Source organism: Sphingobacterium sp. 1.A.5, assembly GCF_002734235.1.
GTDB classification, from domain to species: domain Bacteria; phylum Bacteroidota; class Bacteroidia; order Sphingobacteriales; family Sphingobacteriaceae; genus Sphingobacterium; species Sphingobacterium daejeonense.
In genome coordinates, this window is the sequence record NZ_PEBA01000006.1 from 1 (window position 1) to 107,647 (window position 107,647).

A 107,647-nucleotide genomic window follows, 5' to 3' on the forward strand; every position below is an offset into this window, starting at 1 on the left:
TATGGACTGCACTTATCGGGATCCTGCTCTTTAAGTACATCCAGAAGAAGGCAAAATACAATTGGAACCTCTCGAATCTGGTCAACTTTATCAGGATGAACATATTCGTGAAAATTGATCTGTGGAAATGGGCTGATGATCCGTTCATTTCAGGAAAACCTCCCGATAAAAAAGGACAATATGTGCTCTTTTAGTAACACACATAGGATACCTTTCCAGTAATTAACCAAATTCTTCAATTGAACACAAATGGAGAAGGATTTTTTATGCCAAAAAATTTATTTAGGACAGTACTGGTTTTATTTGTTGAAGTTCCGAATTATCTATAAATCCATGACTTTCATTTAAGTTATGTGCTCTTCCTGCGAAAATTTCATCAATTGGAATATTCTTATCTAATAATTGTTCTAGTGTATAGAATTTTGGAGTTGGTGTTATAAAATTCCTGAGTTTTAAAATAATGTTCTGATATACCGCTTCAGGGTCTGCGTTATTTTGCAATTCAACCGTTGCACATACACCCAGCAATAATTTGCAAAGGAAAGTTATATCGACAAAATCCTCGCAGAAGTTTCGGTGGGACATTAATTTACCTTTGATTGATTTTGAAAGAAGGTCTAAATATTCATTTGCTTCGATTTCATTTCCAAAGTCTGTTTTAGGATTTTTCTCTGTATCAATAAACACATGATATAATCCATTTAATATAGTATTGCTGGAATTATAATCCTGAGCATTAAAATCGTACTGATTATTTGGAGAGTAGCAGAAATCATGTTGGTCATTTGCTATTTCCAACCAGGCATTTCTGACCCCTTTGATATCGATAAGGAATTTTCGATAGTCTAAAATGGTTAATGGATTATTCGTCAATATTTGTGCTGCACTGAAGAAATTGTCGTCTTTAGATTGTTGTTGAGGATTTTTAGACAGAATATCGATTGTTGGCAGATTGGTTCTATATCCTAAGTCGAGCATAGCATAACATAGGATTTCCAAGATTGTTATTCCTGGATCATGGAGGTTGTGGTCAGTCCAGATTTTTCCAGAAAGCTTACCTAGATAGGCAATACCTTCAGACCTCAATTTTTGAAAATCAAGATAATCAGGAAATTCAGCATTTTCCTTACTTATCAACTTTATATTTTCATTCTCGGCTGCCATGATTAAGTTATTAGCTATGATTCATATTTCTTGCAATAATTTTCAATTGGTATGCTTGGATTTGAGCATGGTTCATATCTTTTTGGGGATTCCCATTGTTCGCAATCTTCTTGCTCAATTAATACATCAATACTAGCTGCGATTAAAATGGATCTTGGACTAATTGGACATATCACTTTGTCAGTGTTATATAGAATTTGTTTATGATCATCTTCATGCAGCATAAATAGTTCAAGGATATAATCGATATACTCCATACTCTCTAAAAATCCGATGATATCAGATTGATAGATACATTGTCCAAATGTCAATTTATCATATTTTCCGACGGCCCATGGGGCTAGAAATTCTCTTAAATCCTGTTTAAGCTTTTCTTTAAAAAAGACGACATCCCTACCCTTTTGGAGTTTTACTTTTATACAAAAGTTCACTCCTTCATATCGTGGGTTCATTACCCTGAACCTGACAAATGGGGAGCATCTTTCTTTAATAAAATCTTGGATATTACTTAATAAACTCACAGGAACTCGAGGTTGAAATGCTTGCGTTGCTTTAAGTTTGTTTAAATCTGGTATAACAGCCATTACGACATATCCTGGAGCAATTGGAATATCATTGATATATTGGCGAGCATCTAAAGCAAAGCTGTGATTGATACATTTGGCTTTAAACAATTGGGGGAATTCCTCTAATACTATTCTTTCATAGTCAAATTTTTGAACTGCTCTTCCTTTGTGTTTTAAAGTTTCACTCACTCTCACATAAAAATGACCATCGGCTTCTGGTATTCTACCTTCAAAAGAATCATAGGGTTGATTTACTAATTTAATTGAAGAGTCAGCGACCAATAATTTAGAGACAGAACCAGCAGTTAACGGCTTATCAAGTCTATTTTCATCATTTATGGAAGTATTTGTAAAGGTTGCTTTAACTGCTTGAGTATGTATTCCAATGGTCTCGCTTACAGATTTACTATTGATGCTAATGCTAGCTTTGATCCAATACAGACCTTTAGGCATAATTGTATTTTCCTTTGTAATATTTTGGGGAATAGAGAAATTAATTATTCCTGAAGTTGTTAGACCATCTGTATCGTCTTGCAGGATTTCAAAACCATTTCTGAGAGATTTCCAATTATTATTGTCTAAGTATTTCCATTGTATTTGCTGTCTTTTGGATTCTGAATCTGCTGTGGCTTCAGCGAGTTGAAAAAGAATGTTCAAATTCGTTCCAGGAATCAAATCTTTCAATCCTAAGAATAAAGACCCTTCCTCACAAAATGTAGGTAAAAGGGATGGTTCTTGTAAGATCTGTTCTTTTTTATAGGTTTCTTGGAAAGGATATAAATGAATAATTTCAATATCATTTATGGTCGCAGTTGCTTCATAGTCCAATTCAATATTTTTGATTGTAGGAGTCCATGGTTCATTAGGAATAACAGCTTGGAACAGTCCCGAATTACTGATTGAGCTAAGTATATCTTCAATTTTAGTTCTTAATTCTACTACCCTTCCGGATAAGTTCTTATTATTTATGTGTAGAAAATCAGGAGGTAGAACAGTTGCTCTGATATGGTCAGCTTCAGGGTCATTGATGGGTCCATCGCCAATATATCCGATTTTCTGTTTTATTCCATCGGGATTTCCGTTGACAGCAACCTCAACAATTTCTGAGGTTTCCTTAGCTTTTTCTATATCTGTTTTAAATTCACTAGTTTCAAATACGATTAATTCATTCGCTCCATTATAATAAATTGCACCTTCAAGGGTACTATCAGGCAATTTCCCCAATGCCATCATTTGCCTAGCGAGGACATAAGAATACACTTTATGGCAAAAATCTTGGAATTGAAGGTTGAGTTTCAAAAAACCATTTTTAGAATCCACTTCATACTGCTCTAAGCTCTCATCGGATAATTCAAATTTTTGATTCAGGTCAAAATTATTGTTTGATATATGAATGACTTGAACAAAATCACCATCTGGGTCCAAAACGGAATTTCCGTTAGACTGGAATAATTTTCTGTCCGAATATTCCTTCCCTTGGATTTTAACTTTTGTACTTAATGTACTATCAATATATTCCTCTGGCACCCATTTTCCATCCTCTAATACAGCAAGATTTATAAAGAATCTATCTGCATCTAAACCAAATTTCCCATTGCTTTTTAGATAAGCCTTATAGTAAGCTTCAAAATCCGTCGGTTTATCCTTCCAATTAAGTTTGATAAATATATTATTCCATTTTTTACCAAACACCTCCTGACTACCAATAAAAAAGTCTGGTCCTATGAGGTTCATTTGGTTATTTGATCCTAATACAGGAAGATTCTTAATGTCAAAATCTATGATTTCAGGTCTTGTCCCAAAAGGATAAATTGGAGCATTAACATTCTGAAGGCTTTCGCTATTTTGTACAATAATATTTTTTAAACCAGATACTTCGACCTTAATCTGAGTATCATCGACATCAGCTGCATTCTCAATGGGATTTGATAATTTAAGAGATCTAAAGAAATGATATAAAGAAATTTGTTGGATTCTATCTTTCAATGGTTTTTCGCATTCGCTTAAATTTGCCCATGTAAAATCCTTTTCAAGTTTTATTCTATCATCTATCTCAATTTTGACGAGAGGTAAATTTGTTATAAATCCTCCCTTCAATACCTCGTCCTTATAGAAAGTAATGCTTTCTTGTTCTGCGGAGATTAACGCCGAAATCTTTAGAATATAATACTTCTGTCCTGTTGACGCTGTTTTACTGATCATTGAAATTTCAGGACTCATATTAGGTTTAATCCATTCTTTTTCGCCACTAAAAGCTATATTGAATGCTTTAATAGGTTTGATGATGTCTGATAGAATTTCAATATCATTTTTGGATTGAATTAATGCTTTGTACTCGTGATCAGAAAGTATTTTTTCATAAATAAATTCTTCATTAGAGCTATAACATAACGAGTTTTTGGTATCAGCATTTTCCTGGATCAGAATTGATTTCAGTTTTTGTTCTAAGTGTTTGCTAATTCCTTTTTTGATTGCTAATTGAATTAAATCTCTATTGATCGGGTAATAAACTTGGTTTAGAACATTCACTACATTTTCGGTGAACTCTACACTATTATCAACGTTATCGCAGATTTCATTGTTGAAAGTGCATTTAATTACTATTGATATTTTCCTAATGCCTTCATTCAACAGTAATACAGGAGATGCCAATACGAACCCAAGACGAGCATGCGGATAAGGTTTAACAAATTGATTTTCGGGATCGATGTATTTACTGTTATAAGCCCCTAATGTTGGCCAACTTGGCAAGAAATCATCTGAGAAAGGTTTATCTCTACCATCCGCCATTATTGCGTTTGGAGCTATATATAGCCCTTCTAAATAGATGCTGTCATTAAAAATTTTATTGTTTAAGTAGAAGGTTCTTTTTTCTACCACTTGGGCTTTATTTACTACGATCTGATTATCGAGAGTAAATTGGATTTCAGTTTTATTAAGATCTTTAGGTCCTTTGACCAATAAGCCTTTTTCCAGCAAATACTTGTCAACTTGATTTTGCAGCTGAAATACTAGATGAATTTTGTCGGGTTCAGCTTCTTTGGCTTTCAGGTTCAAAACATCTTTATAGAAAAAATCCAGATGTTTTTTGGTAAATGTGTTTAAATCATCCTGTAGATGTTTAAATAATTTTAAGAACGAAAAAAGGAGTGCGATATGAGGGCTTAACTTTTCTTTAAACTCTTCATTTATAGCATCAAAACTTGGTTCCAAACTGCTTTCGGCACTTGGAGCAAGAGATACAATAGCATCTAAAAAAGTTTCAGCCAATAAAATGAGCTCGCCTTTTAAAGCTATTATTCTATTTCTTTTATTTGATCCGGAAGATAAATATGAACTATTGGTTTTAATTGCATATAGATCAGTAATATCTAGGTTCCATAACGGTTCGTCCAAATATACTTTTACGTTATAAGGCTTTGAATTAAACCATTTCGTTGCGGTATTCTGTAGGACAATAAATTCTTTTATTAGATCTGAAAGTTTATCTTTTATCAACTTTTCGATAGCAAATAATATAGGTAATTCTGATCCTTTAAGTTTTAAGTTCCATTGATAAATAGGTTTTAAAATAGTGAGGAAAATATAACTGATCATTAATTGAAGACTTTCCTCAGAAGGATTTTTATCAAATAATTTTGAATAAAAATTGAGTTTGTCATTAACAGTCGACTTATTATATTTTAAAATCGCTGTAACTAAGAAAGGATGGTTATTCTGAAAGAATTGTTGCCAGTCGGAAATGTTTAATTTGGAGTCATAGAATTTGATGTGCTGTGCTAATTTTTGGAAATAATCCAACATATCGGCAAGGTTTCTAGCATCAATTTTTGCTGAACTTGATAATAAGTCATCCATTACCCTTTGGCGTTGGCTAACACCAGGGTCATTTTGAAGAGGATGTATAAGTTCTTTGCAGTTCATGATAAAATGATATTTAAGACAATATTTAAATAGGTTTTAAAGCTTCGTTTAAATAATAGTCATACACATAATTGAATCTTGAATTCGTTCCTGGAACTGAGTATTCAATATTTATGGTAAATCTCCCTTCAATTAAATCAAAGGATTCTGCTGGAGTTACATCTATTTGTTCTACTTTAATCCTTGGTTCATAGAATAAGATTGCATTGATAACTCTATCTTTTAAGTATCCTATAACAGAACTATTTAAAGTTTCGAACACATAGTTTGTTAGATCACAACCATAATGGGGTTGCATGACTCTTTCTCCTAATGAAGTTGACAAAAGAATATTAAGGCTTCGATCTATATCCTCCACAGCAGAAACCATTTCCACGGTATTTGATGTTTTATTGAACTCGGGAGGAAATGCCCATCCGGTTCCTAGAAAGTTTATATTTGATTTTTCCATAATTTCTTTATTTAACCGCCTATCAATACAGTTGGCATTCCCATTACTATTGTTCCCCCGTGAGCAGTAATATCGCCTTGTCTAGCTGCTGGTTTTCCACCTATCATCACTGTCATTGACCCTTGAGCTATAGAGTCTGGAGGTCCTGTGCACATGAGTAAATCTCCAACCACTGCAGCCGGGTTACCACCTATAAGTACAGTTGGCACTCCAGGTCCCAAGACTGGTCCACCAACATGTGGGACAGGTCCGGGATTACTCATTGGACAGATATGCAAATCGTTTATTCTGGCTGCTGGAGGCATAATTTTATATATTAATTTATTTTTACCATAGAACCGCTAATCTCAGTTACACCTGATGATTCAACTTTTGTCAGAGCTGCTGACAGTTTCATGTTTGTATCTGAGGACATCGTAAGTTTCTTAGCTGCAATTTCCAGTTTCACCCCTGCGGAAATCTTTATATCTCCATCAGCTTTAATTTCTAAGTCTTTGGGGCTATAAACCATAATTCCATTGCTATCCATTGTTATTTTATTTGAATTTTGATCTTGGATTTCAATTTTTGTTCCTTGCTCATCCAGTACGACACTATTTCCGGCAGGAGTATCAATGGTTATAGTTTTAGAGTTATCATTAAAATGGACTCTCATATTACTTCTTGTAAAAAAACCTTTTTCGTCGTTTGCATCCGCTCCTTTTAATGGAGCTGGTTTTGCACTGCTGTTGAGCATCCCCAACATAATAGCATGTCGAGGATCGTTATTTATAAATCCTACAATAATTTCATCATCAATTTCCGGTCTGAAAAATGATCCTCTATCTTTACCGGCATCCAAGCAGGCGATTCTTACCCATGTTCCGTTTGAACTGTTGTCAATAATTGGAATTTTGACAAGGATTCTATCTTCCCCGTCAGGGTCACCTTCTAATTGTAATACTTTGCCAATTTGCAGACCTTTTATTGATCCTATTAAGCCTGCAGCTGGCGCATCGAAGATGTTTGGATGTAAGTCAGCATATTTTTCTGAACTTAGTCCGAATTGTATGTTGGTATACCAGGTTCCATCGCCGATATCTTGTCTTACTGCAGTGACATAAGCATTTCCATTATATCGATCACCAATTCCGGAAATCTTTACCATATCCCCACTTTTGATGTCTGTGAATCCAGTAAATCTTGCTCTACCCCGAATTTTCGACAATCTACTTCTCATCATAGTAGCATCAACCCAAGATTGGAGTTCTTGTTCCGTTAAACTTCCGCTATGATTCAGTTCCAGTTTATCCAAGCTGTTTGAACTTGCTAGGTCTGAGCCGTTGACATTTCCATTTTCGTTAAATGAAGTTGCTTCATCAGTTTCGGCCTTAAAAAGATCTTGATTTTTATAATCCCAAGATGTAGCCTCGACCTTAGACCATTGATTGCGAACGTCCATTTCTGCTTCAAACTCAATAATTGAAGAACCGTAAGTAATCTGCAAGACCGGATCCGTTGTGGTATCCGGTGGTGAAATTTTTATTGAGGCATCATTCACATTCACTAACATTCCGTTTGCTTCGGCTCGCAACAGCATGAAATCCCAGTCACTCATATGATGTTGAATTAACTCCTTATGTTTTAAATCAGTATTTTCGATTTCAGCAGTTAGATCAGCATATTCTCCGACCAATGTTTCTATAGCTTCATTATCCTTAACATCTAAAAAATACCTGCTATGCCTTCCTAAAGTCATCTTCATTGCTAAGTCACGGCATTCCACTATTAATTGTGAGTTTCCATTTTCTTTAACCTTAACTTGTTGTTTTGTAATAATTCCGCTGAATGCTTGCTTGTTATCTCCGTCAAATCCTATTTTAATATTGATTTTATTTCCAGGGAGAAAATCATCCTTATCACTGATTTCAAATTTCTCTAAAGAAGCATCACCATCCTTAAGTATTAATTTGGCAACTGGAATTCTATTAACCTCTTTTTCAATTGATAAGCTTAATAATTCATAGGATGCATCCATGTCATTTCCTTCTAATTTAATTTCGAAAGTGATGACATCATGCTGCGATGGATTCGGAATAATAAGTTCTTCCATGAGTTCTAATTTTTATCAAAAGGTGGAAAGTAGATTTCATGTCCTGGGATTACCTTTCTTATAGAGGTTAAACCATTAGCTTTTCCTACTTGAAGGAAATATTTAGTATCATTATATATTGAGTAAGTCATTAAATCGAGTCTATCTCCTTGTTTTACGACTCTATGATGAGTAAGATCAGGAGATGCTGGATTATCTTCAGCCATCCTTTGCTCTCGGGATTGATAATCTAAAAATGTAGCTGAGAGTCTTGCTCTAAGGGGAGTTCCATCGGGTTTGAAAAGTGTGAAATTAACGTCTAAGTTTGTAAGTACACATCTGAATCTAATTTCAGAACCCCATATAATCAATAAGAAATTAGGTCTGTGTATTTCACCTTGGTAATTATAAGCACAGTCCATAAAAATCTGCAATTGTTCATTAACGGGTTTGTTTTTATATTCCTCCCAATACCCTTCCATTGTTCCGGTTCCGTCGAGAATAAAATCGAGTTTAAGTTCTTCTGGCGCTGTAGATTTAAATTTGACTTCAGCAGATCCAGTTCCGTGAGGTCTTTGTACATCATGTTCTATTTTATAGTTTTTAGCAAATGATTCAGGATTAATCGGGGCAATGAATGCTGGTTTATTTTTATTTTCAGCATCACTAACCTGAAATTGCCTATCCGTAAATGAGTAAATCAGCAATTTCTCCAATTTTCCGGAACTATAATTAGCGCTCATTTTTCTCTTTTAATATTTCCAACACTCTTTCTACACAGACTTTGATTATTTCTTCTGAAGGAGACACGTCATTACCGTTATTACCATTATTGGCATTGCCTTGGTTAAGGTCTTGAACAATGGTAGCTTTTATCAACATTTCTCTAACTTCAATTGGCATGATTAAGATTTTTGAAAGATTAATCTATTAAAATTCAATTCCAGGGTTTCAATCAGGACTTCCGCCCTACCGGCATTTAATTCAGAAAGTTTCCAACTACGTGGCCATACATTATTAATTTTCCAATGCATAATTGATTGGTGCTGTTCATCCAATAAATTGATTACCACAGTCTCTAAGGTTTCATACACTTGATCATCGAATGCTTTTTTTAACCAATCCGTCACTGCTGAAGCACCAGGAGCAATCAATCCTCTTTTCAAGACTAGCGGTCCATATTTATGCCTTATTGGAACTACATGTTCAAATCTATTTTCACCACCTTCCTTAATGGACTCAACATCTATTGTTGAATCTAAACCGGTTACAGACTGAAATTTAACATCAACAGTTTTATTCCCTTTCAGTGTAAAGTTCACTGAAAAATGAAAATTGACCGTTTGGTATAAATTGTCTGCCATGGTGTTTTTTATTTTTTAGCTTCGACAATTGATAATCCTTCATGCACCAGTTCCATCGTTTCAATAGCGACTTCATTTGCATCCGCTTTTAGATTTGTTGATTGTACCTTTGAAGGCCATGCTCTTGATAAAGTCCAAGAAATAATTGGTTGATGCTCTTCATCTAATAACCGTATGGTTACGTCTCTTCTAAATTTCTCTTTACCTTCTTGGAACATCATTGTTTTTTTCCATTGCTCGAAATATTCAAAATCACCAAAGAAGGTTCCGCGTTTCAGCACCACATTTGGATATTTCGTTAATCCTGGCTGTTTGGTTTTATTATAAGTTGGGCTACTTCCTTCCCTATATTCTATGACTTCAGTTTCAAAATCAAGTCCACTAACTTCTGTAAAACCTATTCGAGTTCCCCCCCAATCCAATTGAAAATGGAACTTAGGTAGTGGGTAGTTTTTTTTAGGATCGTTTGACATAACAAAAGATTTAATTGTGTGGTTTATTTACATTTATTTGCTGGGTTTACTTCATTGATAGCATTTTCAAGGCTTTGCTTACAGGCAAATAAGGCATCTCTTTTTTCCTTAGCAGCATCCAGTTCTTTTTTCAGCAAATCAACTTCTTGCTTGCGATTCATATAATCTGTTTCCAATTGTCTATAATATTCGTTTGAATCAATTGGCAAGCTTATGCTAGGTTCTAAGCAGCAGCTTTCAGATGAACTTGTGCTTTTCATAATTTTAGATTCAGATAGGCTGGTTACTTCCTCAGTTGATGCACAATTATTACAGTTGAATTTTCTTTTCCAATAAAGGATAGTTTCTTTCAAACCATATTCTTCGCAAATATTGATATGTAATCCATAGGCATATTCTACTACAGATACGATTTGGGGGATCAATATGTCTCTGGAGAGAATGACAGCATCCAACTTTGCACCGTAATCTTCAAGCAACTTCATAATGCCAATTCCTGAAGCTAATTCTGGTCTTTTTAAACAATTTATACAGGCGATTAATTTATCGTATTGAGATTTTAACTTATCTACCCTTATGTATAAATCCTCTATCATACAAAAGAGTATTTCAATGGCTTTATTCGTCTTATCAGTAACGACACAAACTTTTTGTAGGAGTAAGACAAATAGTTCGAGCTGCCGACAAAGCGCATCCGCATTTTCATCCGTCATTTCCCATTCAGTATACCAGGATTTCAGTCTATCCCTTTCTTCTACTGTCAAGAGGTATTCAATTTCTTTATTTATAGCAAATGCATTAGCTGCTTTCCAATCTGCAGTGACTTGAACCAAATCCCCTACCCAAGCATCATAACAGCAATCGCCAGCTTGATCATTGGTTGGTTTTTGGTCACAACAGTCGAAAATATCTCGGTCGCAATTGCTTATTTCATTATAGCTTAACATAATTTTCGATTTAATAATTAAATATTCTATCAATAGGATCTAATCACAGTTTATCCCGCCTTCATTATCTCCGATACAATAGATTTCTGTTACTTCTTTACAGATATCACAGATATCGCATTTACATTTTTTATATCTGTTATTTTCATCCGTACTACCTTCATTACACCCACAATCTCCAATACAGTTGCATTTATGACAGCACAAATAATCTTTTACTTCCAACAATGTTTCAAGTTCATTGCGTTTGTTATACAGTGCATAGCTTGACTGCGTTTGGCTTTTAATTGCTACTACGAAGTCTTCTTGAGCCTTTTTAAGGTTACTGGCAGAATTGGTGATTTGCGCTATTATTTGGTCGTCGAAATTTTTAGCATTCAAGGAGAAATCCTGTTGGAATTTATCAAGAGCTTTGATATTTGAGAAGGATTGAATTCCTATAGTTTCAGAAGTTGAATTACATATTATATCAATCTCTTGGGTAAACTGTACTGGTTTTTCGACGAGTTTATTTAAAATCCTGCATGCATCTTGGCATTCTGAAGGAACTTGGGTTTTATCTGTATTGTTTTCAGCATCATTGCAGTTGTCATTAGAGCAACCAAGAATTTTCAATTGTCCAGCATTACAGCTATCATTCATTCCAGCATCTAGTTTAGCTGAGGATTCTCTTAGGTTTGCAAAGGCGATTTTTGCGTCTTTTGCAGACTTTAAAACTGCTTTAAGTGCATTTACCAGAGCTTCATTTTGTGCTATATTTGAGGTTACATTCTTTTTGATTTCTTCAGATGCTTGGATGAGTTCAACACCGATTTTAAGTTCGAGGTTCCTCAACATATGGAAGTTTTTTTCTGTTTTTACAAACACACATTTTTTCTTCTCATACAACATCAAAGTTCCATTATTTGTAACTTCACTTTCACTCAATTCTCCCAATTTGGATTTTAAGCGATTGCAATAATCCTCTTTAATGAGATTAAGATTTTTTTGAGTTACAGTTTTGGGATCATTATCCTTACAATTCCCGTTCCTTGGGTTTCGTATATTTGAGCTTTCTATGGTCATAACAAAGGTTTTTAATTGATGAATCGATTATTATGATTCAGCTAGCATTTTATGCATAAAACGAAGGATGATAAATTCGGCCGGTCTCACTACAGCCATTCCAATTTCGACTATCATCCTGCCTTCCCATATATCTAGTTCGGTCATTGTTTCACCCAATCCAATATGCACGAAGAACGCTTCTTTAGTTGAAGCTCCCATCAATGCACCTGCTTTCCATTGTTGAGTGAGGTAGTTTTCAATCATTGATTTAACTCTAACCCATGTATTTCGGTCATTAGGTTCAAATACAAACTGTTCGGTTGCATTTTTTACTGATTCTTCTACCATACTGAAAAATCTTCTTACAGGAATATATCTCCATTCATTATCATTACCTGCCAAAGTACGTGCACCCCACACTATTGCTGGTCCACGTCCAGGGAATGATCGGATAACATTTATTGATTTCCCTGCTGTTGAATCAACATTTAAGTTCATTTGCTGATTATGGCTAATGAGTATTTCTGGGCGAATGGCATTACTTATATTGACATTTGCTGGAGCTTTCCATACTCCCCTAGCATTATCAACTTGAGCATATATACCGGCCATTGTTCCGGATACTGGCATCAACATTTGAATATTTGCAATTGCTGATTTTGCTTGGAAATATTGAGCATTATTTAGGGCCAATAATTCCGTTAGGTTCGTTGCTCCAGCTATACCTGAAACTTTGACCAAATCGTCATTATCTTTAGCTGGATTACCTGCCACCTTATAGTTAAAGTCAATTCCTGTATAAATTTTGGGAAAATATACTGCGGCATATTTAAGGTCATCAGTAGTTCCAGACAAGGTACTTCTCAATAGATCAACATCCAGGTTCCACTGATTTAAATTTGCTGGATCATGATAAACATCCAAAATTGTAAAACGGTCCTGCAAATCCACACATTGTTTTATTGCTTCGGTATGGACATCGTAATAATCTGAAGCCGTGGTTAAATTGACGGAATCTGGGAATACTAATAGCGTGACCTCATTAATTTTCGCGATTTCATCTAATCCAGCTTTGAGATCTGTTGCCACGATTACACCAGCAGTATCAATGTAATTGCCTACAGATGTAATCCAGCAAGGTCCACCACCATTTGCGAAAAACAATTGTAAAGTATAATGCATCAAAAATTTAGATCTTTTAGTTTCATCGACTTTACCATTGATGGTATTTCCAGCAAATATTACGGAGAGACTTTCTTTTTCTGGGTCAGGAAAACCAAAATATTGTTCATATTGGAGCATTGATTCAATACGCCAGGGTTTATTTTTGAGATCGTTGTCTTCTTTCCATTTTGCTATTTCAGTATATCCTATAAATGCTGGAATAGCAGTTTCTACCGAGGCAATCGAAGGTGGAAGATGAGGTATTTCTTCTATATAGACTCCGGGGGTTTTATATTCTTGCATAACTTATGATTTTTGATGAATATTATTATTAATTAAGGCTCTATTGGAAAAAGAGATGATTCCTGAACCCTTATATCATTATATATTTTGTTGTTCTGATAGATTGGAGCTTTTGAAGAATTGGGATTTGGAAGGTATAATAGCGTATCGTCAGCTTTTTTAAATAAGATCGTGTTGGAAGTTAAGGACTTTGGTATTTTCGTAATTAGAGCACCTTCATTTGATATCAAAAATTCAGCATGTATACCATTTTTCAAAGCATTATTCTTACTGTTAATATATCGCCAAAAAGATGCTTTACTCCTAAAATTAATTTCAAAGATTGGAGCTGGTGGATCCATAATATTATTTTCATTCTTTTTAGTTATTAGTTTACCAGTTGCATCCAATATTTTGTATCCATTCAATGAACTTTTCAATTTTATAATGACCATGCCAATACTCTCCCTGAGTTCATTTTGCTGATCAAAAAACAGCACTTTATGAGTTCTATTAAAACCTGCATTTCCAGTTACCTCTAAAGTATATACTGCTTTGTTATCTACTTTTCTTGTAGGTATTGTATGAATAAGCTTGGGATCAAAAGCTAAATGAACTTTTTTTAAGGTATTAGATTTCTTAAAATGAAATTCTTGAATTATGTTTCCATTTGTATCCTTCAGTAGAAAATCTGCTTTTGTTATATTTTTATTCTTCGGGAAAGAATAAAAAGTATTTAAAGGAATGAGGAGTTTATCTTGGGGATTTGCAAAAGTTTTACCATTAATAATTTTCCATTGCGCTGTATTGGAGCTGTCCCAATAGAAATATTTTAGTTCATTTGCAGCAAACCTTGCTAGCTCACCTTGCTCATAAGTTTGAGAAGCTATATAATTAGGAATTTCAGAGGTCAGATAAGGAGCAGTCCTATCACCAGCATATAGGTTATCATTTGAAAAAAGGTAATAAGAATCCAAGGAATTCTCCAATTTTTCGGAGGTAATCGAATTAAAATTGGAGTTTTTTTTCAATAATAATACAGGCAGCAATAAATCATCAGGCAATTTTTGAATGGGCTCATAGGACGTAATTCCAGAAGGATTTAATTTAGCTTTTACAGAACATAAAACTTTAAAACCAGAGTAAGAAGGGATTAGTTTTAGAAGATAATCTTTGAAAAGACTTTTTGCTGATTCAGGTACAATAAATTGTAGATCGGAGTTAATATTCTTGGACATCGAATAGAACCTTTGCTTCAGAAAAGACATTCTATTTTCCTGCAAGTCTAAATCAAAGATGGTATTACCAGCTTTTTCAGTTTGGTAAAATTCATGCAGGATTTTCACCTCAAACAATGTTTTATAGATCAATTTCATGGCTATTTAAATATTGTTGAAAGATTTGTTTCTATTTCTTCAATTAATGGTGCTTCCCTTACGATAACATGTTCAGTTAAAGTCACCAATCTGAGTTTATACATTACAAATGGGGCTTGTCTTCCTCCGAGAGAGCCCCATAGGTAGTTTATTTGTTCAAATGAAAGAGTGAAGAGTTCTAAATTAAAATTCAGTTCTTCACTCATTTCGGTTTCTGTAGGGTCACCATTAATTGTATTATCTGAAGAAAAATTACTTTTACTTTGCAAGAATCGAATCACCATTGACAATCTTTTCAAAGCAAGCATATAATTATCAGAGAAATAGTTACATGTTATTAAGATATATAGGTTTAGATAAATAGGCTGATTTTCATATTGAGCTAGGCCACTTGGAGAACGTTTAACAGCGGCTTGATTTTTCAGGGTGCTTTCTTCTTCAATATTGACCAATGTTATGATAATATTGTCGGGCAAAGAGCTTCCCGATACGGTTTCTGATAAGCCAATATTATCGACAATAACATTTGCTGCATTGTCTCCTTTTGATGCTAAATAGGCAACCAATTCTGTTTTTAACAGTAGCAGGGCTTGATCAATCATGATCTCAAAATTTAGGGTGTAATACCTATAAATTAATAAGTGTATTTTTGATATATAAATTTCTATATGTTTAGTATTAAACACAATAGCTATCAATAGTCATTTATAATAGTATAGGTAGATGGGGATATTTGGAAAGTGTAATTTTATACTATATCAAAAAATATAGCAAATTTTGTCAGTTGACATAGATTATTGATTTCCAGTTTATTGGTAATATTTTTCCGGTGATTATTTACAGTGTGGATTGAAATAAACAGGAAATTGGAAATTTCTATGCTTGATTTTCCTTCTACAATTAATTTGATGATTTCTTTTTCTCTTTTACTCAACAACATAAACCTATTGCAATATAATTGGAAGTAATTTTCTTCATCCAAATTTTTGCTTTTAGCTTGTTGTTTATTGAGTTCGAATGCGTACCTGAACAAAATTGGTACGGACGCGGGTTGATCTTTAAGTAAGAGTTTGGAGGTGGCGAAATACCACCTATAATTATTGGAATTAGGGTTTCTAGATTTTTGGAAGAAAAAATAAACTTTATTCAGATCAAAATTTATCAATGCATTATATAATTTCTTTTCAATTTGGAAATTATCTTCAGGTGGAAAAAAGAAGTCAAAATATGCTAACCAAATATTCTCTGCATCTTGGTTTACTTGGTTAATGCTATCGCTTCTACATTGATAATAAAAGGCGTTTGTAGGTTGATTTTCGACGAAAAGATTTCCTACATCAAATTCTCCAATTTCAGTTTTTAGGAATTTTTGCTGCAAAATCTGACTAACCATGTTAATCAGGCTGTTCTGATAGTTACAGTAGTTTTCAGTTTCTATATCATGATAAAGGTTCATGGTACTGCTATTTATAGTTAGTGAAAGGACAAACAAATATTGATAGACCCTTTTGATGACGTAACTAATTAAAACTAAAATATTTTAGGGATATCAATTCTTAAAATGTGTAAGTAACCAATATAAATGAGTGAGAGAGGAAAAATAATTAGTGTGCTTCTAATAAATTCTGAAGTCTAACATGCAAAGTGATATTCACTATGCCTTAAAATCATTCAAATATATAAAATTTTCAAATATTAAAAATATCTGAATAATAAAATTATTTGCAATAAATTCTTATTTAATTAACATTAATACTAACGAATAATAATATAGTAAAACGCAGAAAAATCTTTGTTTATTTTTATCTTAGAAAGAAATATATTATCGTTAAAATGTTTTATTATATTATTACTTCGGGCAATTTGTCCATTATCCAACTTGTCAAAGAGAGATCAGAATTAATCATTATAAATTTCTATAAACCCCTTCATCAAAATGGATAAACTTTTCGATGTATGCGTTCAATTATTAGTAGATTTAGCAGCAATCACAAATACCACTTACGAAGAAATTAATGTTATTTTATTTGTTTTTATTATGCCGCGAATGCTATTAATTCTAACGATTGCTAATTTTATCCTTGCTGTAATGTTGTTCAAAAAGAGACGCAGATTTATATAACCTTTTTATAAATTCAGGAATTCTTCAAAATATTTTTATCATGTTATGAATCTCTAAAAATCTGCTGCAAAGCATCTTACAGTAGTTATATTTTCAATAAGTCATTTTCCTTTTAAAAATCATTAATTTCGTCGTTATCAAATTTCAAATTAATGAAAAAATTACTGTTACTATTATTATTAGGCTCTACCTATGCTTATGGCCAAAGGGGCTTTACAATTGAAGAGACAGTTTATGGGCCCGGAAAATTTGCGCCTAAAACTTTAACAGCTCCCAAATGGGTAAAAAATTCCAATGCTTTTTCCAGTCTTGATAGTACATTTCAAAACCTTATAGTCCGTGATGCTAAAGATAGCTGGAAAGCAAAAGAGATTTCGAATGTAACTGAGCTCAAGGGTGCTCTAAATTCAATCCTTCCGGAAGAAAAGTTTTCATTAAAATCCTTTCCCACAGGATATACCTGGCTTAATAATAACTCTATACAGTTTAATTTGGATGGGGAAAGAAATTCTTATGGAATTGTGTATGACCTTTCTACTAAAAAGGCAAAGGTAACTTCTACACTTCCGAAAGATCGGGATGGACAAGAATATACTGCAAATAACAACCATACTGCAATCTTAAAAGGCAATAATATTGAAATTATTAAGTCTGATGGTACCAAGATCGTAGTAACAAAAGATACTGTTGATGGCATTGTTAATGGTGGTTCCGCTGTACACCGAAACGAATTTGGTATCAATAAAGGGATGTGGTGGTCTCCTGATGACAAAAAACTTCTTTACTATCGCAAAGATGAGAGTATGGTGAGTAAATACCCCCTTCCGCAATGGGATACGCGAGTTGCTACTATCAAGGATATCCGCTACCCTATGGCAGGAATGAAAAGTGAAGAAGTAACCCTTCATATTTTTGACACAGATACACAAAAATCTATTCAAATTCAAAGTGGTGAACCTAAAGAACAATATTTAACAATAGTGACCTGGGATCCAACCGGAAAATTTGTGTATGTTGGAGTTTTAAATCGTGGTCAAAACCACTTGAAATTAAATAAATATGATGCTCAGACTGGTGAATTTGTAAGTACACTTTTTGAAGAAACTTCAGATTCATGGGTAGAGCCTCAAGAAGCATTAGTCTTTCTTCCCAATAACCCTAATCAATTTATCTATCAAACTGATAAAGACGGCTTTAACCAACTTTATTTGTATGATACTCAAGGTAAATTGATTAAAAACTTAGGTTTCAATGATGTCATCGTCACAAATTTTCAAGGATTTGATGAGAAAGGTTCTAAAGGATATTACATTGGAGCTACAAATAATGGGATGGAGAGACATTTGTTTGAAGTTGATCTGAAGTCTGGAAAAACTATTCAATTAACAAAAGCCAACGGCACCCATCATGCTTCAGTAAACGGATCTGGTGAATATATTCTTGATATCTATAGTAACTTGAATACTGCAAATATCGTTCAGGTGATTAACAAGAAAAACAATAAAACAGAAAACCTAATAACTGCAGCAAACCCATTTACAGGTAAAGTTGATCTTCCTAAAATCGAGTTTAAAGAATTCACATCTGCTGATGGCAAAACTCCTCTAAATGCAAGAATAACCTACCCTACTAACTTTGATCCTAACAAGAAATACCCAGTTATGGTTTATCTCTATGGGGGCTCGCATGCGCAACTTGTTACTGATAGATGGTTAGGTGGTGTCGGCTATTTTGATATGTACATGGCTCAGAATGGTTACATCGTATTTACAATGGACAATAGAGGCTCCGATGCCAGAGGACGTGATTTCACACGGGTTACCCATAGAAACCTCGGTGAAGCCGAAATGGCAGACCAAATGGTAGGGATTGATTATTTGAAATCACTGCCTTATGTAGATGTCGAAAACATGGGGATATTCGGATGGAGCTTTGGTGGTTTTATGACCAGTTCCTTAATGACGAAACATAATGATATTTTTAAAGCTGCAGTTGCCGGTGGTCCTGTAATGGATTGGAAATATTATGAGGTAATGTATGGCGAACGCTATATGGATACCCCTGAAGAAAATCCTGAAGGATATGAAAAAACTTCAATGCTGGATAAGGCTGATAAATTAAAAGGTAATCTCCTAATTATTCATGGTGCACAAGACCCTGTTGTTGTTCAACAACATAGCATGGACTTTGTCCAAAAGGCTATCGAAGCTGGGAAACAAGTTGACTATTTCTTGTATCCTACTCATGAGCATAATGTGATCGGAAAAGACCGTATTCATATGTATGAGAAAATAGCGAAATACTTTGATTTGTATTTGAAGTAGGAGAATTGGAAATCAATGATAAAATATCCCTTAGATAAATAATCTAGGGGATTTTTTATTTGATAATATTCATCGATTAAAAAGTATATTTGAAAAAAGAATGGTATAATTATCAACAAAATCAAGGAAAGAATTAATCTTTTATATTTTTGGAGAAAAACTTAGACCATTGAAAAAGTATTATTTATTACTCTGTTTATTATTAACGATTCAATCAGTTATTGCTCAGAAGGCTAATTTAACAGGTACTGTTAAGGATTCTCTTACAAATTCTTTGATTTCTTATGCCAGTATAGGAATTCTGGATAATTCGAATAATGTTGTTGATGGCATGATTACGGATGATTCTGGAAAATTTTCATTTCATAATCTGGGATCAGGTAAATACTTTTTGAGCATCAAATTTATAGGTTACAACCAGAAGTTGGTGCCTATAGAGATCCAAAATCAGAAATCTTTGGACTTAGGTACAATTTTGATAAGCCCATCCAAAAATGTGCTTGAGCAAGTAACAGTGACAGGTAATATTGCTTCTCAGCAACATAGCAGTGATAGGCAAACATATCAGGCGAGTCAATATAAAAATGCTGTTGGGGGTACTGCGTTAGACGTTGTCAAGAACCTTCCTTCAGCATCGGTTGATGCAAGCGGTAATATCAGTATGCGAGGGAATACGGGGATTATTGTTTTGATAAATGGCAAACCATCTTTTTTGGATCCTTCGACTATTTTAAGTCAGATTGCTGCCAATGATGTTACGGAGGTTGAATATATTACAAGTCCTACAGCACAATTTGATCCTGATGGCAAAGGTGGAATAATTAATTTGAAGACCAGGAAGTCATCGACCAATGGTTTTGCCTGGACCTTAAATTTACAAGGTGGTCTACCAAGTATTGATGATTACGATAATTTGGAAAGTCAAAAAAGGTTTGGTGGTGATATAGCTTTCCAATATAAAAAGGATAAGCTAGAACTTAATGGTTCTGCAAATTATCTTAGAAACGACAATGCCGGTTTTCGAGATGGTGATGTTAACACAATAATTGGTGATAGACAAACATTTTTTCCATCTAAGGGCGAACGGAGTTTTGATAAATATAATTTTGGCGCACGTCTGAATGCAGGTTATGAATTCACAGATAAGCATTCTGTAAATTTAGGGTTATTGGCTTCAAGGAAATTTCAGGATCGGATAGCTGATATTTATTACAACAATAGAACTATTCAACAATCAACTGGAGAAGAAATATCTAGAACGAATTATTTCAACCCTAATCTTCAAAACAAGCAAGGAGAATTCTATTTATTGGACTTTTCTTATTTATATAAAATAAATAAATCCCACTCCATTCAATTAGGTGCTATCTATGAATTTGCTAATATTTATGGATCTACAAGAAATGCCAATATTGAGAATCAAAATGATACTATTCAATTTACTCATAATACCTATACGAATCCCTTACATGGATTAAGATTATCGATTCAACATCAATGGAAATTAGCTAACGCGGAAATTCTTACTGGCTATCAATTGAGAAATGACAGGCAGAAGGGTAATTTTGAGTATTATGCAACGGAAAACGGAAATGAAAATTTGGAGTTAGTTCCCGAATTTACGGGTAAACTAAATGCTACGAACCGTGTTCATGCATTATTCACGCAATATGACAGAAAATTTGAAAGGACTCAATTATCCTTAGGCCTGAGGTATGAGTATTATGAGCGAGATGTTTTGTTATTAAATACCAACCAAGAGTTTCCTTATTCCATTCATCAACTATATCCGACTATTAATTTGATGCATGATTTAGGCTCTGGTTACTCCTGGAAGGTTGCAGCCTCAAGAAGGGTTCAAAGGAACAACAATTTTGAACTTAATCCAATTCCAGAACGGGAACACTCAGAAACACTGGAGCAAGGAGATCCTGAATTATTGCCTGAGTTTATCACTAATGTGGAAACGGGTTTTGTAAAGAAATTAAAAGCAGGCAGTTTGTTCATGAATGCTTATTATCAACACAGCAAAAATCCAATTCAAAGGGTTAATTCCGTATATGCTGATACCATACTACATCGGGTTTTTACGAATGCAGATTATTCATCTAGAATAGGTGTTGAATTAGGTGGAGAAGGCAAGCCATTATCATGGCTTAAAGTAAATGGAGGTGTTAATTTGTATAATTTTAAGATTTCGGGTAAGGTCTTAGACTATTTGGAAACAAGAAATAATCAGGATTTAGTTTATTCACTTAATGCAGGCATTCAAGCAGACTTATCAAAAAATTGGAGCACTGGATTACAAGTAAATTATCTTTCTGAGAGACCTACGGTCCAGGGTTATGATTCTAGATTTTTAACTCCTCACTTTAACTTGAGCAAAGGTTTTATGAATGGTGCGATAACCGCGCAACTACAATGGCAGTTTATTGAGCTTGGAAATTGGGGTGTGAATGAGCAAAGGATTACTACCTCTGCAGATGATTTCTACACTACAACGAACTATATTTATGAGAAGAACGTCTTCTTAATAAATTTGAATTTTAATCTCCATAAACTGAATCAAATCTTAAAATTACCTAAGAGTGAGTTTGGTGAGAAAGAATTTTAATGCTGATTTTTTTTAAATTCTGATGGTGTAACTCCTGAATATCTTTTAAAATATTTAGAAAAGTTCGATTTATCAGAAAAGCCAAGTTGGAATGCTATTTCAGAGATTGAATTTGAAGTATAGAATAGCAATCTTTTTGCTTCTTTTATGATATATCCAGCCAAAACTTCCGAAGCGGTTAAGTTTGTATTCTTCTTGCAAGAAGCATTTAAATTCTGAGGGCTCGTATTCAATAATGATGCATAATAAGCCACGTGATTCAACACCCGTGGGTTCTCATTCAATAATTCACAGAAATTTGCATAAAGACTATTCTGTGAAGTTTTCGATTTTTTAGAATGGTCTGTTGATTCTAATGCTTTTGCGAGGAGAGCCTTCAATAATCCTTCTTGGGATGTTTTGTTCATTTCGAATTCAAGAATGCTGAGTAAGCTTTCAAAGAATATGGAATCTTTTAAATAAATGGTATCGAATTCTACCAATTCATCAATAAGTTTTGCTAGTTCAAAGTCTAAACTTTGGTCAACAAACATCTTCTTCAGTAAAACAACATAGCCCTTTACTGGATTTTCCAATTCCCAATGGTGTACATTATCCTTTCTAATTATTAATAAGCATGGAGTTTTGACAATACTCTCCCTCCCATCAACAGAATGTTTTCCATTTGTGGAAGATAAAAATACAATCTCCAAATATCCATTATGTTTATGTGGTTTTGTGACTATTTTATTTTGATCAAATGCAGCAACTTTTAGGAGACGCTGAGCTTCTAATTTATTTTTTACTTCAATTATTTTTGAGTTTTTTGAATTCATCAGCCATTTTATTTTACAATTTTCCTATGCAAATTTATTTATTTTGATGTAGATAAAATCTTCAATAATATACTAACTTAGAGCAACAAACCAATTAATAAATTATTCATGAAAATCGTTAAGACTCTCATTTTCCTCACCCTATTTATAGTAGGTAATTCATACTCCAATCAAGTTTTTTCGCAGGAAATAAATTCAACGGAGGAGAATGAAGAAATTATATTCTACCCTTATTGGGAGACAGATGATCATTTTGTCTATGAGGTAACCAGGGTCAAAAGTAAAACCTCTAATAATAATTCCCCTAAGATTGATTCTAGTGTTTATACAGTTGATTTAATAGTTCTTGATACATTAAATGAAGAATATTTATTAAAATGGAAAATTGATTATCAGTATTTAAGTAATGAAATTCCTTCTGAAATAAGGGCAGAGATCAAGGAATTATTAGATTTAGAAATAATATATAAGGCTGATATATTGGGAAATTTTATTGGTATTGAGAATTGGGAAGTTCTTTCGGGTCAGGTGAAAAATTACATGATAAAGCTAACGAAGCTTATAGCGGAAAAATCTGGACAGTCTGATGATATTTTACAGAGTATGGAAAAGTTCTTTTCGACTATTACTTCAAAGGAATCATTGGAGTATTTTGTATTCAAAGAAATTCCAACTTTCCATTCTTTATATGATATCAGTTTACCCATTTCTGAGCCTTTAGTATATGAAAATGAGGGTACCACTCCTTTTTCTAAGAATTTACAGAAGTTTAACACGAAAATCTCTTTGCTAAATATTGACGAAGAAAATGGGTTATGCATTCTTAAGGAAGAAACAGCGGTAGAACAAGAAAGCATGAAAACAATAATGAATGAATTAGTTAAAGAAAATTTCACCAGTTTTTCAGATGAAAAAGAATTTGATGAAGCTTTAAAATTGATCAAATTAGATATCAGTAAAAGTAAAACTCAATCTATTAATTATAACAATGGGGTAATTCATAATTTAATTTATGAAACGAGTACTTCCATAGATTTGCCTGAAAATAATCAAGTAGAGAATGAAACTATTAAAATAAGACTGCTCTCTACGTCACAGGATAAACATTGATGATTCATTGAAATAGAGATTCATTATTCTTGAATGATCTTTACTATTTCATCGAAGCCTCTATTTTTGGCATGTTGAAGTGGTGTTACGCCATCTTTATCGGGTATATCCATTTTAGAGCCTGCATCTTTCAAAATCTGTACAATTTCTTGATATCTTTTACTGCCGTCTCCAAGAACTATGGCTTCCATTAATGCTGTCCAACCTAATCTATTGACATGATCAATTGGATAACCTTTGGTATTAGCTAATAATCTAACTGTTTCAACATGGCCACGCTCACAAGCCGGTATTAATGCTGATCCATTGTAACGATTGAACACATCAAATCTAGCACCGTTTTCTAAGAATAGCTTTAACATTTCTGTCTGACCAGTTGCCCCCGCGTAAAGGAATGGGCTATCAAGGTTATCAGCTTGTTGGTTAACATTTGCTTTGAACTGAACCAACAACTTGGCCATTTCCAAATCCTTGTTAATAGTCGCTATAAGAAGTAAATTCCTACCATTTACATCCGTGGTATTTACATTTTCTCCTGATGTCAGCTTAGCTTTTACATCATTTAATTTCTTATTTTCAACTAATGATATCATACTTTCTTGATTAGGGTTTTCCATTTCATTTTGTTCAACGGTGGTTGAATGACATGCTGTGGTACTAGCGAATAATGCAAATACTAAGATTAATTCTTTCATAATTAATAAACTAGATTTCCTTTAAAAATTAATGATTCAACTGGGGATATTCTCGAAACAGCTTCAGCAGAACAAGAAGCATCCACTAAAACTAAATTAGCCTCATCTCCCACTTTTGGCCATTGTTGATTTCCGTTTTCGTCGAGTGGCGTTATTCCAGCAGTTGCTAATTTAAGCATACTTGCTAATCCTTTTTCGGAAGAAAAGCCATATAATTGGGCGGCTAAATTGGCTTTTTGAAGCACACTCCCAGAACCAAAGGTATTCCAATGATCAATTATACTATCATTACCAACTAACACTTCCACCCCTTTTTTCATTAAGATTGGGATCGGCATTACCAAATTCCCAAATGGAACCGTTGATACAATTCCCACTTTAGAATTTGATAGTTTTTCAGCTAATTCTTCTTGTTTATTCTTATCAATATTTCCTAATGCAAAACAATGGCTGATAAATGTCTTCCCTTTCAATGTGGAATTTTCATTTACTTTGTCAATTATATATTCTATCGTTTTTATTCCAGACTCACCCGATTCATGTAAGTGAATATCAATTCCCTTATTATTATCCAAAGCCAACTGTACGGTAAAGTCTATTGTTTTTTCAATTGCACCATCAATACTGGATGGATCAAGTCCACCAATAAAGTCGATGTCCATTTTAGCTGCTTCTTTTAAATAAGGCACTGTATCTGTGTAGAAAACACCATGTTGAGGAAATGCTACCAATTCTGCTCCAAAACCTGATTTCTTATTTTCAAGGGCTACTTGGAGGTTTTTTAAGGAATCTAGTTTAGAGGTGGGTTCAATATTGACATGACTTCTAGCAAAGTTGGTTCCTTTAGACTGCAGTAATTCAATCAGTTTTTCAGCTTTATGCGTAGAGGTTTTCAACAATTCGGGCATGATTTCCTGTTCCAATTTAATCATGCCTTTTACCCCACCTGTTCTTCTTCTTACTGCTTGCCACTTATCGCCATAATAAGTTTTATCTAAATGAATATGCATGTCTTTAAAAGAAGGCAACATCAGTAATCCTTTGCCATCAATTGCATTGGGAACATTAGAGTTGGGACCAATGCTTTTTATTTTACCCTCTTCTATTTCAATAGTAAACAAATCAGTCTTTGTTCCGATAATTTCATCATTGCTGTAGTCAAAACCAGTTTCCAATCTTACATTATTGATTACCATTTTATTGAAGTTTAATTTATCAGTATTATCCATTTGTTCTTTCAAGTTTGTATCAGCCATCAAAGCTTGAGGTGATAGTGCTATCCCCGCAAATCCTAATACTGAATTCTTGAGAAAATCCTTTCTAGATATATTCATTTAATTCCTTTATTAATAGTTCGACAGTATTATTAATCTATAACACAAAATTATACAGACTAGTTGTGTTAATCTTGGTTATTTTCTGCCAAAACTTGTAGATTTTATAACTTTCTTCTGAATTGGGTTGGAGTGAAACCAGTTTGGGATTTAAAGAAATTAGAGAAATGGGCATGATCATAAAATCCGAATTCAAAAGCAATTTCTTTAATAGTATTTTGTGAAGTATATAATAACCGCTTGGCTTCAACGGTAATTCTTTGTTGGATAAGCTTATTTGCAGAAATTTTCAAATTCCTTTGAGATAATATATTGAGATAATTAGCAGTTATATTTAGTTGATCTGCATAAAATGCAATTGACTTTTCTTTCTTGTAATATTTATCAATTAGCCAATTGAATTTCACCAGTTTTGGATTAGCTTGATAGACTTTAAATTCTTCACTTTGGTTTTCAACAACTTTACTCACGATGGCAGCAATAACACCTGATCTAGCAGAAATTAACTGATCGACTGGATTTTCATCTAGCAGCTCAGTCCGTATTGCATTAAATTCATACAGTAATTGCGTGTAATTATTATGATCTAAAGAAATCACAGGATGGTTTTGGTAGTTTGTAAAAGAGAATCGAAAAGCAGGTGCAAATTGTTCTAAGAAAGTGCTTTCAATCATCAATTGATATGCTTTAGTTTCCTTATTAATGTGCCATTTATGGATTTGCCCAGGGAATAGAACATGAACTTCATTATCACCTATTGTATAGTCCACAGAATCAATATTATGTACCCCCGATCCCTTATCAAATAGGATAATGATAAAAAAATCATGTTTATGGGGTTTATGAATAATGTTCTCTCCTATGATTTCATTGAATATCAATTCTTCTTTTCCGGCGATTTGTTTTGTACGGAATTCATGGATATCTAGCGTAGGAACAGCTTTATTTTCGCTTGAACGGTTAAGCATCTTATATTATTATAAGCTAAATTTAATCATTAAGATTTATAATGTTGAATACAAAAATTTTAGCTTTCTAATGTTATGAATAAGTTACCATTTAAATTTTATATGCTATTATTAATGGAATAACTATAATTTTAACAACCTATTATTAACAAGAATTTCATATAATTAATAATGTATCCAAATTTTAAAATTGTAGTTGACAGAAACAGTACTATTAATAAGAGACTAATAATTTATTCACCATTTATTATTATTGTAGTCAACATTTTGGTTGCAATTTTATTTGGGAGTATAATTGGCAAGTGGGCATTTATTCCAATAATATTAGTTGAATGGTTGATGTTTTTGCTGTTTATTCATTTTCAGAAAAAAGATCATGAGCACAAGAAATGGTTAAAAAGCAGCATTGGAAAGAGTAAAGCGTTTTGGGCCACACTTTGTATTATCATTGGGCTTATACCCTTACCTATATTTTTGAAGCATTATCATTTGCTTGCAGACCTCACGGTTTTTATCCCATGGTTTATCCTATTCATGATAAATCCGTTTTTAGAAGAATATTATTGGCGCGGGGTATTGCTTGATCAAACCAAATTTTGGAATCCTACAATCTCGGTATTATATAGCAGTATACTTTTTTCGGTAAATCATGCTGTTTTTGGGATAAATTCCGAATTATTTAGAGGTTACGAAGTAATGGCTTCAACATTTATTATGGGTCTAGTTTGGTCCATTACGTATAAACGAACAGATACTTTAAGATGGGTTATTCTATCCCACATGTTGGTAGACTTTCTAAACTTATCTTCTGCATCCTTCTTAGATCTATATAAGCCAAATTTTTAGCAGAAGGAATTTAAATCTTTATAAAGATTCTTCTATTATATAGAATAATAAGGATAAGGAGAACAATTGAATAATTACCTATTGTAAGAATCAAATCTGAATAATTGGGAAAGTAGGCTTCAATTCCATAGGTAAGTGAATGGACAAGACTTCGAAAATCGATTATAGAAGCCAATACATATGCAACTATAGAATTCATTCCATAAATTTTCAGCCATCTAAAAGGTTTGGCGAAATTTCTGACATCAATTATATAGTAAAAAATTGCCATCAGTAAGATACAGATTCCACCAGAAAACAGAGTCATACTACCTGTCCAAATCTTCTTGATTATAGGTTGTTGATATTGCCAAATCAAACTCACAATAATGCAAACTACCCCTGCTACAACAAGTTTAATAGTAGTTCCATTAGGATCTTTGTCTTTTCCATCTTTTATTAACTTACCAGTCAGGCAGCCCATCAATACCGTAACTATAAATGTAAGTGATGACCAAATCCAAGTATATTGGTAACTTTCAGAAAAAATCCATTCATCACCTTGCCATTTCACTCCATCCATAAAATTTTGCAAGAACATCTTGTCTATATAAAGTGCAAAATTATGATTAGGGTCGTAGCCACCCCAAGTTGACATGGGGATAGAATATATAATCAATAAAGTCAGGCCTAATCCTATAAGCTTTTTAAAATTGAGATATAAATATGCTATTGAAGTAATTAAATAGCCTGTAGCTATAGCTTGAAGCGTATTTGAATAGAGTCTTAGAATCTTCCAATCAAATGCTAACAAATTCCCTTGTACCACCATTCCTAATATCCATAAAATCAAAAATCTTCTGACGATATGTCTATAAACTTCCGGCGAATCGTTTCCAATTTTCTTGTCTAATGAAAAAGGTATTGTAATTCCTGTCATAAACAGGAATAAAGGCATAATTAGATCCCACAAACGAAAACCTTCCCATGATTCGTGTTCAAATTGATATAGAAGAGCGTGATAAGAGGAATTATCCCAAATATTTCCGATTGCCATTAATATTGGTTGAAGAAAGACTAATAAAAACAAATCTAAACCTCTCAAAATATCTAATGATTCAAGTCTTTGCGCAGGATAGGTTTTCATAATTTATTGTTTTAACTCATCATCTTGATAATGAAGAACATTTATTCACTAGGTTGATTGATGAATTTGTAAAAAGGCCAGTTGATATTATATTCTAGTTCAATATAGTTCTTTTTCGATGTTTAGTTGGCATAATATGTTAAAAAAATAGTTTTCACGGCTTGTCTTTGGTAATTTTCTTGGTTAACTTTAGAGACTAAGCTAGAAAAACATGTCTGAAGAAATTGTCCGATTAGAGAGTGTAGATAAAATATATAAGACCGGCGATACCAGCATCACTGCCTTAGCAGAAACCACAATAGGTTTTGAATCAAATAAGCTAACATTAATCATGGGTCCTTCTGGATCTGGAAAGACTACTCTCCTTTCCATTGTTGGATGTGTTATCTATCCTAGCCATGGTAAAGTATTTTATAAGGACAAAGAGGTAACAAAACTTTCGGAAAACAAATTAGCAGATTTAAGACTTCATGATATTGGATTTGTCTTTCAACAATTCAATTTATTAGAACCATTAACAGCATTAGAAAACGTGATGCAACCTTTACTTCTTCAATCTGTTTCAAAAAAGGAGGCCAAGGAGAAGGCTTTGAAGGCATTAGAAGCAGTAAATCTGTCTGATCGCATTCACAACCTTCCAAAAAAACTAAGTGGAGGTCAAAAACAACGTGTTTCTATTGCACGAGCATTGGTTACAAATCCGACTATGATTTTATGTGACGAGCCTACTGCATCTTTAGATGCAAAAAGTGCTGCAATCATTATGGAAGAACTCAAAGATCTTGCAAGAGAAGGAAAGGCAGTAATCATAGTGACACACGATCTAAGATTAAGGAAGTTTGCAGATAAAATTATATATGTTGAAGAAGGCAAAGTATCAAATAGCATTCAGAATGAGGAAGATTATAAATAGTTTTAAGTTAGCCAGTTGGATTATTATTTCAATTTGTGTTTCCAGTTGCAATAATGGGAGCAAAAATGATTCGGCTGACAAAAAAGTTGACTCTTTGCCTGCTATAAATAATATCATAGCCATTGGAAAGGTAGTTCCTGCTGATGGTTGGATCAAAATAAGCAGTCCTATCAATGGAATCATTGACGAAATACTGGTAAAAGAAGGCGATGAAGTTAAAAATGGACAAGTTCTTTTTAGATTGAAAGAAAATACTGCAGGTATTGATGTATCTCAAGCACAGGCTCAACTGGAAAATCTACAAGCTTCTCGCCAGGCAAATCAAAAAGAATTAGAAAAAGAGGAAATTCTATTGGCTGAATTAAAGTCTAAATATGAGACATCTCAAAAACTATTTGACAGAAATGCTGAAACCAAAGAAACCGTTGAATCAGATTTGTCAAATTATAAACAACAAATTCAAAAAATTGCAAGTCTTAGGGACCAATTGAATGCTAATAGATTATCAGAGAAGGAACAAGCCTTATTGGTAGAGAAAAGCAAAAAAGAATTGAATGACTACACTGTTATCGCTCCTGAGAATGGCATAATTACTGACTTGAACGTGGAGGTTGGACAATTTGTTAATGGCACTGATGATTTAGGGAATATGATTGATAACACTAAAAGTGTTGTTGATGCTGAAGTTGATGAATTATTTGCCGACAGTGTGAGAATTGGTCAGTTAGTTGAAATCACGTCTGTTGGAAAAACGAATATAATTGGCAAAGGAAAGATAATATATGTCAGTCCAACTTTAGTAAATAAATCTATTTTATTTGAATCTGCGAATGAGGCGGAAGACAGAAGGGTTCGTAGAATAAAAATAGAACCGGATAGTAGCACTAACCTCTTGATCAATTCTAAAGTGGAATGTAGAATATTAATAAACTAAAATGCTTGGATTAGCCTGGAAATTCATAAAATTTGATCGTGCGAAAAGCTTTGGTATTATCACAGCTATCGTAATTAGTGTTTTTCTAATTGGACAGCAGCTGAGTTTATTATTTTTTCTGATGGGCTTAATGGGGAACTTGGTTAACAATGCTCCCATTGAAAAAGATGAAATTTGGATCATTGAGTCTCAAAGCAAGAATGTGAATTCTATTAATATGATTGATCAGCGTTCTGTTCAGGAAATTGCGAGCCTTCCTGGTATTTCAAGGACCATACCTGTGATATTAGCACCTGCTCAGGCAACATTTTTGGACGGAAAAACTGCGGCCATAACTCTAGTAGGCACTCCTGCTCCAGAATTTTTAATGGGCCCTATTCAATCTAGAATTGATAGTGGCAGTATAAAAGACTTAATGCAGCCTTATTCTGTCAGTGCTGAGTATTTTAACGCCCGAAGTTGGGAAACAGATTTATATTTAAATAAACCTATTGAAATCAACGGGAAAAGTGCTAAAGTGAGTGTTATAACGAAAAACGCGCAAGCTTTCGGTGCAAGTTTTATGTATAGTAATCTTGAAAACGCTAGGTTTTTCGGAAATTTTCCAACAAACAAAGTCAGCCTAATTATTGGGAAATTAAATGCTCAGGGAGATAAGGAAACAGTTATCAATATGATAAACAATAATTTTCCAAACCTTCGGGCATGGGATGCTAATAAACTAAAATCATCCACAGTTAAGGAGATTTTAATCTCTTCAAACATGGGTATGAGTTTTGGCACATTGGTCGTCTTTGCGATGATCTCTGGATTCTTTATCATAGGTTTAACACTTTACTCTTCAGCTCTTGATCGAATTAAAGATTATGGAACTTTGAAAGCAATTGGTGCCAAGAACAAATTTGTAAATAGGTTAATCATCGCACAAGCATTTTTGTATGCTACCATCGGTTATGTTCTTGCTATGTTATTGATTTATGGTTTTAAGTTTGGAGTTGAAAAAAGCGGGCTTAATATAAATGTTTCTTTGCCGTTCGCTTTATTTTTATTGTTTGTTACCATGCTTATTTCAATCGGCGGATCATTATTTGCAGTTAGAAAAATATCAAAATTAGAACCCGCATCAGTTTTTTAAAAATGAAACATATATTCCGAATTATATCTGTTCTTTTCATTAGCATTAATTATGCTAACGGGCAATCGTTAAGTATAAAGGAATTGTGGGCTCAGATTGATCAAGCAGCAAATATACAAGGGAAGAAATTAAATGTTGATTTACAAAAGGAGCAATTAAAGGTTCGAAATTCTGAAAGATTACCGGTTATTTATGGTGACATCAATCTGCAAAGAAACTTGATTATACCCACAACGCCCGTACCTGCGATTGCTTTTGATCCTAATGCTCCCGAGGGAGCAATATTACCTTTAAAATTCTCTACGAAATGGAATTCTAAGGCTGGAGTCCAATTAGAATGGGATTTATTCAATCCTACTAGGAAAAACAATATTGAAGAAGACAGGATCGCATTAGAAAAATCGATAGTCGAAGAGTCAATTGAAAGAGAGAATTGGAAAACTAACGCCACCCTAGCATATTCTTCAATTGTTCTAGCGACAGAACAATACAAGGCATCTCTTTTGGATAGTACGCTTTATGCAGAAATAAATGCTGTCAATAAAGAACGATTTGAAGCAGGAAGAGGTAAATCCGAGGACTATATTCTTTCCCAACAAGAATTAGAGAGAAAAAGAATTAGGATACATGAAACTTGGGAGGTGTTGGAAAATGCTAATTTAGAATTAAACAGATATTATTCGTTAGATACTATTGCAGTAATCACGAGCAATATTGAAGATATCGTATCAGAATTAGAGGACATAGATAATAATGATTATGAACAACAATTAATCAAATTGGATCAAACTTTATCTCAAGTACAATTATCTGGTTTAAAAAGACAGTTATTACCTACCATTTCATTCAATGCATATTTTGGCAGCCAATTTTTCAGTAATGAGTTCAACATCATTGATAAAAGCAATTGGTATGGTTACAGTTATGCAAGCCTTGGTTTGAAAATCCCCATTTCAGCTTATTTTAGCAGTATACCCTCCTTGAAAAAAGCCAAGCTTAATGAGGAAATATTCAATACACAACTTGATGATCAATCGTTACAGGACAAAATTGATAGTCAACAAAAATCTAATAAGATAAAATCAGCCAAAGAGAAGATTGAAAGGCTAAAGAGGATTTTAGTTTTATCAGAACAAAATAAAGATGAAAAATTAGCCATGTACCAAAATGGCAGGATATTGCTAAATGAGTTCAATTTGGCCAATAGTGATTATATAAAAGCCCAGCAAGATATCTGGCAAGCCAAATATGATTTAATCAATATTATTTTAGAATAATACTCAAGACAATCAAGTATAAAAGATTAGTTAATATTTTGTAATCAACATTTTATTTCTAATTTAGACTAAGGCTATTAATTAAGGGGAGCCGCATCTAACCATTTATTAATTTTACTTCCTATGAGTACGATCGTAAGCATTATTATTATCGCAGCAGTTATTATTGTGCTTATTTTTGCATGGTACAAGGAAAAACCTTCTCCATCAAGACCTGAGTTTTCAGAAACTGATTTTCCATTGATATTTAACGATAAGAGCATTTTAGTTGAAGGTCCAAATTACAATGAAATCAGAGAAGTATGCATTGAATTTTGCGAAAAATACAATGTTAAACAGTACAATGTGATAGTAAAATTAATCCGTTTAAATCCTACATCAACATTATTGATTTTTCCCTATGAAATAGATTTTCAACATTATTGCTATTTGGTCAACTACTTGAAATTCCCTATAGGGCAAAATTATTCTGCGGATGTGAAAGGTTGGCTTACCTCAAAAAAATTAGACGAGTGGATGGATAGCAGGTCAGTAAATAAAAAGATAATGGTCTACAATCACTCTGACATCAAATATGCTGACGGTGTTAATTATACCACTATGGACCAATTGGGATTCCGTATTAATTTTAATGAACCAGGCAAAGCTTCCGAATTAGAACAACCGGTCGAAAAATATGCTCCTTTTTCTTTAAAAATACAAGAATTGAATTTATCAAGGGGGGAAATAATAACGTCTAGAGATTAATAGTAATTCTGTCAGTTTATTTATTACATGGTATATTTTGTAGTCATTTTAGCCTGACATATAAATTTTAGAAATAATAAATTTAGGTGGGTTTATTTTATTTTTTGTTGTAACTCAACAATAAAATGTTAAAATTTTGTTAAACACGAGGTTTAAATTTAATTCGGCATAGACATTGAATGTACTTTATCAAATTTCATAATTTAGGTTAATAATTGGTTAGTTAAAACTCCTTAGGCTCCCCGCCTTAGGAGTTTTTTTATTTAGTAACTAAATTAAATTTTTTTGACAATCTCCTAAATTCAACCTTTTTAATTATCGGGAAGCCAAAATATCCTGCTGATAAATGTATATCTAAAGAGTCTGGGTGTATTTTATTAATTTTAAATTCTTTTGATAGACCAATTCTTTTATTAAATCCGTTATCAAATTCTGCTTTAACTACAGTTGGGGCATCTAAATTATTTTCCGGATGCCAAATTTTGTTCACTTTACATTTTACTTTATAGGATGAAACCGTAGTATTGGAAGATCCTAAAAAGTAATTCACACTCAAAAAGACAAAAGTTAAATATGAGCCGGAAATAATAATGTTATAGAAAAGCGATTCAAGCTTGCCAACTCCTTTGAAGAATGTACTGTCCTTAAAAAGGATATATCCAAAAATTCCTATTGCAAATAAAAATGCAATAATTTGTAAGGGAACAAGAGTTTTTTCAAAAAGGAAATAGTTGAAAATATTTAGCAAGATTGCAGACAGAACAACTATGTCAATCATTGAGATTTTGACAGTTTTTAGAAATTTCATACCCCATTAATAAATGATTCTACAAGTGCAAATATATAATAATTTATTAATATAAAATTTACATGTCAATTTAATATTTTTTATATTAATGAAAATAAAAACCATCAATTTAAAAAATATTATTTATTTGACGCAATTTATTTTCTTAAAAAGAATTTTATAAATATCTTTGTAAAAGTAAGAGAGAAAATGAAAAAAAATAAATTAGGATGGAAGGAACATTTATAAAATTTAACAAACTATAAAATTCATGTTACTGGTATTTTTCTTTACTTTCATATTATTCTTTTCAACCATGGTTATATTAACCAATTTTTATTTAAGTAGAGAATTAGTTTTGATTCGCTATGTCTGTTGGATATGGCTGTCCGCAATTGCTTTGTTTGCAATTTTAATTTTTTATGATTTTTCTTTAATTGATTTATAATCAATTGATTTAAAATCAATAAGTTCAATTCCGAGATTTAGAATTCTTTCTTTGATTTTTGGGTGGGTAAGCAATTTAGTTACCTCGCTTCTATCCTGCCTTACATTTCTGTATCCCTCGTGTCCAACATGTTCCATTTCACTTACATCCTGTGCAGGATGTTCAACAAAAATATATACTTCTCCTGATTTTAGACTATCCAGACCATCTAAGAATGCTAATACTTTCGCATCAAAGTCTTTTTGCTTATTTAATTGTATGTTAGGAAACATTTTCAGTCCATAATCATAATCTTGAGGTAAATCGTATTCGATTGATAATTTGGCGAGCATATTTTTGACATCTTGGTGCATGTTTCCACATCCCATATGGGTTGAAATATGTGAAATCCTAGGAACTAGTTTTTTTGCCATCTCAATTTGTGCCCTAAATTCTTTTTCAATATCTTCTAATTTCCAATTATGCTCCAATATTGCAGCATTCGGTACGTTTTGATTGGGATAAATAAATGAGTAGAAATAACCATTGTCATCGACCAAACTGGGTACTTCTGTTAAAGGGCGCCATTTAACATTTTCCCATTCGCTAGTAATCATCAAATGAACTCCTACATCAAGGTCCGGGAACTCTTCTAATAACTTAATTGCTTCTGGAGCCCATGGACAATTGATCATCAACTCCACTGAAGTTGTAATTCCATTTTTATAGGTTTCTATTATTGCATGATTTGCTGCACTAAATGATCCAATATCATCCGAACGAATTATAAGTTTTGGCGTCTCTTGCGCAAAAGACCGTTTCATTGCCAAGATTGATAAAATGAATATCATGTATAGAGTTAAATCTTTTATCATATAATTTTTTTAGGTAAAACAGACTTCCAGAAATCTTATAATCAATTGATTAACAAAATATAAAAATTATTTTTTAAAAACTAGCTAAGATGTTTGAGAGTTTTCCGTATTCACTTATAGAAACTTAAATTCATGATAGAACAACCTGAATACATTGCGCAACTTATAAAAAAGTTGTTTGACGGATCTATTTCTGAGAGTGAAAAACTCGAACTCCAGAATTGGATTGATGAAAATCCAAAAAGGAAAGCGTTTATCGAAGAATTGAATCAAAATGACCAATTGTTTGAGGAAGCACTAATATGGATAAAGCTAGAACACGAAGATAAAGATGGGTGGATTGAAAGATTATCAAATACAACATTTGATAAAATAGATAAATTAAAACAACCAAGATCAATTAACTATAAGAGAATTTTTAAGATTATTGGCACTGCAGCGGCTGTTATTTCAATTGGTTTCTTTCTCACCTATTTCATAATTAGAAATAATGAATTAAAATTCATTGAACAAAATCAAATTGCATTACAAAATATTCATCCCGGGAAACATCAAGCCACATTAACATTACCATCGGGAGAAGAAATTGCGTTGAGTGAGCAAAATGATTTAATAGAAATTGATAATCAACAATTCATAAAGTACGGTAATGGAGAGATAATTTCTGATCTCAGAAACAAATTCCCTGAAAATTCTACCATTTCTGTAAAAGTACCAAGGGCAGGACATTATAAAATAAAACTTTCGGAAGGATCTTTAATTTGGGTTAATTCAGAAAGCGAATTGATTATTCCTATCAAATTCAGTCATGACCGAGAATTGGCATTAAACGGTGAAGCTTTTTTTGATGTTCACACCCTTTACAATAATGATCTCAAAATTCCATTTAAGGTTAAATCCAAGGGCCAACTGATAGAGGTTACTGGGACACAATTCAATGTCTACGCTTTTCCTGGTGAGCATATTAAAACGACTTTAGTTGAAGGGAAAGTGAATGTTTATACTCCAAAAACTACTATTTCGCTAAATCCTAATGAACAAAGTTATCTTTCAAACTCAGGGCTCCGTAAGTCTCAGGTTGATATAGGTCCGGAAGTAGCATGGAAAGACAATATGTTTTATTTTAATGAAACACCACTCAAAACTGCGATGACCCAACTTAGCAAGTGGTATGATTTAGAGATCCAATACCGAGGCGATGTTCCCGACACCTATTTCTATGGTGAGTTCAGCAGAGACCAACCTCTGAAAGATCTATTAAAAATTTTGGAGGAGGCTGATGTAAAATTTGAATTTGAAGCAAGAAATAATAAAAATTACCTGATTGTATTACCCTAAAAATCTTATCAAAAAACAATAAAAAATAACCCAATTCTAATCGCTAAAAAAATCATTATGAACTACCTAAATGAAGGATTTGGCTTTCTAAAGCCATACAGAAAAACAAAGTGGATTAAGAAGAGAAGTTTGTTTGTTATCGCCATCATGCTTGTATTTAGTTTTCGACTATTTGCAACGACATTTGGTCAAACTATTTCCATCCACGTAAAGGATGTCCCATTAATTGATGTTATGAGGACCATCCAAAACCAAACAGGACATTCCTATTTTTTAAATGGACGAGAGCTTGCAAATCTTAAGGTCAGTGCAGCATTAAATAATGCAGACTTAAAAACAACCATGAGTTCCTTATTAAAAGGAAAACCTGCAAGCTGGTCAATGAAAGGCAAAACAATAGTTATAAAGAAAAAGAATTCTAGTAATTCTTCGCTTGAAAATAGTGGAAATAGTTCCTCAAATGAATTAAGCCAACAACAAATATCAGGTAAGGTTACTGACGACCAAGGTAATCCTTTACGAGGGGTAACCGTAAAAGTCGTTGGAAGTAGCGCTGCGACCTCAACAAATGAAAATGGTGAATTCCAACTTAATGTTCCTACTGAAGCAACAACACTTAGTTTTTCATTATTAGGATTTCAAGTATTGGAAGTTCCTTTAAATGGTCAAAATACGGTTAATGTAAGCTTAATGGAAGGCAAGAATGATTTGGAAGAGGTTGTGGTAGTTGGATATGGTACACAGTTAAAAAGAGATTTAACTGGTGCAGTATCAAAGGTTGATGGGGAGGCATTAAAAAATATGCCTATTAGAAATGCTACGGAAGGTTTACAAGGGCAGACTTCTGGGGTTCAAGTTACCTCGACTGGTGGAAGTCCTGGTACACCACCTGCTGTGAGGATCCGTGGAATCGGAACTGTCAATGATAATAATCCATTATATGTCGTTGATGGATTACCTCAAAGCGACATTGGCTGGTTAAATCCAAATGATATTGTGAGCATGGAGGTCTTGAAAGACGCTTCAGCTACTGCTATATATGGTTCAAGGGCAGCAAACGGCGTCATTATGGTTACAACAGCTAAAGGAGCCCAAAGAAGTAACGAGCTTAGTAATCTAATATCATTTGACAGTTATTTAGGTTTTCAGAATCCAATAAAAACCTATGATATGATGAATGCCAAAGAATTTATGGAATACAAGAATCTTGCAAATATAAACGCTGGATTAAATCCATATTTCTCTGATCAAGATAAAGCTGATGTTTTAAAATTCCTGAAATCAAATACTGGATCAGAAGAGGGTACCAAATGGTGGAAAGAAATAAATAATAAAGATGCTTTAGTCCAAAATTATGATATAGCAATTTCTGGTGGTATCAAAGACCTGGCCTATAGAACAAGTTTCAACTATATGGACCAAGAAGGTATTATTAGCGGCTCTGATTATGACCGGATGTCATGGAGGACAAATTTCAACCATAATCTACGTGAATGGATATCCTTATCAGGGAATTTTGGATTAATAAATGAAGCTCGAGGTAATGTTTTGGAGGGAAGTCCTGGTTTTAACACTGCTTTTATATCATTTGTAGCTGATCCTATTTCACAAGTTTATAGAAATGACTTAAAAGATATCCCGGAATTTTTAAAAGATGGTTTTTTCTTGGATAGAATAGACCCGAACAATCCATGGTCAATGTATGGTCCAATACTAATGACTAACAAAGAAAATCCTGTTGCCCAAACAGATATTTACAAAAATAACCGCTGGAAAGGCATTGCAATTAAGGCTGGCGGAGCTGTAGATATCAAAATCATGCCATGGTTAAAGTACAGAAGTAGTTTAGGGATTGACATGGGACGAGGTGTTTCAAATTATTTCTATCCTAAATACTATTTAAATGGAAATCAATTTAACAATGATGCCACTGTTGGTGCTTCTAATTCTTTAAACAACTATTATGTATTTGAAAACACATTAACTTTTGAAAAAGAAATAGAGGATCACAAAATGTCGTTGATGGTTGGTACTTCAGCTGAACAATGGAAAGGAGAATCATCAGGTGCTTCTAAACAGGGCCTTGTTTCCAACGATCCTAGTCAATGGATAATCAACGCAGGATCAATAAATCCACAAGCATCTGGCTCAAAGTGGGAAAATGCTTTGAATTCTTATTTTGGAAGAGCATTCTATTCTTATAAAAACCGATACATGGTAACTGCCAATCTTCGTTACGATGGATCATCAAACTTTGGGGATGGCAAAAAGTGGGGTACCTTTCCTTCCGTATCTGCGGGTTGGAATTTTTCAGAAGAAGACTTCATGGAGACAGCACATTGGTTAGATGCTGGTAAATTAAGATTAAGCTGGGGTATGATCGGGAATCAAAATATTGGTTCTGGGGCATATTTAACCACCTATTCCGGAAATATGGGATATTATCTCTTTGGACCAAGGAATCCACAACTAATTGGGGGAAGTAACTACATTGGAAATCCGCTGATTCAATGGGAACAGACAGAGCAATTGGATATTGGTCTTGAATTAGCTTTTCTTCAAAATAAATTACATTTCAATTTTGATTATTACAAAAAGACTACGGACGGCATGTTGTTGAATGTTCCTTTGCCAGCCTATCTCGGATTTCCAAACAGTCCTTGGTCAAATGCTGGAGGGGTTCAAAACTCAGGTCTTGAATTTGACTTATCATATAAGGATAAAGTTGGAGAATTTGGTTATTCGATCGCAGCAAATGCTTCAACTGTCAAGAATAAAGTATTGAGCCTAGGTGGCGGTGAGCCGATTACAGGTGGTGGTTGGATTTCTTATACTACGACCATGACGGAAGAAGGAAAACCAATTGGATATTATTATGGGTTCAAGACTGATGGAATATTTCAAAGTCAAGAAGAGGTTGACAGTTATGTTCAAGAAGGTGCGAGACCAGGTGACTTGAGGTTTGTAGATTTTAACAATGATGGTATCATCAACAATTTGGACCGTACAGATATTGGTGATCCATTTCCTGATTTAACTTATGGTTTCAGATTAGGTGCTGATTACAAAGGATTTGATCTACAGGTATTGGGTCAGGGTACGATTGGAAATGATATCATGAACATAGCGAAGATTGACATGAAATCTGGCGTGGGCTGGTATAATGCACCAAAGGAATTGATGAATGAGGCTTGGTCTCCAACAAATCCAAGTAACACCCAATTTAAGATCAGTGCTGCAAATCAAAACAACTTACAGATTTCAGATTGGTTAGTCGAGGATGGTTCTTATCTAAGAATAAAGAGCATCCAATTAGGTTATACCCTACCTTCTACCCTTTTTAACAAAGCTCGAATTGATAGGTTAAGAATATGGGCAGGCGCTTATAACCTATTTACTTTCACAAATTACAGTGGATTAGATCCAGAAATTGGAAGTGGTTCACCGCTGAATATGGGAGTTGATCAAGGATATTATCCAATTGCTAAATCATATATGTTTGGTGTTAATTTTAGCTTTTAAGTCATGAAAAGAAAATATATTAAAATTTTAGTTCTGTCGGCTTTATTAATTCCGATGGGCTGTAAAAAAGATTATTTAACCAGGGATCCATATGGTATCCTAAATCAAAGTGAATATTTTAAGACAGATGGTGCCGGCATGAAACTGTTAACAAGTTGTTACCAACCGATGACAGATTCATGGGGCTATACGGTAAATAAAGTAGCCATTGGAGATGAGGTGGTTGATAATGCCGGAGCGGGCGGTTCTGATCCTGGTGATAGACCTCAGACAACAGAAGTCGGAAGAGGAAGACCATTAGCATCCAATGCTTTATTGTTTGAAACATGGGCCAACCGATTCAAGGGTATAGGGAATTGTAATATTGCTTTGGATGGATTTGAAAAACAGGGAGCAAATCTTATCCAGGATGGTAAACCGGTATCTGCAGAAACAGTAAAACGCTTTATTGCAGAGGTAAAATTCTTGAGAGCATGGTATTATTTTGACTTGATAACTGTATTTAAGGAAGTTCCGTTAGTTATTCAGATTGAAGATCCTTCCACAAGGAAAGAAAAAGCACCATTATCAGAACTAAGAACACAAGTTTACAAAGACCTTGATGAAGCAATTGCAGAAAGCAATTTGCCTAGGAGTTCAGCATTAACGAGTGCAGAAGCAGGAAGAGTAAGCAAAGACGCTGCATTGGCACTTAAAGCTAGATCTGCATTATTCTTTGCTGGTTTAATGGAACAAAATATACTCACTGGCGATGCTAAAGCGGAATATACTTTAGCAAAAAACGCGGCTGGAGAAGTAGTTAAAAGCGGTGGCTTAAGTTTATTGCCTGATTTTCAAGATCTCTTCAGAGGAGATTATCAGATAGGTCCCTTTTCTAAGGAAAATATCCTAGGTGTTATGCGAAAATATGACCCTGCATTTGGATTAGGTGGTGATGCCTTTGCCATTATGAATGTTGGTCGCAATAACGTTGGTGGCTGGGGCGGTAATACACCTACCAAAGATCTTGCGGCTTCGTTTGATCCTGCAGATCCACGTAAAATGTTCACTATAATTAGTCACAATGATATCTTCAAGACCAGTACAGGGGGTCAAGAGGTGCATAATTACCGAGGTTATTTTAATGATTTTGATCTACAACAGAGTCGCAAGGCATTTGTCCCTCAACAATATCGTCAGAACAATGATTTGCAGCGAAGTAATTGGCAACCGTATTGGATAAGATATGCTGAGGTGTTGTTAGTTTATGCGGAATCAATTATTAAATCAGGAGGTAGTACTGCTGAAGCATTGCCTTATATCAACCAGGTTAGAAAACGAGCTTTTGTCACTACATCAAAAGTTGATGAACCAGCTGTATATCGTTTATTTGGACAGGGATTGAAGCCAATTTCAGAAGCAGAATTCAACACCACATATGCAGTCAAAGCTACAGATAACGTATTAGAAGCTATTAAGAAAGAGCGCAGAAATGAATTGGCTCTGGAAGGATTCAGGTTGTATGATTTAATCCGTTGGGGATCATATCCTACCACGATGAAAGCATTTTTTACAAAATATGGATTTGCAGATAAAGGCAGGGATGCAAGTGATAAAAGTTGGCCATTCCCAATTCCTCAAATAGAAATCGACCGTTCAAATGGTGCATTAGTACAAAACTCAAATTATTAATTATGGACAGAAGAAAATTTTTAAAAAATAGTGCTACGGTAGCAGGATTTACAATAGTTTCAAGCAATGTACTTGGAAAATCTTTAGGATATGTTGCACCAAGTGATAAACTCAACATTGCAGGAATTGGTGTTGGTGGTATGGGAAGACGCAATCTTTCTAATATGAACACTGAAAACATTGTCGCTTTATGTGATGTTGACTGGAAGTATGCTCAAAAAACATTTGATGATTATCCAAAAGCGAAGAAATTCAAAGACTGGAGAGAAATGTTTGATAAGATGGGCAAATCTATTGATGCTGTTATGGTTGCTACGCCAGATCACACCCATGCAGTAGTATCGGCACATGCAATGACTTTGGGCAAGCATTGCTATACTCAAAAGCCTTTAACACATTCCGTTTATGAATCTCGTTTATTAACAAACCTTGCAAAAAAACATAAAGTTGCTACTCAAATGGGGAATCAGGGCAACTCGTTTGATTGGTGTCGACAAATAGCAGAATGGATTCAATCTGATGCAATTGGCGAGGTCTATGAAGTCCATTGCTGGACTGATAGGCCTATTTGGCCACAAGGGTTAATGAAACCAAAAGAAGGTATGCCAATTCCTGAAACTCTGGATTGGGATCTGTTTATTGGTCCTGCGGAAAACAGGCCGTATAATAGTGTTTACACGCCATGGAATTGGCGTGGTTGGTGGGATTTTGGAACAGGTGCATTAGGAGATATGGCTTGCCACATCATGGATCCTATATATTGGGCCTTAGACTTAAAATATCCTACAAAGGTAAATGGTTCCTCCACGCTAAGCAATCTTTATTCACCTCCACATGCTCAAATGGTTCAATATACATTCCCAGCTCGTGAGAAAAAAGGCCAGGTGAATATGCCAGAAGTAAAAGTTTATTGGTACGATGGAGGATTATTACCTGAAAGACCTGCCGAACTAGCTCCTGGCCAAATGATGGGTGATTCCAATGGAGGAATAATTTTCGTAGGCAAGAAAGGTAAAATTATGACTGGATGTTATGGTATGAATCCTACCCTACTACCTGTCACAGAGATGAATCATTTTACCCAACCGACGCCTTGGATTCCGAGAGTACCGGGAGGAAATGGTGATATCTGGAACACAAATGCCCATGAACAAGATTGGATCAGAGCAGCAAAAGAATCTTCAAGAAACAGAAAAGAAGCGAGTTCGAATTTTGGGTTTTCTGGACCTTTTAATGAAATGGTCGTGATGGGAGTTCTTGCGGTAAGACTACAGGGTCTTTACAGAGATTTATTGTGGGATGGAGAAAACATGCAATTCACCAATATCAATGATTCAGATATTCTAAAAATAGTTTCGGTAGACGAGTTCAGTGTAATTGATGGAGATCCAAGATTTAACAGACAATTTGTGGAATTAAATGCTAAAGAGGCTGCAAATGAATGGATAAAACATACATATCACAATGGCTTCAGCCTGCCTGACATGCCAAAAGTTTAATATTATGAAAAAAACAAATAGAAGAGAATTCATTCAGAATTTGGGCATAGTTGGAGTTACTACGGCTGCCCTATCTGTAAATTCATTGCCTTTGTTTGCAGAACAGTCTTTCAAAAAAATTGGCATCATTGGTTTGGATACATCTCATAGTGAAATGTTTACCAAAGATATTAATGAAGGAAGTTTGAAAGACAGAGGCTATCGTGTAATTGCTGCCTATCCACATGGAAGTAAAGATATCCCTTCAGCTTTAGGCATGAAACAAGGAATAATCGACGCTGTTCAAAAAATGGGGGTTGAAATAGTTGATTCAATAGATCAATTATTAAAGAAGGTTGATTTTATTTTGTTAGAATCAAACGACGGCAGAGTTCATTTAGAACAAGCTACCAAGGTAATAAACGCTAAAAAACCTTTATTTATAGATAAGCCAATGGCTGAGAATTTAGATAAAGTAAAAGAAATATTTGAATTGGCAGCTAAAAAGAATGTACCCTTATTTTCCTCTTCTTCATTACGGTATGACCAACTTGTTAGAGAAGTAAAAAGTGGTAAAATCGGAAAAGTTCTTGGCGCTGATGTATATACCCCAGCCGAAATTGAACCAAACCATATTGACCAGGCTTGGTATATGATCCATGGTATTGAAATGTTGTTTACAGTAATGGGGACAGGTTGTAAAGAAGTATTTAGAGCTTATCATCCCGATTTCGAACAGGTTGTTGGAATATGGAAAGATGGGCGAATAGGATCTGTACGGGGGATTAGAAAAGGTGCATCTAATATTGCTGGTATAGCTTTTGGAGAAACTGGAATCTCCCAATTAGGACCTTTTGCTGGCTATGGACCTTTAGTTGCTGAAATCCTAACATTTTTTGATACTGGTAAACCACCGGTACCTCCTGAAGAAACAATTGAAATATTCCAATTTATGGAAGCTGCCCAAAGGAGTAAGGCTTCAAAACAAGTTGAGAATTTAATTTAAGGATTCTTATTATAAAACTGAGCTATATCTCTAAAATCAGACCGATATAGCTCTAGTTTTTTAAATACTAGGTAATATGGATTATAACTTTTAAATTTATATTTCAATAACACAGTTAAACTTAAACCATAAACCAAATAGTGAATTCGCTCAATCCACATTTAATGGCCTTAATTACTGGACACGAGGATGGACTAAATCATTATATCAAAATCCATGGCTCTGCTCTTCGATACTTTGCTTTCCGCATAGTTAAGGATAAGTTATTGGCTGAAGAAATTGTTTCAGATTCATTTGTAAAGTTATGGTTGGGTAGAGATAAAATTTCTACAGAAGCCAATATTAAAGCTTTTCTATATATTTCAACAAAAAATGCCTGTCTGGATCAAGCTAATCTAATTCGTAATAAATATGTTCATGATGACGAATTTTTAGATGAATTAATTTGCCCCAATGAAGATATACTTACTAAAATGATCCAAATCGAACTTATAAAGCTAATTGTAGAAGAAGTTAATAAACTTCCAAAGCAGCAAGCGGAAATTGTTCGTATGACATATTTTGAGCAGAAAGAAACTGATGAGATTTCTAAAGAATTAGGAATCACAGCTAACAGCATTTACTTTGCTAGATCAAAAGCCTTAGCTACTTTAAAGAAGACTTTTGGATTTAAAAGAAATCCAAATATTCAAGAATTGACCTTTATCATGTTTTTATTATCAAATTTTATTGCTGAAAAGCATTAAACTCAAAATAATATTTACCCACTGTAAATCAGAACATTATAGCCCCAACAAATTAATTAACAGATTTATTCAAAAAAATCTGTAACATTTTATTCGAGTTTGTATCTAAAGGAAACACAAAACATAATTTCTTATGAACTTGAAAAACATTATACTAACTATTGTGGCTATTGTAGCGATGGTTTCTTCATCAAAATCACAAACATCAGAATTTCCTTTCAAAGTCGATAAAATTGGTCAGGGCAAAAAGAATATTATATTCATTCCTGGATTTGCCTCATCTGGAGAAGTATGGAATGAAAGTCAAAAAGAATTAGGCAATGATTATACGAGTTATATTTTAACGATGCCTGGTTTTGCCGGTGTCCCTGCTCAAGCCAATCCAACCTTTAAAGGGTGGAGAGATCAAATCATTGAATTTATCAAAAAAGAAAATATAAGTAATCCTATAATAATTGGTCATAGTTTAGGTGGAGTAATGGCAATGGATATTGCAGCTACTTCACCAGATATAATTAGTAAAATAATTGTGGTTGATGCAGTTCCGTGTTTGGTAGCCCTAAATAATCCAGCATTTAAATCAAATCCAAATATTGACTGCTCTCAAATGGTGGAGCAATTTAAAAATATAACTGATGCACAATTTTTAGCAATGCAAAAACAAGGTGTAGCATCAATGGTATCAGATTCAGCAAAACAAAATTTAGTTCTTAACTGGACATTAAAATCAGATAGATCCACTTTTGCTAAAATATATTGCGACTTCAGCAATATTGACGTCCGAGAAGATATAAAGAAAATTACTTGTCCTGCATTAATTCTTTTAAATAGCGGTTTCTCCCATATTAAACCGATGATAGAACAACAATACTCGAGTTTAAAAACCGCAGATATTCAATATGCTGATCAAAGCTTACATTTTATTATGTTCGATTCGAAAGATTGGTATATGCAACAATTACTTAACTTCATTAAATAATGGAGTTTAATAAGCTATATGAAATCTATTGGGACAAAATCTTCCGCTTGTGTATGGGTTATGTGAATGACTCCGACCAAGCGAAAGATTTAGCTCAAGAAACATTCATTACCGTTTGGGAAAAGCTTTCTACTTTCAGAAATGAAGCAAATATAGGGACTTGGATTTTTAGGATAGCTACCAATACATGCCTTAGCCAAATCAAAAACAACAAAAAAATATATTCTGAAGAACTGAGCGACAATCTAGTCGAAGTTAACGAGGAAACTCTTGATGAGGAAATAAAAATGCTATATCACTACATCTCAGAATTTCCGGAGTTAGATAGAATTATTATATCATTGGAACTAGAAGGAATAAAACAAAGTGAGATTTCCAAAATTGTTGGTTTATCTGATAGTAATGTTAGAGTGAAAATTCACAGGATTAAAGAAAAATTAACCCAAAAATTTAAGAATCATGGAAAGTAACGAATTGGATCTATCTAGAATCTGGAAAAAGCAACCTACAAAATCTTCTGATTACGATGATTTAATCAATCGTATTCATTATTATAAAAAGGCCTCAAATAAGAAAAAAGTTATTTCTAATATTAGTTTAACAATAACAGCATTGGTAATAATTTCAATTTGGGTTCTCTATAAAGCAGATACCGTATTTCCGAAAATCGGAATGTCCTTAATAATTGCAGCTATATCAATCTCACTCTTTAAGTTTAACCAATTTTATAAATCGTTTAATGAATTAGATAAGAGTATTGATAGTAAAGGATACTTGGATGCTTTAATTGCTATTCAGAAAAAGCAAAAAGATATACAAAGAAACTTCATCAACATTTATTTTATCCTTCTGAGCTTAGGGCTTCTATTTTACATGTACGAAGTTAGTTTGAAAATGGACATCAAAACAGCAGTAATTGCCTATGTGCTCACTTTTGGATGGGTTGCTTTCGTTTGGTTTTATTTAAAACCTAAGGTCGCTAAGAAGCAAAATGAAAAATTAGAGAAATTTATAGATTCCATTGAAAAGATCCACAAAAACACATAAAAAAGCGCCTTGCAAATATTTTGCAAGGCGCTTTTATTTATTAGTGAGGATTAATTTCTTCCAAATAATTTAGAGAAGAAACCTTTTTTCTTTTGTGCCCCATACCCGTAGCCATAACCATATCCATAACCTCCATATCCGTATCCATAACTACCATAACCAGTATTTCCAAATTTAACACCATTTAAGACGATAGCCATATTTGTAAGTGAACCAGAATCGTAAATTTTTTGAATTTCTGGTAATTGGCGTCTATCCATTTTTCCTGCACGAACTACAAAAATCGTGACATCTGTAATTCTGTTTACAATATCAGCATCAGCAACAATTCCCAAAGGAACATTATCAACGATAATATAGTCATATCTTTCTTTAAGTTCAGCAATCAGATTATCCAATCTTTCACTCAACAATAATTCAACAGGATTAGGTGCAATTACACCAATAGGAATAATATCAATATCAGCGTCTACCCTATCTTTATAAATAATCTCGTCTATAGTTACTGCACTATCAGATAAATAGTGAGTCACACCAATTGGCATTGGGAATTTAGTAATATTACTCAGCGTACCTTTTCTTAAATCTAAATCCACTAATACAACTTTCTTCTTAAGGAACGTCATACTCACCCCTAAATTGATAACCGAGAGTGTCTTTCCAGCTCCAACATTAAATGATGTAAATGTGATAACCTTTTGTGATTTATCTCCAGAAGACATGAAGCTTAAGTTGGTTCTGAAAATCCTGAAGGCTTCAGTTACTTCATCCACGCCTTGTTCTTTTATAACAATTTCACTTTTTGCGCTTTTCATCTCTGTCGAGAATGGAATCTCTCCAACGAAAGGAACACTGATTGCATCTTCAACATCTTTACGGTTTCTAACTTTCGTATTTAGTAACAACATCAAAAGCAAGATAGCGGCAGGAACTGCAATACCAATTGCAACACCTAAAGCGATTTTTTTGAACTTACTAGGATAGAAAGGCAAATCAGAACCTGATGCAGAATCGATAACACGGATATTATCATCTGTCATTTCCCTGTTGATTGCGTTTTCTTCACGTTTGTTCAACAAGAAAATATAAAGTTCTTCGATTACTTTTTGTTGACGCTCAGCGGACAACATAATCCTTTGTTTTGAAGGCAAACTACGAGCTTTACCGATTGCCGCATTTTCTTCATCTCTCAAATTGCTCATTCTGATTCTTAAACCAGAAATTACATTGTCGATAGCACGAGCTATATTCTGTCTAACCTGAGTCAACGCATTATTCAAGTCTTGAACTATAGGGTTTTCAGAACTATTACCGCTCATTAACCTATTTCTTCTTAATAATAAGGTGTTGTATTCAGCAATGATTTCTTCAATACTACCATCGACCAAACCAGTATTACTAGGAATTAAATCATCTACCCTACTTGGATCACTCAGTCTTTGACGCATGATCTCCACCAATTTCATTTGAGTACCTAATTCTTTGCTTGAACTTTGATATCCTCTAGACTCTGTCCAGTATTGTTCTCCAGCAGATTTAACATCAAGACCTTGGTTTTGAGTCTTCATACCTTCAAGATCTGATTCAACACTACTCAATTCCTTTTCAATAATTACTAACCTGTCATTGATGAAATTTGCAGTATTGTTGGCAATTTTCTTCTTGTCCTGAACTGTCATTTCATTGTAGACCTCAATTAATTTTGAGATCATCTCCTCTGCCCTCATCGGAGAAGTATCTTCCATAGTCATTTGAAGAACTTCCACATCTTCCATTTGGGTTATCTTTAGATTCCCAAGGAAATAACCAACCATCGCATTGATTGGAGTTTTAGTGATTGTAATGTCTTCTGTCAAATTAACCCTGAACTTTTTATCAGGATTTGCAGAAATTATAACATTCCCAACAGGAGTTTTGGTTTCAGCATTTAATTTAACGATTATAGGTTTAGCCAGCTCATCATTAGAAAAACCTGATAGTTCAACCTGGTTATTACCTTTATATTTTAAATTAAATGAAAAGCCTGCACTAGAAGGAACATTTATAAATCTAACGATGAATGGTGAAGTTTTATAAAGTTCGACACTTCTTAATCCATCTTTTCGACCATAACTAACATCAGCATTTAATAAACTTATGGTATTGCGCATAAGTTCTTGAGATCTCAATTGTAAAATCTCACTATTAACATTAACAAAATTATAAAAGTTATTTGGTCTTGTAATTCTTGAAGCACTAATGGAATTATTAGCGGTTTTGATCATTACAGTTTGATCTTTCTTATATAGAAAAGGAGTTTTGCTGTATTGATAGTAATAATATCCACCAAAAAGTAGAATAGATAATAAGAACCATTTCCAGTTAGACAATAGATATCTTAAGATATCCAATACATGAAGGGATTGGTCCTGTTTTCCTTTTCCTTGAAAAGGTTTACTCATTGAATGATTTACCATTTATTCTTAGTTTCTATTAAATAAAGCTACTAGGCCTACTCCCAATGTTAATAAACCAGTTGCAAAACCAATGTATCTCCACGTTAAATCTTCTCTAGGAGAAGGCACAGCAGATCTTGGTTTTACATACACGATATCATTTTGTTTTAAGTAATAAGTTGGAGAGTTAAAGAAATTAACATCTTCAATATTACTTACATACATTTTTCTATATCCGTTTTCCTCTCTAATAACTGTAATTTCTTCTGTTAGTGCATTGTTAGTTAAACCACCACTTCTGGTTATGGCTTCAAGTAAAGACATTTGACCATCTTGAACATTAATAATACCTTTTGATCCAACCTCACCCATCATCATCACTTTTAGATTTAGTAATTCTATTCTCACTAAAGGTGAGTTGATAAGGTTTTCATTTATTAATCTATCGTAAATAAATTTCTTTAGCTCATCAACTGTTTTCCCTTCTGCAGGAATATTGCCCAATACAGGAAAGTCAATATTTCCATTACGGTCTACCATATATCCTTTTTCGGTTGTACCACCACCGGCACCCGATGTGGTAATTTCTCCATTATCCCCAACATTGTAAATTCCTCCATCAGGGTTAAATGGCGCTGCCAATTCAGGAGTTTTAGAACTGATCGTGATACTTAACCGATCATATTTCTGAATCTTTAGTTCTGGAATATCTTGCATCTTGTACAAGGAATCAACGACCATATTTTCTAGGTAGGTAACCTTTTTTGAAACTACGCAAGAGCTAAGGGTCAACATTGCCATTGCAATTAGGCTGATAATTAATCTATTCATCTTCAAGTTTATTTACTTTTATAATTTCGTTATAACAAAGTTCTGCTGCCTCCGGATTCGGAAGGCAATATAATTGACCAACAGAAACACGTTGGATAATGTTTTCCAAAACACTTAGCATGGATGAAAAAATGGTTTGATTCCATCTAATGGCTGTGAAACTTGGCAATAATGCTAACAATGATTCAACTCCTTTATTTTTCCAATCCATTTTATTCTCTTTCGCCTGTGTCAATCGAATTATTGACATCAGTTTTCTTTTTTTATTAATATAACAAGCTGTTTTCCCACTCCAAGGTGTTCCATAAATAAATACATCATCACCTTCAATCCGTACAGCAGGATTATCATCATTCAAAAGATTAAATCCCTCATTTGTGCTTATCCACAATCGACTATGTGTACTTTTACCGGTTCCACTTTTTCCTAAAAAGGAAACAGCATATTCACCATTTTCAACCACTGATGAATGTATAAGAGCAGTATTATTTGACAATACCCTTTGCCCGAAAGCAACCATAATCATCCAACTTAAAATATTCGAATCATAAAGTTCAGCACGCTTGACATGAATTTTTGACTCCTTAAATTCTTTATCACTAATCATTCTCCAAACATCAGATTCCCTTGAGTTTAAATTCTCCACTGATGTTACATAAAAGTTTGTAATCTCCTCAAACTTAAATCTATCGCCCCATACAATCGAAACATCGCTCAACAATTTTGCTTCAGATAAATTGATATCAGCAGGCTTTAATGTTAATTCTATATTTACGATAGCTTCATTATTCAAGTTTGTTTCAACTTTAAAATCTTTGAATGAAGGCAAACTATTTAATAAATCAATAGATTCATCAAAAGATATTCTGATCAAATTATCTGCTACTAAATAGTCTACAATTGTCATTTATTAGTGTAAGTATTCTTAGTGCTAATTATTGCATATAAACAGATTGGCTACATTTATCAGCTAATCTCAAATCATGCGTAACAAAAATTACAATTTTATTCTTAGCTGCAGACATTAGTCGTTCGATCAATGTTTCAGCTGTTTTTTGATCCAGTGCTGATGTCACTTCATCAAATAACCAGATACTATTTTCTTTCATCAAAGCTCTGGCTAGAGCTATTCTTTGCGCCTGACCTTCAGACAGTCCATAACCAGATTCTCCTACAATCGTATTCAAACCTTCTGGCAATTCATACACAAACTCTGAACAGCTCAAATACAATACTTCATATATTTTCTCTGGGCTAACATTTTCAGTGTCTGTCATGATATTTTCCTTGATGCTGCCAGAAAACAATTTGTCACCTTGAGGCACATATGCAATGTTTACCCTATGGTTGTGCGTAATGGGAACAGTCTTCCCTTCTGCTTTCACATAAATTTCACCTCTATTAGGTTCTATTAATGACAATAACAATCTGATTAATGTAGTCTTACCCTTCCCACTTGAGCCAATTATTGCAGTAGGTTCACCTACTTTAACTCGAAGATTAAAATCATTGATAACCAAATTATCTTCATATTTGAAACTCAAGTTTTTAATGACCAATTCATTCGGATCATTTATAAATTCAGGGACATACTCATCTTCAACCTCAGTTTTGAAAACCTCCTCAATCCTTTCAACTGCAGTCCTGAATTTTATGAAAACAGGCACAAAACTCATTAATAACAATAATGGCCCTTGTATCCTACCTACCAATTGTAGGAAAGCTGTCATGGTACCAAATGTTATCTCGTCTGACCTCAACTTGTAAACTCCCCAAATAAAGGTCAATAAAAAGCCTACATTAATTAAGAACTTCAAAGAACTCTGAGAAACGGTTGAAAAATTCAACAATTTCATCTTTAAATTATAGATATCCGATTGGCTATCTTCTACTTTTCTCCATCTGAAATTTTGTAGACCCAAAGCACGTAAAGCCATTCTGAATCTCAAATTCTCTTGAACAACTTTTCCCAAGTTTGATTCTGCAGCTTTCAACGATCTGTTTATTGCTCTAAGTTTTTTGAAATATATCTTAGTAAAAATAAACAAGGGTGAAATTGCTAAGATCAATAGAGCCAACATAGGATCCATAGACCACAATAGAGCAAAAGAAGCAACAAGTTTAATAACGGTAATGAAAAAAGTAATAAATGAATTACCTATCATTTGTACTATTTCATTAGCATCATTATTTATCCTTATTTGCATGTCCCCAGTATGCCAATTCTTGATGACTTTCCATCTGGATAGCATCTGAATCTTGATAAGCTTATTCTGCAATGAAATCAGCATTTTAGCTCTAGTCCGTTCATTGATCCAGGCTCCCCAGGCTTTAAATACCAGTCCAGCAACAATAAACAGAACAGTCAGGACCAATGCTTTATCAACAGAATTTTTATCGCCACTTATGGCATAGTCGATGGCATGCTTAGACCATATCACGAAATATAAAGAACACGCTATTGCAATTATTTCAAGGATAAAAAACAAAATTAATTCGCTTTTATATTCTTTAGCCTGTTCCCAAGCCCATTTAACCTGATATGTTATCCCTGAAAACAATATTTTACTTTTTTATCCTAGAATAATACTGCATTAATGGAAACCAAATAGCTTCTGATGGAGTTACTCTGACATATTTTACAAAGCTTTGCCAGATCCTACGTTTCTTGTCCGCTCTTTCTCCCTTTAATTCACTTTCTCTCTGTTTAAAATTCTCATTATGGAATCCAAAATTGCCTGCAACCAAAATATCTTGCATCATCCAATCTGAGTTTATTTTAGATTCAAGAGGATAAGGTAAAAAAGACTCATCAAGTCCTAAATACTTCACCAATAATTGATGCAACATATCAATCCATTTTTTAATTCCCAATTTCGAATAAATTGACTTTAAATCAGTGTTTTTCAATTCTTCATGATAGAAAGAATAAATTCTCGCTGAATCACAAAGCTGCCTAATACCTATTCCAAATGATAATAAATGTTTTAATATATGTGCATTAGCTTGAATAATTGTTTCCACTGCTGATGGTAATCTTATAGAACTACCTGAGATATTTAAAAATGTGGATTTGTTTTCCTCATCCTTTCTTATCTTATTCAATGTTTTAAATACAAATGGATTATGAATGTCAATCATTTTTTCATGATGTTCAACTTCAAACCCATCAAACTTATATTCAGCACTAAATCCAGCCATCGGATTGATCTCCAAACCCCTCTTGTTAATAATTGAAAATGCTTGGTTATAATCAGATTTATTTTTAAAGAATAAATCAATATCCCCACAAATTCGCCTTAAAGGATTGTCATAACATTTTGCGATACCTTGACCTTTCAAAAGGGTCATCGGTATATTATGCTCGACCTCAAATAATGAATGTAATTTTAAAATCGTTGCATTCATAACTTCATTCCTTTGAGCATGTTTTTCTACTCTCACTGCCCAATTCAACAACAAAGCTTTTGGTGGTTGGTTTTCAACCTTTAATTTTTGAATACCATCAAAAATTAAACATTCTACAGTTTGAGCAATACTTGTTTTAAAGATTTCATTCCATTCACGGTTAGTTAATGGAAATAAGTTTGATTCACCATTTGAATCCTTCCATAATCCGGTTTTTAGCAAGAAGAAAAATATACTAGTTATCCTATCTTGTAGCATTTCTAAACCGATATAAGACCGCCTTTTTTAAATTCCGAGATTAATTTCAATGCATCTGCTTGAGCAGTGTTTTCGTCAACTTCGTAATTCTCGATCAGCAATTCAACTATATTTGATTCATTGAATTCCTTATGAAGTAATTCTTCCCAAAGAAAAGCTGCAGTTTCGTTTAGTGTGAAAACCTTAGACATATCTACCATTTCTTGACCTGGATCGATAATTATAAAATCCTCGCCTAATTTTCTAAGTTGCAAATCTTCTCTTAATCTCATTATAAATCCTCTTTAAAACTTATTAATCAGATACCTTAATGGCCTGATGTAATACCAAACAAGACCCAATCTTTTATTTAATTTATTATTAACCTTCAATTCTTTTTTACCCCTGAAACCTTTAACCACCAGTGCCAAGACATCTGCTTCTGAAACTCGCTCGATCTGGTCAAGATTTCCGTCTCCAGCTAAATAATATTCACCATTAGATATCTTTACCAAACGATGCAAGATAAACTTGCCCTCGTATTTAACTAGTAATATATCTCCTATTTTAACATCTGAAAGATTAGGTTGTTTGATTACAACTTGGTCAGAATCTTTTAAAAAAGGCAACATACTGTTCCCGGCAACATTAAATTTAACAGACTTTCCAGTTTTGAGCTCAGACTCGATGATTTCAAAAAACATCTGATTAGGAACTTTATAACTTTTATTTGTGATGGGTCGATCCATAACTTAAGGTCTATTATTATAATGATAATTTAGCAAGAATGTGTAAGAACTCAGAATCAAATATTATTTTTTTTGTTGAACAGCAATAAATACCGCTTTTACAATGTTAAGGCAAAATTATGGATTGGTTATATCACGCTAAAATCTTATTATATATTTGTAAACATTTATCTACCATTTTTTGTCGCGTAAAATGCTCTAAATAGCGATTTTTGCTTCCATTTGAGAGATTTTTGTAGACATCTTCTTTACCGAATATCTGCTTAAAAGCATCAGCTAAAGCGTGCTCATCACAGATGTCAACAGTCAACCCAGATACTCCATCCTTATTGACCCAACTTACACCCGATTCAGGAATCTTCGTGGAAACAATGGGTTTACCATATCCCATAGCTTCAATTTGGACAATAGCGAATGCCTCTGTCTTTAAAATAGAACTTAAACAAAACAAATCACAAGCCTGATAATACCCTGTAACTTCTTCGTCAGTCATAAAACCCAACAATTTAACCCTTTCAGATAAATTATTGCTGTCTATTAATTGCTGCAATTCATCCTTCAAAGGGCCTTTCCCTCCTATTAATATCTGATATGAATCATCAAGATATTTTGCTGATTTAATTAAATATTCATAGCCTTTATATTCAACTAATCGACCTAATGAAAATATAATTTTTTTATTTAGATATTCAGCCTTAACTGACTCTTTTATAGGGGATAATTTTTGGTCAACATCGACACCAATTGGAATATAATCGACTTTATTCTGTACAGAACGCAAGAATTTAGATTGTTGGACATATACTGGTGTTGTTCCCACAATGATATCAGCTCGCTTAATGAGCCAATCCTGCAATGGTTTGTACAATCTTAACAAAGTCTTTTGTTTTAAAATATCACTATGCCAATGAAGGACAACTTTTCCTTTGAAATTGGTCAGAAATAAAGCCAAGCAAGCCATTGGATCAGGGTGATGAATATGGATGATATCATAATCCTTAGCAATCTTTCTCAATTTCATGATCATCTTGGGAGCCAATTTGGTTGCTGCAGCATTGATCTGTGTTGGCATTACAAACATCGATGCAAACTCATTTAAATGAATCGTAGCCTCAGGATGATCTTCCGTGGAAGCACATAACATATCGCAACGAACCCCCTGATTAGAAAGTCCTAACATTAGATCATATTCAACTTTCTCAACACCTCCGCGGATCGGATAAAATTTGCCCACTTGTAGAACTTTCATGTTTGCTTTTCCTTTATTTGTATTTTACTTCAATAACATATTAAATAACTCTTCCCAATTCTCAGCTTTTGGTTCTGCTAACTCTTTAACTGCTTGTTTAGATAAGAACGTCTCGTCTCCCTTGATTAAATTTGCCATCATTTTAGCCAATTCAGCAGGTTTGTCCGGATTAAAATAAGCTGTTTTCATACTACCTTCTGCTGTTTCGTGAGCATACGGAAGATCTGCCAACAACATGGGACGCTCATATTTACTGAATTCTGAAATTGGCAAACCCCAAGACTCAACTTTTGAAGAATAGATTAAACAATCTGTAGTGGAATAAAACTCGATAAGTTTTGACTTAGGGATAAATCCCATAAAATCAATATTATCAATAGTGCCCCAATTTCTTTTTAACCATTGGGCGTATTTATTTTCTGTGCCTTTTACGGTAATAGAAACTTTGAAGTTATCAATGTTGTATTCCTCTACTAGAATTTTAGCTGCTTGGCATATGACCTCAAAATTTTTATGGCTATTAGGAGATCCTGCAAATAAAAAATGGTAGAGATTATCAGACTTAGAGATTGACTTATTTTCCGGAACAGCATCTGAAATTTTAGGCCTTGATACAATTATTTTACGCGGATTAATTCCAAACATTTTACTTAAACCTTCTCTGAACCATTCTTGTTGGACTACCAGAAAATTGTTTTTTCGAATATTAGTTTGGTAAATAAATTTTGTAAATATGGCGAATAACGCAATTTTTGGAGCAAATACTAAATCATGAAGTTTCCATTTATAAAATGAAAATGAATTATGGCAATATACTGCTCTTCGTTCAGCTTGCACATTCGGCGAGGTGTCATGTAACGAAAACCATAGATAAACATCCCCTAATTCTTTAGATATTTTATCCATTGATACATATTCATACCAAAGCCTATTCGTCCATCTTTTCTTTGGCCATTGTGTTTCAATATATTCGACATTAGGAAATTCTGCAAGCTCTTTTTTATGAACTATTGCTATTACTTTATAATTATTTTTTACACTATATTCAGATAAAAACCTCAAGCAATCTTTGAGTATTTCTAAGGTACCAGCTTCAACTAAATTAACAGCAGAAATAACAATAGTCTTCATATTATTTACTTAAGGATTCATCAAATAATTCCAGCCATTTTTGCATAATTTTTTCCTCAGAGAAGTTATTTGACAATTGGAAAGATTTTTCACCAAATTCTTTACGTAAATTATCATTTCGGATTAACTCAATAACTCTTTTTGCAAAGCCTGATTTATCACCTTCTTCTAAGAGAAAGCCATTTACACCTTCAGAAATTATGTCTCTAGGTCCACATTTACATGTGTAAGAAATCAATGGCAAACCAGCTACCTGACCTTCTAATAGCGCCATTGGCAAACCTTCGTATCGCGAAGTCATTACGATCATAGAGCTATCTAGATATTGTTCATCTATATTTCTCACAGGCTCCCTAAGGGTAATTGAATCATTTAAATTTAATCTATCGATCATTTTTTGGAGAACATCCTTCTCAGGTCCTTTACCAAAAATATTAAGATGCCATTCAGGATCTTCTTGATGAACGATTGCCCAAATATCTATCAGATCCTCAAAGCGTTTTTGATAATCGTATCGTCCAACAGCGATAACATTTTTAGAATTTAAATTACTTGGCTCACTAATCTTAAAACTATTGGCATTTGGAATCACAGCAATGTTATCTAGATCGCCCCAGTAGGACTTATCTTCTTCAGTTAATACAACAAACTTGTTATATTTCTTGACTGTTTTTAGGTCATTGTTACTTCTTATTTTGTCAATTATCTTCCAAATACCCTTTCTACCATATTGCATCCTTTTAAACCTTGAAAAATGAATCTCAACGATTTTTTTACTCCCGTCATGGATATTTGGCAACAAAGTGACTTCATGATCAAATAGTGATACAGTGATGTCAGGCTTTATTTTGAATAAAAGATCTTTTAGTAATTTTTTATGTTGGGATTGCTTTTTGGGATAGTCAACTAATTTTTTGAACAATCCTGAATTGTTATTTCCTGTATAATTTATACCTAGATCTATTTGTTTTATGGATTCATCCAGGTTAAAGTAGGGTTTACGGTTTTGTTGATCGGTAGTTATTATTGTGATTTCGTGACCAAGTTTTGCGAGATAATTGGCTTTATTGGCCAATACACGCTCCATACCTCCTGAGTTAAATGTACCTAGGATGCAATACACTATTTTCATAAACTTCTTCGTTTTCGACTGTACTTTCTGTGACTTTTAAAGAATCTATACAATAGAATACTGCATAAATAAAAAAGATATCTGTTGCTACTTTAAGCCATATTACAAAGGTAAATGCCAACAATATCATAAAGAACATCCAATATTGTTGATGACGTCTCATAAATACCAATGCATTTACGACAAACAGTAACGCAAAGACAGAAAAGCCAATCAAGCCACAATACAATATAAATCGGCAGTAACCAATATCGGTACTATAGACATAGTTATCAAACAAACCAGACCCTATTAACCATGTTTGTTGATCTTGAGGCCAGATCCACATTTCTCTATTAAGTTTATCCGTTGAGTCAGTTCGCCATTCTCCATGTTCAACGTAGTTGAAAAATCCCTCAAATGCGAACCTCATTTGATCATAGAATTCAGCATTTGTTTGATATAAATAAATGGATAAACCTATTGCAACTACTAGAAAAAAACCAAATAAGAGACTAAGTTTGGAGGAATAATTTTGAACCGCTCGCTTAAAAACACTAGATCCGACAATAAAATAAGCTAAAGAACTTCCTAATCCAATGACGGTTGTTCTGGAAATTGCATTTCCAATGATTGCAATAAAAAAGAACGAAATCAATAATAGACTTATAGCCCATCCGTTATTCCTTACCTCTTCATCATTGTTCAATACTGCTGTGATCATTAACAAGACAATGGAAAACCTTACTCCTGCCGGATCCAATGCAGCTCCAATACCATATAACCTATCCACTTCTTCAAAAAACTCTTGTCCTTGCGATACATAGCTATCAACCAATATTTTAAAACTTGGGATATTATCAATTAATAAAGCGGCAGCACATTGAAAAACACAGATTGCAGTAGCATAAAAAGTAAACAACTTAAAATCCAATTGGCCATGGACAGCTTTTATAAAAGTACAAATAGCATATGCTCCAAAGTACCAAACGGCAAAACTTGTGATATAAGTAGCATAGGCATAATCAGTCGTTTTATTTATATCTGTTGAATAAAAGCTTATAAATGAAAACAATAATGCTAGAACGACAGATAATAAGAATCCTTTTGAAATTTTTATTTCACCTTCACGTAACCAATTTAAACCTGCAAACATTGCTCCCAATACTGCTAATATCATTTTTGTATTGAGCGATGGCAGGAAGGTAAATGAAATTGGAAACAAATAAAAACTTACTGCAATTCCAACGGATATATAGAGTAATAAACGAATCATATATTCTGATAACTATTTATATAACACACCGTATACTAAACGTAAAACGACTTTATTATAAAGTTTTACAAGCCAAAATTGTTTTTTGACTGCTGCAAGCTGCAGCAATCTGGTACGAATCGGTAGTGCCTTATTCTCCATTACATAGGAATTTGATTCAGGAAACCAATTCAACCACTTATTATATTGCGATTTTTTTTCAGATATTAATAATGGTAGCTTTATATTAAGCTTTAAATAGTCTATTAAGTTACCTATCTTATTCGAAAAAACACTGCTTTTTAAATATTTTTCGACTTCCATTACATTTGCAGTAACCTGCTCAATATGACTGTCGGAATACGTTTTTGTCAATGATGATGTATTACTCTGTCCATAATGATAAAAATGTCGGTCTAGGTACCCTACTCTTTCTGCTTTAGAAAACAATTTTATTGCTACCATCAAGTCCTCTCCCATATTCTTACCTTCTATAAACTTGATATCATTTTCTTTGAATAAGGAGGCTTTAAATAAAAACAACCATAAGTTCCAGCGCATGGTACCTTGCATCATGTTTTCAATGGCCCCAAATGGTGAAGAAAAACTTGGTTGATGCATTTTACGTTCATTTTTCTCAAATGTCAGGTACCAACTAAATCCAACTATATCCAGATTAGATTTTATTGCTAGATCTAAGCTTTCCTCGATAGTGTTCTTGTCGATGGCATCATCGGCATCAACGAAATAAATGAATTCTCCTCTTACGGCATTTAATCCTGTATTACGAGCTGCAGCAACCCCTCTATTTCTTTCGTGGCTTATGATATCAACTTGATAACCGGAGTCTTCCTTAAATTGGTTTAGCACATTTAAGCTATTATCGCTACTCGAATCGTTCACAAATATGATCTGCAAATTCTTATAAGTTTGATCTTTTAAAGAATCTAAACATATGTACAATGTTTTCTCAGCATTATATACTGGGACGATGATCGAAACTAGCTCTTTTTTATCCATGTTTGTTAAGTACAAAACTAAGTTTTATTTACATGAACATACTGTAGAATTTTATCTACAGCACTGATACTCTTTGAATTAAATTTCCTTGCAAACAATTTGTCCGAATGAATTAAATAATCGTAATCCTTTTCAGTCCAATCTCTTATGACATTATTTTCCCACCTAATCTCCCTCATACAACCTCTACCTTCGTCATTTAAATCAAAAATATTATTCTTGAATTCAGAATTCCAACATATAGTTTGAACAACAATTTCATCACAACAGAAACTATTGCTGTAGGTTTTTAAAATATTATCTTTTTCTTTCAATATTAATTTTACCAAGCCATCAGTTATACTGAGCCATTGGGTACCTTTTTTAAACGAAATATCCTTATTCCGCTTGTAGTGAATTAGGTCTTGAAATTTTAAAAAACCGGAACGAATAATTCTTTTAGAAAAGTTTAATAGCCCTTCATCTGTTCTAAAAGATTCCGAGAACAAATGAATTTTCTGTACTTTTCTATCGATTTCATTGGTAATATCTCCTTGATAATATCCTATAAATTCCTTCCTTTTATTCTTTAAGAAAAACTCATGAATGTAATCCTGTGATTTAATTGGCATATCTACACCAGATAACAAATGATAGTAATCATAAGGACCGTTTTTATTTGCTGCTTCGAATAAATTGAGCTCAGCTTCCATAACCGTTACATCTCCCCATTTTACATCAATTCTATCTTTAATTATATAAAGGCGGGCATGCTTTAGTTGTAAATCCGGTATTTTACCAACTTTAGAATCGAAATGAATATAAACATCATTCCTTTCGTCGTCTAAAGCCAAAAGCAACTTCCTTAACACTTCAAATTCGTTGTGTGCAAGAATTAAATATGCATGCTTCATAAATTGGATTTTACTTTTTGCTGAATATGATGAACAACATCCATATCTGATGAACTAAACTTTCTACCAAACAAGAAATTGGAGTTGTCAATCAAATTTAAATCTTCAGAAGTAATAACAGTGGAATTAGCATCTCCTACATGGTGCAAAAGCAATCTTTCAGAATACATTAAGTTCCAATTCTTGTTCGCATAGGTTAATTCTGTAGGAACAAATAGCTCATCTCCACACATCGAAAGCTTATATCTATTAAGAATTTCTTTCTTTTTGTTTAATAGGTAATCGACTGCATCTTCTGAAATACTTACCCAATTTGAGGCTTTAATAAAAGTTCGATCTTTATTTATCTTTAGATCCAAGATTTCCTGAACCTTAATACCCAACCTCCATAAAATCTGTGAAAATCTGCTTTTTGAAAAAGTCTTCATGCCAAAATTCATTTTATTACCTTTTCGTTCTAATTCATTAGGATCAGATGGCATCGGTGAAAAAACCTGCGATTTAGGAAATGAATTGAAAAAAGAATGAAATTCATCTTGATTTACCAAAGGCAAATGCACCCCTGAAATCATATGATAATATTGGTAAGGACCATTTTGTTTCGCTAACTCAAATAAAGCAAACTCTGCTTCGATCTGAGTTATGTCGCCCCATCTTACATCAATACGGTTTTGGTCAGAAATAAATTTTAATCGGGAATGTTTGCACTCGATTGTGGGCAGCGAACCTACTTTTTTATCAATATGTATGAAAATATCGTTTCTTGGGTCATCCAGTAGATCAACCAAGATGGATAAAATATTAAATTCGTGATGAGCAATTATTAGGAAAGCATGTTTCATAAATGTTTATAGTATTGGCTGTAGTTCTTCCTGTACGAAAGCATTGAATCTGTTCATACCCTCTTCTTTGAAGTAAGACATTTTATGAGTATTTGTTAGTTTTAAAACCTCTTTATAACTCTTTAAACCCTCAACCCCGTTAAATTTTGTTTGTAATAAATGTGGATTAACGTCACTCTCAATAACACATTTCTGATCTTTCAGTTTTCCTTCAACAAGTTCATTGTATAATACTTGGAAGAAAAAATAGTCTATAATATCTGTTTGAGTTTTCCAGTAATAGTTTATCAATTGAAACATATCATATATTAAAGGATTTCCTTTTTCAGCATAGATAATACTGTTCAACACATTGACTTTAAAATCTTTACCCCATCCCCAATAATAAGAATAGCTATTTTCCCAACGCTTTTTATTAGTTTCATTTGGATCCCTCTGGAACATAAAATAAGGCATCTCAGCAAAATTGGCGTTTAATGGTCCAGTTAACAGAATAGTAGCATCCAACCATACTCCCCCGTAACAGGTAAGCAAGGCCAACCTTAATAAATCTGAAAAGAATGTTCGTTTAAAAGTACCTTCGGACAATTTTTCAAGAACATAATCAGGTAAATCTATATACTCAGAAAAATTACTGTCATCTACCCTAATTACTAAATAATCTTCTTTGAAATAATCGACAGATTTAAAACAAACATTCACTACTTGAGGAAGATCTTTTTGATCTACGCCTTGTCCCCAATATTGCCAAATTATTTTTTCAGTTTTTAATTCCTTTTTAGGTTTTAAATCCAGCTTCTGTATTTTTCCAGAATAGTAATCATCAATTATAGGTTGCCAAAATGAAGCAACTTCTTTATGCTTCTTTTTAATCTTGGAACTTCTATAAGATGCCCAAATATCACTTACAAGTGGCAACTTTTTAATTTTATCTATCACAGCTTCAATTTTTTTGTTGAATACTATTATTTTGGATTTGCGTATTTCATCTTTCGGTACATATGTATTGCACCAAGACTTAATTTTCCTAAAACTGGGAAATTCATCATTTTACCCAACCAACTTAGTTTTGCTTTTTCATTCCAAGTTTCTTTTATTTCTGCAGGAAGTTGGAAATAATACTTCCACCATACTTCAAATTTAACAGTTATTTCATTCCAAGGTTTCCCCCCCGTATAATGAATAGTACCATGATCATGAACTTCCTCCCAATCTTTTTCAGAATAGCGTTTTAAAAACTCAGGTTTGAATTGAGGAAGAAAAAATGTTCGTATACTATTATAAATTGGTTTAAGAGGCGATACTCGTCCTTGAGTGTGTATGTTTAATACATCCTGATCCGGAAATTGAAGATAAGGTACCTTTAATCCATCGATTAATTTTTGAGTGAGGTTATCTTCTCTCATTTGCTGGAGATTCATTATCAAAAATCCAGAGTTAAAATAATATCCAGGCTTGCAACCAATCTCATTTAAATAGGATATCTGTGAATCTAGGGCGGCTTCGTAGACCGCAGCTAAATAATTGTCCTTTAATTCTACGGTTTCAAACAGCTTACCTAGATCATTCTGTATTATTACATCACAATCTGTATAGATTATTTTGTCGTATTCTTTTAGTAAATCTGGCAACAACAACCTAAATGAGGCTGCAATAGTATACCGTTCATCCACATATACACCTTCCAATGCCCCATCTAAATTCAGGAATTTAAATTTCATTCGATCAGGCGAAAAAGTGTTTAACAATTCCTGAAGATTTGTTGGAAGATCTTTAGTTAACAAACAAATTACTTCAAACTTATATTTTGAATCAGAATTTTTTAAAATCGAAGATAAACAGGTAATCGCAGGAACAAAATAGTTTTCTGTAAAAGCGACTACGATGGGGACGTATGGATCCATATTTTTTCTGTTAGACTTTATTATTTTTTTAATATTTTTTCAAAAATAAACCTCGCATACATTTTCAATTTATCTTTCCTTTCCAATAAGGTACAGTCTTCAATTTTACCAATTTTGCTGAATGGTAAATGTTTAACTGCCACATTATAATAATCATAAACACATTTTTGATAAAGTGTATCCCATTGAACTTTTTGCAAGCAAAATTCCTCAATTGGATCTGATGTTGTGGTATATTTAATTGAATTCACCATTTTATATAATTGAGTTATTGCTCCGATCTTTTCTTCATATTTAGTTCGATCACTTGAAAGATGAATATCCGAAATCCTAAAATCAAATAACATCTCACTCGTGCTGGCAACCCCATTCTTTGCTAATTTTACTGTGGTAATAGTATCAGTTCCAAATGCATATGGCAATTTATCAAATTGTTCTTTTTGAATTGCTTTTGTTTTGAACATATAATTTCCGATACAGACATATGTAGCTCCACGAACCCAACTATAAACAAACTCAACCTGACTACATCTCTCAGGTAAAAAACCATCTATCTCCAATAACTTTCCTGAATCATCGATTAATGATATTCTGGATCTTAACAAATCTACTTCTGGATATTTATTGATCAATTCAACACAATCCTTTGTAAAATCTTGATGGTAAATATCATCATCTGCTGCCAACACCAAGTATTCCCCCTTCGCATACGTAATACATTTATTCCACTGTGCTACAAGGTCCTTCCCACCAATATTCTCTTCATTTTTATAATACCTAATCCGAGGATCATCATAATTTGAAACTATTTCATATAAATTTTGAGGTGAATCATCATCTACAATGATCAATTCGAGATCACTATAGCTTTGATTAAGAATGCTTTCAATTGCCTGGTCTAAAAACTTCGCTTTATAAGCAGGTAATACATATGATACCAACATATTCTCTTTTTTTCTTTCGTTCAAATATTAGATATCATAAGTGAAAGCTTTCTCAGCTCATGATATCTATTCTTTCCTTATATGATCGATTTCTTTTATAGATGAGAAAATAGCGGATTTTAAATACTCACCATTTCTCATTTTTCTAGATATAGAAATCGCATTGTTTCTCATTTCCAAAAAATCTTCTTCCTTAAGAGTCGACAAGGCAACATTGATATCCTCTAATTTCTCAATTAGTACCCCCACATTGTTTTTGGAAACAAAATCGCTAACTGCTGAATGTTTCCATACAAATACTGGAATACCTTGAGAAACGTAAAGGGATGCTTTGTGAGGATTACTATACTTTAAGTATTCCCCGACGTTCCCTTCACAAGTTTCTACAGACGGACCATCCCAAACTAAGCCAAAGCTGTTAACCCTATCGTTTAAAACAGCAGTACCAGATTCAAATTCCCCTAAATAATCAAAGATCCCTTTGTCAATAGAGTCATCTAAATTGATTCCCAATAAATCGACCTTTACCTTTGGAGTCCATTTATATAGAAACCCGGATTTTCCTTTTTCCAAATTGCCTGCAAAAACAATGTTATATCCTTTGATTTCAGAATTGATCTCAGCTATATTAAATTCAGAATCATAGAGGTAATCGAAAATCTCCAATTCTCCCAAATGATCCTCCGCAAGACCTTTCTCAGCCAACAGAGCACTCATCCTTGAATTATGAGTTATTACTTTGTCAGCAATGCCTAAGCGTTCTGCCTCCTCAAACAAATTTGTTTGATGATCACGTCTAATCGAATCAATATCAATAACAATGAAAATTAGCCGGAAACCTAATTTTTCCTTGTATTCTCTTAAATCGGAATAAATCTTTTTTGCAATATTATAGTTAGTTTCAATCGGGTAAGTAACAATCAATAAGTCCGTTTCTACCCGCTTCTTTAAAAATACTAAAAAATTAAAATAATTATAAACCTCCTTATACTTCCTCTTTGAGACTCTAAGAACCCTGTTTTTTACAGGAAGTAATTTTTGCTTATAATATTCATAGACAATTGAATTTGATAAACCTGAGGTCAAAATCCTCATTGTATCAATCCTGGCTTTATAACCAGCATGATTTATCTTGTAAAACAAATCATCTATGACATATATTTTCTTTATGTTATTTTTCTGAAATCCCATAATTGTTCGATGTTTATAATCGACAATTATATTAAATTTCTTAAATATATAACCTCACTAAATCATCCTTTTTTTTACCTGATATCACTATAAAAATTAACATAAACTAATATTAACCCATATGAGTGGAAAACTTAATTTTCCAAATAGTTATTTTCATTTCTGGACGATTTTACCTGGAATTCCAACGACCGATTTTCCTTCCTCCAAAACTGATTTTAAAACAATAGAACCAGCTCCAATTTTCACGTTGTTGGCAATCTCAATATTTCCTAAAATTTGAGCTCCTTGGCCAATATCAATTCCGTTTCCCAATACCGGTAAGCCATTGGAATCATCCCCAGAATTTCCAATACAACAGTTACCATGGATCGTACAATTTTCACCTATGCGTGCCAATGGATTAATTATCACAGAGCCGTAATGAGCAAGATTTAAACCCAAACCAAAGCATCCCGCAGGAATAAAAAATCCTAACTTCACTCCCAACCTGTTCTTCTTTCGCAGATAATAAAACTTAAGAACCTTATTGGGACGAATAAAAGTATAATACTCCTCAGAACGAAGCGCCTTCAAAAACTTACGAATCCAGAATTTTTCAGTCTGTAATAACCAGTCCATCATCCCTTCTAATGAAAAAAACGCTGGAAAGAATATCCTATCCCCCTTCACATATTCTTCTTTACTATAATTACTATATTTATTCTGCATACCTGGTAAAAATATCTCTTAATTTACGATCTTATTTTAATACTGTCTTAGTTGACCAATAATACTATTGTCACTTATCAAATTCCATCTTGCATAATATTTTATCAATTCCCTATCCTTAGCTGTAAGTTTTAGAATAGGAAAATCTTCTAAAGGAATGTTTTGTCGACACAAAACATAATTTATTTTGTTGAAATCCCAACCACAGTTTTCTTGAATATAAAAGGCACTATCCTCACACCTTTTTAAGTACATATTAACATTTTTCAAGGTTCTACTTGCAATCTGTTCCGTGATGTTCAACATCAAGTAACTTGGGTTTGAAAGTTGTTGCGTGAGAACTTTATAATCAGTCCTACTTTTCAAATGATCAAAAAACCTCACACTACCATACTCAATAATTGGTTCAAACAACTTCAACCACAACTTTATAAATTCATTATCTTGTGGTGCAGCTAAAAACCAAGTCTCAACAATCGGATAATCATAATTTACTGTACTTTGTGATCTATAATATCCAACTAAATCATAGGAATAGGTTTCATGTTTATGAATCCATTTCAAATCCGAAACCAATACTGTTGTTGCATCAAGCCAAATCCCGCCGTATAAATTCAATAAAACTAGCCTTATATAATCAGCTTTATGCGCAGGCAAAAGATCTGAATGAAAATCCACCCTTGGAATATAATCGAATAAATTCTCAGAATTGAGAACAATAAAATCATACTCCGGATTACGTTTTTTGTTGTTATCAATAATTGCTTTTATAAAACGAGACATCTCAACGCTATCCCAATAAATCCAAACTCTTTTTGGTATCGACTTATTGTTTGAATGCTTATTCTTTTTAATTTCAAGAACTTTTTCAGAATGGCTAAACCCATTCTGAATAGTACTGTTCTTAATCAAATTAGATCCCAGACTCTTTACAAAAGACATAACTTCTTTTTTATTCATAGCTCATCTTCTTAAATCAGTGACTAATTAATTGTCCTATCAAACTCCTTGACTTTATTAAATTGAAATCCTTTAAGACATCAAGCAAAGACCTATCTCCAGCAGTTAGCTTGATAAGCTTAAAATTCGATTTCGAACTGTCTAATTGCGTGAGTGCATAAGCAATGACATTAGGGTTCCATCCATAATAGTTCTGTAAGTAAAAAGCACTGTTTTCTGCTTTCCTTAGATAAAAACTATAATCATTATCCGATTGAAGTGCAATTTGACATGCCAAGTAGACAAGTAAATAATCGGGCGGCTCAATTTTTCTGCTTATTTTCTTGTAGTCATCCCGCTTTTTTAATATTTCAAAAAACGCCTTGCTCCCCAATTCGCGCATCGGAGTAAGGATATCCAACCAATTCTTAATGAATCTATTGCCTGCTGATGATGCCAAAAACCAAGTTTCGATTACTGGATAGTTTTCATCAACCGTATTTACATCCCGGTAAAAACCTATCAAATCATATCGATTTTCTAGATCCGGATGATGTAACCAACTCAAATTCTCCTGAAGTAAAATGGTAACATCCAACCATACACCTCCATATTTATACAATAGATCTAGCCTTATTAGATCAGTTTTGTTTGCTATTGGAACTTCCGGGTGACAGGTAAACAATGGCAGGAAATTGTGCAGAGTGTTCTTAGAAAGAACATTTATCACATAACCTTCATCAAACCGTCTTAATTTTGAAATAAATCCTTCTATGATTTCTGGGAGTTCATCCTCTTCCCAATAAACCCATATGATCCTCGGTATTGAAGGCAAGTTCTTCTCCTTACCATTTAGCTTGATAACTTTCTCAGTTTCAGAAAACTCTGGAAGCTTGAAAATCCCTCTTTTATATCCAGCTGCCATACATCTTACAACCTTAGACATTCTCTTAAGTTCAGTAAACATATAGCTCAGGATTAGTGATAAACAAACTCAATACAACAGCTTTTCTAAATACAAGCTTCTCTGAAATCCTTTTTAATAAGTAAGTGGCATTGCTAGGTGAAATTTTGAACATCAACATAAAAAGTTGACCAAATTCCTTTGTAGATAAAGCCGAAATTCCAACATCTTCAGAAATCTTCTGACTTTGCTTAATGAAATTCTGTCTAATCTTCCTACACTTAGCATAGTTCTTTAAATTCAAAACTGCCTTCAAGACATGCATAGATTGGAAGAAAACAGATTTTTTGCCAAAAATTGAAATATTTGACATCCGGTAAACTGCCATAAACTGTGGTAAATAACCATATTTCCCAACCTCACCATTTAAAAACCAAAGAACATAATCTCCAACTAAAGAATTCTCCAACAACTTTATCGATGGCAAATTATTCCTGAACAATACAGAAGGAGTATGAATAAAATTCCCCGATGATATTTGAACCAAATCTTTTTTGGCTTCTACTTCAGTCTTATTTAACGTCTCGTGCATAAAACGACCTTCCTCATTGTCGTACAATAACACTCGATGATAAACAAGATTACAGTCCGCATTAGCATCCAAAAAATCGACCTGCCTTTGAATTTTATTGGAATCGATCCAATAATCATCACCCTCACAAACTGCAATATATCGTCCCTTTGCTTGCTCATAAGTCCATATAAAATTCTTAATGGATCCCTTATTAACAATATGGTTGTAATATCGAATACTGAATTTAGAAGGATCATACTTCTTCTTCTTCAAAATTGATTCTACCACCTCATTCGTATTGTCAGGTGATTTATCATTTGAAATAATCAATTCTATGGTGCCATCAAATTCTTGATCCAAAACCCCCAGAATCGCTTTCTCAATGAAATTCTCATGTCCATACGTAGTCATAATGACTGAAACATCTATCGGTTCTTTTTTCAAATAATCCATATCATCAAATAATAGATTAAATAATTCGGTTAATAATTATGGTTAGTGTGTTGTTGTTTCCTTAGCTTATGATAATTCAAACTGATCTAACATCGTATGGATCTCTTCTTTTGAATTGAACATCATTGCATCCAAAATAGAAAGACCAGGTTCAAATTCCCGATATCCTTGCTTATAGCCCCTTAGTTTGATCTGATGGAAATACATATCGATATCTGCGACATCATATTTACTTCTATTGAAAAAACTTTTACCTCCGCTGGGGTTTATGTAAGTTAAGTTAGAACCTATGCTTTTACATATGTTTAATGCCCATTCATCTGAATCTTGAGGTTTCTCAATTTTTAATTCCATCTCCGAAAAAATTGAAATATTCCTCTGAATATCTAAATAAGCACATATCTGCTGCAGAACATGTTTGTTCAACATGGTAATGTTATCGAAATCTCCAGATAATGTATCCTCTAAAAATTCCATCGTTGAACTATAGTTCGGAGCAATTTTTTTATAAATTGAAAGTTGAGCTAAGATTTTATTTTTCCAAGGTTTTGAGTTGTCTAAAACACAATCCTTTATTAAAGTCGACCTACCATTGTTTTTGATAAGAGGGACCTGAATATACAACCATCCTTCCTTCTGCTTTAAGATTCGATTTCTTTCAATCCAGCCCTTACGTTTAAACTGAACCGTATCTAATAAGATAAAACGATCTGTATGCTTTATCAAACTGATATATCCCAAATAAGGAAAGAAATATGGCTGCATTATACCTATTCTTTCTCTAAGCATAATGAGTTGTTCTTAAGATTTTATTACTAGTGTGTGTTGTTAGTTTGTGTGATTTATGTTACTTATTACCTTTTATTACATATCTTTCATTTTATGTTTTACAATTAAACTATTATCCTTTACCAATTAATTCGTTTTTATAATTTTACCCGGCACACCTACAACTGTGCAACCATTTGGAATATCTCTGTTAATCACTGAGCCAGCACCTACAATTACATTCGAACCAACACTTATATTAGGTAAGATCGTACAATTTGACCCCAAAAACGTAAATTCTCCAATTTTCGTTCTTCCTGAGATTACAACCCCAGGACAAACCTCCACAAAATCTTCAATGTCAACATCATGACCTATAGAACTGATTTGATTGATCAAAACCCCTTTTCCAACTCTTACATCATTCGTAATAACTGAATTCAGCATCACATTTACTCCTTCACCGAGCTCAACGCCAAATGATCCAATCCTACTGGTTGATGAAATCATAGAGGAAGGTTGTCCTCCGATGGAAGTGAATTTCTTCCACGCCATTTCTCTTAATGCAGGTCCGCCAAGTCCTAAGACAAACCGATTGTCAACCTCCCTGAAATATTCTTCTACCTCTTTCAAGGTTCTCATTATCTTGAACTCATTGTAAAGTTTGTCAGGCAAATCCGTAGACACATCATCATAAAAGACAATATTATCTCTATCTTCTTTCTCTAAACAAACTTCCAAAACTTCTTTTGCGAATCCCTTCGCACCAAATATGATCATGTACTAATTATTTTGACTTCTTAATATAATCCTGGAAATCCAATCAATTTCCTCATCAGTCAATTCATAATACAAGGGCAAGCATAAAACTCTTTTTGCAATATCATCTGTAACCTCCATTTCCACTGGAGCTAAGTAGGGTAAACTAGATGACAAACTAGGATAAAAATATCGGCGAGTGAATATTTCAAATGTGTCTAAGCTCGACTTGACCTTCAATAATAAATCCTCTGACTCCAAAATGTAAACCAAATATGCCCCGTTTTGGTTTGAATTTTTATGCCATAATGGAACTTTCGCCTTGAAATTCTGAAGGTTTTGGTTATATCTTTCAATAATTTCCAACCTCCTTTTGATAATCTTATCAATCCATTTAAAATTAATAAGACCCATAGCCGCATGAAACTCAGAATTCTTTCCGTTAATCCCCAACTCTGAAAAACTACTGTATCCCGAAATTCCAAAATTGCGCATGTGAGCAATCTTTTTCAATAATTCTGGATCCTTAGTAATTATCAGTCCACCCTCTACACTATGATATAACTTGGTAGCATGTAAACTGCAAGTACTGATATCGCCGTATTCAAATATCGACCGACCATTCACCTGAACGCCAAACGCATGGGCGCCATCATAAATCACCTTCAGATTATACTTTTTCGCAATCGCATCTATAGCCTCTACATCACAAGGATTACCATATACATGAGTTGCTAAAATTGCTGATGTGTTTGGACCAATAGCTGCTTCGATCTTTTTAGGATCGATATTTAAACTAAATGGATCGATATCAACAAACTTTGGTGAGCAGTTTTCCCAAACAATAGAAGAGGTTGTAGCTACAAAGGAAAATGGAGTTGTAATGATTTCTCCTTTCAACTCTAAAGCCTTAATAGCTAATTGAAGAGCAACAGTACCATTGGTAACATATAAAAGATGATTTAAATTAAAATACTCCTTTAAAACCATCTCAAGTTTACTGGCTAATGGCCCCATATTGGTAAGCCAATTCCTAGTCCAAATACTCTCAATATAATCCCTGTACTCCTCTATAGGGGGTAAAAATGGTCGTGTGACTGGTATCATGTGATTAATTTCTTATGAAAATTAGTTAAACTAAACCGTTAAACTTCTTTCTATAAGAACTAATCTTTTGTTTGTAGGACATCCTTTACAACTTCTAGGTATTTGTGCCCAAATTTTAAATCCGGCTCCAAATGATTACCCTCAGCCCATTCATTCCACGATTTCAAAAATACAATCTGATTCTTAGGCTCATATTCCTTCACCCTACTAACAGCATTTATGAATGCTTTCTTAAATAATTCAGGTGTCGAATTGTGTAATACAAATCCATTCACTCCGCTCCTCGGGCTGTTGTCCCAATTTGGAATCACCGTTGGATAATATACATTACCTTTAGAATCTTCATTAAAGTCCTGGATAGCATCTTTATATTGGTAAATTCGAGTAGGGCGTTTAAAAATCTTTTTATAAATCTTGTTTAATCTGCTTGTTTTTGCTCTTCGATAAAGGTCTACGAATTTATTAGCTGATTTAAGATATGAATCTTTAGTGTGCACCGCTGGCGTCAATGCATCAAACCCATACTTTTGTGTATCCCAATCTGGATCGACATTCGTAGCCACCAAATGCAACCCCTCCAAACCATGCTCCGCAGCTAATTTCCTAAATGTAGATACAAATAAACCCAAGTCAGGAATTTCCATAGGTTTATACACCATAAACAATGGCTTATTATCTACCTTAAAATAACGAGGATCCTTGAAAGCAGGCAGAACTGTATTAAAATGATTTATGTAATCTTGCTCTCCAGGATAAACCTGTTCCATTAATACTGATTTGGGATTACCATGCCAAATACCACTCCAAGTTTCATTTGCCCAAGCCAAACAAAATGGAAAATCCGGTTCACTACTTTCCAATACTTCTTGAAATGGCCTTTCTAAGATTCTACGCCCATTGCCAAACCAGTAATGCCAATAGCAAAATGCTGAAATACCATATGCCCGAGCTAAATCAGCCTGCGCTTTTCGAGTCTCAGGAACACGTAAATCATAAAACCCTAAATCAGCAGGAACATGGGGTTGATAATGACCCGGAAACATGGGCTTAGCTTTAGCAACATTCGTCCATTCCGTAAATCCTTTTCCCCACCATGCATCATTCTCTGGAATAGGATGAAATTGGGGCAAATAAAAGGCAATCGCCTTAATGTTATTCATAAATACTTTAAACTAAAAAAGTAAAAATATACTATTACAATACTAATAAACTAAATATTAATATCCAATATATTTATTCTCAGATGGTTGTGATGATTTAGTTGATATTTAAAATTTATTGTTTTTAATACAATAGCACAAAAATCCAACCTTAATTTGAGAAATCAACGTAAAAAATCAGGTTTAAAAAAATTGTTAGATAAATATCTACAAAACATGCAGGAATATTATTATACATTAAAGAAAGGAATCTCTAATTCAGGAAATGAAAGCGGCATATTAACGCGTGGAAATCATTTAATATTAATTCTTCTGAAATTATTCTGAAGCTTTATTACGAGTGCCTTTGATTAAATCCAACAGTATAAATATCTCCTTAGACTTCATCAAATAGGCTGAGCCAAAATATATGGCAAGGAATAATGTTACTGTTATTAATAATCTCACAAAATCTCCGTAATTAATTAGGAAAAAATGATCCAACGAATAGATCAGTGCACCAACAATCAATGCCCTGAAAATACTTGGCAGCAAATCAGCAAATTGGCTGAAAATAGGGTAATTGATAAATTTAGAAGTATAATGGGTGTTTATAAAAACCGTTATCACAGAAATAAAAACACTACCCCAAACTAAGCCCATCATTCCAAAGGGAAAACAAGCAAAAATCACAGCTACTATGACAAACTTTTTGATGATCTCAATCCTCAAATACAGATCAGACCTCCCCTTAGCTTGCAGGATATTCAAATTATAAGTATGGATAGGGTAAAAAATACCTCCTATCGATAAGATTTGAAAGTATGGTACAGATGGCAGCCAACGTTCGGTTAATAAAAATCGAATTAATGGCTCTGCAACCACAACCATTAAAACTGAGATTGGTGCTATTAGAAAAATTACAATCTGGATAATATTCTGATAGTATTTTTTTAATGCAATATCGTCATGAGCTAATTTCGAAAATAACGGAAAGGTAACTCTATTTAATGCACCTGCAATATTAGTAATAGGAAGTTGTTTTAAGGAGTCTGCACGATTATAATACCCCAATTCTCTGGTAGAAAATGTCTTCCCGATTATAATTGTATATAAATTGTTAAAAATAGTATCCAGTAGAGAGGAAGCAGTTAGTCTTACTCCAAAATTGAAATGATATTTAAATTTCTCCCTATCAAAAATAAATGATGGTCTCCAATCGCTGTATAACCAATATTGACTGGCATATACAAAATTCTGGGCCAAAGATGAATATACTAAAGACCAAGGTCCATAACCATGCGTAGCAAAGTAAATACCTGTAGCACCTCCTGCTAACATGGACGGCAACTGTATCTTAAAGGCTGTTTTAAATTGCATAGCCTTCATCACTCGACTGGCTTGAACAGCTGCAAAGGAATCAATTATCAGAATCAATGCATAAGTCCTGATCAAGTCAGTTAAAATAGGAATATCATAAAAAGCTGAAACCAAAGGTGCAATCAAGAAAACAATTGCATATAGGATTAAACTGGCGACAAAATTAAACCAAAAAACAGTAGACAAATCCGTATCATCAACATCCTGAGCTCTAATCAAACTGCTCGTCAAACCGCCGTTGACAATAACAGCAGAGATGCTCATGACAACACCATATAACGCAATAGTTCCAAAGTCGGATGGTAATAATACGCGTGCTAAAACAAGGTTTATGACAAAACCTATCAATTGTGATCCAAATTGCTCAGCAAAAACCCAGAAAACTCCTTTAGCAGCTTGTTCTTTAAGCCCCATGGTTTAAAATTTCATGTTAAATAATATAAACACCGTCTATATTACTTTCCAAATTCAGCCGTAAGCATTCTCCGAAGACCTTCTTCCATTGAATATGGTGGAACAAATCCTGAAGACATTGCCTTGGTAGAATCATATTTTGTAACAGCACAAAACTTCTTTACGCGAACTGAACTTATCGTTAATTTCTTTCTACTGATTAGTGCCAATACATCAAATCCATAACCTCCCAACATCCCTAACCAATATGGAATATGTGTGGTTGGTATTTTCTTGCCCAATATCTCACCTGTATGATAAACCAAATCATTCGTTGTAAAATCAGGCTTGTCAACATAATTATAAACATTATAGCCTTCACGCTTATGCTGAATCAAAAATTCAATAAATGCAACAACGTTCCCTATATATGACATAGATTTTTGGTTCTTCCCATCCCCAATCATCATAAACTTACCCGAAGCTATTTGATTTAACAAGTTGAATACGTTACCTCTATTTCCTTCCCCAAATATAACAGTTGGTCTGATAATATTGATGTTCCAATCAGAATGAGTTTTATTCCACTCTTGCAAAACCTGTTCTGCCTCCCATTTACTTTTGCCATAATGATTAAATGCATCTGCAGGAAATGATTCATCAGGATTATCTTTATCCAAACCATATACCGCAACAGAACTTGTGAAAACCAAACGAGAAACCCCATTTGCCTCCATCGCCTCAAGCGTATTTCGCATTCCTTGAACATTCACGTCATAGTATAGTGAGGCTGGAGAAACATCATCCCTGTGTTCGGCAGCTAATAATACAACAACATCTTGACCCTTCAACAATTCGGTCAATTTAGATTTATCTAAGACATTTGCAATTTTGGTGAGCTGAGGATAGGTAGAACTTTGTTGTCTGTCAATGTTGACAAGGTTTAGTGAAGGCGTATCCAAAAGGTTGCTGATGAGTTTTGTTCCAACAAAACCTGAACCTCCTACAATGGCTATATTCATTTATGATTTGATAGTTATATTTTTTACCCCAAATTTTACTTCGGTCTCCTTTACATTTTCAACCTTAACTGGTTCTGTTAACATCTCCTGAACCCCTAAAGCGGATTTCTTCTTGTTTACAAAATAATTAAAGGTCAATGTAAATGCAAACCAAAGTATGAAATCCAATAATACAACAACATTATTGCTGATAAATTGAACCATGATAATATTAAAAGCACAGAAAAACAAAGATAAACCGATGATACTCATCATAGCACTTTTATGTGATAATCCTGCTCTTAACAATTTATGATGTAAATGGCTTCGGTCAGCTTTAAACAATGGTAATTTCTTGTACCATCTGATAAAAATCACACGAGCCACATCAAAAACCGGAACAATTAAAGTAGAAAAAGCAACAACGATAGCACCTTCCGAAAATGGCTTAATACTCTTGTTATTCATAGCAAAACTAATGGCTAAAAACGCCATGGTATAACCTAATGTCATGCTCCCTGTATCTCCCATAAATATTCTTCGGCGTCTTTTCGATGCTCCAAATACATTATAGTAAAAAAATGATATCAGAATGCCTGTTGTGATAAATGCTAATAAGGCATGAATCCAGGCTTGATAATAGGCAAATAAAGTTCCTAAAACCAAACACCCAACACCCACAAGCCCCGAACATAAACCATCCAGACCATCGATAAGATTGATAGCATTTATAATTAATACAACCGCGAAAATGGTTAAAGGAATACCTATCCAAATCGGCAAATAAGTGATAAACAGCAAGCCATAAAGATCATTAATCCATAATCCTGCCAATGGAAATAAACATGCCACCAATATCTGGGCAACAAATTTCCACTTATAACTTACACCAATCAAATCATCAGCAATCCCAATGATATACAATATCACTAACCCACATATCAACATAATAAACATCGGGAAAACTTCCCATGTCACGATACCTAAATTGATGAAATTGATTTTATATACTAGGACGACAGTAATTGCCAAGAGACAACATTGAATAGGAACAAAAGCAACACCACCTAATCGGGGAATAATACTCTGATGAACTTTACGGGCATCTACCGGGTCAAATAACCTCTTCCTATAAGTAATAAGCATAATATATGGGATAATTATTTTCCCAAGTAAAATAGCTATTAAGAAAGGAACAAGTAGAATTAAAAACTCCATCGAATATTTATTTTTTAAGATTTGTGTGGAATGAAACGATTGCCACGACTAATAACAATTTAACTATACTGTTGTTTCATATACTTTCGAATAGAACAAATTTATAACATTATTAAAGGTCTGACGATAGTTTATATCTCTAAACACCTTATATTTATTAATTTGTAGCCCAAACCTTACACCTCTTTTTAAGTGCTTAAACATGTATTTTATTCGCTAATTTAATCTATCGCAAACGCCAAGAGATGGCTCTATAATAAATTGGTTCAATTAATATTTTACACTATAAATATAGTAATTTCTAATAAATAAAACACTATTTGAAAAGTTTGCCCCAAAAGCCCACATTCTTTTCTTTTAATTTTAGGTCCATCTCAGATGAAGATTTAAAAGATAAATTATGCGATCGGTTGTTATGAATAGCTTGGTAGATTTCCCCCCAATCAGGCAATCCCCCGAAATTTCGATCATCAATAAATAAATCTGCACTGATTTTCCTTGACGAATGTTGCCTTTCTTCTTCCGGAAAATTCGAATTATGAGCGTAGAAATGAACCCCAGCTTTTTCACAATATTCAATAGCTTCTTGTAACAATTCGCCTTCCCTAACAGTCCACAAAATCAAACGGTGACCTTCATTAATAAGCTGCTTCAGAGCATCAATAGCGAAAGGAACGGGCCTTCCTATTTTGGGATATTTATGCTCAACGATCGTACCATCAAAATCTACAGCTATTACCATATTTTCTTTTTCACCTCTTCTTACAAAATCTAGTCCATTATGCTTGACGAATACTAATTTTTAATTAAAAGAACAGCAAATAACCAAAATGTTAATTAACCATTTATAATAGTACCTTATTTTAAAAATCTATTAAGAAAAACTGAGTAAATTCTCATAACAATTATCAAAAAGTTACAATCCAACAACGTAAACAGTCAAAAATTTAACAACAATTTAAATCAGATAAAAATGCTTATGAATACCGTTAACAATGTTTTTTTATTGTATTTCAATAATATTGACTATAGTTTTCTGGCAGATTAGTTCGGCAAACCCTTGATTTGATATTCAGATTTAATATTTTAGCCCCGCAAATTTCACAACTATTCAAATATTAAACATTAAAAAAATGAAAGTATTAAAAATTGCTATTTTATCTGCCGTATCTCTTTTCTCTATGAATCTTTCGGCTCAGGAAACTGTCGACCAAGAAGCCGTAGCTGCCGACACCACCAAAATCTGGACCATCAAAGGTGAAAACACATTTCTTATTAATCAAAGCTCATTTTCAAATTGGGCTGCAGGTGGGGTAAACTCCATGGCCGGCAACCTGATGTTTAACTATGATTTCAATTATAAAAAAGATAAATGGAGTTGGGACAACAAAGTTTTAGCAGCGTATGGCCAAACATTTCAAAAGGAAACTGATTGGAGAAAAAACGATGATAGATTTGCTATCAATAGTCTCTTGGGATATCAAGCTGCTGAAAAATGGCTCTATACTTTCTTCATGAATTTCAATACGCAATTCGCTAATGGTTATGATTATGATGGGACAGAAAGAGGAGATAAAATATCAGCACCTTTTGCACCTGCTTATTTAAGCTTTGGACCAGGTATCGCTTACAAAGAGTCTGACAACTTCAAAATCAACTTCTCCCCTGCTTCTGCAAGGTTTATTATGGTCGGAGCAGAAAGCTTAAGAGAAAATTTCGACGTAGATCCAGATAAATTTTCAAGAAATGAATTTGGTGCTGCTTTAGATGTATATTACAAAGTCGGATTGATGGAGAACATCAATTTTGAAAACATCTTAAAACTTTATTCAAATTACCTTCAGGACCCACAAAACGTTGATGTGGATTATCTTGCTAACTTAAATTTGCAGGTGAACAAATTTATCACCGTTAATGCGTCAGTTCAATTATTGTATGATGACAATGTAACTTTAATAAAAAGTGACGGCCGTGAAGGACCAGGTTTACAAGTAAGACAAATCCTGGGTGCTGGTGTAACCTATAAATTCTAATAATAATCAACATATTGTTAAAGCGGCTTTTGCCGCTTTTTTTATTTCCGGAAACTAAAGGGCTGCCTATCTGTTAATTAATTAGTACTTAAATATTAATCCCTTAACATATGGCTAAAATAGTAGCGGAGCAATTAGTAGAGATGTTGGTAGAAGCTGGCGTAAAAAGAATTTATGCAGTTACCGGTGATAGTTTAAATTATTTCAATGAAGCAATACGTAAAGACGGCAGAATACAATGGGTTCATGTAAGGCATGAAGAGGCCGGTGCTTATGCAGCCGCCGCGGAAGCAGAACTCGATGGAATTGCATGCTGTGCTGGTAGCTGTGGTCCTGGGCACGTACATTTAATCAATGGCGTCTATGAAGCGCATAGAGCGCATGTACCTATGATCGTAATTGCCTCAACTATTCCAACCTATCAAATGGGAATGGGTTATTTTCAGGAAACAAATACATATAAACTCTTTGATGACTGTAGTGGATATAACCAACTGGTTACCACCCCTGAACAAGCACCAAGGATATTCCAATCTGCCATTCAGCATGCTATATCGCAAAAGGGTGTCGCAGTAATTGGACTTCCAGGCGATGTTTCAGAAATGAAAGCAAAAGAAACGCATACTTCAACTCAGATATTTCGATGCAATCCCCTGATCAGACCTTCAGATCATGAACTTCAAAATATTGCAGACCTCATAAATAAAGCCAAGAAAATCACTATTTATGCAGGAATCGGAGCAACAGGTGCCCGTGAAGAATTAAAGTTACTAGCTCATAAACTTAAGGCACCCGTTGGATATAGCTTCAGAGGAAAGATGAATGCACAATTGGAAGCTCCTTATGATGTTGGTATGACTGGCCTTCTAGGATTACCATCCTGCTACCAAGCAATGAAGGAAGCTGAGGTACTAATTTTATTAGGCACTGATATGCCTTATGACGAGTTTATGCCTATGGATAATAAAATCATCCAAATCGACACTGCCGAAGAAAGGCTGGGACGCAGGTGTAAACTGGATATTGGAGCAGTTGGAGACATCAAGGAAACAATAAAAGCCTTGCTTCCCCTCTTAAATGGCTGTGTAGACAGTGCTTTTGTAGATTCATTCGGTAAATTCTATAAAAAAGTAGAAGAAAGCCTGAATGAATACGTAGATGATACAGGTGAAAAAGATGCCATTCAACCAGAATTTGTAGCTGATGTTTTAAACCAGCACGCTAGCCCTAATGCAATATTTACAGTAGATACTGGCATGTGCTGCGTTTGGGGTGCTAGATATATTCAACAAACTGGAGACCGCAAACTTTTGGGATCCTTCAATCATGGTAGTATGGCAAACGCTATGCCTATGGCTATTGGTGCCGCTCTTGCCCATCCTGAAAGACAAGTTATCGCAATGTGTGGTGATGGAGGCTTATCTATGATGACGGGAGACCTGGCAACAATCAGACAATATAATTTACCAGTTAAACTTATCGTCTTCAACAATAGAACCCTGGGAATGGTAAAATTGGAAATGCAAGTAGCTGGTTTAGTAGACAATCAAACAGATATGTTAAACCCTGACTTCTCTCGATTATCTGAAGCATATGGTATTCCTGCACTTAATATTCACAACCCTAGTGAGGTTGTTGGCGCAATATCGGAAGCCCTGCGAGTGGATGGACCATTTTTATTAAATATCTTCACAAATCCAAGCGCCCTGGCCATGCCTGCGCACATTACCCCTAGTCAAGTGATGGGAATGACCGAAAGTATGGGTAAACTCCTACTTGGTGGAAGAATGGACGAAGTATTTGACACCATAAAATCAAATTATAAACACCTTAAAGGAATGTTTTAGCATTTGCCGTGACTGGTAGGTGGAGACACCTACCAGGGCAATTACGCCCTGACTGGTGTTCTCATTTGCTATTCACCACAATGCCTGTTGGTCCACCTGCCATACACCGCCGTGGCTGGTGCCTCCACCTGCCACCAACCATCATTTAGCGTTTGCTGAAGTATCACCGCCGTGGCTGGCGTCCTCGCCTGCCACCAACCATCATTGAGCGTTTGCTAAAGTATCACCGCCGTGGCTGGCGTCCTCACCTGCCACCAACTTCTATTTAGCGTTTACTGAAGGATCACAGCCGTGGCTGGTGTCTCCACCTGCCAACCATCATTTAGCGTTTGCAAATGTCTTGTGTCTTATGTCTTATGTCTACTGTCTAACCTACCCCTACTTCGACTTATACAAATGACTCAACAGCGCAAAACAAAGTATAAAACTCATAATAAATCCAAACCAAGACAACAACGGAATTCCCCATACCAAGTATCCTACTCGGCCATGAGCCAAAATACTTGCTCCAACACCAAAAGTCATGGCTAAAATGGACAACAAAAACTTATTACCCATCCGATGCAAAATCAACTGTAGATTATCAAAATCCTGCATCTTATGGTTTACTGTAATCTTATCTTCCTTAACTTTTTCTAAAATGGTCAACAAATCCAATGGAACTTCTGTAAGAACGTCCTTAGCGAATTTGGCTTTTTCTTTTAGCTGTCCAAGGATATATTCAGAGGAGAACTTTTGAGCAGCAATCTTTTTAGCAAAAGGCTCAATGCTTTCAGGAACATTCAGTTCTGCATCTAACTGCCGACCGGTGCCTTCTAAGATAGATACACCTCGCAATAATAAGTAGACAAAATCGGGCAAAAGAATATGGTTGCTCTGAAGAACGATATTCAATTTCTGAAGCATTACAGAAATATCAATATCATCAAGCGCATTCTGTTTGATCATTTCAAATATTTCATAAGCATCTCTTTCCAAACGCCTTTCATCTTCTATATGATGAACCACTGCAAGTCTTTTTATATTCTTAATAAGGCTTTTGGCATCATTGGAAAGAAAATCCAATACCATAGCTTCAATGATTTTACGATCCTCTGGAATCATAAATCCCATCGATCCAAAATCTATAAAAACTATCTGTCCTCGTCTATTTACAAATACATTACCGGGATGCGGATCAGCATGAAAGAAACCGTGCATCAATACCTGCTCTAAATAAAGATCCAAAACATTTTGAAGCACAGATTTTGGATATAGACCGAGTTCCTTAAATCCTAATGTATCATTTACCTTGACACCATCGATAAACTCCATACAGATTAAAGTATCCGTACTATATTTCCGATAGACTTTAGGAATATAGATATCTTTGTTTTCAAGGAAATGACGTCTAAATCGTTCTATATTGTTGAGTTCATTGGTAAAGGATAGTTCATTCAGAAGGGAACTTTCGAAAGAAAGCACAATTTGGTAGAGGTTCATTTTGTAGACGACCTCATATTTCCGCTGCAGGAGTTTAACTAAATCTTTAATAAAATCCAGATCAGCATGAATAATTTCATCTATTTCCTCGCGTTTTACCTTAAAAACGATTTCTTTGCCGTTAATTAAGGTCGCTCTGTAAACCTGCGCTATTGAAGCAGAAGCAATAGGTTTAGGATCAATGGATAAAAAATGCTCGTCTAAATTGATTTCCAGTTCTTTCTCAAGTCTTTTCCTGATATCAATATCTTCTAAAGCTACTTCATCCTGTAACTTAACCAATTCTTCTTGAAGGTCCTTTGGAATGATATCAGGTCTATTGCTGAGCAACTGACCCAATTTAATAAATGTAGGACCTAGTTCTTCAATGGCAGAACGAACTCGAATATTAAAATCTTCTTCAAAAACCTTGCGGGCGTGATTATTCCAAAAAAGAAAACTGTCTGGTAGTATCCGATCTAAATTTGATCTTGAAACTACTTCATCAAACCCATGCTTGGACAAAATCTTTAAGATCTGCCCCACTCGCTTTATTTTTTGAAAACCGTTTATATGCTTCATTCAATAATTTATCTGTTTTTCTAAACAATTCAATATAAGAATTGATTTGTTAGAATATTACTTTCTATTCAAATCTGTAACCAAAAAAGGATTATCTTTCTTCATGTCTTCCAAAAAAGCAGCCACTTTTTCAACGGACTTGAACTCATTCAAATAATCCAATTCGTTTTGCGTTATTCCAACCAATTGAATAAAAGATACTTCTCCGTGCGGTGTGTCTATACGTCCTAATTCAGGATCAAGAGTCGTTGCAAAACCAACAATGGCAGTGTCCGTATCTAACCTTATTGGCCCATTGGCAGGAATATATTGATTCTCCTCAAACCATCGACCGCTTTTGATCACGTACCTAGCTAAATTATTGAATACTTGCATCATCCAACCTGGATCTCCCTGATCACCTGAATAAGGAACTAATCTAAATGTAAATTCAAACCCCCATTTACTGAATTCCTGTCCTGCAGCCTCCGGGTTATAATAAATTTCACTCATCCCATAACTAATCAGATGCAAATGCTCAGGATTTGATTTATGATTATATACGCTTATTCCATCTATGGGATCAGTCCCACCAGCCATATAATGAATACCACATAAAGGGCCATAATGCCTGGGTTCGACACCAGGATAAACCGAATCAATCTTCTTATCAATCTCTATCCAACCTACAGCATCTTCTTCATTAAATCTTTTAATATAATCTTCCTTTTCCATAGTAAATATTTAACTACTTTCAATTGTTAACATGATATTAGAAAAATCTCTCTTTTGGAGGTCACTTTTATGAATGCTGAAAAAAATCTCCCCAGCATCCCACCACTGAAAGGATCCAGTGGATTTAACTTTCAAAAGATTAATCCAATCCTCTGGTTCTCCTTTTTTACGAATGGCAGCCTGTAGCTCAGGTGATTCATGTTGAGTAAAACCGTAGGAATTGACCTCCAAATCTGTAATGAACTCTTGTTCCATTATTGGAAAAATATTCATCTCATAATAGTCTATTGCTTCATCATCATTTATTAAACCTTTCGGATCATCTTTAAAAAGGTATTTATTGGTTTGAATTGCGTATAAATAAGGTAAAGAAACCATACTAAAAGCTTCTAATTTGTAACTATCATATTCAGCACCTGGCAACTCAAAGAAATCTGATTCCTTTTGATTCAAAAATCTTTTTCCAGATTCCAATTTATTTGAATGCTCAATAAATAACACTACCCCAGAATTATCCTCTCCAAAATGATGAATACTCTTGATAAAGAAAAACAAATAGCCCTTTCTTGGAAGATAATCTTGGTAACTTGAAATACTATCCAAATCTATTTGAGCAATAAATTCATATAAGCATTCTTTTTCTTGATATTCCGAATAAAAAGATGGAAAAGGTATGTCAAAAGGCAAATCAGGCTTTCCTCCCATCCTACTATTCCCAATTTTTGAATAATCTTCTGCTTCAGAATGAAGAAATCCAACCGATTGTTTTACCGTAGATAATATATCTTCTTTATAAATTTCAATTTTATCATTGTTTAGCAATCCTGATATCTCGTTATAATAGGATGTCTCTGGTCTCGCATAATACATTTTGTTATCCCATGCCACCATTCCTTTTCCGTCAGCTCCAGCATAATTATTATCCAAAACCCTAGACTTAACGTCCAAATCAAGGGTTAATCCCGCAAAATCATTGTATCCTTCAGGTAGACTCTCCAAGGGATTTCCAGAAACCGTGATATTGTTTATTTCTTTTTGTTGTATCAATGATATCGGGAGGGTCTTCAGGTTATTATAGTACAAATCTATTGACTTTAGATGCGGCATATGGATTTCATTCGGTATGGATGTTAGTTCGTTTCCTGAAAAATACATCCGTTCCATTTCTGGAAGTTGAAAAACTTTAGCAGGAATCTCCTTTATAAAAGAGCCGATAAACCCTAAATTGGACAATTTGTCCATTTGAGCTATTTCTTGAGGAAAAATTTCAACCGGAAAATTACTGATCCGTAGATAATTGAGCTCACCTAACTTTTCAAAACCGGAAGGAAATTCAAAAATGGGTTGTTCATTTTGTTTGGTTGATAAATTCAACGACAAATGCTCTAGACTTTTAAAGTCAAATATTTCGTCGGAAAATTCACCAACATCCATTAAATTTAATTCTAATCTTTTAATATCACTTTTATTAAAAGATTGGGTTTCTTCAAGGGTTGAAAAATTATAATTTTCTATCTTTAAATCTGATATATCCATTGGTAAATAGACCTCTATTGGATATTCTGGTTGGTTCTCATATAAAGGTTTTATTATCCCAACCATTCCCACCAAATTATTCTGAAAACCAAATTTACCTGTAAATCGGAAAGGATAATCCATGCCTTCTATATCTAATCGGCTGCTTTGATTTTCACCACTTCCTTCTAAAAAATAAAATTCTGTATATAGGCCATTTTTATTAAATACCTTATTAGAAGAGAATTGGAAAACAATTTCACTAGGGTTTTGTGAATATTCATAAAGAATCCCACTCTTCAATCCTTCCTCGACAGCTTCGGTCTTTATCACCAAATCAACATACATGAGATGGGTAAGTGGACTGATCATAGCTTTTGCATCCCCTTTAATTGAAAAATTTAGTCCGCCAATCTCAAACACATCATTCGATTTATTTTGGAAATTTAATTCAGCTTCTATTTTGAATTCATTTAAATCTTCCTCTTGAACTGGATTAATACTTTCTAAATAGCTATATTTTTCAAAAATCATATCTAGAAGTTCTACTTTTCCAATCAAATTAACAGATTCTAAAATCTCAGAAAAAACAGAAACATATTCATTTTTCAATGAATCAGGACAATCAGCAAAAAATTGGACAGCATATTTTTCATAAACAGGAATTAATGCGATATGATAATATTTCTTGTCTTTTGAACTTGCGAATAATTGAAAACAGGTTCGACCATCCTTTAATTCGCCCAATCTCTCTTCATCTGGTTCAGCTCCTTTGGTATATAAGATAACAGTATTGAAAAATCTGGAAGCCAAACTGTCCCCTTCTCCTTCGTTAAAATCTTCCAACTCTACAATCGACACAAAAACCTTAGCAGTATCTAATACTTGATCGGCTCTTTCGTCAAGAACTTCTATTGCATCTTCACTATTGAAAGAAATTTCAAAACTTTCAGGAACTGCAAAAGAAAAAACCTTGCTTTCAATATTTTTCATAAATTATTGAGTTTACAATTCAATTCACTCTTTAATACTTCTATAATTTACTAAACGAAATTCAATTAACCTCATTATATATTTGTTAAACAAAGGAATACTACAGCATTTACAAAAAAAATTGATTTACTGGTTCTTCAAACAAATTCAGATAAAATTTTCCTCGAAGCTAAAATTTCTCGTAAATTACATCACTAACCTTTAAAAACATGATTAAAGAAAGATTGGCATCTACCATCGGAAGACGAGATGAAGAACCTAATATTGATTTAGCGAAAGAGATTATTCATAATCAAGATGTCCAATCCATTAAAGAATTAGTTGCATTATTGAAAAGCAAACAAAATGAAGTACAAAATGATAGTATAAAGGTGCTTTATGAAGTTGGTGAAATGTCACCTAATTTAATCGTTGAACATTACCCAGAATTCCTGGAAGTTCTAAAAAGCAAAAACAATCGTCTTCAATGGGGTGCCATGACGGCTTTGAAAACGATTTCCCTTCTTATTCCTGCAGACATATATAACAACATATCTACCTTAAAACTTGTGGTAGATCAAGGTTCTGTAATTACTAGAGACAATTTTGTCGCTATATTGGTTAATTTAATCGACCAACCAGCTTATGAAGCGCAGGTATTCGATCTTTTATTAAATCAAATACAAGATTGTCCAACAAATCAGTTGCCGATGTATGTTGAAATGGCAGCAAACAAGATCACAAAAGACAAAATTCTACCTTTCCGCCAAGTTGTTATTTCCAGAATGAATGAAGTCGAAAAAATCAGTAAAATAAAAAGACTGGAGAAGGTCCTTAAAAAATTAAGTTAATTCTAGAACCAACTCCGAAAAACTTATTTCAATACAATAGATCTACAATGTCTGAGAAACCTTTATTTTTAGCATGGTCAATGGCTATCACCCCTTCTTTATCAGGAATGTTCTTATCAGCGCCAGCTTTGATCAGGATATTGACTATTTCAACATGATTTTTACTGCCATCACCCATTGATATGGCCTTCATTAATGCTGTTTGACCAAAATTATTGACATGGTTGATAGGAAAATTCTTGGTATGAGCCAATAATCTCACAACATCTACAAAGCCTTTTTCTGCGGCTGGAATAAGGGCAGTCCCACCATATTGGTTATAAACATCAAATCGAGCACCATATGCCAAATACAACTTAACTAAATCCAAATAGCCGGATGCACCAGCATATAAAAATGGACTGTTAAATATTTCATCTTGTTGGTTTGGATCAGCTCCATTTTTTACTAAAAATGAAGCCATGGTGTAATCATTCTGATAAGTCGCTATCATCAATAGATTTTCAGACTTCTCATTCACCTCATTTACATTCTCCGAGTTGAGGTGTTTTTCCAAATAGACTGTATCTCCTCTCTTTACAGCACTCACTATTTCTGAATCCATTTTCATTTTGACTACTTTTCGGTAATTATTTTGATTTTAGAAAACTTACAAAACATGAAAGAAACCTATTCACCGGAATCAACATATTTTATCCATTAATACTATAAGTGTGATTATAATTATAAACTTTCGTAAAAATGCCTTTGATGCATTTTAAACACAATAAATATATCCATTTTTTCGCAATCATCACAGAGAACCAAAATCAATATTTTCTTGTAGCTAAATAGCCTCAAAACATTCCTCTCAAAACTTTTTTCTATAAATTATTATTTATTAACATAGATCAATGTCTAGCAATTTTTTATTCCCAAACTTTGCATCGACAACAAAACGAACAAACTTTAAAAATTTACAATATGAAAAATTTCTTTAGCCTATTGGCAACTTTGCTTTTAGTAAGCAACATCGCTTTCGGACAAACTAAGTGGTCTGTAGATCCAGCACATACAAATGCTCGTTTCGAAATTAAACACCTAGGGATAGCTTTTGTTGATGGAGAATTCACAAAGTTAGAAGGTCAGGTAGAATCTAAGGACTCAACATCATTCGAAAATGCAACAGTTTCATTCGATATTGATGTAAATTCAATCGATACAAGAGTGGATGCTAGAAACAAACACTTATTGAGTGATGACTTCTTCTCAGCAGAAAAATTCCCTAAAATGACCTTGAAAAATGCAACTTTAAAAAGTGATGGAAAAGGTAAATTCAAATTAACAGGAGATTTAACCATCAAAGATGTAACGAAACCGGTAACATTTGACGTGGTTCAAAACAATGGAATCATCCAAGATCCATGGGGCAAAACCCGCGCAGGATTTACAGCTAAAACTAAAATTAACCGCTTCGATTACAATATCAAATACGCAGATAAAACTCCAGCAGGAATTGATGCTGTGGCTCCAGAAGTAGCAATTACTGTAAACGTTGAAGTAGTGAAAAACTAAAATTGGGGAGTAAAGCAGTAAATTCTAGCTTAAAATCACAATTACTATAATGAAAAAAGGGATAACATTCAGATATCCCTTTTTTTTATTTTATTGATATTCATAACTTTACATCAGAATTCAACCAACTCAATTATGGCACATCAACTAGCAAATAGATTTAGGGAAGTAATTCTTAATGGAACTTGGATCGCAAATACCAATTGGGAAAAAGAATTATCAAATACTAACTTCCTTACTGCCACATCCAAAATCAGTGATTTAAACCGAATAGCAGATCTTACCTATCATATACTGTATTACATCAAAGGCATCAATTCCTTTTTCAAAACCGGTAATCTGGATATTAAGGATAGCGAAAGTTTTCAAACCCCTCCTTTATCTAACGAATCTGATTGGGAAAACCTTAAAAATGAACTTTTCAATCAAGCAGAGTTATTTGCAGAAAATATCGAAAACCTATCCAATGAACAACTAGAATCTACATTCTATGATCCTAAATATGGCACATACAAAAGAAACATAGAAGGCCAAATCGAACATGCCTATTATCATCTAGGCCAAGTAGTGTTACTAAGAAAGCTGATTGTCTGATGTCGCTTCTCTATTCCTCAGTCTCATAACTCCAAGACATCAATCTTTCTTGGAAAATCCTTGAAATTTTATTGAAATACCTTTTATGCTTATAGCCCATCACCCATTGAATACCTTCGACAGCATTCGTACAGAAAATTTCATCGGCGACTTTCATAATTTCAGGTTTGATTTCAGCTTCAACGACTTCGATACCTTGTTCCTGTGCCATATCCATTACGACCCTTCTCATAACACCTGCAATACATCCTTCGGAAATAGCCGGAGTATACAATACCTTATCGTAATAAACGAAGATGTTCGAGACCAAAGCCTCACATAGATTGCCAGATTGGTTTAAAATCAAGACTTCATCAAAAGCATTTTTTTTCTTGTATAAGCCAGCCATCACATAGATCAAAGCATTATTTGATTTAATCTTAGACAGCTCACTATAAGGCTTTTTATATTCTGTATATACATCAATGATTAAACCAGTTTTCTTGTCTCTTAAAGTTTCAGGCTTACGGTCTACCTGCAAGATAAATGCTGGTTTATTGGTTTCGGGACTATACAGCCCTCCGCCTTGACGGAATACTATTAATCGAACTCTGGCTTGTTGACCGACCATATTGTTTTTGCGCAATAATTCCTCTACATTGCTACGAATGAAAAAAGCATCAAACTGATCAACATCATCAAAATGGAGCATGGACAAACTCTCTTGCAAGCGCTCTAAGTGTAGGTCTAAAAATCGAATATCTCCATCTCGCCATAACATGGTTTCGAAAATTCCATCGCCATAACGAAATGCGCGGCTATCAACATCTAGAATAGCCATATCTTGAGGTACAACAGTACCATTGTAGTTAATGTAATGTACGGGCATAAATTTTTTAAGAATCTAATTTTGATTATTTGAGCTGTAACTTCTCCATTTCTCTAATGCTAAACGGAAATCTTCCGGCATTGGTACTTCAAAATGCAAAAATTCTTTCGATTTAGGATGAATAAATCCTAAACTCCTGGCATGCAAGGCTTGACGTGGCAACAATGCAAAAGCATTATCTACAAATTGCTTATACTTGGTAAAAGAAGTTCCTTTGAGAATCTTATTGCCACCGTACGATTCATCATTAAACAACGGATGGCCGATCGATTTCATGTGGGCACGAATCTGATGAGTCCTACCAGTCTCTAGTTGGCATTCAATTAAAGTAACATAGCCCAATCGCTCCAAAACTCGATAGTGCGTAACAGACCATTTCCCCTTCTCTTCATCATCATACATATCCATGATCCTGCGATCTTTAAGGTTCCTACCTATATATCCAGTGACGGTTCCATCCTCTGCGATATCTCCCCACACCAAAGCGACATATTTACGAGCAATACTATGTTCATAAAACTGTTTTGCCAAGTAAGTCATTGCCCATTCATTCTTTGCAATTACTAACAAGCCTGAAGTATCCTTGTCAATACGGTGAACCAATCCTGGCCTGCCCGTATTGCCCGGTAGAGTAGGTAATTGGTTTAAATGAAAAGTTAAGGCATTTACCAAGGTTCCAGTATAGTTGTTGAATCCAGGATGAACGACCATACCAGGCTCTTTATTAACCAATAAGACATCATCATCTTCATAAATAATATCCAATGGTATATCCTCTGGGTACACCTCAGTATCTCTTGGAGGATCAGGTAAAACAACTGTGATTACATCAAAAGGCTTAACTTTATAACTAGCTTTTACCTCTTTGTCATTCACTTTTACAGTTCCGGCATCAATAGCATTTTGAATCCTATTTCTAGAAGTATTCTCAACCCTATTCATCAAAAACTTGTCAATGCGCAATAATGCCTGACCTTTGTCAGCCACTATTCGTAAATGCTCATAAAGCTCCTGCTCTTCCTGTTCGTTATCAAGATTATCAACCATTTTGCAAAAGTAGCATTTTTATAATCATTCTATTTCCTGTTTGAAAAAAGGCTAATTTTAACCCATGAATTTTTCATTCCAAATTTATAGCCCAGAGGAACAAATTCACGATTCAAAATTTGAAGACAAAAATATTTCAGTCTATATTAAAAGAGATGACAAGATCCACCCTTTTATTTCTGGCAACAAATGGCGTAAATTAAAATATCAGCTTGAAGAAGCTAAAGAACAACAAATAAATCATTTAGTCACTTTTGGCGGCGCTTGGTCAAATCATTTATTAGCTACAGCTGCAGCAGCAGCACAATTTGGATTCAGGGCAACAGCCTATGTGCGTGGTGAAGAAATTCACAACCCAGTGTTGGATATGTGTCGACTATTTGGAATGAACTTACTTTTTGTAGATAGAGAATCATACCGAAATAAAGAAGAATTGTTCCAACGAGGCCATAATCCTCAAACATCTTATTTCATCGACGAAGGGGGCAAATCAGATCTTGGCATAAAAGGTTGTGCCGAAATAATATCAGAATTAGAACAGCAATACGACCATATATTCGTAGCATCAGGAACAGGAACAACCGTTGCGGGCATTCAATTGGGAATAGCAAAGAACAATCTCCAAACAAAGGTTCATTCCATTCCTGTATTGAAGGGTGCAGAATTTTTAAAAAATGAATTCCAATCCTGGAATATAGACCCTGAATTGATTACACTTCACTTGGACTATCACTTTTCAGGGTATGCAAAAGTAAAACCAGATTTAATAGCCTTTATTAAATCCTTCATAAGTTCTACTGGAATTATGATAGAACCGACCTATACTGGAAAACTGCTATTTGGCGTATATGATCTTATAGAAAAAGAATATTTCAAACCTAACAGCAAAATATTGGTTATTCATACAGGTGGTATAACTGGACTATTAGGTCATCTCCAACATTTTAATAGATAATATGACACTAATCTTAACCTGAAATCATATTATTTGTAATATTTTTACAGCGGATTATTTCAGTACATCCATCTAAATCAACCACTAATAATACAACATTAAAATGCGCATTAAGCTATTCATTTTAACCATATTTATCTTAGCTAAGCTACCTTCTTATGCGCTTCAAATACAAATTCAAGACACGGTAAGCACCAAGGAACAAAGAGACAGCACCTTATCAACTGATCATCTCTATGATATCGTAGATGCGTTTAGAGATATTAACCCTTTCAAAAAAGGCGATAAAAAGCCTTCTGGAAAGAGATCCGCAATATCTTATCTTCCAAATTTAAATTATAACCCATCCATAGGGGCACAAATTGGAATAAAAGCTGTTGGTGGAAAAGTACTGGGCAATGAACCGAACACAACCATGTCTATTGCTGCCACCGCATTAAGTGCCACAACACGCGGAATTATTGTTGGGTACCTTCTTCATGATATCTATACCCCTGGAAATAGATGGAATATTAAAGGTGGAGCTATGGTGGCAAAAGCTGTCGGATTAGACTATGGTCTAGGAATTGGAGGCACTTTGGAAAACCCTACTGAGGAAGAGCTAATATTAAATAACCCCGATCGCCAAAGATTCGTAAATCGGTATATGGCATATACCATCAATGAAAGAGTATATAAGCAACTTTTCCCAGGAGCATTTGTCGGTGTTGGTGTTTTCTTCGAGCTAAAAAGAAAGCTCAGTACGGTAGGGAGTGAAGAAAATATGTCACCAGTGGAAATATATAGCAGGTGGAATGATTTCGACCCTTCCCGGGTTAACAACAACGGCCTAATGTTGAATATGCAATATATGACCCGTGACAACCCCAATTCAGCCTACAAAGGATATTATTTCGATATGGTATTAAGAATGAACCAAACTTGGCTCGGCAGTACTCATAATGCATATCAATTGCAAACGGATTTCCGAAAATATTGGCAACTTTCAACATCGAGACCTAATCATGTAATTGCTTTCTGGAACTTCGGATCCTATAATTTAGGTGGTAAACTCCCTTATATTGATCTACCAGGAACTGCAAAGGACACATATGCAAGAAGTGGCAGAGGATATACGATGGGATACTTTAAAGGAACTTCATTCTTCTATTCTGAAATAGAGTACAGATATCCTATTCTTAGAAACCAATTCCTAAGCGGAGTTGTATTCGCCAATATTCAGACTGCCAATGATCAAATGGGCACGAAATTATTCCAAGTTTGGCAACCAGCTGCTGGTGCTGGCCTTAGGCTCTTGTTTAATAAAGCAACCAGAACCAATCTTTGTATTGATTATGCTTTTGGTAGATTCGGCCAACGGGGCTTATTTTTAGGTTTAAATGAAGCATTCTAATTTATTAATATAAAATACTTTAAAATATTTACATGACTCTTAAGAAATTCGGTTTAGTATCTCTTTCAAGCACATTATTTTTCTTTTCTGCCAAGGCACAGATTTCTTCGCCTGACACAAGCATCAACGACATCGCACCTATTGAAATAAAGGCTTATTTCAATGCTCAATCAATGTTGGATTTAACGACTTCTGCTCGGGTAGTGACTAAAAAATTGCTTGAATCTCAAGCTCCAAGCAACTTCTTGAGTACCTTGAATACAACAACCGGACTTCGAATGGAAGAAAGATCACCTGGATCATATAGACTTGCCCTAAGGGGAAGTATGCTGAGATCGCCGTTTGGTGTGAGGAATACAAAAATATACATTGATGAAATACCATTTACTGATGCCAGTGGAAATACGTATCTCAACCTTTTAGATCCTGTTGGAATAAATAGTATTCAAGTGATCAAAGGTCCAGATGGATCATTATATGGACCCAATTCAGCTGGGGTACTTCGATTTATTCCCGAAGGTTTTGGAAAGCCTAACAATGAAAAATCAATTATGGTTTCTGGAGGATCATTTGGTCTTTTCCATCAACAATTGCAGGTCAATCATCAAGTGAATGAAAATTACAGCTTTTCTTTCGACCAGGCTTATCTAAGGTCAGATGGTTATAGACAACATACGGGCATGGACAAACTGTTCTTCCAAACTGCTCATCAATGGAAATACAATTCAAAAGGAACACTAAAAGTATTTGGATTATATTCTGATTTAGGTTATCAAACTCCAGGTGGACTTACTCAGCAACAATACGATGAAGACCCAACCCAATTTAGACCTGCTGGAGGCCCGTTCCAAAGCGCCAAAGACCAAAAAGCAGCTATCTATAACAAAACATTTATAGGAGGTATAACCAATGAATACCAAATAAATGACAATTTTAAACATGTTATATCCATATTCGGAACAAATACTGATCTAGAAAATCCATTTATTACCAATTATGAAACCCGCGACGAAAAGAACATCGGTTTAAGGACTTACCTATCCTATGAGAATTTGGATAAAGAAGATTTGCTTTGGGAGATGCAATTGGGTGCTGAAGCACAAAAAGGATGGTATCATGTCAAAAACCATGAGAACAACCTAGGGGAAATGGGCGAACTTACTGATGATGATAACCTAAAAAATGGTCAACATTTCTATTTCTTCAGAGCGAAAACTAGAATTTATCAAAAGCTTTCAGCAGAAGCATCTATTGGATTGAATTTCAACAATATAAAATTCAACAGACACCTACCTGGAGAAGAACAGGCTGAAGGGAAAATTGATTTTAACAATACTTGGATGCCTAGATTTGGACTATCTTATTCTGCAACAGATAATTTCGCAATTAGAGCTTCGGTTTCCAAAGGATACTCTACCCCAACTATTGCTGAGGTAAGATCTTCTGACAACAGAATAAATCAAGACTTGAAACCTGAAACTGGAATCAATTACGAAGCTGGAATCAGATATGAAAGCAAAAACAGAAGGTTTATTGCTGACCTTGCAGCATACAATTATCAAATGGACAATGGAATTATTCGTCAATTGAATGAGGATGGTGCTGAATTTTTTGTGAATGCTGGTAAAATAGATCAAAAAGGAGTTGAAGCAAATATACTAACTCAACTGATCGCAAATGAGAATAGTGAATTTTTAAAAGGGCTGATATTTTCTTCGAACCTGACTTATCAAGATTATAAATTCAAAGAATATAAAATTGGTGAAAATGATTTTTCAGGAAATGAAGTAACATCAGTGCCAAATTGGATTTGGGTAAATACATTATCTTTTAGATTCAATAAACAATTTGATTTTAATATTTTACATAATTTCACATCAAGCATTCCATTAAATGATGCGAATACTGTAACTGCAGATAAATACCATGTTCTTCAAGCTAAAGTGTCATGGTTGACATCTATTTCACCTCGGTATAAACTCCAGCTATTTGTAGGTGCTGATAACCTGTTGAATGAGAAATATAGCTTAGGAAATGACATTAATGCGATGGGAAATAGATATTTCAATGCTGCTCCAACTAGAAACTTTTATGGCGGAGTAAAGGTTATATTATAAACAGGAGGGAATTCCAGATTCTTTCCAGAATCTTTATGCTCTATTGTAATTTATTTCGATGAAGATATTAATAATAGAAGACGAAACAGCCTTATTGCAGACAATTGAAGAGTTCTTGAAATCTGAGAATTTCCTCATTGAGTCAGCGCAAGATTATAATGCTGCATTGGAGAAAGCAATGACTTATGATTATGACTGTATTCTATTGGATTTTATGCTTCCCGGAGGAAATGGGTTGGATATCCTCAAAACATTAAAAGAAGCACATAAAAAACAACCCGTTCTCATACTTTCAGCCAAAGATTCTGTCGAAGACAAAGTATTGGGATTAGAAATTGGAGCTGATGATTACCTAGCAAAACCCTTCCATCTCGCTGAACTTCTTGCACGTATTAAATCAATCATACGTCGAAATGCTCAAGATGGTGAACAACTTGTTAAGTATAAAAATGTATCCTTAGACCCGGACAGCAGGCAAGTGACAGTAAATGAAAAGATTACCCCATTAAACAGAAAAGAATTCGACCTTTTTTATTATTTTATCCTTCGTCCCAATAAATTACTTGAAAAGACAAGTCTCGTAGAATCTGTTTGGGGAGATCACACCGATCAAGCCGACAATCTTGACTTTATATATTCGCAAATAAAAAATATTCGCAAAAAATTAAAAGAAGCTGAAGCAGATATGGATATTCAAGCCGTATATGGAGTAGGCTATAAATTGGTGTAATGGCGGTTTCAATCAAATATTATACAAACAGAACTTTAGCAATTACCATATTGGTCATTATGGCCATCTGGGCACTGCTATTCTATGCGTTCTTAATGGACGAAGTGTATGATAATGTAGATGACGGACTCAAAAACCAAAAATTAGAAATTATTCGCGAAGCCTATAACAATCCTGAAATAATTGAAACTAGCAAGGAATATGGGATTAATCAATTTAAGATCTATCCTACCAAACCTTCTGAAGATATCGATAAAAATCACTTCTCCCGAGAATTGATGTATATGCCTTATGATGATGAAGACGAACCTTATAGAATCTTAAAAACTGGATTCTATTCCAAAGATAGAAAGGCTTACGCCCTAGAGATCAGAACTTCAACTGAAGAAGAAGATGATTACCTGATTAATTTAGCCATTTCATTGGCTGTACTTTACGCAGTAATTGTAATCAGCATCCTGGTCATCAATTATTTTGTCATGCACAAAGGATGGAAACCTTTCCATAAAATATTGGAAAACTTGAGCAACTATAGATTTGGCCATACCAAAAGCTTTGAACCTGTTCCTACTGAAGTTAAGGAGTTTCAAGAACTGAACAACCAGATCAATCAGATGATCAGCACCAATGAAGCTGTATTTCAAGATCAAAAACTATTCTTGGAAAATGCATCCCATGAACTTCAGACTCCATTAGCTATTACAATCGGAAAACTAGACCTGTTATTGCAAGATGGCAATCTCCCAGAAGAGCAAACTATAAAAATAGCCGAGGCAAAGCAATCTTTGCACAGGATGGTAGGTTTGAATAAATCGCTGTTAATGCTATCTCGAATAGAAAACAATCAATACACATCAAGTTCTGATGTAAAGTTCAACACCGTAATTTTACAAAAACTGGAAGAATTTGAAGAAATCATAGAATTTAAGGACATTAAAATAAATATGCTTCAAAAAGGGCATTTTATTGCCAATATGAACATTGACCTTGCACGTGTCCTGATTTCAAATCTTCTCAGAAATGCAATTAAATATAATGTAAAGGCTGGACATATTGATATAACCATTGATGATAACGAGATTGACATCGCCAATTCAAGCAATGACGGTGCATTAAATCCGGACTTTATATTTAAAAGATTTCATAAAGGAACACAGGATAGCCAATCCAATGGACTCGGACTTTCTATTGTTAAAACCATATTAGAGAAATACTCAAATTTGAGCATTTCTTATGATTTCATAGAAAACCTCCAACATTTCACCATAAAAAAAATCAAATAAATTCTATTTGTCCAGATTTTTCCCAATTCTTTCCAGAATTGACCCCGAACTTAGTGTCAACATTTAAATAAAACACTATGAAAAATCTAATAAAAGCAGCAATGGTAGTATTGATAGCAGGATCATCATTCCAAGCTATCGGACAAGAAAAAGTTATTGAAGTAAACAACCTTCCGAAGGCAGCACAAAGCTTTATCAGCTCTAATTATGGAAGTGATAAAGTAGCATTGGTAAAATCTGAAAAAGAATTGATGCAGTCAATTGAATATAAAGTGGTGTTAGCAAGTGGAATTGAACTAGAATTTGACAGTAAAGGTAACTGGACTGAAGTTGATGCAAAATCAAAATCAGTACCTCAAGGAATCGTTCCTGCTAAAATTAAATCCTACGTTCAAAAAAGCTTCCCTAACAACAATATCGTTCAGATCAATAAAGATTCAAAAGGATACGAAGTTGAGTTGACAAACGGTATCGAAGTAAAGTTCAACAAAAACGCAGAGTTTATTAAGATCGATGACTAATATCATCGATTGCCTTAAAATCACATTAAAAATTAACCCTTAAAATATAAAAATGAAAAAGTTATTATTATCAATCACACTATTATTTTCGATCGCAGCTTTGATGATCTCATGTGACAAAGAAACCGTAGTTAGCGAAGGCAACCTTCCTAATACAGCTGCACAATTTCTTTCTAAAAACTTCAATGGAGTAAAAATTCTTTCTGTAGTTGAGGAAAAAGAAGGTTTATCAGGATTAGAGTACGATGTACTTTTAGAAAATGGAATCGAAATCAAATTCAACAAAAATGGCGAATGGCTTGATATCGACGCGCAAAATGATTCAGCTGCCCTACCAGATTCTTTGATCCCTACATCTATCCTATCCTACGTAAAACAAAACTATCCTAACACTGGGATTAATAGTATCGAAACCGAAAGACATGGCTACGATGTTGAATTGACCAACGGACTAGACCTAGAATTCGACAAAGACGGAAAATTCATTAGAATAAACCCGTAAGTAATTATAGATTAACCCTGGCCGGTGTCTCCACCAGCCAGCAAATTGACGCCTTAAATAGTGGTCGGTGGGAACACCGACCACGGCTTCAGAACATAAAACCAAAAGGCTGAAGGTGTTTTTAACATCTTCAGCCTTTTGGTTTTATTAATTTTGCTAACGCCATCCTAAGCGGGTTGGCCTGCCCTTCGACTACGCTCAGGGACCGCCCTTCGACTAACCAGGGACCGGCATCGACTCGGTGGCTGCGTTGGCTGAGCGGAGCCGAAGCCAGGAGTCGCCCTTCGACTACGCTCAGGGACCAAAGCCATGAGCCTTATTTAATTACTTAAATAGCTCGTCTTCACCGTAATATTAGCTGTCTTTTTCCTTGATGTCACATTAAAAGCTCCACCATAAGAATATTCCTCATTTTCATTCTGACCCGTAATCTGAAAAATACCCAAATCAGCCTTCACCAATTCTCCCAATGAAGAACCTGCTTCTTTCGCAATATTCTCAGCCCTTACCTTCGCATTCTGCGAAGCCTCCGAAATCAACTTCAGTTTCAAATCTTCCAAGCCCGAAAAATAATAGTTCGGCAAATTTGAACTCAACTCCACTCCTTGCGAAATCAAAGTCGAGATCTCACGAGAAGCATTCGCTACCTTATCCAAATCCTTGGATTCCACTGAAACATTCTGGGAAAGGCTATAACCAGTAAAAGTATTATAACTGTTTCCATTAGGATCTGTATGATATGAAAAATCACGGTTAATATTCACTGCATTGAACAGAATTTCCTTGTCACTGATACCTTGGCGAACCAAAAAATCCTTGACCATATCACGATCTCTCTTCAATTGTTCCGAGGCTTCGCTCAGATCCATGGATTTACGGCTAAAGGAGGCTGACCATTTCACAATATCTGACTCGAAATTTGTCATGGCATTTCCTGTAACATTGATCGTGTTGGAATTCTTATATTTATATTTATAAGCGTTCCCAAAAATCATCGCAAAGATGATTATCGATATACCAGCAATGATGCTGATGATGATGCCTGAATTTCTCATAGCGCCTTTTATTCGGATTTATAATAAAATTGTTATCCTCTAAACTAACCTAAGTTAGTAAATTTTAGGTATTATTGGAATTCCAAACAACAAATTATATGAAACGTAAATTTGCCTTAATACTCCTAGGGTTAAGCGCTTTTTCACTAGCTAATGCACAGAAAAAACCAATCGACCATTCTGTTTATGACGCCTGGAAATCGATCAGCAGACCCCAAATCAGTAAATCTGGTAATCTAATCATTTATTCCGTAACCCCTCAAGAAGGTGATGCTCTAGGAATGCTGAAAAATGATAAGAACCAAACTTTGATACAAATCCCAAGAGGTTCAGAATTGACACTTACAGATGATGAAAAAAATCTGATCAGTCTTATCAAAGCACCATTTCAGGATGTTAGACAAGCAAAAATAAAAAAGAAAAAACCTGATGAAATGCCTAAGGACTCCTTATTGGTGTTTAATCTTAGCAATTCATCCAGCAAAAAATTTGCTCAGGTAAAATCATTCAAAACTGCACGTAAAGGAAATGAATATGTTGCATTTTTGAATGAAACAATCGTCCCTAAGGCACAGGATACTACAAAATCAAAAAACTCAGCTAAAAAAGAGAAACCAACTCCTACTTTAACCGTGATGAATCTCCGCTCCGGTGATACCAGCAATATCCTGAAAGCAGACACGTATGATTGGAGTGATGACGGTAAATTTTTGGTATATTCCATAAAAGGACCAGAGAAGGACTCCTTAAATGAGTCTGGCCTTTTTATAATGGACATGGCTAATAAAACCAAAAAGAAAATTAGCAATGGTAAAGGGAACTATAAAAACATCCAATTTGACGATGCAACTAAGCAATTAAGTTTTCTGGCGGACAAAACTCCTGAAAAATCTTTGCTAAAGGAATTCAAACTCTATTATTATACTCCTTCTCAAGACACTGCATTTATTCTGGCGGACAGAAACAGCACAGGCATTCCTGAAAATTGGTTTGTTTCGGGAGATGGACGCCTGACATTCAGCAAGTCTGGCAAAAGGCTATTCTTTGGCTTGGCTCCTATTCCTAGGGTAAAGGACACAACCTTAGTTGAATTTGAGCACGCTAAAGTAGATATTTGGCATTGGCAAGATGATTATTTGCAACCAATGCAATTGGTAAATCTAAAAAGAGACCAATCTAGAAATTATACCGCATTGATCAACCTGCAAGGCAATAGAAATATTATGCCTCTATCAGACGAAACCTACAACAGAATCTCCTTGACAGGAGACGCTGACAACGAGTGGGCTATGGCTACTTCGGATAAAGGCTATCGTATAGAATCCCAATGGGAAGGCGGAATGAGATCGGATATCTATGCAATCTCAACTGTAAGTGGTAAGAACAAGTTAGTTACTAAATCAAACTCTGGTTATGCTTCTTTAGCTCCAAATGGCGATTATATCATTTACTTCAACAGATCAAATGGTAACTGGTACAGCTATAATATCGCTTCAGAAAAAACAGTGCAGTTAAACGATGGCCTTCAAGTTAGTTTTGTAGACGAAGAAAACGATGTTCCTGCAGCGCCAGGACCTTATGGAATTGCTGGCTGGTCAAAAGATGGAAAAGCAATCTATATCAATGACCGATATGATGTCTGGAAAATCTCCTTGGATGGAAAATCCAAATCCAATATTACAAATGGATTAGGCAGAAAAAATCAAATGGTCTATAGAATTCAAGAATTGGTAAAAAATGATGACCCAAGAGTTCAATACACCATGGTTGACGAAGGAAAGCCTGTTTTCCTTTCCGGATTCAATAAGATCGATAAAAACCAAGGTTTATATAAATTAGGCAAGAAAGACATTAGCAAACTTTGGTCGGGACCTTATACTTATAGAATGTTGAGTGCTGATGATAAGATCAACAAAGTAATCTACACTAAAGAAGATTACCAAAACTCACCGAATCTTTATCTATTGGCTGATTTTAAAAACGAAACCAAGCTTTCGGATATAAACCCACAACAAGCAGATTATAATTGGGGAACAGCAGAATTGGTTCACTGGACTACACCTAAAGGTTATAAATCGGAAGGTATATTATATAAACCTGAAGATTTTGATCCAAATAAGAAGTATCCAATCATAGCATATTTCTATGAAACCCTTTCTGATGGATTGTATACTTACCAACCACCGGCTCCTACCCCTTCTAGGTTGAATATTCCATATTTTGTAAGTAACGGCTACTTGGTTTTCGCACCAGATATTCGATACGAAACTGGTTACCCTGGAAAATCTGCTGAGGAATTCATCAACTCTGGAATGCATTACCTAGCAAGAAACAACAATTGGGTTGATTTTACAAAAATGGGAATCCAAGGGCAAAGCTGGGGTGGTTACCAAGTTGCGCACTTGATCACTCGCACGAATATGTATGCAGCGGCATGGTCAGGAGCACCTGTAGTGAACATGACATCAGCTTACGGCGGAATCCGTTGGGGTTCTGGTATGTCGCGTCAATTCCAATATGAAAATACACAAAGCCGTATCGGGAAACCACTTTGGGAAGCTAGAGACCTTTATATCGAAAACTCGCCTTTGTTCTTTATGGACAAAGTGAATACTCCTGTTGCAATTATGCATAATGACAATGATGGCGCAGTGCCTTGGTATCAAGGCATCGAGTTCTTCACCGCTTTGCGCAGATTGAACAAACGTGTATGGTTATTGAACTATAATGGTGATGATCACAACTTAATTCAAAGACAAAACCGTAAAGACATTCAAATTCGGGAAGCACAATTCTTCGATCACTTCTTAAAAGGCAAACCTGCTGCCAACTGGATCAAGAAAGGTGTCAAAGCAACCGAAAAAGGAATAGATTGGGGACTTGAAGTCGACTAATTTTACAAAACAAGGTTAAAATAGGTGGTGATTTTAAAAAATTACCACCTATTTTTATTTAAAAACAGGAAATATTCCGATTTTTTATATTTTTTTTTAAAAAAATTATTTGAATAACCTATTTTTACCATACTTTTGATATTAATTAGAAGAAATAATCAAGCAATCAACAAAAACTTAAAAATAAATAACAAGAATAGCATGTTAAACTCCAGACTAGCCGCAGTTGAGACTGCCTCTAAACACATGTTCAACGAAACAACAGAGGTAAATGCAGAACGCGCTATCCACATTTTCAACAAAAATGTGTTCAGCATCTCTAAAATGAGAGATTATCTTCCAAAGCCTACTTTCGTAGAATTGAAATCGGCAATCGACGAAGGAAGACAAATCAGCAGAGAACTAGCAGATTTCATCGCACAAGCAATGAAAACTTGGGCTCTCGAAAATGGCGCAACCCACTACACTCACTGGTTTCAACCATTGACGGGTTCAACAGCTGAAAAACACGATGCTTTCTTCGAACCTGATAGCGACGGAAGTGCAATCGAGAAATTCAACGCAGATGCCCTAGTTCAACAAGAACCAGATGCATCTTCATTCCCGAATGGTGGTATCCGCAATACTTTCGAAGCTAGAGGCTATACCGCTTGGGACCCTTCATCCCCTGCCTTTATTTTCGAAACCGGCGCCGGAAAAACCCTTTGTATCCCTACAGTATTCGTTTCTTATACTGGGGAATCTTTAGATTATAAAGCTCCTCTATTGAAAGCTATTGCTTCAATAGATAAAGCAGCAACGGATGTTGCACAATATTTCGACAAGGCAGTTAGCAAAGTAAATGCATCTTTAGGTATCGAACAAGAATATTTCTTGGTTGACCTTGCCCTTTACAATGCTCGTCCTGACTTACAATTGACAGGAAGAACATTGTTTGGTCACATGTCAGCAAAAGGACAACAATTGGAAGACCACTATTTCGGAGCAATTCCTGAACGTGTTCTTGCCTATATGGTTGATTTGGAAAATGAAGCCCTTAAATTGGGTATTCCTTTGAAAACTCGCCACAATGAAGTAGCACCTTCTCAATTCGAGTGTGCGCCAATGTTTGAAGAGATCAACTTGGCAATTGACCATAACCAATTGTTGATGAATCTGATGGAGCAAGTTGCTATCCGCCACAGCTTCAAAGTGTTATTGCACGAAAAACCATATAGCGGTGTAAACGGTTCTGGAAAACACAACAACTGGTCATTGATCACTAATACAGGTGTTAATTTATTGTCTCCAGGAAAAACTCCTAAGAACAACTTGATGTTCTTGACTTTCTTCGTGAACACCATTAAAGCAGTATTCGAACATGCTGATCTATTGAGAGCTTCTATTGCAAGTCATTCAAATGATCACCGCTTAGGTGCCAACGAGGCTCCTCCGGCTATTATTTCTATCTTCTTGGGTTCTCAATTGGATGAAATCTTGGAAGAAGTAGAATCTGCTCGTGTTGCTAAAAAAGTAAAAGCTGACGCTAACTTATGGCATGGTATCCCTAAAATCCCTGATTTGAAATTGGATAATACGGACCGTAACCGTACTTCTCCTTTCGCTTTCACAGGCAATAAATTCGAATTCCGCGCGGTTGGTTCTTCAGCAAACTCAGCTCTTCCAATGACCATTTTGAATGCTATCGTTGCAACGCAATTGATCGAATTCAAAAACGAAGTAGACAAGCAAATCAAAAAAGGAACGAAAAAAGATCTTGCTATCTTGAACGTAGTTCGTAAATACATCAAAGATTCTAAAGCTATCCGTTTCGAAGGAAATGGTTACAGCGAAGAATGGGAAATTGAAGCAGGAACTAGAGGTTTATCAAACATCAAATCTACACCTAAAGCGCTTGACGTTTATGTAAAACCTGAGTCTTTGGAATTGTTCGAGACTTTGGGAATCTTCTCAAGACGCGAATCTGAAGCGAGACACGAAATCCTTTTGGAGAACTTCTTCAAGAAACTTCAAATCGAGGCACGTGTGATCGGTGATGTGGTAACGAGTCAAATTGCTCCGGCATGTATCGTCTACCAAAACCAATTGATCGAAAACGTAAAAGGACTGAAAGACCTTGGACTGAACAAAGAAGCTTACAGTTCACAGTTGAATTACATCGAAAGGATCTCAAAACACGTGAACTTAATCTTGGAATTGGCTGAAGAAATGCGTCAAGCACGTAAGAAAGCAAATACAATCGATGATATCCGCGAAAAAGCAATCGCTTATGATGAGGTTGTGAAGCCATTCTTCGATGAAATCCGCTACAACGTCAACAAACTTGAAAAAATCGTTGACGACGCAAAATGGCCATTGCCGAAATTACGCGAGTTGCTGTTCATTCACTAAGAATACACCAAACAACAAACAATAATAAAGGGCTGTCTAAAAAAAGACAGCCCTTTTTATATTACTTCAAAAATTGTGTCCGCTGAAGACTTCGACCATCCGCCATGGTAGGTGTCTCGGACCATCCGCCATGCCTATTGTCCCCGTCATTCCGCCCTGGTTGGTGTACCCACCAGCCAGCAACTTGTCTTCTAATTAATCGTAGTCTGTGATGCACCAACCAAATGCTATGGCTAGTGTCCCCACCTTCCAGAAACTTGTCTGCTCAACATTCGTAGTCTGTAATGCACCGACCAAATGCCCTGGCTGGTGTCCCCACCTGCCAGAAACTTGTCCCTTTAAAATAATGGTCGGTGGGAACACCAACCCACGGCTTTGCTAGCGCCTTCCTATCTCACATCCCACATCTCAAATCCCATATCTCATCCTAACTTATTATACTCTCCTTCGTCTCTCCTTCGGACTTCGTTCGGACCTCGTTCGGAGCTTCTTCGGAAAACACCCGAACAAGGTCCGAACAAGGTCCGAACGAAAGAAGACTGAGAGTGGAACAAGAGTGGAACGAGAGTGGAAGGAGACTATATAAAAAGCATATATTCCAAATCATAAAAAAAGGGGACTTTTCCCTAGTCCCCTCATCAGATGTTACTAATAAAAAATAACTCTAACTAACTCCTCAAAGATGCCCAAAAGCATCATTTAAAAAGGATATATATTACTGTTTGTGCTACCATTATTACTGTTTTAGGGTGTTTTTGGTTGGATACCGGAAATGATGGTTGGTGGGGACACCAACCATGGCCATTTCGCCACCTAATCCCATAGGGGTGTCACTATTATAGCGACAAAATAGTTTCCATCTCTTACGAGATGGAATGACAAGCTCGTTCGTTTAGTGAAGGGGGAATTGGGCGGGGAAGTGGTCGCCGCAGCGACCACTTCCCCGCCCAATTCCCCTCTAACTTCCCAGGAAATCGTGTCATTCCCAAGCTTTAGCTTGGAAAACTATTTAGTCGCATTGCAGGAATTTAGTTTGTTCGGCAGAGTGTATAGTCATTTAATTAACCAGCAATTTATAGTGACACCCCTACAGGGTTGCATGGCGCCGTTTAAACATTTTGCTATAATAGTTGCACCCCTCTGGGGTTATCAAACATGCCACACCTACGGCGTTGTTGTTTGCGGTGATTCAATGCTATAGATATTACATGCCGATGGCATTTAAGAGATATTTCATGCCTACGGCATTTAACCCCCATGGGCAATGTCATTAAGTTAAGGATTTTATCATGCCGGTTTGTAGTTTGTGTAGGTCCTGTGCTTGCACTTTTTATTCGAGGTCTTAAGCTGCCTTGGGAACGATCTTCCCTTTCGAATGGGCAATGTGTCCTTGAGGAAATAGGCCGTGAGCTCCCTGAGGATTTCCCTTTCCCTGTTTTTGAAAAAGATGGCTATCAGGTTTTCCTTTAATTTTCCGAAGGATTTGTTCCCGTTGACCTTTTGGGGGTACTTTTTCGTGGATGTATCGCGGTCGAGCTGGACCTGGGCATCCCTGAT

92 protein-coding genes and 1 pseudogene are annotated in these 107,647 nt (G+C 34.4%); 33 read left to right on the forward strand and 60 right to left on the reverse strand.

The window, feature by feature from the left end; translation table 11 throughout:
• Positions 1-194 (forward strand): annotated as a pseudogene (locus tag CRT24_RS20815) (IS4 family transposase); the annotation flags it as partial.
• A gap of 88 nt (positions 195-282) precedes the next feature.
• On the opposite strand, the gene CRT24_RS04605 reads toward CRT24_RS20815, so the two are convergent.
• The 15 genes from CRT24_RS04605 to CRT24_RS04675 form a co-directional block, all read right to left on the reverse strand.
• Entirely contained in the window at positions 283-1,164 is an 882-nt protein-coding gene (locus CRT24_RS04605) for a hypothetical protein (RefSeq protein ID WP_099370076.1), read from the reverse strand.
• Positions 1,165-1,178: 14 nt separating this feature from the next.
• Complete coding sequence (locus CRT24_RS04610; protein ID WP_099370077.1) at positions 1,179-5,654, reverse strand: hypothetical protein; 4,476 nt, start codon at positions 5,652-5,654, stop codon at positions 1,179-1,181.
• 25 nt (positions 5,655-5,679) lie between these two features.
• Positions 5,680-6,105 carry a GPW/gp25 family protein gene (locus tag CRT24_RS04615; RefSeq protein ID WP_099370078.1) on the reverse strand — a complete coding sequence of 142 codons (426 nt, stop codon included), beginning with the start codon at positions 6,103-6,105 and terminating at the stop codon, positions 5,680-5,682.
• A gap of 11 nt (positions 6,106-6,116) precedes the next feature.
• Positions 6,117-6,410, reverse strand: coding sequence for a PAAR domain-containing protein (locus tag CRT24_RS04620; RefSeq protein WP_099370079.1), 294 nt, complete (start codon positions 6,408-6,410; stop codon positions 6,117-6,119).
• An 11-nt stretch (positions 6,411-6,421) separates the two neighbouring features.
• Positions 6,422-8,197 carry a type VI secretion system tip protein VgrG gene (vgrG, locus tag CRT24_RS04625; protein ID WP_099370080.1) on the reverse strand — a complete coding sequence of 592 codons (1,776 nt, stop codon included), beginning with the start codon at positions 8,195-8,197 and terminating at the stop codon, positions 6,422-6,424.
• A 5-nt stretch (positions 8,198-8,202) separates the two neighbouring features.
• The gene (locus tag CRT24_RS04630) at positions 8,203-8,919 is read right to left on the reverse strand and encodes a hypothetical protein (protein ID WP_099370081.1); all 717 of its coding nucleotides are present in this window, start codon (positions 8,917-8,919) and stop codon (positions 8,203-8,205) included.
• Positions 8,909-9,079, reverse strand: a complete 171-nt coding sequence (locus CRT24_RS04635) for a DUF5908 family protein (RefSeq protein ID WP_218962575.1) — start codon at positions 9,077-9,079, stop codon at positions 8,909-8,911. Before CRT24_RS04635 ends, CRT24_RS04630 begins: the two co-directional genes overlap by 11 nt.
• Before the next feature lie 2 nt (positions 9,080-9,081).
• Complete coding sequence (locus CRT24_RS04640; RefSeq protein WP_099370083.1) at positions 9,082-9,540, reverse strand: phage tail protein; 459 nt, start codon at positions 9,538-9,540, stop codon at positions 9,082-9,084.
• Positions 9,541-9,548: 8 nt separating this feature from the next.
• Positions 9,549-10,013: a phage tail protein gene (locus CRT24_RS04645; protein WP_099370084.1), complete on the reverse strand. Its 465-nt coding sequence runs from the start codon at positions 10,011-10,013 to the stop codon at positions 9,549-9,551.
• Between the two features lie 23 nt (positions 10,014-10,036).
• Positions 10,037-10,960, reverse strand: a complete 924-nt coding sequence (locus tag CRT24_RS04650; RefSeq protein ID WP_099370085.1) for a hypothetical protein — start codon at positions 10,958-10,960, stop codon at positions 10,037-10,039.
• 39 nt (positions 10,961-10,999) lie between these two features.
• Positions 11,000-12,025: a hypothetical protein gene (locus CRT24_RS04655; RefSeq protein WP_099370086.1), complete on the reverse strand. Its 1,026-nt coding sequence runs from the start codon at positions 12,023-12,025 to the stop codon at positions 11,000-11,002.
• Positions 12,026-12,055: 30 nt separating this feature from the next.
• Positions 12,056-13,474, reverse strand: coding sequence for a phage tail sheath C-terminal domain-containing protein (locus tag CRT24_RS04660; protein WP_099370087.1), 1,419 nt, complete (start codon positions 13,472-13,474; stop codon positions 12,056-12,058).
• A gap of 32 nt (positions 13,475-13,506) precedes the next feature.
• The gene (locus CRT24_RS04665; RefSeq protein WP_099370088.1) at positions 13,507-14,829 is read right to left on the reverse strand and encodes a hypothetical protein; all 1,323 of its coding nucleotides are present in this window, start codon (positions 14,827-14,829) and stop codon (positions 13,507-13,509) included.
• A 2-nt stretch (positions 14,830-14,831) separates the two neighbouring features.
• Positions 14,832-15,431: a DUF4255 domain-containing protein gene (locus CRT24_RS04670; RefSeq protein ID WP_099370089.1), complete on the reverse strand. Its 600-nt coding sequence runs from the start codon at positions 15,429-15,431 to the stop codon at positions 14,832-14,834.
• Between the two features lie 146 nt (positions 15,432-15,577).
• Positions 15,578-16,285 carry a response regulator transcription factor gene (locus tag CRT24_RS04675; protein WP_099370090.1) on the reverse strand — a complete coding sequence of 236 codons (708 nt, stop codon included), beginning with the start codon at positions 16,283-16,285 and terminating at the stop codon, positions 15,578-15,580.
• An 818-nt stretch (positions 16,286-17,103) separates the two neighbouring features.
• Here CRT24_RS04675 and CRT24_RS04685 point away from each other — a divergent pair.
• Together CRT24_RS04685 and CRT24_RS04690 are read left to right on the forward strand one after the other, a co-directional pair.
• Positions 17,104-19,275, forward strand: a complete 2,172-nt coding sequence (locus CRT24_RS04685; protein ID WP_099370092.1) for a DPP IV N-terminal domain-containing protein — start codon at positions 17,104-17,106, stop codon at positions 19,273-19,275.
• Between the two features lie 169 nt (positions 19,276-19,444).
• On the forward strand, positions 19,445-21,889 hold the full coding sequence (locus CRT24_RS04690) for a TonB-dependent receptor domain-containing protein (protein WP_099370093.1): 2,445 nt from the start codon (positions 19,445-19,447) through the stop codon (positions 21,887-21,889).
• Here the strand turns inward: CRT24_RS04690 and CRT24_RS04695 are convergent.
• Complete coding sequence (locus CRT24_RS04695) at positions 21,886-22,704, reverse strand: AraC family transcriptional regulator (RefSeq protein ID WP_099370094.1); 819 nt, start codon at positions 22,702-22,704, stop codon at positions 21,886-21,888. The genes CRT24_RS04690 and CRT24_RS04695 overlap by 4 nt on opposite strands.
• Before the next feature lie 108 nt (positions 22,705-22,812).
• Between CRT24_RS04695 and CRT24_RS04700 the strand changes: the two genes are divergently transcribed.
• Positions 22,813-23,814, forward strand: coding sequence for a hypothetical protein (locus tag CRT24_RS04700; RefSeq protein ID WP_099370095.1), 1,002 nt, complete (start codon positions 22,813-22,815; stop codon positions 23,812-23,814).
• A gap of 23 nt (positions 23,815-23,837) precedes the next feature.
• Here CRT24_RS04700 and CRT24_RS04705 read toward each other — a convergent pair whose 3' ends face one another.
• The 3 genes from CRT24_RS04705 to CRT24_RS04715 form a co-directional block, all read right to left on the reverse strand.
• A complete protein-coding gene (locus CRT24_RS04705) occupies positions 23,838-24,509 on the reverse strand; it encodes an ankyrin repeat domain-containing protein (RefSeq protein WP_099370096.1) in 672 nt (223 codons plus the stop codon).
• 2 nt (positions 24,510-24,511) lie between these two features.
• Complete coding sequence (locus CRT24_RS04710) at positions 24,512-25,843, reverse strand: amidohydrolase (RefSeq protein ID WP_099370097.1); 1,332 nt, start codon at positions 25,841-25,843, stop codon at positions 24,512-24,514.
• Between the two features lie 104 nt (positions 25,844-25,947).
• The gene (locus tag CRT24_RS04715) at positions 25,948-26,811 is read right to left on the reverse strand and encodes an AraC family transcriptional regulator (RefSeq protein WP_099370098.1); all 864 of its coding nucleotides are present in this window, start codon (positions 26,809-26,811) and stop codon (positions 25,948-25,950) included.
• 171 nt (positions 26,812-26,982) lie between these two features.
• On the opposite strand from CRT24_RS04715, the gene CRT24_RS04720 reads away from it, so the two are divergent.
• Positions 26,983-27,657, forward strand: coding sequence for a CPBP family intramembrane glutamic endopeptidase (locus CRT24_RS04720; protein WP_099370099.1), 675 nt, complete (start codon positions 26,983-26,985; stop codon positions 27,655-27,657).
• A gap of 10 nt (positions 27,658-27,667) precedes the next feature.
• Here the strand turns inward: CRT24_RS04720 and CRT24_RS04725 are convergent, their stop codons facing one another.
• Complete coding sequence (locus CRT24_RS04725; RefSeq protein WP_099370100.1) at positions 27,668-28,783, reverse strand: acyltransferase family protein; 1,116 nt, start codon at positions 28,781-28,783, stop codon at positions 27,668-27,670.
• Positions 28,784-28,994: 211 nt separating this feature from the next.
• Here CRT24_RS04725 and CRT24_RS04730 point away from each other — a divergent pair, with 211 nt between their 5' ends.
• From CRT24_RS04730 to CRT24_RS04750, 5 genes are all read left to right on the forward strand, one after another.
• A complete protein-coding gene (locus CRT24_RS04730) occupies positions 28,995-29,696 on the forward strand; it encodes an ABC transporter ATP-binding protein (protein ID WP_099370101.1) in 702 nt (233 codons plus the stop codon).
• Complete coding sequence (locus tag CRT24_RS04735) at positions 29,677-30,630, forward strand: HlyD family secretion protein (protein WP_180269066.1); 954 nt, start codon at positions 29,677-29,679, stop codon at positions 30,628-30,630. The genes CRT24_RS04730 and CRT24_RS04735 overlap by 20 nt, the downstream gene beginning before the upstream one ends.
• 1 nt (position 30,631) lies before the next feature.
• Positions 30,632-31,765, forward strand: a complete 1,134-nt coding sequence (locus CRT24_RS04740; RefSeq protein WP_099370103.1) for an ABC transporter permease — start codon at positions 30,632-30,634, stop codon at positions 31,763-31,765.
• 2 nt (positions 31,766-31,767) lie between these two features.
• On the forward strand, positions 31,768-33,042 hold the full coding sequence (locus CRT24_RS04745) for a TolC family protein (protein WP_099370104.1): 1,275 nt from the start codon (positions 31,768-31,770) through the stop codon (positions 33,040-33,042).
• Positions 33,043-33,165: 123 nt separating this feature from the next.
• Positions 33,166-33,789 carry a hypothetical protein gene (locus CRT24_RS04750; RefSeq protein WP_099370105.1) on the forward strand — a complete coding sequence of 208 codons (624 nt, stop codon included), beginning with the start codon at positions 33,166-33,168 and terminating at the stop codon, positions 33,787-33,789.
• Between the two features lie 259 nt (positions 33,790-34,048).
• Here CRT24_RS04750 and CRT24_RS04755 read toward each other — a convergent pair whose 3' ends face one another.
• Entirely contained in the window at positions 34,049-34,597 is a 549-nt protein-coding gene (locus CRT24_RS04755; protein WP_099370106.1) for a hypothetical protein, read from the reverse strand.
• 399 nt (positions 34,598-34,996) lie between these two features.
• The gene (locus CRT24_RS04760) at positions 34,997-35,854 is read right to left on the reverse strand and encodes a ChbG/HpnK family deacetylase (protein ID WP_180269067.1); all 858 of its coding nucleotides are present in this window, start codon (positions 35,852-35,854) and stop codon (positions 34,997-34,999) included.
• 156 nt (positions 35,855-36,010) lie between these two features.
• Between CRT24_RS04760 and CRT24_RS04765 the strand changes: the two genes are divergently transcribed.
• The 9 genes from CRT24_RS04765 to CRT24_RS04805 all read left to right on the forward strand — a co-directional run bounded on the left by CRT24_RS04765 (position 36,011) and on the right by CRT24_RS04805 (position 47,665).
• Positions 36,011-37,216 (forward strand): FecR family protein, encoded by a 1,206-nt coding sequence (locus CRT24_RS04765; RefSeq protein ID WP_099370108.1) that lies wholly within the window; start codon positions 36,011-36,013, stop codon positions 37,214-37,216.
• A 57-nt stretch (positions 37,217-37,273) separates the two neighbouring features.
• On the forward strand, positions 37,274-40,738 hold the full coding sequence (locus CRT24_RS04770; protein ID WP_099370109.1) for a TonB-dependent receptor: 3,465 nt from the start codon (positions 37,274-37,276) through the stop codon (positions 40,736-40,738).
• Positions 40,739-40,741: 3 nt separating this feature from the next.
• Positions 40,742-42,409 (forward strand): RagB/SusD family nutrient uptake outer membrane protein, encoded by a 1,668-nt coding sequence (locus CRT24_RS04775; protein ID WP_099370110.1) that lies wholly within the window; start codon positions 40,742-40,744, stop codon positions 42,407-42,409.
• A 2-nt stretch (positions 42,410-42,411) separates the two neighbouring features.
• Positions 42,412-43,908: a Gfo/Idh/MocA family protein gene (locus CRT24_RS04780; protein ID WP_099370111.1), complete on the forward strand. Its 1,497-nt coding sequence runs from the start codon at positions 42,412-42,414 to the stop codon at positions 43,906-43,908.
• 4 nt (positions 43,909-43,912) lie between these two features.
• Positions 43,913-44,893 (forward strand): Gfo/Idh/MocA family protein, encoded by a 981-nt coding sequence (locus tag CRT24_RS04785; RefSeq protein WP_099370112.1) that lies wholly within the window; start codon positions 43,913-43,915, stop codon positions 44,891-44,893.
• Positions 44,894-45,057: 164 nt separating this feature from the next.
• Positions 45,058-45,639, forward strand: coding sequence for an RNA polymerase sigma factor (locus CRT24_RS04790; protein ID WP_099370113.1), 582 nt, complete (start codon positions 45,058-45,060; stop codon positions 45,637-45,639).
• A gap of 133 nt (positions 45,640-45,772) precedes the next feature.
• Positions 45,773-46,618: an alpha/beta fold hydrolase gene (locus tag CRT24_RS04795; RefSeq protein WP_099370114.1), complete on the forward strand. Its 846-nt coding sequence runs from the start codon at positions 45,773-45,775 to the stop codon at positions 46,616-46,618.
• Complete coding sequence (locus CRT24_RS04800) at positions 46,618-47,088, forward strand: RNA polymerase sigma factor (RefSeq protein WP_099370115.1); 471 nt, start codon at positions 46,618-46,620, stop codon at positions 47,086-47,088. Before CRT24_RS04795 ends, CRT24_RS04800 begins: the two co-directional genes overlap by 1 nt.
• Positions 47,078-47,665, forward strand: a complete 588-nt coding sequence (locus CRT24_RS04805) for a hypothetical protein (RefSeq protein ID WP_099370116.1) — start codon at positions 47,078-47,080, stop codon at positions 47,663-47,665. The genes CRT24_RS04800 and CRT24_RS04805 overlap by 11 nt, the downstream gene beginning before the upstream one ends.
• A gap of 50 nt (positions 47,666-47,715) precedes the next feature.
• On the opposite strand, the gene CRT24_RS04810 is transcribed toward CRT24_RS04805, so the two are convergent.
• From CRT24_RS04810 to CRT24_RS04955, 30 genes are all read right to left on the reverse strand, one after another.
• Positions 47,716-50,121 carry a polysaccharide biosynthesis tyrosine autokinase gene (locus CRT24_RS04810; protein WP_099370117.1) on the reverse strand — a complete coding sequence of 802 codons (2,406 nt, stop codon included), beginning with the start codon at positions 50,119-50,121 and terminating at the stop codon, positions 47,716-47,718.
• Between the two features lie 6 nt (positions 50,122-50,127).
• Positions 50,128-50,931 (reverse strand): polysaccharide biosynthesis/export family protein, encoded by an 804-nt coding sequence (locus CRT24_RS04815; RefSeq protein WP_099370118.1) that lies wholly within the window; start codon positions 50,929-50,931, stop codon positions 50,128-50,130.
• Complete coding sequence (locus CRT24_RS04820; RefSeq protein WP_099370119.1) at positions 50,924-51,838, reverse strand: hypothetical protein; 915 nt, start codon at positions 51,836-51,838, stop codon at positions 50,924-50,926. The genes CRT24_RS04815 and CRT24_RS04820 overlap by 8 nt, the downstream gene beginning before the upstream one ends.
• Before the next feature lie 28 nt (positions 51,839-51,866).
• On the reverse strand, positions 51,867-53,492 hold the full coding sequence (locus tag CRT24_RS04825) for an ABC transporter ATP-binding protein (protein ID WP_099370120.1): 1,626 nt from the start codon (positions 53,490-53,492) through the stop codon (positions 51,867-51,869).
• Positions 53,493-53,496: 4 nt separating this feature from the next.
• Positions 53,497-54,597: a nucleotidyltransferase family protein gene (locus tag CRT24_RS04830; protein WP_099370121.1), complete on the reverse strand. Its 1,101-nt coding sequence runs from the start codon at positions 54,595-54,597 to the stop codon at positions 53,497-53,499.
• Positions 54,598-54,599: 2 nt separating this feature from the next.
• On the reverse strand, positions 54,600-54,869 hold the full coding sequence (locus CRT24_RS04835) for a PqqD family protein (protein ID WP_099370122.1): 270 nt from the start codon (positions 54,867-54,869) through the stop codon (positions 54,600-54,602).
• 12 nt (positions 54,870-54,881) lie between these two features.
• Positions 54,882-55,325, reverse strand: coding sequence for a S24/S26 family peptidase (locus CRT24_RS04840; protein WP_099370123.1), 444 nt, complete (start codon positions 55,323-55,325; stop codon positions 54,882-54,884).
• A 133-nt stretch (positions 55,326-55,458) separates the two neighbouring features.
• On the reverse strand, positions 55,459-56,574 hold the full coding sequence (locus tag CRT24_RS04845; RefSeq protein ID WP_099370124.1) for a glycosyltransferase: 1,116 nt from the start codon (positions 56,572-56,574) through the stop codon (positions 55,459-55,461).
• Positions 56,575-56,598: 24 nt separating this feature from the next.
• Entirely contained in the window at positions 56,599-57,705 is a 1,107-nt protein-coding gene (locus CRT24_RS04850; RefSeq protein WP_099370125.1) for a glycosyltransferase, read from the reverse strand.
• A 1-nt stretch (position 57,706) separates the two neighbouring features.
• Positions 57,707-58,837 (reverse strand): glycosyltransferase family 4 protein, encoded by a 1,131-nt coding sequence (locus CRT24_RS04855; protein WP_099370126.1) that lies wholly within the window; start codon positions 58,835-58,837, stop codon positions 57,707-57,709.
• Positions 58,803-60,092 carry a hypothetical protein gene (locus CRT24_RS04860; RefSeq protein ID WP_099370127.1) on the reverse strand — a complete coding sequence of 430 codons (1,290 nt, stop codon included), beginning with the start codon at positions 60,090-60,092 and terminating at the stop codon, positions 58,803-58,805. The genes CRT24_RS04855 and CRT24_RS04860 overlap by 35 nt, the downstream gene beginning before the upstream one ends.
• Before the next feature lie 12 nt (positions 60,093-60,104).
• Entirely contained in the window at positions 60,105-61,091 is a 987-nt protein-coding gene (locus tag CRT24_RS04865) for a glycosyltransferase family 2 protein (protein WP_099370128.1), read from the reverse strand.
• A 17-nt stretch (positions 61,092-61,108) separates the two neighbouring features.
• Entirely contained in the window at positions 61,109-61,984 is an 876-nt protein-coding gene (locus CRT24_RS04870; RefSeq protein WP_099370129.1) for a beta-1,6-N-acetylglucosaminyltransferase, read from the reverse strand.
• The gene (locus CRT24_RS04875) at positions 61,981-62,826 is read right to left on the reverse strand and encodes a beta-1,6-N-acetylglucosaminyltransferase (protein WP_099370130.1); all 846 of its coding nucleotides are present in this window, start codon (positions 62,824-62,826) and stop codon (positions 61,981-61,983) included. The genes CRT24_RS04870 and CRT24_RS04875 overlap by 4 nt, the downstream gene beginning before the upstream one ends.
• Before the next feature lie 6 nt (positions 62,827-62,832).
• Positions 62,833-63,765 (reverse strand): capsular polysaccharide synthesis protein, encoded by a 933-nt coding sequence (locus CRT24_RS04880; protein WP_218962576.1) that lies wholly within the window; start codon positions 63,763-63,765, stop codon positions 62,833-62,835.
• Between the two features lie 26 nt (positions 63,766-63,791).
• Positions 63,792-64,730, reverse strand: a complete 939-nt coding sequence (locus tag CRT24_RS04885; protein ID WP_099370132.1) for a glycosyltransferase family 8 protein — start codon at positions 64,728-64,730, stop codon at positions 63,792-63,794.
• Positions 64,731-64,750: 20 nt separating this feature from the next.
• Positions 64,751-65,674 carry a glycosyltransferase family A protein gene (locus CRT24_RS04890; RefSeq protein ID WP_099370133.1) on the reverse strand — a complete coding sequence of 308 codons (924 nt, stop codon included), beginning with the start codon at positions 65,672-65,674 and terminating at the stop codon, positions 64,751-64,753.
• 66 nt (positions 65,675-65,740) lie between these two features.
• Positions 65,741-66,865: a hypothetical protein gene (locus tag CRT24_RS04895; protein ID WP_099370134.1), complete on the reverse strand. Its 1,125-nt coding sequence runs from the start codon at positions 66,863-66,865 to the stop codon at positions 65,741-65,743.
• Between the two features lie 156 nt (positions 66,866-67,021).
• Positions 67,022-67,576 (reverse strand): serine O-acetyltransferase, encoded by a 555-nt coding sequence (locus CRT24_RS04900; protein WP_099370135.1) that lies wholly within the window; start codon positions 67,574-67,576, stop codon positions 67,022-67,024.
• A 36-nt stretch (positions 67,577-67,612) separates the two neighbouring features.
• Positions 67,613-68,536, reverse strand: a complete 924-nt coding sequence (locus CRT24_RS04905) for a glycosyltransferase family 32 protein (RefSeq protein WP_099370136.1) — start codon at positions 68,534-68,536, stop codon at positions 67,613-67,615.
• Positions 68,537-68,552: 16 nt separating this feature from the next.
• Entirely contained in the window at positions 68,553-69,482 is a 930-nt protein-coding gene (locus tag CRT24_RS04910) for a capsular polysaccharide synthesis protein (RefSeq protein ID WP_099370137.1), read from the reverse strand.
• On the reverse strand, positions 69,472-70,446 hold the full coding sequence (locus CRT24_RS04915) for a glycosyltransferase family 2 protein (RefSeq protein WP_099370138.1): 975 nt from the start codon (positions 70,444-70,446) through the stop codon (positions 69,472-69,474). Before CRT24_RS04915 ends, CRT24_RS04910 begins: the two co-directional genes overlap by 11 nt.
• 66 nt (positions 70,447-70,512) lie before the next feature.
• A complete protein-coding gene (locus CRT24_RS04920; protein ID WP_218962577.1) occupies positions 70,513-71,235 on the reverse strand; it encodes a WbqC family protein in 723 nt (240 codons plus the stop codon).
• Positions 71,236-71,361: 126 nt separating this feature from the next.
• Entirely contained in the window at positions 71,362-71,994 is a 633-nt protein-coding gene (locus tag CRT24_RS04925) for a NeuD/PglB/VioB family sugar acetyltransferase (protein WP_099370140.1), read from the reverse strand.
• Between the two features lie 3 nt (positions 71,995-71,997).
• A complete protein-coding gene (locus CRT24_RS04930) occupies positions 71,998-73,080 on the reverse strand; it encodes a DegT/DnrJ/EryC1/StrS aminotransferase family protein (RefSeq protein ID WP_099370141.1) in 1,083 nt (360 codons plus the stop codon).
• Positions 73,081-73,139: 59 nt separating this feature from the next.
• On the reverse strand, positions 73,140-74,240 hold the full coding sequence (locus CRT24_RS04935; protein WP_099370142.1) for a glycoside hydrolase family 99-like domain-containing protein: 1,101 nt from the start codon (positions 74,238-74,240) through the stop codon (positions 73,140-73,142).
• 318 nt (positions 74,241-74,558) lie between these two features.
• Positions 74,559-76,013 (reverse strand): lipopolysaccharide biosynthesis protein, encoded by a 1,455-nt coding sequence (locus CRT24_RS04940; RefSeq protein WP_099370143.1) that lies wholly within the window; start codon positions 76,011-76,013, stop codon positions 74,559-74,561.
• A gap of 41 nt (positions 76,014-76,054) precedes the next feature.
• A complete protein-coding gene (locus CRT24_RS04945) occupies positions 76,055-77,014 on the reverse strand; it encodes an NAD-dependent epimerase/dehydratase family protein (protein ID WP_099370144.1) in 960 nt (319 codons plus the stop codon).
• Positions 77,015-78,211 (reverse strand): MraY family glycosyltransferase, encoded by a 1,197-nt coding sequence (locus CRT24_RS04950; protein WP_099370145.1) that lies wholly within the window; start codon positions 78,209-78,211, stop codon positions 77,015-77,017.
• Between the two features lie 316 nt (positions 78,212-78,527).
• A complete protein-coding gene (locus CRT24_RS04955) occupies positions 78,528-78,953 on the reverse strand; it encodes a BT0820 family HAD-type phosphatase (protein ID WP_099370146.1) in 426 nt (141 codons plus the stop codon).
• Positions 78,954-79,344: 391 nt separating this feature from the next.
• On the opposite strand from CRT24_RS04955, the gene CRT24_RS04960 reads away from it, so the two are divergent.
• Together CRT24_RS04960 and CRT24_RS04965 are read left to right on the forward strand one after the other, a co-directional pair.
• Positions 79,345-80,244, forward strand: coding sequence for a DUF3078 domain-containing protein (locus CRT24_RS04960; protein ID WP_099370147.1), 900 nt, complete (start codon positions 79,345-79,347; stop codon positions 80,242-80,244).
• A 110-nt stretch (positions 80,245-80,354) separates the two neighbouring features.
• Complete coding sequence (locus tag CRT24_RS04965; RefSeq protein ID WP_099370148.1) at positions 80,355-82,091, forward strand: thiamine pyrophosphate-dependent enzyme; 1,737 nt, start codon at positions 80,355-80,357, stop codon at positions 82,089-82,091.
• A 378-nt stretch (positions 82,092-82,469) separates the two neighbouring features.
• On the opposite strand, the gene CRT24_RS04970 is transcribed toward CRT24_RS04965, so the two are convergent.
• Genes CRT24_RS04970 through CRT24_RS04980 form a run of 3 tightly spaced genes read right to left on the reverse strand, consistent with a single transcriptional unit; the run spans position 82,470 to position 87,356 of the window.
• Complete coding sequence (locus CRT24_RS04970) at positions 82,470-84,134, reverse strand: AarF/ABC1/UbiB kinase family protein (protein WP_099370149.1); 1,665 nt, start codon at positions 84,132-84,134, stop codon at positions 82,470-82,472.
• A 57-nt stretch (positions 84,135-84,191) separates the two neighbouring features.
• Entirely contained in the window at positions 84,192-84,848 is a 657-nt protein-coding gene (locus CRT24_RS04975) for a suppressor of fused domain protein (RefSeq protein WP_099370150.1), read from the reverse strand.
• Between the two features lie 9 nt (positions 84,849-84,857).
• Entirely contained in the window at positions 84,858-87,356 is a 2,499-nt protein-coding gene (locus CRT24_RS04980) for a DUF1963 domain-containing protein (RefSeq protein WP_099370151.1), read from the reverse strand.
• Between the two features lie 209 nt (positions 87,357-87,565).
• Here CRT24_RS04980 and CRT24_RS04985 point away from each other — a divergent pair, with 209 nt between their 5' ends.
• Positions 87,566-88,186, forward strand: a complete 621-nt coding sequence (locus tag CRT24_RS04985; protein WP_099370152.1) for a hypothetical protein — start codon at positions 87,566-87,568, stop codon at positions 88,184-88,186.
• Between the two features lie 28 nt (positions 88,187-88,214).
• On the opposite strand, the gene CRT24_RS04990 is transcribed toward CRT24_RS04985, so the two are convergent.
• Complete coding sequence (locus CRT24_RS04990) at positions 88,215-88,796, reverse strand: ankyrin repeat domain-containing protein (RefSeq protein ID WP_218962578.1); 582 nt, start codon at positions 88,794-88,796, stop codon at positions 88,215-88,217.
• A 353-nt stretch (positions 88,797-89,149) separates the two neighbouring features.
• Between CRT24_RS04990 and CRT24_RS04995 the strand changes: the two genes are divergently transcribed.
• Positions 89,150-89,740 (forward strand): YceI family protein, encoded by a 591-nt coding sequence (locus tag CRT24_RS04995; protein WP_099370153.1) that lies wholly within the window; start codon positions 89,150-89,152, stop codon positions 89,738-89,740.
• 135 nt (positions 89,741-89,875) lie between these two features.
• On the forward strand, positions 89,876-90,334 hold the full coding sequence (locus tag CRT24_RS05000) for a DUF1572 domain-containing protein (RefSeq protein WP_099370154.1): 459 nt from the start codon (positions 89,876-89,878) through the stop codon (positions 90,332-90,334).
• Between the two features lie 10 nt (positions 90,335-90,344).
• Here the strand turns inward: CRT24_RS05000 and CRT24_RS05005 are convergent, their stop codons facing one another.
• Together CRT24_RS05005 and CRT24_RS05010 are read right to left on the reverse strand one after the other, a co-directional pair.
• Positions 90,345-91,202, reverse strand: a complete 858-nt coding sequence (locus CRT24_RS05005) for an aminotransferase class IV (RefSeq protein ID WP_099370155.1) — start codon at positions 91,200-91,202, stop codon at positions 90,345-90,347.
• Between the two features lie 15 nt (positions 91,203-91,217).
• Positions 91,218-92,249, reverse strand: a complete 1,032-nt coding sequence (locus CRT24_RS05010; RefSeq protein ID WP_099370156.1) for an RluA family pseudouridine synthase — start codon at positions 92,247-92,249, stop codon at positions 91,218-91,220.
• 64 nt (positions 92,250-92,313) lie between these two features.
• Between CRT24_RS05010 and CRT24_RS05015 the strand changes: the two genes are divergently transcribed.
• From CRT24_RS05015 to CRT24_RS05045, 7 genes are all read left to right on the forward strand, one after another.
• Positions 92,314-93,204 (forward strand): 1-aminocyclopropane-1-carboxylate deaminase/D-cysteine desulfhydrase, encoded by an 891-nt coding sequence (locus CRT24_RS05015; protein ID WP_099370157.1) that lies wholly within the window; start codon positions 92,314-92,316, stop codon positions 93,202-93,204.
• Between the two features lie 103 nt (positions 93,205-93,307).
• Entirely contained in the window at positions 93,308-94,597 is a 1,290-nt protein-coding gene (locus CRT24_RS05020) for a BamA/TamA family outer membrane protein (RefSeq protein ID WP_099370158.1), read from the forward strand.
• Between the two features lie 32 nt (positions 94,598-94,629).
• Positions 94,630-96,714 carry a TonB-dependent receptor gene (locus CRT24_RS05025; protein WP_144034507.1) on the forward strand — a complete coding sequence of 695 codons (2,085 nt, stop codon included), beginning with the start codon at positions 94,630-94,632 and terminating at the stop codon, positions 96,712-96,714.
• 58 nt (positions 96,715-96,772) lie between these two features.
• Positions 96,773-97,444, forward strand: coding sequence for a response regulator transcription factor (locus tag CRT24_RS05030; RefSeq protein ID WP_099370159.1), 672 nt, complete (start codon positions 96,773-96,775; stop codon positions 97,442-97,444).
• Entirely contained in the window at positions 97,444-98,727 is a 1,284-nt protein-coding gene (locus tag CRT24_RS05035; RefSeq protein ID WP_099370160.1) for a HAMP domain-containing sensor histidine kinase, read from the forward strand. Before CRT24_RS05030 ends, CRT24_RS05035 begins: the two co-directional genes overlap by 1 nt.
• A gap of 77 nt (positions 98,728-98,804) precedes the next feature.
• Positions 98,805-99,248 carry a PepSY-like domain-containing protein gene (locus CRT24_RS05040; protein ID WP_099370161.1) on the forward strand — a complete coding sequence of 148 codons (444 nt, stop codon included), beginning with the start codon at positions 98,805-98,807 and terminating at the stop codon, positions 99,246-99,248.
• Between the two features lie 52 nt (positions 99,249-99,300).
• Entirely contained in the window at positions 99,301-99,750 is a 450-nt protein-coding gene (locus CRT24_RS05045; RefSeq protein ID WP_099370162.1) for a PepSY-like domain-containing protein, read from the forward strand.
• Between the two features lie 320 nt (positions 99,751-100,070).
• Here CRT24_RS05045 and CRT24_RS05050 read toward each other — a convergent pair whose 3' ends face one another.
• The gene (locus CRT24_RS05050) at positions 100,071-100,805 is read right to left on the reverse strand and encodes an SIMPL domain-containing protein (protein WP_099370163.1); all 735 of its coding nucleotides are present in this window, start codon (positions 100,803-100,805) and stop codon (positions 100,071-100,073) included.
• 98 nt (positions 100,806-100,903) lie between these two features.
• Between CRT24_RS05050 and CRT24_RS05055 the strand changes: the two genes are divergently transcribed.
• On the forward strand, positions 100,904-103,699 hold the full coding sequence (locus CRT24_RS05055) for a prolyl oligopeptidase family serine peptidase (RefSeq protein WP_099370164.1): 2,796 nt from the start codon (positions 100,904-100,906) through the stop codon (positions 103,697-103,699).
• A 201-nt stretch (positions 103,700-103,900) separates the two neighbouring features.
• On the forward strand, positions 103,901-106,090 hold the full coding sequence (locus CRT24_RS05060; RefSeq protein ID WP_099370167.1) for a glutamine synthetase III: 2,190 nt from the start codon (positions 103,901-103,903) through the stop codon (positions 106,088-106,090).
• Between the two features lie 1,287 nt (positions 106,091-107,377).
• Here the strand turns inward: CRT24_RS05060 and CRT24_RS20820 are convergent.
• Positions 107,378-107,647, reverse strand: a 270-nt coding sequence (locus CRT24_RS20820; RefSeq protein ID WP_218962579.1) for a hypothetical protein, incomplete at its 5' end; no start/stop codon positions are given.

Coding starts and splice junctions, on each gene's coding strand:
- CRT24_RS04605 (WP_099370076.1), bottom strand. CDS start 1,164: ATGGCAGCCGAGAATGAAAATATAAAGTTGATAAGTAAGGAAAATGCT.
- CRT24_RS04610 (WP_099370077.1), bottom strand. CDS start 5,654: ATGAACTGCAAAGAACTTATACATCCTCTTCAAAATGACCCTGGTGTT.
- CRT24_RS04615 (WP_099370078.1), bottom strand. CDS start 6,105: ATGGAAAAATCAAATATAAACTTTCTAGGAACCGGATGGGCATTTCCT.
- CRT24_RS04620 (WP_099370079.1), bottom strand. CDS start 6,410: ATGCCTCCAGCAGCCAGAATAAACGATTTGCATATCTGTCCAATGAGT.
- vgrG (WP_099370080.1), bottom strand. CDS start 8,197: ATGGAAGAACTTATTATTCCGAATCCATCGCAGCATGATGTCATCACT.
- CRT24_RS04630 (WP_099370081.1), bottom strand. CDS start 8,919: ATGAGCGCTAATTATAGTTCCGGAAAATTGGAGAAATTGCTGATTTAC.
- CRT24_RS04635 (WP_218962575.1), bottom strand. CDS start 9,079: ATGCCAATTGAAGTTAGAGAAATGTTGATAAAAGCTACCATTGTTCAA.
- CRT24_RS04640 (WP_099370083.1), bottom strand. CDS start 9,540: ATGGCAGACAATTTATACCAAACGGTCAATTTTCATTTTTCAGTGAAC.
- CRT24_RS04645 (WP_099370084.1), bottom strand. CDS start 10,013: ATGTCAAACGATCCTAAAAAAAACTACCCACTACCTAAGTTCCATTTT.
- CRT24_RS04650 (WP_099370085.1), bottom strand. CDS start 10,960: ATGTTAAGCTATAATGAAATAAGCAATTGCGACCGAGATATTTTCGAC.
- CRT24_RS04655 (WP_099370086.1), bottom strand. CDS start 12,025: ATGACCATAGAAAGCTCAAATATACGAAACCCAAGGAACGGGAATTGT.
- CRT24_RS04660 (WP_099370087.1), bottom strand. CDS start 13,474: ATGCAAGAATATAAAACCCCCGGAGTCTATATAGAAGAAATACCTCAT.
- CRT24_RS04665 (WP_099370088.1), bottom strand. CDS start 14,829: ATGAAATTGATCTATAAAACATTGTTTGAGGTGAAAATCCTGCATGAA.
- CRT24_RS04670 (WP_099370089.1), bottom strand. CDS start 15,431: ATGATTGATCAAGCCCTGCTACTGTTAAAAACAGAATTGGTTGCCTAT.
- CRT24_RS04675 (WP_099370090.1), bottom strand. CDS start 16,285: ATGAACCTTTATCATGATATAGAAACTGAAAACTACTGTAACTATCAG.
- CRT24_RS04685 (WP_099370092.1), top strand. CDS start 17,104: ATGAAAAAATTACTGTTACTATTATTATTAGGCTCTACCTATGCTTAT.
- CRT24_RS04695 (WP_099370094.1), bottom strand. CDS start 22,704: ATGAATTCAAAAAACTCAAAAATAATTGAAGTAAAAAATAAATTAGAA.
- CRT24_RS04700 (WP_099370095.1), top strand. CDS start 22,813: ATGAAAATCGTTAAGACTCTCATTTTCCTCACCCTATTTATAGTAGGT.
- CRT24_RS04705 (WP_099370096.1), bottom strand. CDS start 24,509: ATGAAAGAATTAATCTTAGTATTTGCATTATTCGCTAGTACCACAGCA.
- CRT24_RS04710 (WP_099370097.1), bottom strand. CDS start 25,843: ATGAATATATCTAGAAAGGATTTTCTCAAGAATTCAGTATTAGGATTT.
- CRT24_RS04715 (WP_099370098.1), bottom strand. CDS start 26,811: ATGCTTAACCGTTCAAGCGAAAATAAAGCTGTTCCTACGCTAGATATC.
- CRT24_RS04720 (WP_099370099.1), top strand. CDS start 26,983: ATGTATCCAAATTTTAAAATTGTAGTTGACAGAAACAGTACTATTAAT.
- CRT24_RS04725 (WP_099370100.1), bottom strand. CDS start 28,783: ATGAAAACCTATCCTGCGCAAAGACTTGAATCATTAGATATTTTGAGA.
- CRT24_RS04730 (WP_099370101.1), top strand. CDS start 28,995: ATGTCTGAAGAAATTGTCCGATTAGAGAGTGTAGATAAAATATATAAG.
- CRT24_RS04735 (WP_180269066.1), top strand. CDS start 29,677: ATGAGGAAGATTATAAATAGTTTTAAGTTAGCCAGTTGGATTATTATT.
- CRT24_RS04740 (WP_099370103.1), top strand. CDS start 30,632: ATGCTTGGATTAGCCTGGAAATTCATAAAATTTGATCGTGCGAAAAGC.
- CRT24_RS04745 (WP_099370104.1), top strand. CDS start 31,768: ATGAAACATATATTCCGAATTATATCTGTTCTTTTCATTAGCATTAAT.
- CRT24_RS04750 (WP_099370105.1), top strand. CDS start 33,166: ATGAGTACGATCGTAAGCATTATTATTATCGCAGCAGTTATTATTGTG.
- CRT24_RS04755 (WP_099370106.1), bottom strand. CDS start 34,597: ATGAAATTTCTAAAAACTGTCAAAATCTCAATGATTGACATAGTTGTT.
- CRT24_RS04760 (WP_180269067.1), bottom strand. CDS start 35,854: ATGATATTCATTTTATCAATCTTGGCAATGAAACGGTCTTTTGCGCAA.
- CRT24_RS04765 (WP_099370108.1), top strand. CDS start 36,011: ATGATAGAACAACCTGAATACATTGCGCAACTTATAAAAAAGTTGTTT.
- CRT24_RS04770 (WP_099370109.1), top strand. CDS start 37,274: ATGAACTACCTAAATGAAGGATTTGGCTTTCTAAAGCCATACAGAAAA.
- CRT24_RS04775 (WP_099370110.1), top strand. CDS start 40,742: ATGAAAAGAAAATATATTAAAATTTTAGTTCTGTCGGCTTTATTAATT.
- CRT24_RS04780 (WP_099370111.1), top strand. CDS start 42,412: ATGGACAGAAGAAAATTTTTAAAAAATAGTGCTACGGTAGCAGGATTT.
- CRT24_RS04785 (WP_099370112.1), top strand. CDS start 43,913: ATGAAAAAAACAAATAGAAGAGAATTCATTCAGAATTTGGGCATAGTT.
- CRT24_RS04790 (WP_099370113.1), top strand. CDS start 45,058: ATGGCCTTAATTACTGGACACGAGGATGGACTAAATCATTATATCAAA.
- CRT24_RS04795 (WP_099370114.1), top strand. CDS start 45,773: ATGAACTTGAAAAACATTATACTAACTATTGTGGCTATTGTAGCGATG.
- CRT24_RS04800 (WP_099370115.1), top strand. CDS start 46,618: ATGGAGTTTAATAAGCTATATGAAATCTATTGGGACAAAATCTTCCGC.
- CRT24_RS04805 (WP_099370116.1), top strand. CDS start 47,078: ATGGAAAGTAACGAATTGGATCTATCTAGAATCTGGAAAAAGCAACCT.
- CRT24_RS04810 (WP_099370117.1), bottom strand. CDS start 50,121: ATGGTAAATCATTCAATGAGTAAACCTTTTCAAGGAAAAGGAAAACAG.
- CRT24_RS04815 (WP_099370118.1), bottom strand. CDS start 50,931: ATGAATAGATTAATTATCAGCCTAATTGCAATGGCAATGTTGACCCTT.
- CRT24_RS04820 (WP_099370119.1), bottom strand. CDS start 51,838: ATGACAATTGTAGACTATTTAGTAGCAGATAATTTGATCAGAATATCT.
- CRT24_RS04830 (WP_099370121.1), bottom strand. CDS start 54,597: ATGCTACAAGATAGGATAACTAGTATATTTTTCTTCTTGCTAAAAACC.
- CRT24_RS04835 (WP_099370122.1), bottom strand. CDS start 54,869: ATGAGATTAAGAGAAGATTTGCAACTTAGAAAATTAGGCGAGGATTTT.
- CRT24_RS04840 (WP_099370123.1), bottom strand. CDS start 55,325: ATGGATCGACCCATCACAAATAAAAGTTATAAAGTTCCTAATCAGATG.
- CRT24_RS04845 (WP_099370124.1), bottom strand. CDS start 56,574: ATGAAAGTTCTACAAGTGGGCAAATTTTATCCGATCCGCGGAGGTGTT.
- CRT24_RS04850 (WP_099370125.1), bottom strand. CDS start 57,705: ATGAAGACTATTGTTATTTCTGCTGTTAATTTAGTTGAAGCTGGTACC.
- CRT24_RS04855 (WP_099370126.1), bottom strand. CDS start 58,837: ATGAAAATAGTGTATTGCATCCTAGGTACATTTAACTCAGGAGGTATG.
- CRT24_RS04860 (WP_099370127.1), bottom strand. CDS start 60,092: ATGATTCGTTTATTACTCTATATATCCGTTGGAATTGCAGTAAGTTTT.
- CRT24_RS04865 (WP_099370128.1), bottom strand. CDS start 61,091: ATGGATAAAAAAGAGCTAGTTTCGATCATCGTCCCAGTATATAATGCT.
- CRT24_RS04870 (WP_099370129.1), bottom strand. CDS start 61,984: ATGAAGCATGCATATTTAATTCTTGCACACAACGAATTTGAAGTGTTA.
- CRT24_RS04875 (WP_099370130.1), bottom strand. CDS start 62,826: ATGAAACATGCTTTCCTAATAATTGCTCATCACGAATTTAATATTTTA.
- CRT24_RS04885 (WP_099370132.1), bottom strand. CDS start 64,730: ATGGATCCATACGTCCCCATCGTAGTCGCTTTTACAGAAAACTATTTT.
- CRT24_RS04890 (WP_099370133.1), bottom strand. CDS start 65,674: ATGTTGGTATCATATGTATTACCTGCTTATAAAGCGAAGTTTTTAGAC.
- CRT24_RS04895 (WP_099370134.1), bottom strand. CDS start 66,865: ATGGGATTTCAGAAAAATAACATAAAGAAAATATATGTCATAGATGAT.
- CRT24_RS04900 (WP_099370135.1), bottom strand. CDS start 67,576: ATGCAGAATAAATATAGTAATTATAGTAAAGAAGAATATGTGAAGGGG.
- CRT24_RS04905 (WP_099370136.1), bottom strand. CDS start 68,536: ATGAATAAAAAAGAAGTTATGTCTTTTGTAAAGAGTCTGGGATCTAAT.
- CRT24_RS04910 (WP_099370137.1), bottom strand. CDS start 69,482: ATGTTTACTGAACTTAAGAGAATGTCTAAGGTTGTAAGATGTATGGCA.
- CRT24_RS04915 (WP_099370138.1), bottom strand. CDS start 70,446: ATGGATTATTTGAAAAAAGAACCGATAGATGTTTCAGTCATTATGACT.
- CRT24_RS04920 (WP_218962577.1), bottom strand. CDS start 71,235: ATGCTTAGAGAAAGAATAGGTATAATGCAGCCATATTTCTTTCCTTAT.
- CRT24_RS04925 (WP_099370140.1), bottom strand. CDS start 71,994: ATGATCATATTTGGTGCGAAGGGATTCGCAAAAGAAGTTTTGGAAGTT.
- CRT24_RS04930 (WP_099370141.1), bottom strand. CDS start 73,080: ATGATACCAGTCACACGACCATTTTTACCCCCTATAGAGGAGTACAGG.
- CRT24_RS04935 (WP_099370142.1), bottom strand. CDS start 74,240: ATGAATAACATTAAGGCGATTGCCTTTTATTTGCCCCAATTTCATCCT.
- CRT24_RS04940 (WP_099370143.1), bottom strand. CDS start 76,013: ATGGGGCTTAAAGAACAAGCTGCTAAAGGAGTTTTCTGGGTTTTTGCT.
- CRT24_RS04945 (WP_099370144.1), bottom strand. CDS start 77,014: ATGAATATAGCCATTGTAGGAGGTTCAGGTTTTGTTGGAACAAAACTC.
- CRT24_RS04950 (WP_099370145.1), bottom strand. CDS start 78,211: ATGGAGTTTTTAATTCTACTTGTTCCTTTCTTAATAGCTATTTTACTT.
- CRT24_RS04955 (WP_099370146.1), bottom strand. CDS start 78,953: ATGGTAATAGCTGTAGATTTTGATGGTACGATCGTTGAGCATAAATAT.
- CRT24_RS04960 (WP_099370147.1), top strand. CDS start 79,345: ATGAAAGTATTAAAAATTGCTATTTTATCTGCCGTATCTCTTTTCTCT.
- CRT24_RS04965 (WP_099370148.1), top strand. CDS start 80,355: ATGGCTAAAATAGTAGCGGAGCAATTAGTAGAGATGTTGGTAGAAGCT.
- CRT24_RS04970 (WP_099370149.1), bottom strand. CDS start 84,134: ATGAAGCATATAAACGGTTTTCAAAAAATAAAGCGAGTGGGGCAGATC.
- CRT24_RS04975 (WP_099370150.1), bottom strand. CDS start 84,848: ATGGAAAAGGAAGATTATATTAAAAGATTTAATGAAGAAGATGCTGTA.
- CRT24_RS04980 (WP_099370151.1), bottom strand. CDS start 87,356: ATGAAAAATATTGAAAGCAAGGTTTTTTCTTTTGCAGTTCCTGAAAGT.
- CRT24_RS04985 (WP_099370152.1), top strand. CDS start 87,566: ATGATTAAAGAAAGATTGGCATCTACCATCGGAAGACGAGATGAAGAA.
- CRT24_RS04990 (WP_218962578.1), bottom strand. CDS start 88,796: ATGAAAATGGATTCAGAAATAGTGAGTGCTGTAAAGAGAGGAGATACA.
- CRT24_RS04995 (WP_099370153.1), top strand. CDS start 89,150: ATGAAAAATTTCTTTAGCCTATTGGCAACTTTGCTTTTAGTAAGCAAC.
- CRT24_RS05000 (WP_099370154.1), top strand. CDS start 89,876: ATGGCACATCAACTAGCAAATAGATTTAGGGAAGTAATTCTTAATGGA.
- CRT24_RS05005 (WP_099370155.1), bottom strand. CDS start 91,202: ATGCCCGTACATTACATTAACTACAATGGTACTGTTGTACCTCAAGAT.
- CRT24_RS05010 (WP_099370156.1), bottom strand. CDS start 92,249: ATGGTTGATAATCTTGATAACGAACAGGAAGAGCAGGAGCTTTATGAG.
- CRT24_RS05015 (WP_099370157.1), top strand. CDS start 92,314: ATGAATTTTTCATTCCAAATTTATAGCCCAGAGGAACAAATTCACGAT.
- CRT24_RS05020 (WP_099370158.1), top strand. CDS start 93,308: ATGCGCATTAAGCTATTCATTTTAACCATATTTATCTTAGCTAAGCTA.
- CRT24_RS05025 (WP_144034507.1), top strand. CDS start 94,630: ATGACTCTTAAGAAATTCGGTTTAGTATCTCTTTCAAGCACATTATTT.
- CRT24_RS05030 (WP_099370159.1), top strand. CDS start 96,773: ATGAAGATATTAATAATAGAAGACGAAACAGCCTTATTGCAGACAATT.
- CRT24_RS05035 (WP_099370160.1), top strand. CDS start 97,444: ATGGCGGTTTCAATCAAATATTATACAAACAGAACTTTAGCAATTACC.
- CRT24_RS05040 (WP_099370161.1), top strand. CDS start 98,805: ATGAAAAATCTAATAAAAGCAGCAATGGTAGTATTGATAGCAGGATCA.
- CRT24_RS05045 (WP_099370162.1), top strand. CDS start 99,301: ATGAAAAAGTTATTATTATCAATCACACTATTATTTTCGATCGCAGCT.
- CRT24_RS05050 (WP_099370163.1), bottom strand. CDS start 100,805: ATGAGAAATTCAGGCATCATCATCAGCATCATTGCTGGTATATCGATA.
- CRT24_RS05055 (WP_099370164.1), top strand. CDS start 100,904: ATGAAACGTAAATTTGCCTTAATACTCCTAGGGTTAAGCGCTTTTTCA.
- CRT24_RS05060 (WP_099370167.1), top strand. CDS start 103,901: ATGTTAAACTCCAGACTAGCCGCAGTTGAGACTGCCTCTAAACACATG.